The organism is Nonomuraea sp. NPDC054003 (assembly GCF_055585125.1).
Genome location: NZ_JBVJKR010000020.1, coordinates 52,784 through 163,959, shown reverse-complemented (window position 1 = coordinate 163,959; position 111,176 = coordinate 52,784). Strand labels below are relative to the sequence as shown.

General features: G+C 71.4%; 107 protein-coding genes, 1 rRNA gene and 1 riboswitch. Of the genes, 53 read left to right on the top strand and 55 right to left on the bottom strand.

The annotated features are described in order from the left end of the window. Positions 1-67: ribosomal RNA gene (rrf, locus tag ACZ6YG_RS39285) — 5S ribosomal RNA — on the top strand; the annotation flags it as partial. Between the two features lie 137 nt (positions 68-204). On the opposite strand, the gene ACZ6YG_RS39280 is transcribed toward rrf, so the two are convergent. Next, positions 205-945, bottom strand: coding sequence for a class I SAM-dependent methyltransferase (locus tag ACZ6YG_RS39280; protein WP_148035154.1), 741 nt, complete (start codon positions 943-945; stop codon positions 205-207). A gap of 90 nt (positions 946-1,035) precedes the next feature. On the opposite strand from ACZ6YG_RS39280, the gene ACZ6YG_RS39275 reads away from it, so the two are divergent. Together ACZ6YG_RS39275 and ACZ6YG_RS39270 are read left to right on the top strand one after the other, a co-directional pair. Further along, positions 1,036-1,347 carry an antibiotic biosynthesis monooxygenase gene (locus tag ACZ6YG_RS39275; protein ID WP_466020768.1) on the top strand — a complete coding sequence of 104 codons (312 nt, stop codon included), beginning with the start codon at positions 1,036-1,038 and terminating at the stop codon, positions 1,345-1,347. 152 nt (positions 1,348-1,499) lie between these two features. Continuing rightward, a complete protein-coding gene (locus ACZ6YG_RS39270) occupies positions 1,500-2,351 on the top strand; it encodes a GNAT family N-acetyltransferase (protein ID WP_148035152.1) in 852 nt (283 codons plus the stop codon). Between the two features lie 58 nt (positions 2,352-2,409). Here the strand turns inward: ACZ6YG_RS39270 and ACZ6YG_RS39265 are convergent, their stop codons facing one another. Continuing rightward, on the bottom strand, positions 2,410-3,186 hold the full coding sequence (locus ACZ6YG_RS39265; RefSeq protein ID WP_466020767.1) for a PhzF family phenazine biosynthesis protein: 777 nt from the start codon (positions 3,184-3,186) through the stop codon (positions 2,410-2,412). Positions 3,187-3,352: 166 nt separating this feature from the next. Between ACZ6YG_RS39265 and ACZ6YG_RS39260 the strand changes: the two genes are divergently transcribed. Next, the gene (locus ACZ6YG_RS39260) at positions 3,353-3,736 is read left to right on the top strand and encodes a cell division protein SepF (RefSeq protein WP_148035150.1); all 384 of its coding nucleotides are present in this window, start codon (positions 3,353-3,355) and stop codon (positions 3,734-3,736) included. 95 nt (positions 3,737-3,831) lie between these two features. Here ACZ6YG_RS39260 and ACZ6YG_RS39255 read toward each other — a convergent pair whose 3' ends face one another. The 5 genes from ACZ6YG_RS39255 to ACZ6YG_RS39235 all read right to left on the bottom strand — a co-directional run bounded on the left by ACZ6YG_RS39255 (position 3,832) and on the right by ACZ6YG_RS39235 (position 11,189). After that, entirely contained in the window at positions 3,832-5,163 is a 1,332-nt protein-coding gene (locus tag ACZ6YG_RS39255; RefSeq protein WP_261808919.1) for a hypothetical protein, read from the bottom strand. Between the two features lie 118 nt (positions 5,164-5,281). Then, on the bottom strand, positions 5,282-7,009 hold the full coding sequence (gene argS / locus ACZ6YG_RS39250) for an arginine--tRNA ligase (RefSeq protein ID WP_466020766.1): 1,728 nt from the start codon (positions 7,007-7,009) through the stop codon (positions 5,282-5,284). Continuing rightward, positions 7,006-9,456, bottom strand: coding sequence for an HAD-IC family P-type ATPase (locus ACZ6YG_RS39245; protein ID WP_466020765.1), 2,451 nt, complete (start codon positions 9,454-9,456; stop codon positions 7,006-7,008). Before ACZ6YG_RS39245 ends, argS begins: the two co-directional genes overlap by 4 nt. 72 nt (positions 9,457-9,528) lie before the next feature. Beyond that, positions 9,529-10,536 carry a phosphate acyltransferase PlsX gene (gene plsX / locus ACZ6YG_RS39240; RefSeq protein ID WP_271279787.1) on the bottom strand — a complete coding sequence of 336 codons (1,008 nt, stop codon included), beginning with the start codon at positions 10,534-10,536 and terminating at the stop codon, positions 9,529-9,531. 77 nt (positions 10,537-10,613) lie between these two features. Further along, a complete protein-coding gene (locus ACZ6YG_RS39235) occupies positions 10,614-11,189 on the bottom strand; it encodes a DUF1707 SHOCT-like domain-containing protein (protein WP_466020764.1) in 576 nt (191 codons plus the stop codon). Positions 11,190-11,361: 172 nt separating this feature from the next. Between ACZ6YG_RS39235 and ACZ6YG_RS39230 the strand changes: the two genes are divergently transcribed. Next, positions 11,362-12,675, top strand: a complete 1,314-nt coding sequence (locus tag ACZ6YG_RS39230) for a KamA family radical SAM protein (protein ID WP_148035146.1) — start codon at positions 11,362-11,364, stop codon at positions 12,673-12,675. A gap of 392 nt (positions 12,676-13,067) precedes the next feature. Then, the gene (locus ACZ6YG_RS39225) at positions 13,068-13,886 is read left to right on the top strand and encodes a hypothetical protein (RefSeq protein WP_466020763.1); all 819 of its coding nucleotides are present in this window, start codon (positions 13,068-13,070) and stop codon (positions 13,884-13,886) included. A gap of 190 nt (positions 13,887-14,076) precedes the next feature. Here the strand turns inward: ACZ6YG_RS39225 and ACZ6YG_RS39220 are convergent, their stop codons facing one another. The 3 genes from ACZ6YG_RS39220 to ACZ6YG_RS39210 form a co-directional block, all read right to left on the bottom strand. Beyond that, positions 14,077-14,235: a hypothetical protein gene (locus ACZ6YG_RS39220; protein WP_187281663.1), complete on the bottom strand. Its 159-nt coding sequence runs from the start codon at positions 14,233-14,235 to the stop codon at positions 14,077-14,079. A gap of 558 nt (positions 14,236-14,793) precedes the next feature. Beyond that, positions 14,794-15,585, bottom strand: coding sequence for an ABC transporter ATP-binding protein (locus ACZ6YG_RS39215; protein ID WP_372452527.1), 792 nt, complete (start codon positions 15,583-15,585; stop codon positions 14,794-14,796). 64 nt (positions 15,586-15,649) lie between these two features. Further along, complete coding sequence (locus tag ACZ6YG_RS39210; RefSeq protein ID WP_466020762.1) at positions 15,650-16,567, bottom strand: ABC transporter permease; 918 nt, start codon at positions 16,565-16,567, stop codon at positions 15,650-15,652. Between the two features lie 474 nt (positions 16,568-17,041). Here ACZ6YG_RS39210 and ACZ6YG_RS39205 point away from each other — a divergent pair, with 474 nt between their 5' ends. The 5 genes from ACZ6YG_RS39205 to ACZ6YG_RS39185 all read left to right on the top strand — a co-directional run bounded on the left by ACZ6YG_RS39205 (position 17,042) and on the right by ACZ6YG_RS39185 (position 22,762). Then, positions 17,042-18,679 (top strand): peptide ABC transporter substrate-binding protein, encoded by a 1,638-nt coding sequence (locus tag ACZ6YG_RS39205; protein ID WP_271280080.1) that lies wholly within the window; start codon positions 17,042-17,044, stop codon positions 18,677-18,679. Between the two features lie 124 nt (positions 18,680-18,803). Further along, a complete protein-coding gene (locus ACZ6YG_RS39200) occupies positions 18,804-19,748 on the top strand; it encodes an ABC transporter permease (protein WP_148035141.1) in 945 nt (314 codons plus the stop codon). Beyond that, positions 19,741-20,712, top strand: a complete 972-nt coding sequence (locus ACZ6YG_RS39195; RefSeq protein WP_466020761.1) for an ABC transporter permease — start codon at positions 19,741-19,743, stop codon at positions 20,710-20,712. Before ACZ6YG_RS39200 ends, ACZ6YG_RS39195 begins: the two co-directional genes overlap by 8 nt. A 12-nt stretch (positions 20,713-20,724) precedes the next feature. Continuing rightward, the gene (locus tag ACZ6YG_RS39190) at positions 20,725-21,762 is read left to right on the top strand and encodes an ABC transporter ATP-binding protein (RefSeq protein ID WP_148035139.1); all 1,038 of its coding nucleotides are present in this window, start codon (positions 20,725-20,727) and stop codon (positions 21,760-21,762) included. Continuing rightward, the gene (locus ACZ6YG_RS39185; RefSeq protein WP_148035138.1) at positions 21,746-22,762 is read left to right on the top strand and encodes an ABC transporter ATP-binding protein; all 1,017 of its coding nucleotides are present in this window, start codon (positions 21,746-21,748) and stop codon (positions 22,760-22,762) included. The genes ACZ6YG_RS39190 and ACZ6YG_RS39185 overlap by 17 nt, the downstream gene beginning before the upstream one ends. Before the next feature lie 52 nt (positions 22,763-22,814). On the opposite strand, the gene ACZ6YG_RS39180 is transcribed toward ACZ6YG_RS39185, so the two are convergent. The 3 genes from ACZ6YG_RS39180 to ACZ6YG_RS39170 all read right to left on the bottom strand — a co-directional run bounded on the left by ACZ6YG_RS39180 (position 22,815) and on the right by ACZ6YG_RS39170 (position 25,499). Then, on the bottom strand, positions 22,815-24,008 hold the full coding sequence (locus ACZ6YG_RS39180; protein ID WP_466020760.1) for a S8 family serine peptidase: 1,194 nt from the start codon (positions 24,006-24,008) through the stop codon (positions 22,815-22,817). Then, positions 24,005-24,565, bottom strand: a complete 561-nt coding sequence (locus ACZ6YG_RS39175) for a hypothetical protein (RefSeq protein WP_219550892.1) — start codon at positions 24,563-24,565, stop codon at positions 24,005-24,007. Before ACZ6YG_RS39175 ends, ACZ6YG_RS39180 begins: the two co-directional genes overlap by 4 nt. 127 nt (positions 24,566-24,692) lie before the next feature. Next, positions 24,693-25,499, bottom strand: coding sequence for an SAM hydrolase/SAM-dependent halogenase family protein (locus ACZ6YG_RS39170; protein WP_148035135.1), 807 nt, complete (start codon positions 25,497-25,499; stop codon positions 24,693-24,695). A gap of 119 nt (positions 25,500-25,618) precedes the next feature. Here ACZ6YG_RS39170 and ACZ6YG_RS39165 point away from each other — a divergent pair, with 119 nt between their 5' ends. The 3 genes from ACZ6YG_RS39165 to ACZ6YG_RS39155 are packed head-to-tail and all read left to right on the top strand — an operon-like array spanning position 25,619 to position 27,426. Further along, positions 25,619-25,969, top strand: coding sequence for a DUF3263 domain-containing protein (locus ACZ6YG_RS39165; RefSeq protein ID WP_364233686.1), 351 nt, complete (start codon positions 25,619-25,621; stop codon positions 25,967-25,969). 40 nt (positions 25,970-26,009) lie between these two features. Beyond that, a complete protein-coding gene (otsB, locus tag ACZ6YG_RS39160) occupies positions 26,010-26,777 on the top strand; it encodes a trehalose-phosphatase (protein ID WP_148035133.1) in 768 nt (255 codons plus the stop codon). 37 nt (positions 26,778-26,814) lie between these two features. Next, positions 26,815-27,426, top strand: a complete 612-nt coding sequence (locus tag ACZ6YG_RS39155; RefSeq protein ID WP_466020759.1) for a hypothetical protein — start codon at positions 26,815-26,817, stop codon at positions 27,424-27,426. Between the two features lies 1 nt (position 27,427). Here the strand turns inward: ACZ6YG_RS39155 and ACZ6YG_RS39150 are convergent, their stop codons facing one another. Further along, a complete protein-coding gene (locus ACZ6YG_RS39150) occupies positions 27,428-28,852 on the bottom strand; it encodes an alpha,alpha-trehalose-phosphate synthase (UDP-forming) (protein WP_148035131.1) in 1,425 nt (474 codons plus the stop codon). 31 nt (positions 28,853-28,883) lie between these two features. Between ACZ6YG_RS39150 and ACZ6YG_RS39145 the strand changes: the two genes are divergently transcribed. From ACZ6YG_RS39145 to groL, 5 genes are all read left to right on the top strand, one after another. Next, entirely contained in the window at positions 28,884-29,438 is a 555-nt protein-coding gene (locus ACZ6YG_RS39145; RefSeq protein ID WP_148035130.1) for an RNA polymerase sigma factor, read from the top strand. An 89-nt stretch (positions 29,439-29,527) separates the two neighbouring features. Further along, positions 29,528-29,669, top strand: a riboswitch (SAM riboswitch). Positions 29,670-29,682: 13 nt separating this feature from the next. Then, entirely contained in the window at positions 29,683-30,915 is a 1,233-nt protein-coding gene (gene thrC, locus ACZ6YG_RS39140; RefSeq protein ID WP_148035129.1) for a threonine synthase, read from the top strand. A gap of 25 nt (positions 30,916-30,940) precedes the next feature. Beyond that, entirely contained in the window at positions 30,941-31,216 is a 276-nt protein-coding gene (locus tag ACZ6YG_RS39135; RefSeq protein ID WP_132331077.1) for a MoaD/ThiS family protein, read from the top strand. A 251-nt stretch (positions 31,217-31,467) separates the two neighbouring features. Continuing rightward, complete coding sequence (locus ACZ6YG_RS39130) at positions 31,468-31,671, top strand: cold-shock protein (protein WP_148035128.1); 204 nt, start codon at positions 31,468-31,470, stop codon at positions 31,669-31,671. Positions 31,672-31,979: 308 nt separating this feature from the next. After that, positions 31,980-33,608, top strand: coding sequence for a chaperonin GroEL (gene groL, locus ACZ6YG_RS39125; RefSeq protein ID WP_148035127.1), 1,629 nt, complete (start codon positions 31,980-31,982; stop codon positions 33,606-33,608). Positions 33,609-33,770: 162 nt separating this feature from the next. On the opposite strand, the gene ACZ6YG_RS39120 is transcribed toward groL, so the two are convergent. The 3 genes from ACZ6YG_RS39120 to ACZ6YG_RS39110 all read right to left on the bottom strand — a co-directional run bounded on the left by ACZ6YG_RS39120 (position 33,771) and on the right by ACZ6YG_RS39110 (position 36,860). After that, positions 33,771-34,190 (bottom strand): GNAT family N-acetyltransferase, encoded by a 420-nt coding sequence (locus ACZ6YG_RS39120; RefSeq protein ID WP_466020758.1) that lies wholly within the window; start codon positions 34,188-34,190, stop codon positions 33,771-33,773. 59 nt (positions 34,191-34,249) lie between these two features. Then, positions 34,250-34,780, bottom strand: coding sequence for a YbhB/YbcL family Raf kinase inhibitor-like protein (locus ACZ6YG_RS39115; RefSeq protein WP_372452525.1), 531 nt, complete (start codon positions 34,778-34,780; stop codon positions 34,250-34,252). 70 nt (positions 34,781-34,850) lie between these two features. Further along, positions 34,851-36,860, bottom strand: a complete 2,010-nt coding sequence (locus ACZ6YG_RS39110) for a HelD family protein (protein ID WP_466020757.1) — start codon at positions 36,858-36,860, stop codon at positions 34,851-34,853. A 121-nt stretch (positions 36,861-36,981) separates the two neighbouring features. Between ACZ6YG_RS39110 and ACZ6YG_RS39105 the strand changes: the two genes are divergently transcribed. Further along, on the top strand, positions 36,982-37,311 hold the full coding sequence (locus ACZ6YG_RS39105) for a hypothetical protein (RefSeq protein ID WP_148035124.1): 330 nt from the start codon (positions 36,982-36,984) through the stop codon (positions 37,309-37,311). Positions 37,312-37,518: 207 nt separating this feature from the next. On the opposite strand, the gene ACZ6YG_RS39100 is transcribed toward ACZ6YG_RS39105, so the two are convergent. The 4 genes from ACZ6YG_RS39100 to ACZ6YG_RS39085 all read right to left on the bottom strand — a co-directional run bounded on the left by ACZ6YG_RS39100 (position 37,519) and on the right by ACZ6YG_RS39085 (position 43,518). After that, on the bottom strand, positions 37,519-39,171 hold the full coding sequence (locus ACZ6YG_RS39100) for a DNA repair helicase XPB (RefSeq protein ID WP_148035123.1): 1,653 nt from the start codon (positions 39,169-39,171) through the stop codon (positions 37,519-37,521). Between the two features lie 65 nt (positions 39,172-39,236). Beyond that, a complete protein-coding gene (locus ACZ6YG_RS39095; RefSeq protein WP_148035122.1) occupies positions 39,237-39,584 on the bottom strand; it encodes a hypothetical protein in 348 nt (115 codons plus the stop codon). Positions 39,585-39,650: 66 nt separating this feature from the next. Then, entirely contained in the window at positions 39,651-41,132 is a 1,482-nt protein-coding gene (locus tag ACZ6YG_RS39090; protein WP_466020756.1) for an AMP-binding protein, read from the bottom strand. A 43-nt stretch (positions 41,133-41,175) separates the two neighbouring features. Then, entirely contained in the window at positions 41,176-43,518 is a 2,343-nt protein-coding gene (locus ACZ6YG_RS39085) for a helicase-associated domain-containing protein (protein ID WP_466020755.1), read from the bottom strand. Positions 43,519-43,563: 45 nt separating this feature from the next. Between ACZ6YG_RS39085 and ACZ6YG_RS39080 the strand changes: the two genes are divergently transcribed. Further along, positions 43,564-44,382, top strand: coding sequence for a hypothetical protein (locus tag ACZ6YG_RS39080; protein WP_466020754.1), 819 nt, complete (start codon positions 43,564-43,566; stop codon positions 44,380-44,382). Here ACZ6YG_RS39080 and ACZ6YG_RS39075 read toward each other — a convergent pair. Continuing rightward, complete coding sequence (locus ACZ6YG_RS39075; RefSeq protein WP_148035118.1) at positions 44,373-45,044, bottom strand: TetR/AcrR family transcriptional regulator; 672 nt, start codon at positions 45,042-45,044, stop codon at positions 44,373-44,375. The two genes, ACZ6YG_RS39080 and ACZ6YG_RS39075, sit on opposite strands and share 10 nt — an antisense overlap. 141 nt (positions 45,045-45,185) lie before the next feature. Between ACZ6YG_RS39075 and ACZ6YG_RS39070 the strand changes: the two genes are divergently transcribed. Together ACZ6YG_RS39070 and ACZ6YG_RS39065 are read left to right on the top strand one after the other, a co-directional pair. After that, positions 45,186-45,806, top strand: coding sequence for an HAD family hydrolase (locus ACZ6YG_RS39070; protein WP_222709216.1), 621 nt, complete (start codon positions 45,186-45,188; stop codon positions 45,804-45,806). 91 nt (positions 45,807-45,897) lie between these two features. Continuing rightward, positions 45,898-46,293 carry a cold-shock protein gene (locus ACZ6YG_RS39065; protein ID WP_148035117.1) on the top strand — a complete coding sequence of 132 codons (396 nt, stop codon included), beginning with the start codon at positions 45,898-45,900 and terminating at the stop codon, positions 46,291-46,293. Positions 46,294-46,295: 2 nt separating this feature from the next. Here ACZ6YG_RS39065 and ACZ6YG_RS39060 read toward each other — a convergent pair whose 3' ends face one another. Beyond that, on the bottom strand, positions 46,296-47,816 hold the full coding sequence (locus ACZ6YG_RS39060) for an MFS transporter (protein ID WP_466020753.1): 1,521 nt from the start codon (positions 47,814-47,816) through the stop codon (positions 46,296-46,298). 212 nt (positions 47,817-48,028) lie between these two features. On the opposite strand from ACZ6YG_RS39060, the gene ACZ6YG_RS39055 reads away from it, so the two are divergent. Then, positions 48,029-48,829 (top strand): DUF3027 domain-containing protein, encoded by an 801-nt coding sequence (locus tag ACZ6YG_RS39055; RefSeq protein WP_219550103.1) that lies wholly within the window; start codon positions 48,029-48,031, stop codon positions 48,827-48,829. A 58-nt stretch (positions 48,830-48,887) separates the two neighbouring features. After that, positions 48,888-51,917, top strand: a complete 3,030-nt coding sequence (locus tag ACZ6YG_RS39050) for a sacsin N-terminal ATP-binding-like domain-containing protein (RefSeq protein WP_466020752.1) — start codon at positions 48,888-48,890, stop codon at positions 51,915-51,917. Positions 51,918-52,176: 259 nt separating this feature from the next. Here ACZ6YG_RS39050 and ACZ6YG_RS39045 read toward each other — a convergent pair whose 3' ends face one another. Next, a complete protein-coding gene (locus ACZ6YG_RS39045) occupies positions 52,177-53,643 on the bottom strand; it encodes an alpha/beta hydrolase (RefSeq protein WP_466020751.1) in 1,467 nt (488 codons plus the stop codon). Positions 53,644-53,736: 93 nt separating this feature from the next. Continuing rightward, positions 53,737-53,946: a DUF2530 domain-containing protein gene (locus ACZ6YG_RS39040; RefSeq protein WP_261808917.1), complete on the bottom strand. Its 210-nt coding sequence runs from the start codon at positions 53,944-53,946 to the stop codon at positions 53,737-53,739. An 82-nt stretch (positions 53,947-54,028) separates the two neighbouring features. Between ACZ6YG_RS39040 and ACZ6YG_RS39035 the strand changes: the two genes are divergently transcribed. From ACZ6YG_RS39035 to thpR, 4 genes are all read left to right on the top strand, one after another. Continuing rightward, positions 54,029-55,471 carry an NCS2 family permease gene (locus ACZ6YG_RS39035; protein WP_261808916.1) on the top strand — a complete coding sequence of 481 codons (1,443 nt, stop codon included), beginning with the start codon at positions 54,029-54,031 and terminating at the stop codon, positions 55,469-55,471. Positions 55,472-55,589: 118 nt separating this feature from the next. Then, positions 55,590-56,042, top strand: a complete 453-nt coding sequence (locus tag ACZ6YG_RS39030) for a MarR family winged helix-turn-helix transcriptional regulator (protein WP_148035111.1) — start codon at positions 55,590-55,592, stop codon at positions 56,040-56,042. A 23-nt stretch (positions 56,043-56,065) separates the two neighbouring features. Further along, entirely contained in the window at positions 56,066-57,295 is a 1,230-nt protein-coding gene (locus ACZ6YG_RS39025) for an MFS transporter (protein WP_466020750.1), read from the top strand. A 19-nt stretch (positions 57,296-57,314) separates the two neighbouring features. After that, positions 57,315-57,872, top strand: a complete 558-nt coding sequence (thpR, locus tag ACZ6YG_RS39020) for an RNA 2',3'-cyclic phosphodiesterase (protein ID WP_271277503.1) — start codon at positions 57,315-57,317, stop codon at positions 57,870-57,872. A gap of 98 nt (positions 57,873-57,970) precedes the next feature. Here thpR and ACZ6YG_RS39015 read toward each other — a convergent pair whose 3' ends face one another. Continuing rightward, complete coding sequence (locus ACZ6YG_RS39015) at positions 57,971-58,939, bottom strand: aldo/keto reductase (protein ID WP_148035108.1); 969 nt, start codon at positions 58,937-58,939, stop codon at positions 57,971-57,973. Between the two features lie 51 nt (positions 58,940-58,990). Between ACZ6YG_RS39015 and ACZ6YG_RS39010 the strand changes: the two genes are divergently transcribed. Together ACZ6YG_RS39010 and ACZ6YG_RS39005 are read left to right on the top strand one after the other, a co-directional pair. Continuing rightward, positions 58,991-60,271: an MATE family efflux transporter gene (locus ACZ6YG_RS39010; protein ID WP_466020749.1), complete on the top strand. Its 1,281-nt coding sequence runs from the start codon at positions 58,991-58,993 to the stop codon at positions 60,269-60,271. A 7-nt stretch (positions 60,272-60,278) separates the two neighbouring features. Then, positions 60,279-61,274, top strand: a complete 996-nt coding sequence (locus ACZ6YG_RS39005; RefSeq protein WP_466020748.1) for a hypothetical protein — start codon at positions 60,279-60,281, stop codon at positions 61,272-61,274. A gap of 40 nt (positions 61,275-61,314) precedes the next feature. Here the strand turns inward: ACZ6YG_RS39005 and ACZ6YG_RS39000 are convergent, their stop codons facing one another. After that, positions 61,315-61,683: a hypothetical protein gene (locus tag ACZ6YG_RS39000; protein ID WP_148035103.1), complete on the bottom strand. Its 369-nt coding sequence runs from the start codon at positions 61,681-61,683 to the stop codon at positions 61,315-61,317. Positions 61,684-61,756: 73 nt separating this feature from the next. Here ACZ6YG_RS39000 and lhgO point away from each other — a divergent pair, with 73 nt between their 5' ends. The 8 genes from lhgO to ACZ6YG_RS38960 all read left to right on the top strand — a co-directional run bounded on the left by lhgO (position 61,757) and on the right by ACZ6YG_RS38960 (position 71,674). After that, positions 61,757-62,947, top strand: a complete 1,191-nt coding sequence (lhgO, locus tag ACZ6YG_RS38995; RefSeq protein ID WP_466020747.1) for an L-2-hydroxyglutarate oxidase — start codon at positions 61,757-61,759, stop codon at positions 62,945-62,947. An 11-nt stretch (positions 62,948-62,958) separates the two neighbouring features. Further along, a complete protein-coding gene (locus ACZ6YG_RS38990) occupies positions 62,959-63,657 on the top strand; it encodes a response regulator transcription factor (protein ID WP_246641076.1) in 699 nt (232 codons plus the stop codon). Continuing rightward, positions 63,657-65,087, top strand: coding sequence for a sensor histidine kinase (locus tag ACZ6YG_RS38985; protein ID WP_148035100.1), 1,431 nt, complete (start codon positions 63,657-63,659; stop codon positions 65,085-65,087). The genes ACZ6YG_RS38990 and ACZ6YG_RS38985 overlap by 1 nt, the downstream gene beginning before the upstream one ends. Before the next feature lie 65 nt (positions 65,088-65,152). Continuing rightward, entirely contained in the window at positions 65,153-65,809 is a 657-nt protein-coding gene (locus tag ACZ6YG_RS38980; RefSeq protein WP_148037095.1) for a response regulator transcription factor, read from the top strand. Positions 65,810-65,818: 9 nt separating this feature from the next. Further along, complete coding sequence (locus ACZ6YG_RS38975) at positions 65,819-67,801, top strand: GTPase family protein (protein ID WP_466020746.1); 1,983 nt, start codon at positions 65,819-65,821, stop codon at positions 67,799-67,801. After that, on the top strand, positions 67,798-69,627 hold the full coding sequence (locus ACZ6YG_RS38970; protein WP_466020745.1) for a YfjP family GTPase: 1,830 nt from the start codon (positions 67,798-67,800) through the stop codon (positions 69,625-69,627). The genes ACZ6YG_RS38975 and ACZ6YG_RS38970 overlap by 4 nt, the downstream gene beginning before the upstream one ends. Before the next feature lie 56 nt (positions 69,628-69,683). After that, positions 69,684-70,838 (top strand): FAD-dependent oxidoreductase, encoded by a 1,155-nt coding sequence (locus tag ACZ6YG_RS38965; RefSeq protein ID WP_466020744.1) that lies wholly within the window; start codon positions 69,684-69,686, stop codon positions 70,836-70,838. After that, positions 70,835-71,674, top strand: coding sequence for a sigma-70 family RNA polymerase sigma factor (locus ACZ6YG_RS38960; RefSeq protein ID WP_466020743.1), 840 nt, complete (start codon positions 70,835-70,837; stop codon positions 71,672-71,674). The genes ACZ6YG_RS38965 and ACZ6YG_RS38960 overlap by 4 nt, the downstream gene beginning before the upstream one ends. Here ACZ6YG_RS38960 and ACZ6YG_RS38955 read toward each other — a convergent pair. From ACZ6YG_RS38955 to tdh, 3 genes are read right to left on the bottom strand one after another with little or no spacing between them, the layout of a single operon-like run. Next, entirely contained in the window at positions 71,663-72,661 is a 999-nt protein-coding gene (locus ACZ6YG_RS38955; protein ID WP_466020742.1) for a LysR substrate-binding domain-containing protein, read from the bottom strand. The two genes, ACZ6YG_RS38960 and ACZ6YG_RS38955, sit on opposite strands and share 12 nt — an antisense overlap. Before the next feature lie 39 nt (positions 72,662-72,700). After that, positions 72,701-73,870 carry a glycine C-acetyltransferase gene (locus ACZ6YG_RS38950; protein ID WP_148035095.1) on the bottom strand — a complete coding sequence of 390 codons (1,170 nt, stop codon included), beginning with the start codon at positions 73,868-73,870 and terminating at the stop codon, positions 72,701-72,703. Further along, entirely contained in the window at positions 73,870-74,898 is a 1,029-nt protein-coding gene (tdh, locus tag ACZ6YG_RS38945) for an L-threonine 3-dehydrogenase (protein ID WP_466020741.1), read from the bottom strand. Before tdh ends, ACZ6YG_RS38950 begins: the two co-directional genes overlap by 1 nt. A gap of 186 nt (positions 74,899-75,084) precedes the next feature. Here tdh and ACZ6YG_RS38940 point away from each other — a divergent pair, with 186 nt between their 5' ends. Together ACZ6YG_RS38940 and ACZ6YG_RS38935 are read left to right on the top strand one after the other, a co-directional pair. Beyond that, positions 75,085-76,218, top strand: coding sequence for an ROK family protein (locus ACZ6YG_RS38940; RefSeq protein WP_466020740.1), 1,134 nt, complete (start codon positions 75,085-75,087; stop codon positions 76,216-76,218). A gap of 53 nt (positions 76,219-76,271) precedes the next feature. Further along, positions 76,272-77,441 carry a Gfo/Idh/MocA family protein gene (locus ACZ6YG_RS38935; RefSeq protein WP_466020739.1) on the top strand — a complete coding sequence of 390 codons (1,170 nt, stop codon included), beginning with the start codon at positions 76,272-76,274 and terminating at the stop codon, positions 77,439-77,441. 41 nt (positions 77,442-77,482) lie between these two features. Here the strand turns inward: ACZ6YG_RS38935 and ACZ6YG_RS38930 are convergent, their stop codons facing one another. The 7 genes from ACZ6YG_RS38930 to ACZ6YG_RS38900 form a co-directional block, all read right to left on the bottom strand. Continuing rightward, positions 77,483-78,556 (bottom strand): SPFH domain-containing protein, encoded by a 1,074-nt coding sequence (locus ACZ6YG_RS38930; protein WP_148035091.1) that lies wholly within the window; start codon positions 78,554-78,556, stop codon positions 77,483-77,485. A gap of 3 nt (positions 78,557-78,559) precedes the next feature. Then, on the bottom strand, positions 78,560-78,994 hold the full coding sequence (locus ACZ6YG_RS38925) for an NfeD family protein (RefSeq protein WP_148035090.1): 435 nt from the start codon (positions 78,992-78,994) through the stop codon (positions 78,560-78,562). Positions 78,995-79,071: 77 nt separating this feature from the next. Beyond that, on the bottom strand, positions 79,072-80,217 hold the full coding sequence (locus ACZ6YG_RS38920; protein WP_466020738.1) for a L,D-transpeptidase: 1,146 nt from the start codon (positions 80,215-80,217) through the stop codon (positions 79,072-79,074). Between the two features lie 73 nt (positions 80,218-80,290). After that, complete coding sequence (gene fahA / locus ACZ6YG_RS38915) at positions 80,291-81,394, bottom strand: fumarylacetoacetase (protein WP_466020737.1); 1,104 nt, start codon at positions 81,392-81,394, stop codon at positions 80,291-80,293. Then, positions 81,391-82,164, bottom strand: a complete 774-nt coding sequence (locus ACZ6YG_RS38910) for a hypothetical protein (RefSeq protein ID WP_187281471.1) — start codon at positions 82,162-82,164, stop codon at positions 81,391-81,393. Before ACZ6YG_RS38910 ends, fahA begins: the two co-directional genes overlap by 4 nt. Then, positions 82,161-83,330 carry a homogentisate 1,2-dioxygenase gene (locus tag ACZ6YG_RS38905; RefSeq protein ID WP_397199378.1) on the bottom strand — a complete coding sequence of 390 codons (1,170 nt, stop codon included), beginning with the start codon at positions 83,328-83,330 and terminating at the stop codon, positions 82,161-82,163. The genes ACZ6YG_RS38910 and ACZ6YG_RS38905 overlap by 4 nt, the downstream gene beginning before the upstream one ends. 86 nt (positions 83,331-83,416) lie before the next feature. After that, complete coding sequence (locus tag ACZ6YG_RS38900) at positions 83,417-84,046, bottom strand: helix-turn-helix domain-containing protein (protein WP_364233609.1); 630 nt, start codon at positions 84,044-84,046, stop codon at positions 83,417-83,419. Positions 84,047-84,204: 158 nt separating this feature from the next. Here ACZ6YG_RS38900 and ACZ6YG_RS38895 point away from each other — a divergent pair, with 158 nt between their 5' ends. Both ACZ6YG_RS38895 and ACZ6YG_RS38890 read left to right on the top strand, forming a co-directional pair. After that, positions 84,205-84,765 (top strand): hypothetical protein, encoded by a 561-nt coding sequence (locus ACZ6YG_RS38895; RefSeq protein ID WP_364233607.1) that lies wholly within the window; start codon positions 84,205-84,207, stop codon positions 84,763-84,765. 40 nt (positions 84,766-84,805) lie between these two features. Continuing rightward, the gene (locus tag ACZ6YG_RS38890) at positions 84,806-85,918 is read left to right on the top strand and encodes an NAD(P)/FAD-dependent oxidoreductase (RefSeq protein ID WP_148035084.1); all 1,113 of its coding nucleotides are present in this window, start codon (positions 84,806-84,808) and stop codon (positions 85,916-85,918) included. Here the strand turns inward: ACZ6YG_RS38890 and ACZ6YG_RS38885 are convergent. After that, a complete protein-coding gene (locus ACZ6YG_RS38885; RefSeq protein WP_466020770.1) occupies positions 85,910-87,157 on the bottom strand; it encodes an MFS transporter in 1,248 nt (415 codons plus the stop codon). The two genes, ACZ6YG_RS38890 and ACZ6YG_RS38885, sit on opposite strands and share 9 nt — an antisense overlap. A gap of 134 nt (positions 87,158-87,291) precedes the next feature. Here ACZ6YG_RS38885 and ACZ6YG_RS38880 point away from each other — a divergent pair, with 134 nt between their 5' ends. Further along, the gene (locus ACZ6YG_RS38880) at positions 87,292-88,569 is read left to right on the top strand and encodes a hypothetical protein (RefSeq protein WP_148035082.1); all 1,278 of its coding nucleotides are present in this window, start codon (positions 87,292-87,294) and stop codon (positions 88,567-88,569) included. A 568-nt stretch (positions 88,570-89,137) separates the two neighbouring features. Here the strand turns inward: ACZ6YG_RS38880 and ACZ6YG_RS38875 are convergent. Further along, entirely contained in the window at positions 89,138-89,338 is a 201-nt protein-coding gene (locus tag ACZ6YG_RS38875) for an EF-hand domain-containing protein (RefSeq protein WP_466020736.1), read from the bottom strand. Positions 89,339-89,523: 185 nt separating this feature from the next. Between ACZ6YG_RS38875 and ACZ6YG_RS38870 the strand changes: the two genes are divergently transcribed. Next, positions 89,524-91,182 (top strand): alpha-amylase family protein, encoded by a 1,659-nt coding sequence (locus tag ACZ6YG_RS38870; protein ID WP_466020735.1) that lies wholly within the window; start codon positions 89,524-89,526, stop codon positions 91,180-91,182. Between the two features lie 47 nt (positions 91,183-91,229). Here the strand turns inward: ACZ6YG_RS38870 and ACZ6YG_RS38865 are convergent, their stop codons facing one another. Continuing rightward, positions 91,230-91,832: a TetR/AcrR family transcriptional regulator gene (locus ACZ6YG_RS38865; RefSeq protein WP_466020734.1), complete on the bottom strand. Its 603-nt coding sequence runs from the start codon at positions 91,830-91,832 to the stop codon at positions 91,230-91,232. A 68-nt stretch (positions 91,833-91,900) separates the two neighbouring features. Here ACZ6YG_RS38865 and ACZ6YG_RS38860 point away from each other — a divergent pair, with 68 nt between their 5' ends. Next, a complete protein-coding gene (locus ACZ6YG_RS38860) occupies positions 91,901-92,632 on the top strand; it encodes an SDR family NAD(P)-dependent oxidoreductase (protein ID WP_466020733.1) in 732 nt (243 codons plus the stop codon). Position 92,633: 1 nt separating this feature from the next. Here ACZ6YG_RS38860 and ACZ6YG_RS38855 read toward each other — a convergent pair whose 3' ends face one another. From ACZ6YG_RS38855 to ACZ6YG_RS38840, 4 genes are all read right to left on the bottom strand, one after another. Continuing rightward, on the bottom strand, positions 92,634-93,374 hold the full coding sequence (locus tag ACZ6YG_RS38855) for a cytochrome d ubiquinol oxidase subunit II (protein ID WP_148035075.1): 741 nt from the start codon (positions 93,372-93,374) through the stop codon (positions 92,634-92,636). A 9-nt stretch (positions 93,375-93,383) separates the two neighbouring features. Next, positions 93,384-94,634 carry a cytochrome ubiquinol oxidase subunit I gene (locus tag ACZ6YG_RS38850; RefSeq protein WP_466020732.1) on the bottom strand — a complete coding sequence of 417 codons (1,251 nt, stop codon included), beginning with the start codon at positions 94,632-94,634 and terminating at the stop codon, positions 93,384-93,386. Between the two features lie 98 nt (positions 94,635-94,732). Continuing rightward, positions 94,733-95,401: a response regulator gene (locus tag ACZ6YG_RS38845; protein ID WP_148035073.1), complete on the bottom strand. Its 669-nt coding sequence runs from the start codon at positions 95,399-95,401 to the stop codon at positions 94,733-94,735. Beyond that, positions 95,398-96,522 carry a sensor histidine kinase gene (locus ACZ6YG_RS38840; protein ID WP_466020731.1) on the bottom strand — a complete coding sequence of 375 codons (1,125 nt, stop codon included), beginning with the start codon at positions 96,520-96,522 and terminating at the stop codon, positions 95,398-95,400. The genes ACZ6YG_RS38845 and ACZ6YG_RS38840 overlap by 4 nt, the downstream gene beginning before the upstream one ends. Positions 96,523-96,604: 82 nt before the next feature. Here ACZ6YG_RS38840 and ACZ6YG_RS38835 point away from each other — a divergent pair, with 82 nt between their 5' ends. Next, positions 96,605-96,811: a hypothetical protein gene (locus ACZ6YG_RS38835; protein ID WP_148035071.1), complete on the top strand. Its 207-nt coding sequence runs from the start codon at positions 96,605-96,607 to the stop codon at positions 96,809-96,811. Between the two features lie 21 nt (positions 96,812-96,832). Here the strand turns inward: ACZ6YG_RS38835 and ACZ6YG_RS38830 are convergent, their stop codons facing one another. The 8 genes from ACZ6YG_RS38830 to ACZ6YG_RS38795 form a co-directional block, all read right to left on the bottom strand. Further along, positions 96,833-97,846, bottom strand: coding sequence for a fatty acid desaturase family protein (locus ACZ6YG_RS38830; protein ID WP_261808910.1), 1,014 nt, complete (start codon positions 97,844-97,846; stop codon positions 96,833-96,835). A gap of 118 nt (positions 97,847-97,964) precedes the next feature. Beyond that, on the bottom strand, positions 97,965-98,693 hold the full coding sequence (locus ACZ6YG_RS38825; protein WP_466020730.1) for a hypothetical protein: 729 nt from the start codon (positions 98,691-98,693) through the stop codon (positions 97,965-97,967). An 80-nt stretch (positions 98,694-98,773) separates the two neighbouring features. Next, the gene (locus ACZ6YG_RS38820; RefSeq protein ID WP_148035068.1) at positions 98,774-98,986 is read right to left on the bottom strand and encodes a hypothetical protein; all 213 of its coding nucleotides are present in this window, start codon (positions 98,984-98,986) and stop codon (positions 98,774-98,776) included. A 96-nt stretch (positions 98,987-99,082) separates the two neighbouring features. Then, positions 99,083-99,718 (bottom strand): response regulator, encoded by a 636-nt coding sequence (locus ACZ6YG_RS38815; protein ID WP_372452518.1) that lies wholly within the window; start codon positions 99,716-99,718, stop codon positions 99,083-99,085. A gap of 398 nt (positions 99,719-100,116) precedes the next feature. Next, the gene (locus ACZ6YG_RS38810) at positions 100,117-101,274 is read right to left on the bottom strand and encodes a sensor histidine kinase (RefSeq protein WP_466020729.1); all 1,158 of its coding nucleotides are present in this window, start codon (positions 101,272-101,274) and stop codon (positions 100,117-100,119) included. 67 nt (positions 101,275-101,341) lie between these two features. Next, the gene (locus ACZ6YG_RS38805; protein WP_466020728.1) at positions 101,342-101,959 is read right to left on the bottom strand and encodes a hypothetical protein; all 618 of its coding nucleotides are present in this window, start codon (positions 101,957-101,959) and stop codon (positions 101,342-101,344) included. A gap of 107 nt (positions 101,960-102,066) precedes the next feature. Further along, positions 102,067-102,513: a YdeI/OmpD-associated family protein gene (locus ACZ6YG_RS38800; RefSeq protein ID WP_466020727.1), complete on the bottom strand. Its 447-nt coding sequence runs from the start codon at positions 102,511-102,513 to the stop codon at positions 102,067-102,069. Further along, positions 102,510-103,304, bottom strand: a complete 795-nt coding sequence (locus ACZ6YG_RS38795) for an alpha/beta fold hydrolase (RefSeq protein WP_466020726.1) — start codon at positions 103,302-103,304, stop codon at positions 102,510-102,512. Before ACZ6YG_RS38795 ends, ACZ6YG_RS38800 begins: the two co-directional genes overlap by 4 nt. A 117-nt stretch (positions 103,305-103,421) precedes the next feature. On the opposite strand from ACZ6YG_RS38795, the gene ppk2 reads away from it, so the two are divergent. Genes ppk2 through ctaD form a run of 4 tightly spaced genes read left to right on the top strand, consistent with a single transcriptional unit; the run spans position 103,422 to position 107,002 of the window. Then, on the top strand, positions 103,422-104,210 hold the full coding sequence (gene ppk2, locus ACZ6YG_RS38790) for a polyphosphate kinase 2 (RefSeq protein ID WP_219546039.1): 789 nt from the start codon (positions 103,422-103,424) through the stop codon (positions 104,208-104,210). 32 nt (positions 104,211-104,242) lie between these two features. Then, positions 104,243-104,584 carry a ferredoxin gene (gene fdxA / locus ACZ6YG_RS38785; protein ID WP_148035061.1) on the top strand — a complete coding sequence of 114 codons (342 nt, stop codon included), beginning with the start codon at positions 104,243-104,245 and terminating at the stop codon, positions 104,582-104,584. After that, positions 104,581-105,348 carry a helix-turn-helix transcriptional regulator gene (locus tag ACZ6YG_RS38780; protein ID WP_466020725.1) on the top strand — a complete coding sequence of 256 codons (768 nt, stop codon included), beginning with the start codon at positions 104,581-104,583 and terminating at the stop codon, positions 105,346-105,348. Before fdxA ends, ACZ6YG_RS38780 begins: the two co-directional genes overlap by 4 nt. Positions 105,349-105,373: 25 nt before the next feature. Then, positions 105,374-107,002 carry an aa3-type cytochrome oxidase subunit I gene (gene ctaD, locus ACZ6YG_RS38775; protein ID WP_466020724.1) on the top strand — a complete coding sequence of 543 codons (1,629 nt, stop codon included), beginning with the start codon at positions 105,374-105,376 and terminating at the stop codon, positions 107,000-107,002. 3 nt (positions 107,003-107,005) lie between these two features. On the opposite strand, the gene ACZ6YG_RS38770 is transcribed toward ctaD, so the two are convergent. Then, positions 107,006-107,542, bottom strand: coding sequence for a DUF488 domain-containing protein (locus ACZ6YG_RS38770; protein WP_466020723.1), 537 nt, complete (start codon positions 107,540-107,542; stop codon positions 107,006-107,008). Continuing rightward, entirely contained in the window at positions 107,539-107,871 is a 333-nt protein-coding gene (locus ACZ6YG_RS38765) for a cupin domain-containing protein (RefSeq protein ID WP_148035058.1), read from the bottom strand. The genes ACZ6YG_RS38770 and ACZ6YG_RS38765 overlap by 4 nt, the downstream gene beginning before the upstream one ends. Positions 107,872-108,017: 146 nt before the next feature. Here ACZ6YG_RS38765 and ACZ6YG_RS38760 point away from each other — a divergent pair, with 146 nt between their 5' ends. Next, positions 108,018-110,078, top strand: coding sequence for a sensor histidine kinase (locus ACZ6YG_RS38760; RefSeq protein ID WP_148035057.1), 2,061 nt, complete (start codon positions 108,018-108,020; stop codon positions 110,076-110,078). A gap of 49 nt (positions 110,079-110,127) precedes the next feature. Here the strand turns inward: ACZ6YG_RS38760 and ACZ6YG_RS38755 are convergent, their stop codons facing one another. Beyond that, positions 110,128-110,304 (bottom strand): DUF6203 family protein, encoded by a 177-nt coding sequence (locus ACZ6YG_RS38755; protein ID WP_219546034.1) that lies wholly within the window; start codon positions 110,302-110,304, stop codon positions 110,128-110,130. 94 nt (positions 110,305-110,398) lie between these two features. Between ACZ6YG_RS38755 and ACZ6YG_RS38750 the strand changes: the two genes are divergently transcribed. Further along, positions 110,399-110,923: a hypothetical protein gene (locus tag ACZ6YG_RS38750; RefSeq protein ID WP_148035056.1), complete on the top strand. Its 525-nt coding sequence runs from the start codon at positions 110,399-110,401 to the stop codon at positions 110,921-110,923. Positions 110,924-111,176: the final 253 nt, after the last annotated feature.

The following is a 111,176-nucleotide window of genomic DNA, read 5'->3' as shown; positions in this document are numbered from 1 at the left end:
AGTTAAGCTTCTCTGCGCCGATGGTACTGCACTCGGGAGGGTGTGGGAGAGTAGGTCACCGCCGGACAATTTTCATATGGGAAAGGCCCCGACAGTTTCTGTCGGGGCCTTTCTCGTGGTGAGCCTTGAGGCTACGGCTTCGGGGCTTTTCTTGTTTCTGGGGCCTCAGCGTGAGCGCCGAGGCCCTCGCTGGTTCACGGGCCTTCACCTGGGACAGGCGATCAGAGCGAAGCGGTGAGAGCGAGCGCTGAGGGCATGCCCCGCCTGCATCCGTTCGTGCAAGGCGCGCAGGGCGGACTCGTACGTCCGCACATCGAAGTCCGGCACCTGCCAAGGGACCACCCGCAGGAACTGGACCACCGCACCGATGTCGCGGAACCGGGCTGGAATGAACGACTCGGCCTGCCAGGTGACGGCGAAGCCGGCCTTCTCAAGGCCGGCGATGGCGCGCTCCAGATCCCAGTGACGGTGCGGGTGCGGTGGGGCGGCCAGGGCCTCGTTGAGCTCTGCCAGGTCGCAGCCGCCCACCTGCTGAGTGAGAAGGGTGCCGTGCGGCACCAGGACGCGGAGGACCTCATCGGGGTCGTAGGCGTGATGCCGACTGACGACGAGCTCGAAGGAGCCGTCCGGGAACGGCAGGGCGTTCCCGTCGACGGCCGCCACCTCGACACCGAGAGGCGTCAGGCGTTCCCTGGCGATGGCGACGTTCGGCGGGTGCCCTTCAGTGGCGGCGGTGCGTGCCGGCAGCGGGGCGAGCGACGACAGGAACTCGCCGCCTCCCGTGCCGATGTCCAGCAGGGAGCGCACGCGGGGGAGGCGTTCCCGTACGACTTCCTCGTAACTCCATGGCGGGCTGCCCGTGACGTAGCGGCCGGCGAAGGCGCTGAAGTCCCAGCCGCCGATCGGGGCGGCGAGCGCTTCCGTTATGAGCGTGTCATAGTCCACGGTCCCATCGTCGCGGACCTGCCCGCGGGCTCAGGCCGCTGTGCGGGGTTTGTGCGGGAGGTACGAGGAGGGCCGGGCACGCTCGTCGGTATGAGTGCAGAGAACACGAAGAAGCCCGTCATCGCCATCACCCGATTCAAGGCCAAGCCGGAGGACTCCGAGGAGGTGAAGGACAGGCACGCCACTCTGGCGTCCACGGTGCGGTCCGCGGTTCCGGGGCTGGAGGAGGCGAGGCTGGGGCGGACCGAGGACGGGACCTGGGTCGGCGTCTGGCGGTGGGACTCCCAGGAGAGCCTGCGGAAGGCACAGGAGCTGGCGCACTCCCTTCCGGAGACGGAGAAGGCGTTCGCGCTGGCCTCCGACGTCACCGGAGACACCTTGGAGCTGCTCCAGGAGTCCTGATCCCCCGACGTCACCGGGAGACCGCGGAGCTGCCCCAGGAGTCCTGATCCCCTAGTGAGCCCCCATCTCGCGTCATCGCGGGGTGGGGGCTTCTCGCGTGGGAGGCGGATACCGGGATGCGTCGCCGGGCGAGGGTGGGCGAGGATGGCGGGGTGATCGTGACCTGTTACGGCGGCCCCCGGGATCTGCGGGCCATGCAGGAGCTCACCGGCCGGATCTGGTCGCCGCGGGCGCGCTGGCACGCCGGCGACCTGGCCTGGGGACGGCTTCAGCACACCGGGCGGGAGCCGGAGTGGCCCACCATGCTGTGGCGGGCCGATCGGCGGACCCTGGCCTGGGGGTGGATCCACCTGCCCGGATATCTCAACCTGGCGGTCGACCCCGAACGGGCCGAGTTGGCGCACGACGTGCTGCGCTGGTTCGAGGAGATCGTGCCGGCCGGAGAGCGGCAGGTCGAGGTGTCGAGCGGGGAGCCGCACCTGGTCGCCGCGCTGGAGGAGCGCGGCTACGCACGGGAGAAGGACGGGCCGTTCTTCGTGCAGATGGTACGAGACCTCGACGGCCTGCCCGAGCCGGAGCCGCCCGCGGGGTTCCGGCTGGAAGCGGTGCGTGACGTGCCCGGGCGGGTGGCGGCGCACCGCGCGGCCTTCCACCCGTCGCGCGTCACCGAGGAGAGCTACGCGGCCGTCCGCGCGGCCTGGCCGTACCGGGAGGACCTCGACTGGTGCGCGATCGGGCCCGACGGCGGCACGGCCGCGTACTGCCTGCTCTGGCTCGACGAGCGCGACGTGGCGCTGATCGAGCCGGTCGGCACCGTGCCCGCGCACCGGGGCAAGGGCCTGGCCAAGGCGGTGTGCCTGGCGGCGCTGCGCGCGGCGCGGGCGGCGGGCGCCAAGCAGGCCGTGGTGGCGCCGCGCGGCGACGACGGGTATCCCGTACCTGCGCGTCTTTACAGCGGGCTCGGGTTCCGCGACACCGCGAGAAGCCTCCTGTTCATCCGCTGATATCAAATTGCAACTGGACGTCAGGTGAGAACTGCTGTTATACGGGCAGGCCAGTGATTCAGGAGGGAGGCTGGAGTTGCATGGTGCCCGAGACAACAGTGACCGCGTGGCCCGCGAGGTGCACGCGATCACCGGCGAGGGTCACCCGCACCAGCCCGCCCCGCTCCGACAACTGGGCGCCGGTCAGCGTCTCGCGGCCGAGCCTGGCAGACCAGTACGGCGACAGAGCGCAGTGGGCGGAGCCCGTCACCGGGTCCTCGGGCACGCCGACCTTCGGCGCGAAGAACCGGGAGACGAAGTCGGTCTCGGTGCCCCGGGCGGTGACGATCACTCCGCGTGCGTCGATCGCCGCGAGGGCGTCGATATCGGGCCGCAAGGTTCTCACCGTCTCCGCCGAATCCAGCTCGACCAGCAGGTCGAGGGCGCCCTTCGAAACATGCACGGGGGTGGCGCCGAGTGCCTTCTCCAGACCTTCGGGAACTGTGGTGGCAGTCACTTCCTTGACCGGAAAATCCATCGTGATCATTCCGTCCGGTTGGCGATTCACCGTGAGCGTTCCGCTCGCCGTGGCGAATTTCACCGGGCCATGCGCGACGCCCGTCGAATACAGGACGTGCGCCGTGGCGAGGGTGGCGTGCCCGCACAGCGTGACCTCCGCCTTCGGCGTGAACCAGCGCAGCGAATCACCCAGCAGGAAGGCGGTCTCCGACAGCTTCAGCTCGGCCGCGAGCGACTGCATCCACACGTCGGGGACCCGATCTTCCAGCAGGCACACGCCTGCGGGATTACCCTGGAAAGCTGTGTCGGTGAAGGCGTCGACGATGAACAGGCGCATGAGCCGATGCTATAGGGGGCCAGATATCGGGGTGAAACCAGGACGCTAGCCGTACAAAATGGAATTAGTGCTGGGCGTGTCGCATGGCGAACGCGGAATCGTCGGTTACCGTCCAATGTGTCGGGACGTGCCGATTGCGGTGAGTTCCTGAGGAAAGGACAAGCCGATGGGGGCAGTGCGTAAGGTTGCGGGTTACCTGGGCCTGGGCGCGGTTGATCAGTATGACGAGGCTTATGACGACGACGGGCAGTACGAAGAGGAGTACATGCCTGCCACGGAGCGGGCGGCGCGCCGGTGGCGGGCCACCATCGAGTCGTCACGGATCGTGATGGTCCAGCCGCTGAAGTACAACGACGCACCGTTGATCGGCCAGTATTTCCGCGACGGCCAGACGGTGATCATGGATGTGACGGGCATGGCGATGCCGGAGGCGACGCGCATGGTCGACTTCGCCGCCGGTCTGGCCTATGGCTGCGAGGGGCGGATCGAGCGCATCGCCGACCGCGTCTTCCTGCTGGCGCCCGCGCACGTCGAGATCGAGACGACCTGACCCGCGCCAGGCCACGTGCCGGCGCGGGCGGGGAGCCGGCACGGCCTGCGCGGTCCGCCGCGGCCGAGGCTGTGGGCGGGACAGGCGATGATCGATCAGGCCGCGCGGGGGCCGCGGCGGATCAGGCGGGTGATGTCGGTCGCGTCTTCCGCGGCCTGCTTGGCGCGGCCTTCGGCCTCGCGGGCGTAGGCGTGCAGGGCCCACACCGCGCCGTCGGCCAGCTCCCTCAGCTCGCTCACCTGCGCCGCGACGTACGCGGCGTCTGACAGGACGCGCTCGCGGCGCTGCCAGAGCAGCCACCCGGCCAGCGCGAACAGCACGACCCCGGCGGCGGCCGTGACCGGGTGGGTGAGGAAGGCGGCGAACAGGCAGGTCAGCCCGCCGAGCACCAGCAGCCCCGGCGCCCACGGAGCGCGGGGCGGGGCCGGCACGGCGGCGGAGATGGCCGCTTCGGCGACGGCCAGCGACTCCTCGTCGGGGCCTTCGGGGCGGAGCTCGACCCGGTGGCCGAGCAACGACACGGTGACCGACGGCGGCGGTTCCAGCCTGCTGTCGGACTCCAGCTCCTCGGCGACACCCCGCAGGATGGGCGCCGCGACGTGCAGGGCGATCGCCGTCAGGTGGGGGTCGGAGCCGGGGCGCAGGTCGTCGAGCAGGTGGGAGTCGAGCGAGGCCTGCGGCCCGGGCGGCCCGCTCAGCCCGATCATGGCGCGGAGCACGGCCAGCGGCTCGTCCTCGGCCCAGGTGGCGGCGGGGGTGGCGCCGGAGTTGGCGAGCGGCGCGGCCGAGCCCTGGTCGGACTGGCGGGCCGAGGTGATCTCCTCGCAGCGGGCCCGCAACCGGGTCAGCCGGGCGGCGGCCTGGGCCGGCCTGGCCAGCTCGGGGATCTCCGCCATCTCGGGGAAGTCGACGAGGGAAGCGGGCACCACCACGGACGGCTCGCCGGGCACGAGCGCCTGCACCCACTGGCGCGGGTCAGCCTGTTCCTGCACGGCGAGCGCGTCGAGCTTGCGCAGCACGAAGATCTTGCCGGCGGGGCCGTAGGCGCCGCGGGCGGCTGCCAGCCAGAGCGCCCGCTGGCCGTGGGAGACGGGCCGGTCGAGTGAGAGGTCGCCGAAGGCGGTGCCGAGCCAGGAGGCGTGGATGCGGCTGCCGTGGCCGGCGACGGCCAGCGCCAGGCAGAGGAAGACCGCGGTCTGCTGCTGGTCGCGCGAGGCGGCTCTGCTCAGCGGCTCCAGCGGGTCGTCGCCGGCGAGGATGGTGACCAGCGCCTCGACGGCGGGCGGCAGCCAGTGGCCGGGGATGTCGGTGAAGCCGGGTGGTGCGGGGGGCGCGCTGCCGTTCGCGGCCAGGTGCGCCAGCAACGCCTCGGCGTAGCGCCGTAGCTCGTTGGCTGCTTGGGGGCTCGCGGTCAGGTCCGTGCTCAAGGCAGAGAACTCCCCCAATTCGGCCTCAGTTCATGACCCCGTAAAGGGTAACCCGCGTGGCACGCCTCCGAGGCGGAGGCGCGCCACAGCGGAACGGGGACTTTGATCGAATCGCCTGTTACATGCGCTCGGGTACGGGGACGCCCAGAAGGTCGAGGCCCGTCTCCAGCACGCGCAGCGTCAGCGCGCAGAGCGCCAGCCGTCGCGCGCTGGTCTCCGGGTCGACGCCCTCCTTGGTGACCGGGCACTCCTCGTAGAAGGTGCTGAACAGGCTGGCCGCCTCGAACAGGAACGCGCACAGCCGGTGCGGCTCCGACTGGGCGGCCACCTGCTCCAGCGTCTCGCCGAAGCCGAGCAGGTGGAGGCCCAGCGCGCGCTCGGCGGGCTCGCCCAGCACGATCGGACCCGTGGTGTCGTCGGGGGAGCGGCCCGCCTTGCGGAAGATGGACCGGATCCGGGCGGTCGCGTACTGCATGTAGGGGCCGGTGTTGCCGGTGAAGCCCAGCATGCGGTCGAAGTCGAAGACGTACTCGCTGTCGTGGTTGACCGACAGGTCGGCGTACTTCACCGCGCCCATGCCGACGGCGTGGGTGATCTCCTCGCGGGTGGCCTGGTCGTAGCCGCGCTCGGCGATGGCCGCGGACGCCCGGTCGATCGCCTCCTGCAGCAGGTCCATCAGCTTGACGGACTCGCCCGAGCGGGTCTTGAACCGGCGGCCGTCCTTGCCCAGCATCATGCCGATCTGCACGTGCTCGGCGGAGACCGAGTCGGGCAGCCAGCCGGCCAACTGGGCCGCGGCGAACACCATGCGGAAGTGGAGCGCCTGGTCGGCGCCCACGACGTAGAGGATGCGGTCGGCCTTGAGGTCGTGCACCCGGTAGCGGATGGCGGCCATGTCGGTGGAGGCGTAGCCGTAGCCGCCGTCGCTCTTCCTGACGATGAGCGGCAGCGGCTTGTCGTCGGAGCCGGTGAAGCCGGGCGGGAACACGCAGAGCGCGCCCTCGCTGATCGTGGCGACGCCGGCCGCCTCCAGATCCTGGCAGGTCTTCTCCAGCATCGGGTTGTACATGCTCTCGCCGGCGAGGTCGGCGTCGGTCAGGGTGACGCCGAGCATCGTGTAGACCTTGTTGAAGTAGCGCACGGTGGCGTCCATGAAGACGTGCCACAGCCGCATGGTCTCCGGGTCGCCCGACTGGAGCGTGGTCACCCGTACGCGCGAGCGCTGTTTGAACGACTCGTCGCCGTCGAACTTGGCGCGGGCGGCCTGATAGTACTCAGTCCCCTGGCCGGCTTCGAGCTGGGCGACCGCGGCCTCCTCGCCGATGTCGAGGAGGTGCTCGATGAGCATGCCGAACGGGGTGCCCCAGTCGCCCAGGTGGTTCTGCCTGACGACGTGGTTGCCGAGGTGTTCGTGCACCCGGGCCAGGCAGTCGCCGACGATGGTCGTGCGCAGGTGGCCGACGTGCATCTCCTTGGCGGCGTTGGGCGCCGAGTAGTCGATGACGACGGTCTGCGCGGGGGCGATCGTGGCGACGCCGGAGCGCGGGTCCTTGAAGACGAGGGACGCCTGGGACTCGATCCACCCGTCGTCGAGCGTGATGTTGAGGAAGCCCGGGCCGCTGACCTCGACGGCGCCGGGGAAGTCGGACAGCTCGGCCCTGATCGACTCGGCGACCTCCCGCGGGGCTCGTCGCAGCCGCTTGGCCAGGCTCATCGCGACGTTCGCCTGGAAGTCGGCGAACTGGGAGGGCCGGATCAGCGGATCTGCGTCGGCGTACTCGGCGCCGAACGCGGACGCCAGCGCCTGCTGGACGCGCTCGGTGAGCACTTTCTGCGGGTCGGTCATGTCCTAAGAGTACCGGCGACCTTGACCGCGATGCTGATGCCGGCGCAGGCCACGAGAGCGATGCCGACGGCGATCAGATCGTCGTGCGGACCGCCGGGGCGGAGTTCGAAGACCTCCCGTACGAACGGGCTCGCCAGGGCCAGCGCGAACAGCCCGGCCATGGCCGCGACCAGGGCCACCCGCCACCGGTCGAGCGGCCTGGCGACGAGGACGAGCACCCACCACGTGGTGAGGAAGAGCGCGAGCACGGCCGCGGTCCGCTGCTCCTCCAGCGTGCCCCCGGCCGCGGCGCGGAACGCCAGCAGGACCGCGAAGGCGCAGATCACCCCGGCGGGCACGGCGAACCTGAGCACCCGGGGCACGAACCCGGGCCTGGCCCGCTCCAGCGTGGGCGCGAGCGCCAGGAAGAGGGCGGGCAGGCCGATGGTGACGGCGTTCACCAGCGTGGAGTGGCGGGGCGTGAACGGGAACATCATCCCCGCGACCCCGGTCATCAGCGACAGCACGATCGCGTAGAAGGTCTTGGTGAGGAACAGCCCGGAGACCCGCTCGATGTTGGCCAGCACCCGGCGGCCCTCGTTGACCACGTGCGGGAGGGCCGCGAACCGGTTGTCCAGCAGCACGACCTGGGCGACGGCCTTGGTGGCGGGGCTGCCCGCGCCCATCGCGATGCCGAGGTCGGCCTCCTTGAGCGCGAGCACGTCGTTGACGCCGTCGCCGGTCATGGCGACGGTGTGGCCGCGTTTGCGCAGGGCTGTGACGAAGAGTCGCTTCTGCTGGGGGCTGACCCGGCCGAAGACGGTGGCGGCGTCGAGCGCCTCGCCGAGCGCGTCCTCGTCGTCCGGCAGCGTGCGCGCGTCCACCGCGCGGTCGGCGCCGGGCACGTTGAGGCCGGCGGCGATCGCGGACACCGAGCGCGGGTCGTCGCCGGAGATGATCTTCACGCTGACGCCCTGCCGCTCGAAGTACTCCAGCGTCTCGTGGGCGTCGGGGCGGACGCGCTGCTTGAGCACGACGAGCGCCACCGGCTCGCCCTCCTCGACGCCGATCACGGACAGGTCCGTACGGGCGTCCTCGGGCGGGGCGTCCGCCGTGATCGGGTCCGTACGGTGGCTCGCGGCGTGTGCGTCCGCCGTGATCGGGTCCGTACGGTGGCTCGCCGGGGGACGGCTGCCGTCCGGGAGCCGGTTCGTACGGCATAAGGCCAGGACGCGGGCGCCGGTGGCGGCGAGTTCCGCCGCCTGGGCGCGCTCCGGGGCCGACGGGGCGAGCAGCACGTCGGGGGCGCCGAGCAGCCACACCCCGTGCGGGCCGAAGTCGGCGCCGCTCCACTTGCGCTCGGAGGAGAAGGGCACGGTGGCCAGCGGACGCCAGCGCGCGGAGGGGAAGCGGTCGCTGATCGCGCGGGCGGTGGCGTTCGGGTGGCCGTCGGCGGCGGTGAGCGCGGCGAGCGCGTCGCCCACCGGGCGGCCCTCGCGCAGCGGCAGGACGCGGTCGAGCGTCATGCCGCCGGCGGTGAGCGTGCCGGTCTTGTCCAGGCAGAGCACGTCCACTCGGGCCAGGCCCTCGATCGCGGGCAGCTCCTGGACCAGGCAGCGGCGGCGGCCGAGCCTGACCACGCCCACGGCGAAGGCGATGGAGGTCGTCAGCACCAGGCCCTCGGGGATCATGGTGACGATCCCGGCGACCGCGCCGGTGATGGCGGTGGCGAAGTCGGCCGAGTTGCTCAGCTGGCTGTAGGTGAGCAGCGCGCCGATGGGGATGACCAGCCAGGTGATGTAGCGGATGAACCGGGCGACGCCGTCACGCAGCTCGGAGTGCGCGAGGTGGAAACGGCTCGCCTCCTCGGCCAGCCGGGCGGCGTACGCGTCGGTGCCGACGGCGGTGGCCCTGAACACGCCGGTTCCGGCGACGGCGAAGCTGCCCGACAGCACCGGGTCGCCGGGCTCCTTGCGCACCGGGTCGGCCTCGCCCGTCAGGAGCGACTCGTCGACCTCCAGCCCGGCGGAGACGATCATCTCGCCGTCGACCAGCAGCGCGTCGCCGGGGCCGAGCACGATCAGGTCGCCGAGCACCACCTGGTGCGGCGGGACGCGCCGGTCCGCGCCGTCGCGGCGGACCGTCACGGGGCTCTCGCCGACCACGGCCAGCCGGTCCAGCGTGCGCTTGGCGCGCAGCTCCTGGACGACGCCGATCAGCACGTTGGCCACCATGATCAGGCCGAACACGCTGTCCTGCCACGCGCCGAAGACGAGGATGAGCGCCCACAGGACGCCGATGACGAGGTTGAAGAGCGTGAAGACGTTCGCCCTGATGATGGCGGCGAGCGACCGGCTGGACCGGCGCGGCACCACGTTCGGTCTCGCCCGTGCGACCTGCGCCGACGTGAGCCCGTCCAGCGACATGACTCCGTCCACCGCGAACCCCCCGACCTGCGGCAACGTCACTGAGCGGGTCTCCCCGCCGGCGTCGGTCCGCCTGATTCCCCTGATAGGCGGACGGGGATCACCCTACGGCTTTCAGCGTGATCTGTGGGCGCTTATCCGCTCGCCGATCCTGGACGTCAGCCCGCCCGCCGACAGGTCGGCGGCGAGCCGGCAGGCCGCGCTGACTCCTCTGGCGCTGGACGAGCCGTGCGCGACGACGACGGTGCCGTTGAGCCCGAGCAGCACCGCGCCGCCGTACGCCTCCGCGTCGAGCCGGCCGCTCAGCTCGCGCAGCCGGGAGCGCTGCATGAACGCGCCGAACTTGGCCATCCGGCTCTCGCTCACGGACCGCCGCAGCTCGTCGAAGGCGTAGCGGACGGCGCCCTCCATGGTCTTGAGCGCCACGTTGCCGGTGAACCCGTCGGTCACGATCACGTCGGCCCGCCCGGTCAGCAGGTCGTAGCCCTCGACGTTGCCGGCGAAGGTCAGCGCGGGGGCGGCGTCGAGCAGCTCGTGGGCGCGGCGGACGAGCTTGTTGCCCTTCTCCGCCTCGCTGCCGATCGTGAGCAGGCCCACCCGGGGCTCGGCGATGCCGAAGGCCAGCTCGGCGTAGGCGGCGCCGAGGTGGCCGAACTGGACCAGGATCTCCGGCTTGACCTCGGCGTTCGCGCCCGCGTCCAGGAGCAGCGTGGGGTGCGGCAGGGTGGGCAGCGCGACCGCGAGCGCCGGGCGGAGCACCCCCTGCTGGGTCTTGAGCCGCAGCTTGCCGGTGGCCACGATGCCCGCGGTCGAGCCGGCGGAGACCACGGCCGACACGTCGCCGCGGCGCAGGAGGTGGCAGGCGACCGCGATGCTGGAGCGGGGCCGGCGCAGGCTGGCCAGCGCGCCCTCGTCCATGGCGAGCGCCTCCTCGGCGCGCACGATGGGGATCTCGTGGGCCGCGTCGTGTTCGGCGAGTGACTCGTACAGCACGCGTGGCGAGCCGACCAGGACGACCGGCAGCCCGCGCTCGCGCACGGCGTGCACGGCGCCCGCCACGATCTCGTGGGGCGCGCGGTCGCCGCCCATGGCGTCGACCGCGATCGGCCTGCTGTCTGGCAAAAGTCACCTCGTACGGCGTGTCGCTTGGCCGTCCGAATGGTAGGCGAGGCCGTCACCAGGCTAACCGGCGGGCAGGACTAGGCGTCGCCGCTCAGGTTCCAGTCGTGGACGGTGCGGGCCACGACGACCTTGCCGAAGGTGACCCGGCCGGTCACCCTGATCACCGGGCCGTCGCCGTCGGGGGTGTTGTCGCCCGAGACCTGGCGCTTGGCGAACATGGCGCCGACCTCGTCGATGACCTGGGCGTTCGGCGGCACCCGGATGATCAGCTTGGCCGCGAACGCGTTGATGGACAGGGTGATCTCGCGGCCGGGGAGCACGGCCTCCGACAGGTCGACGATGAGCGCGCCGTACGTGGCCGACAGGCGGGTGTGGCGGGAGGCGATCCAGCGCCCGCGCTTGACGACCTTGCTGAAGACGGCGTTGACGGTCTGCTCCGTCGCGACGGGCGCGGCGGCCGTGGAGGACCGGACCTTGGGCAGGTCCACGATCAGGGGCTCCAGCTCGCCCATGGTGCGAGCTTGGTAGGTGGCCTCGAGACGGTCGGCGTGCTCGGGGCTCGTGAGTCGTCCACTGGCGTAGGCCTCGTTGAGCAGCGCGGCGACCTGGTCGCGGTCGGCGTCGGAGGCCCGGAGGGCAGGGTCGTGGGTCACACCGCCAGTTTAGGTCAAATCAAGATATGTCGTGATTTCAATTCTCCCAAGAAACTTGGAGCACCCTCCGAACCATAGCCGCGGGCAGCCTACTCTCGGTATAAGAGCGATAGACGCGCGACGGGGGCGTGAGGTTTACATCCGATCGAACAAAAAAGATGGGAAAGGCCTAGTGATCTTGAACCAGGCAGGTACGCGACGCTTCAAGGCGTACACGTCCAAGCACCTCGACGAGCTCCTGCGACGCGCCGGGCTCGATGACGGGGAGCGACTGAAGGTGCGGGCCGTGGCCACGGTGCTGCCCTTCCGGACGAACGCCTACGTCGTCGATGAACTCATAGATTGGTCGGCGGCGCCCGACGACCCCATGTACCGTCTCGTCTTCCCGCAGGGCGACATGCTGCCCGAGGCCGATGTGGCCCGGCTGGCCGACCTGCTCAAGGCCGAGGCGCCCAACGGGGAGATCCAGGCGGAGGCGAACAAGGTCAGAGCGCAGCTCAACCCGCACCCCGCCGGCCAGAAGGAGCTCAACGTGCCGCGCATCGGCGAGGAGCCGGTGCCCGGGATGCAGCACAAGTATCCGGAGACCGTGCTCTTCTTCCCGAAGCAAGGGCAGACCTGTCACGCCTACTGCACCTACTGCTTCCGGTGGGCGCAGTTCGTCGGCGACGCCGACCTCAAGTTCGCCTCCGACGACATCGACCAGATGGTCGCCTACCTCCGCCAGCATCCCGAGGTGACCAGCGTCCTGATCACCGGCGGCGACGCCATGATCATGGGTGAGCCGGTGATCAGGCGCTACATCGGGCCGCTGCTGGAGCTGGAGCAGCTCGAGTCCATCAGGATCGGCACGAAGGCGCTGGGCTACTGGCCGCAGCGCTTCGTCACCGACCCCGACGCCGACGCCACGCTCGGCCTGTTCGAGGAGGTCGTCAAGGCAGGCAAGAACCTCGCCTTCATGGCGCACTTCTCGCACCCGCGCGAGCTGGAGTCGCCGCTGGTCGAGTCCGCGGTGGAACGGATCCTGGGCAGCGGGGCGACGATCCGCACCCAGGCGCCGCTCATCAGGTCCATCAACGACGACCCGGCCGTCTGGGAGACCATGTGGCGGCGCCAGCACCGCATGGGGATGATCCCGTACTACATGTTCGTCGAGCGTGACACCGGTCCGCAGGACTACTTCGCGGTGCCGCTCGGCCGCGCGTACGAGATCTTCAGGGACGCGTACGCGAGCGTCTCCGGGCTCTGCAGGACGGTCCGCGGGCCGTCCATGTCGGCGACGCCGGGGAAGGTGTGCGTCGACGGCGTCACCGAGATCGCCGGTCAGCGGGTGTTCGTGCTCCACCTCATCCAGGCGCGGGACCCGTCCTTGGTGGGGCGGCCGTTCTTCGCGCGGTACGACCCGTCGGCCGTCTGGCTGACGGACCTGCGGCCGGCCTTCGCCGACGCTTTCCCGTTCGAGGTCGCCGCCTCGCTCGGGGCCTGAGGCGGTCAAGGGCGGCCACCGCAAGCGGAAAATCTGCGCCCCCGGCCCGTGACATTCATTTTGTCGAGCTCCTGGCGCGGGCCGGGGAAAGCGCACTTACGGACGCCGGAAGCGTCCATGGAATATCCGAATTAGCCCCCCTCTATTTCCCGATTTGTCTCCCCCTGTGTGACCCCTTTCGGGCTCGGTAACTTACCCACAAAGCCCTTGTCACGCGGGCTTTTAGCGGCTCACCCGGGGTCGTGCGCGGTGATAGAACTGCATCCGTAGCTCAGCCGCGGACGGCGCGCTTCGTGCGGTGCCCATAGCGTGTACGCCACGGCATTCGGGGGTTATCGATTCGCAATTCAATGCTCTCCGAAGCGATCGATCACGAGCCGGGAAGGCAAATCATGAAACGTGTAATGAAGACGGCGGTCGCCGTAACGGCATTCGGGCTCGCGGCGGCACTCGCCGTGCCGGCGCAGGCCCAGGCCAGGGACCTCGGCGCCTCGCCCACGAAGCGCGACCAGGCCCGGATCGGCGACGACTCGCCGCTCGACGGCCTGGTGGGCGGGCTCGCCGGCGGCCTGCTGGACGGGCTGTTCGGCGCAGGCGCCAAGACCTCCGCCAAGCCCGCGCAGAACCAGACCAGGCCGCAGGGACGCCCTGGGCTCGACGGCCTGTCCAACACCCTGCCTCTGGACGGCCTCGCCGCCTCGCGCCCGGCCAAGCCCAGGGCGCAGGTCAAGCCGACGCAGGAGGACGCGTTCGAGGGCGCCTTCGCCCAGGTCGCCTACCTGTTCGAAGGCTCGCTCGGCGGCGCCACGGCGTCGCTGTCGACGACCCGGATGGTGCCGGGCGGACGCTACGGCTCCACCGAGGCGCTGGACGGCGCCACGACAGGCGTGGCCCACCTGTCGCTGCAGGAAACGGTCGTCGGCATGTCGCGTGCCGCGAAGCAGGCGCTGCCGCGATCCAGCAACGGACGTCTGGCGCCGCTCGTCGGCCGCGTGGCGCCCGCCGAGACGGCGCCGCTGCTGGAGTCGCTGCCCGGCACCACTCAGGTCGCCTCCATCGATGAGATCGCCCCGCTCGTCGAGGACGCCTCCGCCCTGGTCTCCACCAACGGGACGAAGGCCACCAGCGCCTACACCGACACCGTCGCCGCGCTGGGCTGGACCACGGCCGCCCTCACCAGCATGGTCCGGGACCCCTGGCACTACCGCTGATCCTCTGGCGGACCCGAGCTCCGCACCCTCTGAAGCATCGCCGGGCCCCGCATCCTGCGGGAGCCCATCCTCGGGAGTGGCTTCCCGACCCCCGCCGCGCTCGCCGGCGCCGCCCAAGTCTGCAGGGTGGCGGCGTCGTGAGCCGCGGCCCCGCCGCCGGCCCGCACCAGGGTCGGCGGCGGTTCGCTTTCTATCCGGGCAGCCGCACGCCCGTGCGGCGGGCGATCTGGGCCTGCAGCCTCGCCATCTGCCAGTGCAGCTCCAGCAACTGCTCGGCGAGCTGCATCGTGGGTATCTCGGTCACATCCTCGGTGGCCAGGTGGTCGATAGCGGCCGAGAGCTCACCCATCGTGTCCCCCCACTCCATCACCGTTCCCAAGCTCGAACCGACGTTCGAATCCTAGCGAACGCTGACCCCTCGTGTCAGTCCTACACGCTCAGCCCCGGCCGACTTCTCGCACACCGTCTCGAAATCTACGGCGGGCTGAGCGTGCCGAAGGCACGCATCACGGCGGTCCACCCGAGGGGTTTCCCCAAAAGGTTTTCCGCCTCGCGGCCGGCGAATCGTCACGGACGACCGCCCGCCGTCGGGAACGGCCCGTGAGAGTGACCCAGCCGAAGCACCGCGTCCACGCGAAGCGGCGCGACCCGCGAGAAGCGCCGCGACCCGCGAGAAGCGCCGCGACCGCCCAAGCGGTACGGGCAGTGGCGCAGGTGCTCGAGAACCCTGACCGGCCGAAGCGGACGACCCGCGTGAATCGGCAGGGGAGTGACGCAACTGCCCGAGAGTCCCGACCCGCGTGAAGCGGCGCGACCGCGTGGAGCGGCGCGACCCGCCCCAAGCGGCAGGGGAAGTGGTGCAGCCTGCCTGAGAGGCCCGACCGGCCGAAGCGGCGCGACCGGGTGGTCAGCCCTTGGTGTAGGCGGCGAGGACTTCCTTGGGGTCGCCGTCCATCTTGATCTTTCCCTTGTGGAGCCAGATCACCCGGTTGCACGTCTGCTGGATCACCCGCAGGTCGTGGGCCACCAGGAAGACCGTGCCCGCCGACTCCCTGATCTGGCGGATGCGCTGCTCGCTCTTCTTGCGGAACTCGCGGTCACCCGTGGCCAGGGCCTCGTCGATGAGCAGGACGTCGTGGGTCTTGGCCGAGGAGATGGCGAAGCGGAGCCGGGCGCCCATGCCGGAGGAGTAGGTGGACATCGGCAGCTGGACGAACTCGTCGATGCCGGAGAAGTCGACGATCTCCTGGTATTTCTCCCTGACCTCCGCCGGGGTCATGCCCATGGCGTAACAGCCGAGGATGATGTTGCGCTCGCCGGTCAGCTCGCGCATCAGGGCCGCGTTGACGCCCAGCAGCGACGGCTGCCCGTCGGTGTAGACGGCGCCGGAGTGGGGCGGCAGCAGGCCGGCGATGGCGCGCAGCAGCGTGGACTTGCCGGAGCCGTTGCGGCCGACGACGCCGATGGCGTCGCCGTGGTAGGCCACGAAGGAGACGCCTTTGACGGCGTGGACCTCCTTCATCTGCGGCCTGCCCTGGCGCTTCACGATGCGCATGAAGGCGTTGACCGCGTTGCCCTTCTCGGACTCCGACGCGGCGCCGTAGACGCGGTAGACGATGTGGAGATCGTCGACGATGACCGTCGGCGTGCCCGTGGGCACGTCCAAGGGGCCCTTAGCGGGCTCCGGGTCGGGATGCACCCGGACGTCCTTGCTTGGGACGGCGGGCTCCTCGCCCTTCACCTTTGCCAGCTCCTCGGTCAGGTCAGCCACGCCCGTACCTCTCCTCAGCCCGCCAGAAATACCAGAAGCCGAAGCAGAGTGCGAATACTGCCCAGAATACGCAAGCCATCCACACCATCGGCGGGGGAGTGTGCTTGGCGATGAAGATGTCCCGCATCCACTCGATGTACGAGGCGGCCGGGTTGAGGTACATGGCGGTGGCGACCCACTGCGGCAGACCCGCGGTCTCCACCACCTTGTCCTGGATGGAGAAGAAGACACCGGAGGCGTAGAGCCAGGTGCGGGTGATGAACGGCAGCAGCTGGTTGAGGTCCCGCATGGAGGACCCGAGCCGTGCCATCACCAGCCCGGCGCCGACGTTGAACATGGTCTGCAGGATCAGCACGACCGGGATCATCAACCAGTACCACGTAGGCACCTCGGCGGTGATGAACACGATCAGCACCAGCACGCCCATGGAGATGGCGAGCTGCTGGAGCTCCTGGATGGTGTAGGCCAGGGGCAGCGCGGCGCGTGGGAAGTGGAGCGCACGGATCAGCGACAGATTGCCGGAGATCGACTTGGCGCCCGCGGTGACGCTGCGCTGCGTGTAGGTGAAGACGAAGATGCCGATCAGCAGGAAGGCCGGGTAGTTCTCGACGCCGTCGCGGCCGCCGAGGACTATGCCGAACATCACATAGTAGATGGCCGCGTTGAGCAGGGGGGTCAGGACCTGCCACAGCTGGCCGAGAGCGGAGCTGGAGTACTTCGAGACGTTGCGCGAGGTCGCGTACGTCAGGATGAAGTGTCGTCGCTCCGCGAGTTGGCGCACATAGACGAGAAACCTCGGCCGTGCGATGGCACGGCGAAGCCCGTATCTCTCGGCGAGCTTGGCCAGCGGCTCCTGCCCGCTTCGGCCGCCCGCCTGGGCGTCCGCGACAGCGGATTCCGGCTGGCTCATGGGATGGACTCTATTGGATCCGGGTTGCTCGGGATGCCTGCCGCGTGGCGCGCGGCCGACAGTTGGACGGTGTCTCGTGGCGCTCGGTTCCAAGCCACCGTCAAGACTCGCTCAACCGTAGCCCAGCGGGACGGACGATGGCGGCAACGGCACGAGCACCGTCTGGTAGGAGGTATTTTTCATCGACACTTCCCGTCCCCGCGAATGCCCGTCTGACTCGTTTATGCACTTCATCCCCTTGCGAGCTGTATGGGCGCGACGTGGGACAGGCGGACGTGTGACCGAACTGCAACGCGCCAGAGACGTGCTGGTGGCAAGTAGTAGGAGATAGTCGCGATCGACTGGCAGGGCGTCGGCTGGTTTGACCAGGTCAGCCAAACCCGGGGGATTACAAGGAACCCCCCGTCAGGCTGCTCACGATCATCGCAGCTCAGCGCTTACGCCCACCTTGGTAGAGGGAGGAATTTTTTCACCATGCGTGTTACTAGAGGCGCACGGATCGTCGCCGGTACCGCGCTGCTCGCTCTCGCGGTTGCCGCGTGCGGCGGCGGTGCCAGCCCGTCCGGTGACCCCGCGGCGGATGGCGGCGACACGCCGGTCCGCATGGAGCTGGGTGAGCCGCAGAACCTGCTGGTCCCCTCGAACACCACCGAGTCCGAGGGCTCCGAGCTCCTCGCGGCCGTCTTCGAGCCCCTGGTGAACTACGACGAGAACAAGCAGGTCGTAGAAGCCGCTGCCGAGTCGATCACCACGGAAGACAACATCACGTGGACGATCAAGCTCAAGTCGGGCTACACCTGGCACAACGGTGAGCCGCTCGTCGCACAGAACTACGTCGACGCGTGGAACTACGCCGCCAACCAGGACAACGCGCAGGGCGCCGGCTACTTCTTCGGCCGCGTCAAGGGCTACGACGCGCTGAACCCGGGTGAGGGCAAGGAAGTCACCACCAAGGAGATGGAAGGCCTGAAGGTCGTCGACGACTCGACCTTCACCGTCGAGCTGGCGGCGCCGTTCTCGCAGTTCAGGACGATGCTCGGCTACACCGCCTTCTACCCGCTGCCCAAGGCCGCCTTCGGCGCCGACGGCAAGGTGACCAACGAGTACGGCGAGAAGCCGATCGGCCAGGGCCTCTTCAAGCTCGACAAGCCGTACAAGAAGGGCACCGACCAGACGGTCGACCTCTCCGTGTACGACAAGTACCCGGCCAAGAAGCCCAACGGCTGGACCAAGCTCCAGTTCAAGCTCTACAACAGCTCCGAGACGGCCTACAACGACCTGCAGGCGAACAACGTGGACATCCACGACTCGCTGCCGGCCTCGGCCATCTCCAGCGCGAAGACGGCCCTGGGCGACCGCTACCAGGACCAGCCGGACGCCGGCATCGGCTACATCGGCTTCCCGCTGCAGTACAACGACGAGTACAAGGACGTCCGGATGCGGGAGGCCATCTCGATGGCCATCGACCGGAAGACCATCGCCGAGACGGTCTTCTCCGGCACCCGCGCCCCCGCCGACGACTTCATCAACCCGGCCATCGACGGCTACCGCCAGGGCGCCTGCGCGGCCTGCACCTACGACCCGGGCAAGGCGAAGGAGCAGTACGCGGCGGCCAACGGCCCGGCCAAGTTGGAGCTGGGCTACAACGCCGACGGCGGCCACAAGGAGTGGATCGAGGCCGTCGCCAACAACCTGCGGGCCAACCTCGGCGTCGAGGTCACCGTGAGGCCGTTCGAGAAGTTCGCGAACATCCTCGACGACCTGGACGCCAAGAAGTACAAGGGCATGTTCCGCATGGGCTGGGCGGTCGACTACCCGTCGGCAGAGAACTACCTGTCGCCGATCTTCTCGACCGGCGCCATCAAGACCGGCTCCAACTACGCGGGCTACTCCAGCAAGGAGTTCGACGAGCTGGTGGCCAAGGGCGACCAGGCGCCGACCCCCGAAGAGGGCCTGAAGTTCTACCAGCAGGCCGACGATGTCCTGATCAAGGACCTCCCGTACGTTCCGGTGTACTTCTACCGGAACAACTCTGGGTACTCCACTCAGGTGAAGAACGTCAGAATCAATCTGCTCAACCAGGTTGAATGGGCTGACGTCGAGAAGGCCTGACGTTATATACGGGGGTGGGCGGGACGCCGTCCACCCCTCGTGAGCCCGCCACGAAGGCAGTCGCTTGGGCACGCGCCACCCAAGGTTCCCAGGGACTGCCTTCTGGCATGTACGGGAGGCTTGTATGGGCCGTTACATCATCAGGCGCCTGATCCAGGCGATACCAGTCCTGCTGGGCGCCACCCTGTTCATCTTCGCCATCGTGTTCGCGCTTCCTGGTGACCCCATCGAGGCGCTCGCCGGCGAGAAGCGCCAGGACCCGGCGATCACCGCCATCATCCGCGAGCAGTATCACCTGAACGATCCGCTGCTGGTCCAGTACTGGTACTACATCAGCGGCATCCTTTTCCACGGTGACTTCGGGAAGACCTTCGCCGGCGTCCCCGTCACCCAGCTGATGGCGGGCAAGTTCCAGGTTACGCTGAACCTCGCGTTCACCGCGCTGGTCATGGAGGCCATCATCGGCCTGCTGCTCGGCCTCTGGGCGGCGCTGCGCCGCGGCCGGGCCACCGACACCGCGATCCTGGCCTCGACGCTGCTGCTCATCTCGGTGCCGACCCTGGTCACCGGCTTCGTGCTGCAGCTGTGGCTGGGCGTCTGGCTCAAGCAGGTCACCGGGATCGAGTTCTTCCCCATCGCGGGAGTCGGCCAGGGCCTGCAGTCGTACCTGCTGCCGGGCTTCGTGCTGGCCGGCACGTCGATCGCGTACCTGACACGTCTGACCAGGACGAGTCTGGTCGAGACGCTACGCTCCGACTACATCCGCACCGCCACCGCGAAGGGCCTGTCGAGACGGCGGGTCGTGGGCAGACACGGGTTGCGCAACGCGCTGATCCCGATGGTCACCTATCTCGGAGCCGACCTGGGCGTGCTCATGGGCGGCGCCATCATCACGGAGACCATCTTCAACCTGCCGGGCATCGGCTTGCAGTTGTATCAGGGCGTTTACCTACGTGAGCAACCCATCGTCGTAGGTATCGTGACAATCCTGGTGCTGGTGTACATCGTGGCGAACCTGATCGTCGACATGCTGTACGCCGTGCTCGATCCGAGGATCCGCTATGAGTGAGACACCGCAGCTGGGCCAGGTCGGGCCGGCGTTCCCCGAAACCCAGTCGCTGACGGAGAGCCAGCCGTCCCCGCCGGTCAAGCAGCCCAAGAAGAAGGAAGCGAAGCCGGCGAGCCTCTGGCGAGACGCCTGGTACGACCTGCGCCGCAGGCCGATGTTCATCTTCTCGCTGGTCCTGATCGCGATCCTGCTGGTCATGTCGTTCTGGCCGTCGCTGTTCACCTCGATCAACCCGTTCGACGCGAAGACCTGCGAGCTTTCCACCGCTCGCCAGGGCCCGAGCGCCGGCCACATCTTCGGTCGCGACAACCTCGGCTGCGACGTGTACGCCAAGACCATCTACGGCGCCAAGAACTCGATCATCATCGGTGTCGCCACCACGGTGATCACGGCGCTGGTCGGTGGGCTGCTCGGCCTGCTGGCGGGCACCCGGGGCGGCTGGACCGACGTCCTGACGTCCCGCGTCACCGAGGTCTTCTTCGCCATCCCCTCCATCCTGGGCGCGCTGCTCATCACGGCGACGTTCCGGGACGCCGGGATCGGCATCTGGATCGTGGTGATCGCGCTCTCGGTGCTGGCGTGGCCGATGACCTTCCGCATCATGCGGGCGGCCGTCATCACCGCGAGAAGCCAGGACTTCGTGCTGGCGGCCAAGGCACTGGGGGCCGGCCAGGCGCGCATCATGTTCCGGCACCTGCTGCCGAACGCGCTCGCGCCGGTGATCGTCGTCGCCACCATCAACCTGGGCGGCTTCATCGCGGCCGAGGCCGCGCTGTCCTTCCTGGGGGTCGGCGTGCAGTCGCCCGACATCTCCTGGGGCCTGATGATCGCCGACGCCCGGAACCGGTTCCTGGAGGCGCCGCTGCCGCTGGTGTTCCCGGCCCTGTTCCTGAGCATCACGGTGCTCGCGTTCATCATGCTGGGCGACGCCGTACGCGACGCGCTCGACCCGAAGCTCAGGTAGGAGGGGGGAAACATGAGCAAGACATCGCCGCACGCGTTGCCTGCCGAGGGAGGGCTGGGCAACGAGCCGCTGCTCGCGGTGGACGACCTGCACGTGGAGTTCGCCACGCGCGCCGGCCTGGTACGGGCGGTCAACGGGGTGAGCTACTCGCTCCAGGCGGGCGAGACCCTCGCCGTCCTGGGCGAGTCGGGTTCCGGCAAGTCCGTGACCGCGCAGGCGATCATGGGCATCCTCGACATGCCGCCGGCGCGCATCCCCAAGGGGGAGGTCCGCTTCAACGGCACCGACCTGCTCAGGCTCTCGGAGGAGGCGCGCACGCAGGTGCGCGGCCAGCGCATCGCGATGATCTTCCAGGACGCGCTCTCCGCGCTCAACCCGGTGTTCACCGTGGGCTGGCAGATCAGCGAGATGTTCCGGGTGCACCGCGGCATGGGCAAGCGCGACGCCATGAGGAAGGCCGTCGAGCTGATGGACCGGGTCCGCATCCCGGGCGCCAAGCAGCGCGTCAACGACTATCCGCACCAGTTCTCCGGGGGCATGCGGCAGCGCATCATGATCGCCATGGCGATCGCGCTCGACCCCGAGGTGCTGATCGCCGACGAGCCGACCACCGCGCTCGACGTGACGGTCCAGGCCCAGGTCATGGAGCTGCTCGCGGAGCTGCAGCGCGAGAGCAACATGGGCATGATCCTGATCACCCACGACCTCGGCGTCGTCGCCGACGTCGCCGACAAGATCGCGGTCATGTACGGCGGGCGCATCGTGGAGAACGCCTCCGTGCACGACATCTACAAGGCGCCTGCCCACCCCTACACCAAGGGGCTGCTGGAGTCGATCCCCCGGGTCGACCTCAAGGGCCAGGACCTGTACGCCATCAAGGGCCTGCCGCCCAACCTGCTCGACATGCCGACCGGCTGCGCCTTCCACCCGCGCTGCCCGTACCGGCAGGACAACTGCGTGACCGACAGCCCCCCGCTCTACGAGATCAGCGGCACGCGCAACAGCGCCTGCCACTACTGGAGGGAGGTCCTCGATGGCGACCAAGGGTGAGACGATCCTCGAGGTCCGCGATCTGGTGAAGCATTTCCCCCTCAACCAGGGGATCATGTTCAAGAAGCAGATCGGGGCCATCAAGGCCGTCGACGGCGTCTCCTTCGACCTCGCCAGCGGCGAGACGCTCGGCGTCGTGGGCGAGTCCGGCTGCGGCAAGTCCACCCTCGCCAAGGTGCTGATGGCGCTGGAGCGGCCCACCTCCGGCTCCGTCAAGATCAACGGTCGTGATATCGCCAAGGCCAAGGGCGCCGAGCTCAAGCGGATGCGGCGCAACATCCAGATGGTGATGCAGGACCCGTACACCTCGCTCAACCCGCGGATGACCGTCGGCGACATCGTCGGCGAGCCGTTCGACATCCACACCGAGGTGGCGCCGAAGGGCGACCGCACCCGCAAGGTGCAGGAGCTGCTGGAGGTCGTCGGGCTCAACCCCGACCACATCAACCGCTACCCCCACCAGTTCTCGGGCGGTCAGCGCCAGCGCATCGGCATCGCCCGCGGGCTGGCGCTCCAGCCGGAGATCATCGTCTGTGACGAGCCGGTCTCGGCGCTGGACGTGTCGATCCAGGCCCAGGTGATCAACCTGCTGGAGAGGCTGCAGAACGAGTTCAACCTGGCGTACATCTTCATCGCCCACGACCTGTCGGTGGTCCGCCACATCTCCGACCGGGTCGCGGTGATGTACCTGGGCAAGGTCGTCGAGCTCGGCAAGGACGTCGAGATCTACGACAAGCCCGCGCACCCGTACAGCCAGGCGCTGCTGTCGGCGGTGCCGGTCCCCGACCCCGAGGGCCGCGACCAGCGCGAGCGGATCATCCTCCAGGGCGACCCGCCGTCGCCGGCCAACCCGCCGTCCGGCTGCCGCTTCCGCACGCGGTGCTGGAAGGCGCAGGAGATCTGCGCGACGGAGGAGCCGCTGCTGCAGATCCGGCCGGGCACGTCCCACGAGAGCGCCTGCCATTTCGCCGAGACGCATGACGTGGTGCATGTGAACTAGCGGTGCGTGTCGTCGCCGCCGCCCCCGCGCCCTTCGGTGCGGGGGCGGTCTGTCAGGGGGGAGGCCCGCCGCGGCTCCAGGGAACGGCTCGGCGCCGGTCGTGGTGGAGCAGGATGCGGGCCGACAGGGCCAGGGCCAGCGCCACCAGGCCCGCGATGACCAGGGCGCGGGAGCCCGGCGGAGGGCCGGACGGGTCCTCGCCGAAGTGCTCCGCGGGGAGCGGGGGCGGCTGGGTGGGGCCGGCCAGGCGTTCGGCCACGCGCAGCGCCAGGGCGGCGTCGGCGACGCCGTGGCCGTAGCCGGTGCTGTAGCCGCCGCGCGGGCGCTTCCTGGTGCCGAGCTCGATGGCCCGCCGCACGTGGTACGGCGACAGGTCCGGGTACGCGGATCTGATCAGCGCGGCGATGCCCGCGACCATGGCGGCGGCCGAGCTGGTGCCGTCGCCGACCACGTACCGGCGGGCGCCGTTGGCGGAGACGATGTCGACGCCGGGGGCGACGACTGAGAGGTAGTCCTGGCGGTTGGAGAACCCGGCGAGCCGGAAATTCCGGTCGACCGCGCCCACGGCGATCACGCCGGGGTAGGCGGCGGGGAAGTTCTTCCTGTTGGTGCTCTCGCCGTCGTTGCCGGAGGAGGCGACCAGCACCGCGCCGTGGGCGACCGCGTACTGCACCGCCTCCTCCTCGGCGGCCGAGCCCTCCCAGGAGCCGCTGCCGCCGCCGAGCGACATGCTGATGACCTGGGCGCCCCGGTCGACGGCGTAGCGGATGCCCTTGGCGAGCGCGTCGTGGCCGCCGGCGCGCCGCTTGGCCCGCCGGGGATCGGAGTTCTCCAGCGTGACGCGTACCGACAGCACCTTGGCGGCGGGCGCGACGCCGAGCACGCCGCCGGCCTTGCCCTTGCCGTGGCCGTGGCCGGCGATGAGGCTGGCCATGGCGGTGCCGTGGTGGCCCCACACCCCGCCGGCCCGGCCGGCTCCGGTCAGGTCGGGGCCGTGCACGACGGAGCCGCGCAGGTCCTGGTGGTCGCCGCGGACCCCGGTGTCGAGCACCGCGACCAGCACGTTCTCGCCCTGGGTGACCCGCCAGGCGTCGTGCAGCCGTAGCGTGCCGACCTGCCACTGCTTGGCCCTGGCGAGGGCGCCCATCTCGTCGTCCGCGGCGGCGGGCGTAGCCAGGCCGAGCTGGGACGACGGGAACAGCAGGAACAGGGACAGCAGCGCCGCCCGCAGGCGCGGCCGCCTCATCCGGTGAGGCCCCGGTGCAGCTCGGTGGCGAGCTGGCGGGCGAAACCACCGAGCCTGGGCACGGCCTGGTCACCCGGACGGAACGACCGTCCGTCCGCGTAACCGGCGGTGGTGGCGATCACGTACGGCGCGTGGGAGGCGATCAGGGTCCCGGTGAAGCACTGCCGCTCGCCGAAACGTTCGGCGGGGCCGCCGGGGAAGGCGACCGGCCGCACGGCGGGCACGCGCAGGGGCCCGGCCGCGCCCGGGGGCACGGGCCGGGCCAGGACCGCGATGCCGGCGGTGGCGACGTAGGTGGCGGTGCTGTCGGCGTACGTGGCGCGCAGCGCGGTGACGCAGGCGGGCAGCGCGGGCTGGAAGGCGGCCGCGCAGGACGCCTCGGGCGCGACCCCGGCCAGCAGGTAGGTGACCTGCGCGCCGGACGGGCTGGTGCCGGGGACGGCGTACGGGAACACCCGCGTCACCGGCCAGGCACGCCAGCGCTCGGGCACCGGCGGCGCGGCGGGGGAACAGAACACGGACAGGAGGGCGAGCAGGAGCAGGGACAGCTGAAACACGTGAACCTCGAACGGGGGGAGGGGGCGCCCGATCTGCCGTGAATTCTGGCACGGGGTCAGGGCCTCAGTCCGACGGTTCAGTAAACAGTCCGATACGCCACGTAATTGGTGTTTGTTGGCTTTTGCGTTATACGGAGGGTGACAACCGGACATGCGCCCCCGGAGGCAGGCCGAGGCGCTGCGCCGCGTCGCCGGAGTTCACCGCGAACGCGATCAGGCCCGCCGAGTCCGCGAACGCCACCAGCTCACCGGGCGGGACCGCCGCGTACGTCTCCCGGTAGGGCATCGACAGCCGCCGCCGGCCCAGCGACACGCCGAGCGTGTCGCCCACCCGCAGCCCCAGCGCCTCCAGGTCGCCGGCCGTGATCGACAACTGCGTGTTGCCGTAGCGGTCGACCGAGACGACCTCGCCCTCTGCCGCGCCCTCGCGCAGCACGGACGTCGGCGCGGGCAGCGACACCAGCCTCTCCACCGGCACCCGCGGGCCCAGCTCGCGCGGCCGAAGCCCGTTGCTCAGCCGCCCGGCCACCGGCGCGAACACGTCACGGCCGTGGAACGTGGGCGACACCGGGTGCAGGAAGTGCTCGGCGTTGCTCAGCTCGTACGCCGCCCGCGCGCCGCCGCTGGCGCGCACCGCCCACGACAGCAGCCCGTTGTCCGGCCCCACGAACACCCGGCCGCCGGCCTCGACCGCGATCGCGCGCCTGGCGCCGCCCGCGCCCGGGTCGACCGCCCCGACGTGCACGCCCACGGGCATGTACGGGATCGTCTGGGCCAGGATCGCCGCGCCGCGCCGCACGTCACCCGCCGGGACCAGGTGGCACACGTCGATCACCCGGACCTCGGGGGCGATCCCGGCGATCACCCCGTGGCAGGCGGCGACATAACCGTCTTCGAGCCCGTAATCCGTGAGAAGTGTGATGACAGAGGTCACACTTAGTGACTGTACGTCTCTCAATCCGCCGTGAACAGCCGCACTCGGCACATTACGATGGCGACGGGCCGCCTGCGCGCGAAGCCATCGTCGCGCCGCCCGTTCCTGAGGAGGACACCATGGACACTGCACCGTCAAACGGTGACAGTGCCGACCAGAGGGCCGACCAGAGGGCAGAGGACAGGGCAGACCAGGACCACGCCCAGGAACCCGTCCACCGGCCCCTCACCGACCGCGAACTCGAGCTCCTCGCCTTCGAACGCCACTGGTGGCGTTACGCGGGCGCGAAGGAGCAGGCAGTCAAGGAGACCTTCGGGTTCTCCGCCACCCGCTACTACCAGCTGCTCGGCGAGTTGATCGACCGTCCCGAGGCGCTGGCGCACGACCCCATGCTGGTCAAGCGACTGCGCAGGCTGCGCGCCGCCCGCCGGCGCGAGCGCTCCGCCCGCCGGCTCGGCATGCGCCCCTGACCGGCTGGGTACGGCAGGCGGCGTGAGCGACATCCCTGGAATGGAAGCGATACTGAAGGATCCGGCCGGCGCCGTGATCGGGCTCGACTTCGACGGCACCCTCTCGCCGATCGTGCCCGACCCCGACACCGCCGTCGTCCACCCCGGCGCGCCTCCGGTGCTGGCCGAGCTGGGCCGGCACGTGGGCGCCGTGGCCATCGTGACCGGACGGCCGCCGGCCAAGGTGCTGGAGCTGGGGCCCGCGCTCAAGGACGTGCCGGGCCTGGTCATCCTCGGCCACTACGGCTTCGAGCGGTGGGAGGACGGGCGGACCTCCGCGCCCCCGCCGCCGGCCGGGGTGCCGCGGGCCAAGGCGGAACTGCCGCTGCTGCTCGGCTCGCTGGGCGTGACCGACGCGGCGATCGAGGACAAGGGCCGCGCGGTGGCCGTGCACACCCGCCGCTGCGCCGACCCCGAGGGCACGCTGGCCCGGCTGCGCGAGCCGCTGGCCGCGCTGGCGGCCGAGCACGGCCTGGTCGTCGAGCCCGGCCGGATGGTGCTGGAGGTGCGGCCGTCCGGCATGGACAAGGGGCACGCGCTCGGCGCGTTCCTGACGGAGCGCTCCGCCAGGTCCGTGCTCTTCGTGGGCGACGACCTCGGCGACCTGGCCGCCTTCGACGCGGTCCGCTCGTCGGGCCTGCCCGGCGTGACCGTGTGCAGCGGCTCCACCGAGGTCACGGCGCTGGCCGAGCGGGCCGACATCGTCGTCGACGGGCCTGAGGGCGTGGTGGCGCTGCTCCGCGAGTTGACGTCCGCTTTCAGCCGATAGTGACCAGTTTGCAAGTCGGCACCCCTATGGTCCGGGCATGAGCAAGAAGCACCTCGCCGCCGTGGCCGTGGCCGCGGCGGCGGTCCTCGTGGCCCCCGCCTCCGCGGCCGCCGCCTCCACGACAGCCGCCTCGACCACCGCCGGCCCCGCCCAGGAACTGAAGCTGCGCAAGGGCCTGACCCTCTACATCCCGCTCAAGTGGGTGGTCCACCGGGTCGGCGCCGACCGGATCAAGGTCGTCACCGGGCCCTGCGCCAACCCCAGGGGTGGCTTCTTCGCTCCCGGCTGCAAGAGCTTCTGGATCTTCGGCCCGAAGGCGATCAGGACGGGCGCCGAGGGCTTCGGCCCGTACGACGCCGGCAGGGGCGGCTACTACCCCGCCTCCGACGTGCAGAAGTGCCCGAAGAACGGCATGCTCCTGCGCGGCGAGCGGGTCGGCGCGCACAAGAAGGGCCTGCGCCAGGTCGGCCCCGGGCACAAGGCCCACTACCACGAGTTCACCACCCGCTGCCGCACCGGCAACGGGAAGAAGACCAGCGTCACGTTCACCACCCGCGAGTGGTATCTGCCGAAGTCGCAGATCCTCGTGGTCGACGAGTGGAGCACCGCGAACCTCGCCGACACCCTGAAGTACGCCGACTGGAAGTGATCTAGGCGAGCGCGTCGAGCTGGGCGGCCAGCCACTTCTGCGGGGGCAGCGCGGTGGCGGCCGCCTCCAGCCGCTCCCTGCGGCGGGCGCGCTCCGCCTCCGGCATCACCAGCGCCGCGTGCAGCGCGGCGGCGGTGCCGCTGATGTCGTACGGGTTGACGACCAGCGCGTGCGCGCCCAGCTCCGCGCACGCGCCGGCCTCCCGCGACAGCACCAGCGCGCAGCGCGGCGACAGGATCGGGCCCTCCTTGGCCACCAGGTTCATGCCGTCGCGGATCGGGTTGACCAGCAGCACGTCGGCCAGCCGGTAGGCGGCCAGGGAGCGCGGGTAGTCGTCGTTGACGTTGAGGATCAGGGGGTTCCAGTCCTCGGTCGCGTACTCGTCCTCGATCTCCTGCGCGCAGCGCTGCACCGCCGCGGTGTATTCGCGGTATTCGGGCAGGTCGTGGCGGCTCGGGTAGGCGAAGGCCAGGTGGACGACGCGGCCGTGCCACTCGGGGTGGGCGTCGAGGAACTCCTTGTAGGCGAGCAGTCCGCGCACGATGTTCTTCGACAGCTCGGTGCGGTCGATGCGCACGATCAGTTTGCGGTCGCCGACCTCCTCCCTGATGGCCGCCATGTGCGACTCGACGTCGGGCTCGGCGGCGCGGGTCCACAGCGCCTTGCCGTCGACGCCCAGCGCGTGCACGCCGACGCGGGTGGTGCGGCCCTCGTACGTGATCGTCGCGGCCCGCTGGTCGACCTCGGCGCCCAGCACGGTCTCGCAGCAGTCCATGAACGCGCCCGCCCAGCGGCGGGTGAGGAACCCGGCGTGGTCGGCGCCCAGGACGCCCTCCAGCACCTCGCGCGCCACCTCGTCGGGCAGCAGCGAGAAGTATTCGGGCGGGGCCCACGGCGTGTGGCTGAAGTGCGCGATGCGCAGGTCGGGCCGCTCGGCGCGGAGCATCGCCGGGGTCAGCGTCAGGTGGTAGTCCTGCACCATCACCCGGGCGCCGTGAGCGGCCCCCTCCGCCAGCGCGAGCGCGAAGGCGCCGTTGTAGTCGCGGTAGGACTCCCAGTCGCGCCGGAACCGGGTGCCGAAGTGGGGCGCGTTCGGGATGTCGTAGAGCAGGTGGTTGACGAACCACAGCGTGGAGTTGGCCACGGAGTTGTAGGCGCGGTGGAAGGTGGCGGGCGCGATGTCGAGCATGCGCAGCGGGCCCGTCTCGTAGCCGGCGTGGTCGAGCCGGCCGCCGGGGGCCTGGCGGACGGCGCTGCGGTCGCCGTCGGACAGAGCCGCGCACACCCACAGCACGCCCTCGTCCCTGGCCACGCCGGACAGCCCGGAGACGAGACCGCCGCCGCCGCGTCTCATGGTGAGGACGCCGTCGTCGGACACGGTGAACGACACAGGGCCTCTGTTCGAGGCGAGCAGGACGCTGTTCATTTACGCTCCCTCCGACCATAGGATCCCAGCTATGGCGCTAGATGAGCACACCGAGGAACTCGCCCATGCCGCAGCCAGAGGCGATCATCGCTCACTCGGCGAGCTCCTGCGACGGATCGAGCCCGACGTGCTGCGGCACTGCGCTCGTATCCTGCCGTATCACCATGACGCCGAGGAGGCGGCCCAGGACACCCTGCTCGCGGTGGCGCGCAACATCGCCAGGTTCGAGGGGCGGGCCAGGTTCAGCACCTGGCTCCACATCGTGACCGCCAACTGCGCGCGCACCACGTACCGCTCGCTGAAGCGCAGGTCGGCGGAGCAGAGCTCCGACGAGCTGCTGACGCAGAAGCCCGACGTGCGGCGGGTCAGCGTGATCGCGGGCTCGCGGCTCGACCTGCTCGACGCGATGGAGGCGCTGGAGGCCGACAAGCCCGACCTGGCGCAGGCGCTGGTGCTGCGCGACATCGTGCAGCTCGACTACAGCGAGGTGGCCGAGCAGCTCAAGATCCCGCTCGGCACCGCCAAGTCGCGCATCCACCAGGCGCGCAAGTACGTGCAGGGTGTGCTGGGCGACGACTACCGGTGAGATCGTTCATCTCGGAGAGTGAGACGACTGTCCATGTAACGTGGTTGATTGGGTAGAGTCCGAGTCAGCAGCACCACACAACTGAACATTGCTCATCCAGAGGGGTGGAGGGACCGGCCCTGCGAAGCCCCGGCAACCCTCCCGGCTTGTGACTCGCGACCTGGCGAGGCCGACCGGGACAGGGTGCCAATTCCGGTCCGCGGTCAGGGTGGCCGCGGACGAAGATGAGGGAAGGCCTCGCTTCATGTCGCTCGACTTCGGTCCCGCCACTGCTCTCTCCTGCCGCGAGTGCGGCGCCCGCTATCCGCTCGGCCCCAACTTCGCCTGCGTCGAGTGTTTCGGGCCGCTGGAGGCGGCCTACGACTTCGGCGACGTCAAGAGGTCCGACATCGAGTCGGGCCCGGCCAGCATCTGGCGCTACCGTTCCCTGCTGCCGGTGCCCGCCGACGTCGCGAGCAAGCCCAACATGAACCCCGGCTGGACGCCGCTCGTCAAGGCGGGCAACCTGGGCCGGGCGCTCGGTCTCAAGTCCCTGTACGTGAAGGACGACTCGGGCAACCCCACCCACTCCTTCAAGGACCGGGTGGTGGCCATCGCCGTCGAGGCGGCCCGCAACTTCGGCTTCCACACGCTCTCCTGCTCCTCGACCGGAAACCTGGCCGGGGCCGTGACGGCCGCCGCCGCCAGGGCGGGCCTGGACGCGTGCGTGTTCATCCCCGCCGGGCTGGAGCAGGCCAAGATCGCCATGGCCCGCGTCTTCGGCGGCAGGCTCATCGGCATCGAGGGCACCTACGACGAGGTCAACCGGTTCTGCTCGGAGCTGATCGGGGACCCGATGGGCGACAAGTGGGGGTTCGTCAACGTCAACCTGCGGCCCTACTACGCCGAGGGCTCCAAGACGCTCGCGTACGAGATCGCCGAGCAGCTCGGCTGGCGGCTGCCTGAGCAGATCGTCATCCCGATCGCGTCCGGCTCCCAGCTCACCAAGATCGACAAGGGCTTCAAGGAGCTGATCCGGCTCGGGCTGGTCGACGACACGCCCTACAAGGTCTTCGGGGCGCAGGCGCTCGGCTGCTCGCCGGTGTCGGCCGCCTACAAGGCCGGCCACGACGTGGTCCAGCCGGTCAAGCCCGACACCATCGCCAAGTCGCTGGCCATCGGCAACCCCGCCGACGGCCCTTACGTGCTCGACATCGCCCGGCGCACGGGCGGCGCCGTCGAGGACGTGACGGACGCCGAGATCGTGGCCGCCATCAAGCTGCTGGCCTCCACCGAGGGCATCTTCGCCGAGACGGCGGGCGGCGTCACGGTGGGCGTGCTGAAGAAGCTCGTCGAGACCGGGCAGCTCGACCCGGAGGCCGAGACCGTGGTGCTCAACACCGGCGACGGGCTCAAGACGCTCGACGCCGTCGCGGCCGACGCGCAGCCCACGGCCGTGATCCGGCCCTCCCTCGACGCGTTCCGCGCGACTGTCTGACAATCAGGAAAGGCGAGACCTTAACATGAGCGTTTCTGTGCGGATTCCTACCATCCTGCGCACGTACACCGGGGGCAACGCGGAAGTGAGTGGGGAGGGCGCGACTCTCCGTGACGTCCTGGCCAAGCTCGATTCCGACTACCCGGGGATCGGCGCCCGCATTCTGGATGAATCGGGCAAGATTCGGCGTTTTGTTAACGTCTACGTGGGGGAAGAGGACGTCCGATTCGCCCAGGGTCTGGACACTCCAGCCCCTGAGGGCACGCAGATCTCCATCATCCCGGCCGTCGCGGGCGGCTGAGCCCCCCGCTCGGCGGAGCGATCGTCTGGAAGGCGCCCCATGTGGGCGCCTTCTCCCTTTTGTGGGAAATTCAACCTTGAACTACTCAGCTAGGGGTGAAATAAGGCTTTTGCGGATTGACTCTGTTGCCGACCGCCATGCCACAGGTATGGTCGAGTGCGATCGTCAGACGATATCCCCATAAGTCATGGCGATTGTGGGTCTCGCAGACGAATGGGCGAGATCCCTGAGCCCAGTAAGAGGAGTCGGAAGTGGCGCAGGGCACCGTCAAGTGGTTCAACGCGGACAAGGGCTACGGCTTCATCGCGGTAGACGGTGGTAAGGATGTATTCGTCCATTACTCGGCAATCATGATGGACGGGTATCGCTCTCTCGAACAGGGACAACGGGTCGAGTTCGAGATCACGCAGGGCCAGAAGGGGCCGCAGGCGGAATCCGTCCGCGCTGTCGCCTAGCTGGTGCGACCGGCAGCTCGCACGCCAGCGCAGTGCGTGTGACTGCCACCTCACATTGGGGTACGGCGGGCCGCCCGGGGCCCGCCGTACGGACATACCTCCGACGGCGATCTGTTGACCTGGCCAGGTGTGGAGTCAGCTTGCACTCGACGGGGTAGAGTGCTAAACAGTCGTTGGCACTCTATGTTGATGAGTGCCAACGGGGATCGAGACGATGGGGCCTGCCGAACGGAGATGTGGGCCCACATGCCGTCGCGGGCGTCGGCTCGATCTCACCAGGACACCCTGCATCTGGGAGGTCTCGCCTAATGGCAGCCAAGATGATCGCGTTTGACGAGGACGCCCGGCGCGGTCTCGAGCGCGGGATGAACCAGCTCGCCGACGCGGTGAAGGTCACGCTGGGCCCGAAGGGCCGCAACGTCGTGCTGGAGAAGAAGTGGGGCGCCCCCACGATCACCAACGACGGTGTCTCGATCGCCAAGGAGATCGAGCTCGAGGACCCGTGGGAGAAGATCGGCGCCGAGCTGGTCAAGGAAGTCGCCAAGAAGACCGACGACGTCGCGGGCGACGGCACCACCACCGCTACCGTGCTCGCCCAGGCGCTCGTACGTGAGGGCCTGCGCAACGTCGCTGCCGGCGCCAACCCGATGGCCCTGAAGAAGGGCATCGAGGCGGCCGTGGAGCGCGTCAGCGAGGAGCTCTCCAAGCTGGCCAAGGACGTGGAGACCAAGGAGCAGATCGCCTCCACCGCCTCCATCTCCGCCGCCGACCCCGAGATCGGCTCGCTCATCGCCGAGGCGATGGACAAGGTCGGCAAGGAAGGCGTCATCACCGTCGAGGAGAGCAACACCTTCGGTCTGGAGCTGGAGCTCACCGAGGGCATGCGCTTCGACAAGGGCATGACGTCGATGTACTTCGTCACGGACTCCGACCGCATGGAGGCCGTGCTCGAGGACCCGTACATCCTGATCGTCAACTCGAAGATCTCGGCCAACAAGGACCTGCTGCCGCTGCTCGACAAGGTCGTGCAGTCCGGCAAGCCGCTCCTCATCATCGCCGAGGACATCGAGGGTGAGGCCCTGGCCACCCTGGTGGTCAACAAGATCCGCGGCCTCTTCCGCTCGGTCGCCGTCAAGGCCCCGGGCTTCGGCGACCGCCGCAAGGCCATGCTCGCCGACATCGCCATCCTCACCGGCGGCCAGGTCATCGCCGAGGAGGTCGGTCTCAAGCTGGAGAACGCCACCCTCGACCTGCTGGGCCGCGCCCGCAAGGTTGTGGTGACCAAGGACGAGACCACGATCGTCGACGGCGCCGGTGACGCCGACGCGATCGCCGGCCGGGTCAACGAGATCCGCGCCGAGATCGACCGCACCGACTCCGACTACGACCGGGAGAAGCTCCAGGAGCGCCTGGCCAAGCTGGCCGGCGGCGTGGCCGTCATCAAGGCCGGCGCCGCCACCGAGGTCGAGCTGAAGGAGCGCAAGCACCGCATCGAGGACGCCGTGCGCAACGCCAAGGCGGCCGTCGAGGAGGGCATCGTCCCCGGCGGTGGCGTGGCGCTGCTGCAGGCCGGCGCCAAGGCGTTCGACAAGCTGGAGCTGCCGGGCGACGAGGCCACGGGTGCGGCCATCGTGCGCAAGGCGCTGGAGGAGCCGCTCAAGCAGATCGCGGTCAACGCCGGCCTTGAGGGTGGCGTCGTGGTCGAGCGCGTCCGCAACCTCACCCCGGGTGAGGGCCTCAACGCGGCCAGCGGCGACTACGTCAACATGTTCGAGGCGGGCATCATCGACCCGGCCAAGGTGACGCGTTCGGCGCTGCAGAACGCCGCCTCGATCGCGGCGCTGTTCCTGACCACCGAGGCTGTCATCGCCGAGAAGCCGGAGAAGACCCCGGCCGCTCCCGCCGGCATGCCCGGCGGCGGTGACATGGACTTCTGATCGAGGGTTCTCGACCCGAGGTTCTCGCGAGCGGCCCGCGCCGGTGTTTCCGGTTCGGGCCGCTTCGCTTTTCCGACCGCCCTTATCGGCGGTTTTTCGGGTGTCGCCACTATCTGTAGAGAGCCGATAACGTTCTGATATACCTGGGCCGGCAGAAAACGATTAAAGGGACTTGACCCATCGCGACCACTGCGGTTGGGGCGCATAACCGGCGGCGGTCCAGGCGTGGTGGGCGAGCGTGTTGTCATGAAGGACCATCGCGTCGGCCCGGAACGCGCCGAAGGCGGCGAAACGCGCCTCGGCGGCGGCCAGCAGGGCGGTGGCGACGCCCTTGCGCCGGTGAGCCGGATGGACGGCCAGGCGATAGAGATGGGCGCGCCACCCGTCCCAGCCCGCGATCAGCGTGCCGGCCAGTGCGCCGTCCAGCTCGGCCAGGAGCAGTGCCTCCGGGTCCCGCTCGACCAGCGCCCGCACCTTGCCGGCCGAGTCGTGACGGTCGGTGCCCTCGGCGGCGTGCAGCCAGAACTCCAGGACAGCTCCGACGTCCGCCAGGCCCCCCGGACGGATCGTTAGATCGCTCATGGGGGCGAAGCTACCAAAACGCGGCACCGCCCCCCGGAGGAGGCGGTGCGCTCGCGTGGTCAGATCCCGAAGTGCGGGACGATGTGGCCTCGCGCCAGGGTGTTGGCGGTGATGTTGAAGCCCACCACGGCCGGGCTGGTGTCGGTGTCGAGGCCGAGGGTGTCGACGCCGAGCGCGTGCACGGTGAACACGTAGCGGTGCGGGTCACCGGGAGGCGGCGCGGCGCCGCCGTAGTCCTTGGAGCCGTAGTCGCTGCGGGCGTGCTTGGCGCCCTGCGGGAGACCCTTGAACTCGGGCGCGGTGCCGGCGCCCGTGGGCAGCTCGGTGACCGACGCCGGGATGTCGAACAGCACCCAGTGCCAGAAACCGCTGCCCGTGGGCGCGTCCGGGTCGAAACAGGTCACCGCGTAGCTGCGCGTCTCGGCCGGGGCGCCCGACCAGCGGAGGCTGGGGGAGAGGTTCTGGCCCGTCATGCCCCAGTCGTTGAAGACGTGGAGGTCGCTCAGCCTCTCCCCGTCCGTCATGTCGTCGCTGTGGACCGTGAGCGAGGGGACCGACGGCAGGTATTCGTGTGGCAGCGGTGCTGGCACGGCATCCTCCTTGGGTGAGAGCTCCTTGACGTCATCCTAGAAGTGATCCCCTACCCCGCCACCGTCCCTGTCACGGGGCGAGCTGGGGTGGCAGGGGCTTGCGGTGGAGGACCGTGAGCGAGGTGACGGCACGGGTGAGCACCACGTAGAGGCGGGCCAGGCCGCGGGGCTCGGCGTCGACGATGTCGGCCGGCTCCATCACGATGACGTGGTCGTACTCCAGGCCCTTGGCGAGCGTCGCCGGCACCACCAGGAGGCGGTGCTCCTGGGTGGAGTCGGGGTCGAGGACGGCGTGCGCGACGCCCGACAGCGACTCGGAGACGGCGGAGACGGCGGCGTCGGGGACGATGACGCCGATCGAGCCCTCGCGGGCCAGCGCGTCGCGGACCGCCTCGTGGAGGTCGCCGGCCGGCCGGATCGAGAGGGACCCGGCGCCGGGACGCAGGGACCGGGGCGGGGCGAGCCCGGGGGCGATCGACGGCAGCAGGCGGGCGGCGTAGTCGAGGACCTCGCGCGGCACGCGGAAGCCCAGCGTCAGCTCGGTGACCTCGCCGTCCTGCCCGAGATGCGTCAGGACCGACCGCCACGACGTGGTGGACCAGGGGGTGGTGCCCTGGGCCAGGTCGCCGAGCACGGTGGCGGAGCCGTTGCGGCAGCGGCGGCCGAGCGCCCGCAGCTGCATCTCCGACAGGTCCTGCGTCTCGTCCACGACGAGGTGGCCGAGCGAGGGCGTGCGCTCGATCAGGTCGCGCAGCTCGTCGAGGAGAGCCGCGTCGGCGGCGCTCCACTTGGCGGACTTCCATCCCCGGTACGGTTTCCGCCAGAGCAGCAGCTGCCGCTCCTCGGGCGACAGGTCGGACCTGGCGGCCCTGGCGAGGAACTCCTCGTCCGCCAGCAGCCGGTAGAGCACCTGCTCGGGCACCAGCTTCGGCCACACGGCGTCGACCAGCTGCTTGACCGGCCTGGACCGGGCCACCGCGTCCTGCACCCGGTCGTCGGGTGACTCGCCGCGCTGCTCCATCCGTACGAGCACGAGGTGCGCGAGCCGCTGGGCGAGGGCGGCGCGGCCGGGACCGTAGCGGGTGGTGCCGCGCAGCGAGGCGACGATCTCGCGCACCTCGTGGTCGGCCACCCGGAAGCGGTAGGCGCCCTTGGAGTAGACCAGGCCCTCTTCAGGCTTGACGATGTGGAGCCACAGGGCCCGCTTCAGCACGGCCGCCATCCGGGCGTCGCCCTTGACCGCGCCCACCGCGGGGTCCTCGGGGGCCGCGTGGTCGCCCAGCAGGCCGGCGACCGTGGTCTGGTCGACCTTGACCTCGCCCAGCGCGGGCAGCACCGAGGAGATGTAGGAGAGGAAGGCGCGGTTCGGCCCGACGATCATCACGCCCGCCCTGGCGAGCCGCTCGCGGTGGGTGAACAGCAGGTAGGCGGCCCGGTGGAGGCCGACCGCCGTCTTCCCGGTGCCCGGCGCGCCCTGCACGCAGACCGTACGGGTGAGCGCGGCGCGGACGATCTCGTCCTGGTCGGGCTGGATGGTGGCCACGATGTCGCGCATCGGGCCGGTGCGGGGGCGCTCGATCTCCTCGGTCAGGATGCGTGACGGGCCGATCTCGGCGCCCTGGTCGAGCCGTTCGTCCTCGTACGCGGTGAGCGCGCCGCCGTGGTAGCCGAACCGGCGCCGCAGCGTGACGTCCATCGGGTCGGCGGGGCTGGCCTGGTAGAAGGCGCGCGACACGGGGGCGCGCCAGTCGATGACCAGGGGACGGCTGTCGCCGTCGTGCACGTGGCGGCGGCCGACGTGGATCGTGGTGGGCAGGTCGTCGGCGGCCGAGCGGTCGAGCCGGCCGAAGAACAGCGGGGTGTCGGGGTGGTCGGCCAGGGCGGCCACGCGCTGGTCGAGCAGCGACTGCAGGATCTGCTGCGACACCCAGTCGCCGGCCGCGTCGGCCGACAGCGACTGCGCGTGCGCGCGCATGGCCGCCAGCGCGGCCCTGGACTCGGCCAGATGGGCCTGCTCGGCGGCGAGGACGTCCGTGGGCAGGTCCGGGGGTATGTCGGGGGCCAGTTGGTCTGTGGGCATGCGAAAGTGCCTCCCGGCGCTCGGAGGTGGGTAACAAGGCAGCGAATCCGCCAGTTTAATGCGGCTGTCGGGGTGGCTTCAAAACATTTAGCCGTCGCCGGGGAGGGGTAAGAAGTCCGGCGTGGCGCGTGTGCGACTCGGCTTCTCCCCGATCCTTCCCACGATCGCGAGCTTCCTGCTGGCCACCCTCTGGGGGCTGTCGGTCTTCGCGGGCTGGGGGCTGGAGGCGTTCTGCGGCGGGTCGTCGCCGTCCTGCGTCCAGCGGCTCGCCGTGTTCTCCTCGGTCTCCGGGCTGTTCGCCGCGGTGGCCGCCTGCCTGACGGTGGCGGCCTGGGCGCTGCCGGCGGCGCGGCAGGACGAGCGGACGTTCACCCGGTTCATGGGGCTGAGCGTGGCCTCGTGGATCGCCGCGGAGGGGCTGCTGTTCCTCGGCGGGCTGCTGGCGAAGTGAACACTCCTCGCAAACGGCGGACATATAACGAAATGCCGCAAAATCCGGGCATACCAGGTGGCATTGCCGGATCATCGGGTATGTCGCAGCCGGATTCGGTTGCGGTGGTGTGAGGACGCAGTGAGGGGGGTGGTTCGATTGTCGACGACCCGCGGAGTCTCTTGGACGTGAGACCGGGATGCCTGGCCGCTCGATGAGCGGCCGGGCTCACACCCCGCCCAGCACGTCGTCGGCGTCGATGATCGAGTAGGCGTAACCCTGTTCGGCCAGGAACCGCTGCCGGTGCGCGGCGAACTCCTGGTCGACCGTGTCGCGGCTGACCACGGTGTAGAAGCGCGCCCCGCCGCCGTCGGCCTTGGGCCGCAGCACCCTGCCGAGCCGCTGCGCCTCCTCCTGCCGGGACCCGAACGTTCCGGACACCTGGATCGCCACGCTCGCCTCGGGCAGGTCGATGGAGAAGTTGGCGACCTTGGACACCACCAGGACCTGGATCTCCTTGTCACGGAAGGCCTGGTAGAGCCGCTCGCGCTCCTTGATCCGGGTCTCCCCCTTGATCACCGGCGCGTTCAGGTGTTCGCCCAGCTCGTCGAGCTGGTCGATGTACTGGCCGATCACCAGCACCTGGTCGCCCAGGTGACGGCGTACGAGCGCCTCGGTGACCTGGGTCTTGGACGGCGTGGTGGCGCAGAAGCGGTAGCGCTCCTCCGACTCGGCCATCGCGTACGCCAGCCGCTCCTCGTCGGTGAGCGTCACCCGCACCTCGACGCAGTCGGCCGGGGCGATCCAGCCCTGGTTCTCCATCTCCTTCCAGGGCGCGTCGTAGCGCTTGGGGCCGATCAGCGAGAACACGTCGCCCTCGCGGCCGTCCTCGCGCACCAGCGTCGCGGTCAGGCCGACGCGCCTGCGGGCCTGGAGGTCGGCCGTCATCCGGAAGATCGGCGCGGGCAGCAGGTGGACCTCGTCGTAGACGATGAGGCCCCAGTCGCGCGCGTCGAACAGCTCCAGGTGGCTGTAGACGCCCTTCCGCCTGGTGGTCATCACCTGGTAGGTGGCGATGGTGACCGGACGGATCTCCTTCTTGCTGCCGGAGTACTCGCCGATCTCGTCCTCGGTCAGCGAAGTGCGCTTGAGCAGCTCCTGCTTCCACTGGTGGGCGCTGACCGTGTTGGTGACCAGGATCAGCGTCGTCGCCTGGGCGTGCGCCATCGCGGCCGCGCCGACGATGGTCTTGCCGGCGCCGCAGGGCAGCACGATCACGCCGGATCCGCCGTGCCAGAAGGAGTCGGCCGCCTCCTGCTGGTAGGGCCGGAGCGTCCAGCTCTCCTGGACCAGCTCGACCCGGTGGTGCTCGCCGTCGACGTAACCGGCCAGGTCCTCGGCCGGCCAGCCCAGCTTGAGCAGCGCCTGCTTGATGTTGCCGCGGTCGCTCGGGTGGACGGCCACGGTGTCGTCGCCGACGCGCTCGCCCAGCATCGGCTGGATCTTCCTGGCGCGCAGCACCTCTTCGAGCACGGCCCGGTCGGTGGAGGTCAGCGTCAGCCCGTGGACCGGGTGCTTCTCCAGCCTGAGCCGGCCGTAGCGGGCCATGGTCTCGGCGACGTCGACGAGCAGGGCGTGCGGCACCGGGTAGCGGCTGTAGCCGATCAGGGCGTCGACGACCTGCTCGGCGTCGTGCCCGGCGGCGCGGGCGTTCCACAGCGCCAGTGGCGTGACCCGGTAGGTGTGCACGTGTTCGGGCGCGCGCTCGAGCTCGGCGAACGGGGCGATGGCCTTGCGGCACTCGTCGGCCCTCTCGTGGTCGACCTCGAGCAGCAGCGTCTTGTCTGATTGGACGATGAGCGGGCCGTCGTTCACAGCCATCCCTTCAAACGGTTGACGCCTATCCAACACGCGCGACGGCCCGAACAGTCCCCCGGACGGGGAAATCAGTCGTCGAAGTGGCCGTTGACGCCCAGGTAGAAGAACAGGACGGCCATCATCAGGAAGCCGGCCACCAGCACCACCCAGCTCGCGACGGTGAGCGTGCGGGCCTTCTCGGGCGCCGTGCCGGAACGCAGGGACAGGCCGGCCAGGACGGCGCCGACGACGCCGAAGACGTTGCAGCAGGAGACGACGCTGAAGAGGTTGAGCGCGAGCGCGACGATGCCGCTGACGTTGGGCTCCCCGCGGGCGTGCTGCGGGGGCGGCGGGTAGCCGCCGTAACCGTAGGACGGGGGCGGCTGCTCCCCGTAGGGGGCGCCGTAGCGCTGGTACGGGTAATCGTCCTCGCTCATGCCACCTCCTGACGGGTCAAGAAATATCACGGATCGGGCAAGATCCTGACTCGGTCGCCGATCCTGCTAACCGGCGAACCGCGCCCGCAGCGCCTTGCGGTCGAGTTTGAGCACGCTGGTGACCGGGATCGAGTCGACGAACGTGACCTCGCGGGGATACCTGACGCGGCCCACGCGCTCCCTCGCCCAGGCGATCAGCTCCTCGGCGGCGACCTCCGCGCCGGCCGCCAGCTGCACGAACGCGACGACCTCCTCGCCCAGCCGGTCGTCGGGACGGCCGACCACGCCCGACATGACCACGCCGGGGTGCTGGTTCAGCACGTCCTCCACGTCGCGGGGGAACACGTTGAACCCGCCCCTGATGATCAGGTCCTTCTTCCTGTCGACCACGTACAGGTAGCCGTCGTCGTCGACGCAGCCGACATCACCGGTGCGCAGCTCGCCGCCGACCAGCGCGGTGCCCTCGGGGTCGGGCTCGTGCTCGCCCCAGTAGCCCAGCATCAGCGACTCGCCGGACACGCAGATCTCGCCCACGTCGCCCTGCTCCACCGGCTCGCCGGACGAGTCGCGGATCGTGATCGTGTAGCCGGGCAGCGGCAGGCCCACGCTGCCGGCCTTGCGCCGCCCCGGCGGGTTGAACGTGGTCACCGCGCTGGTCTCGGTCAGCCCGTAACCCTCCAGGATCGTCACGCCCGGCATCCGCCGCTCGAACTCCGTCAGCACCTCCTTGCCCAGCGGCGCCGCGCCGCAGGTGAGGAAGGCCAGGTCGGGCAGCGGGTGCGACTCCAGCGGCTCGGCCAGCAGCATCTGCAGCATGGCCGGCACGACGGTGCCGTACTGGACGCGCTGCTCGGCCGCGAGCCGGAGGAACGCCCCGGGGTCGAACCAGCGCATCAGCACGGCCTGGGGCGGCTCGACGGCGTGCATCCCGGCCACGGTGACGATCAGGCCGTACGCGTGCGAGAGCGGCACCGGGACGATCGCCCGGTTGATCCCCTCCTGGTGGGACAGCTCGTAGGAGGCCTTCGCGACCTGCCACAGGCCCGCGTGGCTGAGCATGACGCCCTTGGCCCTGCCGGTGGTGCCCCCGGTGTACATCAGCGCGGCCAGGTCGCCGGGGTCACGCGCCACCGGGCCGTGCTCGGCGGCCCGCTCCAGCTCGGCGGTGTCCACGTAGACCGGCACGTCCACCCCGGCCGCCCGCACCGTGCCGGCCAGCTCCGGCGAGGTGACCACGGCGGCGGCGCCGCTGTCGAGCAGGATGTGGCGCAGCTCGGCGGCGCCCACCAGGAACACCACCGGCGTCACCACGGCGCCCGCAGCCCACAGCGCCTGGCAGACGAGCGGCACCTCGGGGGAGGTGGCCATCATCACGACCACGCGGTCGCCGGGCCGGATGCCGGCCTCGACGAAGCCGCCGCAGACGCGCCGGGCCCGCTCGGCGAGGCGGTGGCTGCGGTGCCAGACCCCTTCGTAGAACATCGCGTCGTAGTCGTCGAACCTGCTCCATGACTGCTCGGCCAGACTGCTCAGCGTGTGCTCGGTCACATGCCCTAACTTCCGCCGACTCGCGGCACGCAGTCAACCCCGCTCAGACGCCGGACACGCCGGTGATGCGGTGCAGGGCGAAGCGGTGGACGGCGGCCCTGGTCTCGTCGTAGGCGGTCAGGTAGCCGCCCTCCATCCGGGCCGGCTCCAGGATGCGGGAGGTGGCGTTGCCCTGCGAGTCGGTGTAGCCGATCCACACCCGCATCCCCTGCCTGATCGCGTCCTGCAGCTTCGAGATCGTGGCCGTCGCGGGGGTGCGGGGCACCTGGCCGCCCGGGGCGTCGACCGGCTCGCGCCGGGACAGGTGGGCCGCGTCGCCCGCGCGCAGCGCCCGCACGGCCGCCGCCGCCACGCCCGGTTCGGGCTCGCCGGTCGGCGCCACCTGGCGGACCGGGGCGGGGCCCTCGGTGCGCCTGCTGTCGAGCTGGGAGATGATCACGTCGCCGTCGAGCGACTCGGGGACCGGCGCGTACCCCATCGCCCGCAGCGAGTCGACCAGCACCGCGCGCGACGAGCGCGAGGCGATGACCGTCGGCGCCAGCCTGCGCAGGCGCAGCGCCGCCGACCGCCGGTCGGCGGTGATCTGGTCGAGCAGCGCCGGGTCGTCGCAGCGGACGTAGGCGCTGGCGGTGCCGACGCGGATCCGGCCGTGCCGCCGCGCCACGTCGGAGACGAGGTACGACAGCGCCTGCGGGACAGGCGTGGCGGAGTGGCGCTCCAGCATGGCCAGCAGCTCCTCGGCGGCCTGGCCCGCGTCGAGCGCGCGCCGCACCGAGCTCTCGCTGAACCGGTAGACGGTGGCGCCCCCTTTGGACTCCACGTCGGCGGCGAGCGTCATCCAGCGGTTGAGCTCGCTGGTCAGCGGGCCGGGCGCGACCGCCGTCAGGTCGGCCTGCAGCAGCACGTGGTCGACCGGCTCGGGCAGCAGCGGGGCCAGCACCGGCGCGGCCTCCGCACCGGTGATCAGGGCCCGCCCGTGACCCGACAGCACGCCGAGCCCGGTCAGGCCGAGCTGCTCGGCCTCGCGCAGCGCGAACTCGGTCAGCTGCTCGCGCAGCGGCCCCCGGCGGCGCGGCTGCTCCCAGGCGAGCCGTTCCAGCACCGAGTCGTGCGCCGGGGCGAGCCCCGGCGCGGAGGCCAGCACGCCCATCGTGGCCTTGCGCACCCCGGCGGCCGACGAGCGGCGCAGATCGGGGTGGAGAGCGTTGAGCGGCTTGTCGCGCCGCTTGTCAGGATCGTCACGCTCGCCGACCAGTCCGGGCACCCGGTCCATCGCCAGCCAGGCCGCGGCCAGCGCCACCCACCGGTCGGCGGTCGACCTGACCCGCCACAGGTCGTAGCCGCTGGTCGGCAGCCACTCGCCGTCGACGCTGCCGCCCGCCGCGATCAGCCCCGACGCGTACGCGACCTCCACCACCAGCGCGGCCACCCAGTCGGGCAGGTCGAGCTCGCCCGCCGTGCGCTTCATGTCGCGCACGCCCAGGCCCCCGGTGCGCAGCACGCCCGGCGGCTCGATGCTCCAGCGCTCGCACAGCTCCTCGACGGCCCGTACGAACGCGAACGCCTGTCCGGCGGCCGTGCGGTCGGCCAGATCCTGGCCCCGGGCCGTGCCCTCCAGCGAGGGCGGCAGCGCCAGCAGGTCGCGGTGCACCCGCCCGCCCCGCAGATACAGGCCCACCTCGCGGGGCAGCGTCACGCTCTCCTCACCCGCCGCCGCCAGCAGGCCGCGGGCCAGCAGCTGCTCGATCGGCGAGCGGGCGGAGGCGACGCGCACCTCGCGCCTGGCGTTCGGCACCCGGCCGGTGGGCGGGCCCCACGCGAGCTGCTCCAGCGCGGCCCGCGACTCCGGCGGCACCTCCTCGATCAGCTTGCCCGGCTCGGCCAGCGCCGCCGCCAGGCGCTCCCGGCCGGACCCGGTGGTTTCCGGCGCGACGTCGTCGGCCATCTCGTCGAGCTGCTCCGGCGCATGATGGCGGAACGCCACGTCGGCGGGCGGGCCCAGGCCGGCCGGGTCGTCCAGCACCTTGCGCACGCCCGGGGCCAGGTCGAGCGCGCTGTCGGGCCCGTACACGAGCCCCAGGTCGCGCAGCCGGTCGAGCGCGGACGTCAGCGCCGGCTCCGGCTTGCCCGCCGCCAGCGCCGCCGCGACCGTCTCGCGCAGCGCGGTCTTCCTGACCGGGCCGTCCCGGACGGCGAGCGTCTCGACCACGGCGAGCGTGAAGCGGTCGAGCCGGTCGAGCACCCGGGCGATCGCCGACGGGCTGCTCGCCCGGGCGGCCAGGCCCTCCAGATGCGCCGGCACCGGAGTGATCAGCTCGGGGCGCGCGGTCACCAGCGCCCGCAGCTGCTCGTCGGTGCGCCCCCTGATCCACTCCGTGAACTCCATCGTTGCCATGGTATGTCCCTGCTGATTGGGGCAGCATTGCTAGGCGTGATAGAGCGAGCCGACCAGCTGATTCTCAACTACGTCAGCAAGGCCGCCGACGCGGCCCACGGCGTGCTGAGACCCGAGCAGCGGCTCGACTTCACCAGGCGGCTGCGTACCAGGATCGAGGCCGAGCGGCGCGGCAGCCAGAGCGCCAAGGACGTGACCAGGCTGCTCGCCCGCTTCGGCGACCCGGTGCTGCTGGTGGAGCGCGAGGCCCGGCGCCTCGCGGAGACCGCGCCCGCTCCCCTCGAAGCCGCCGCGGTCGCTCCCTCGGGGGAGGAGGCCACCGCCGCGTTCCCGAAGATCCGCGACGACGTGCCGCCGGGCGTGGCGCGGAGCAGGCGGGAGGCCGAGCGGCGGCTGGCCAGGGAGGCGCGCGGGCTGCCGTTCGCGGGGTTCCGCAGGGCCGCGATGTCGGTGGCGAACCCCATGGTCACCGAGGGCAGGGACGCCAGGACCGTGGTCAAGGAGCACCCCCGGGAGGTCGCCGCGCTGCTGGTGCTCGTGGTGGCCGCGCTCCTGGTGCCGTTCGACCTGGCTCCCGTGGCGATCTTCCAGGTGCCGGTGATCGCGTGGGCGGCCGGCTCGGCGATGGTGATGTTCAGCGACACGTGGGCGCTGCGCGACCGGCTGATCGGCGTCGGCTCCCCGTTGCTCGGCTACAGCGCGGGCGGGCTGATCGTGGGGGGTCTGCGGGTCGGCGGCGAGCCGGGGCTGGAGGCGTTCGTGGTCGAGTTCTTCAACGCCAGCGGCGTCATGTTCATGGTCGGCACCGGCGTGAGCGTGGTCTGGCTGGCCTACCGGCTGGTCGATCAGGAGTGAACGGCCGCGGGCGACGGCAGCAGCCCGACGGCCAGCCGGACCCACGCCGCCACGAACTGGTCCTTCTCCGTGTGCCCGGGCGTCTCGCCCACCGTCTCCTGGAACAGCCGGTACTGCACGACGGCGCCGCCGAGCACGGCCGAGATGCCCTGCCAGTCGACGTCGGCCGACCGGTATTCGGGCTGGGCGTGGAACCAGGTCACGATGGCGTCGAACATCGGCTGCAGCAGCCCCTGCCGCACCACCGCCACCAGCTCGGGGAACTGGCTCAGGTCGCGGAAGAAGATGCGGGTCAGCTCCGACTCCTCGCGCACCTTGGCCAGCCCGGCCCTGCACAGGTGCGACAGCCGCTCCTCCAGGTCCTTCGAGGTCTCCATGGCGCTCAGCTCGGCGAGGCTGCCGGCGACCTGGCCGCGGGTCCTGGCGGCGTGCTCGTTGATCGCCGCCGACAGGACCTCGTACTTGGACTTGAAGTGCCGGTAGAGCCCGCCGGCGCCCGGTGAGAGGCCGGAGGCGGCCTCGATCTCGGCCACGGACGTGGCGGCGTAGCCGCGTTCGGCGAAGAGCCGCAGAGCCTCGTCGATGATCCGCTCGCGCGTGCTGGTGGCGGCGGCCTTCGCGGGTGTGCTCCCGGTGGCTCCCGTGCTCGGCGATCTGCTCATGTCGTTTCTGATACCTCCGCAGTGGAGGGTAGTCGCCGGCCCGCGGGGACCTTGACAGCCGGGCAGGGACCCTTCCGATGACTACGGTCCCACGACCCGAGCCGTTACGCGTATCGGGAGGTTCTTTGGCATCCTTCAGGTGTGGCGACTTCGGTGGGATTCGACCTGGACATGACACTTGCCGACACTCGGAACGGTATTGCGGCCGTCTATGACGAGTTGTCGGCCCGGCTCGGCGTGCCCATCGACAGCCGGAAGATCGTGACCAGGCTCGGCCCGCCGCTGGAGGCGGAGCTGGCCAACTGGCTGCCCGCCGGGGAGATCGCGGCGGCGGCCGACCTCTACAGGGAGATCTATCCCGAGGTGGGGGTGCCCGTGCACGTCGCGATGGAGGGCGCGCACGAGGCCGTCGCATGCGTCAAGTCGCGCGGCGGGCGGGTCATCGTGGTGACGGGCAAGAACCTGCGCGACGCGAGAAGCACGGTGCGGCGGCTCGGGCTCGACGTGGACGACGTGGTGGGCTCCGTTTTCGGCGCGGACAAAGGAACCGCGCTCACCGCTTTCGGCGCCGCCGCATATGTCGGCGACCATGTGGCGGACATCGAAGCGGCGCGGGCCGGAGGCGCGGTCAGCGTCACGGTCGCCACCGGCCCCTACACCACGGCCGAGCTGCGCGACCACGGGGCCGACGTGGCACTGGGCGATCTGACGGAATTTGCCGATTGGTTCGCCGGTTGGCAACGGAGTCGTGAACTCGTGTAATTCACCGGCATTTACCCGGTCGCTCTGCCGCGCTACGGGGCATAACCTACATCCATTCACCTAATCCACGACGTTCGAACGAGGTCCTCCTGTGCCGAGTGGCAAGGTCAAGTGGTACGACGCCGACAAGGGGTTCGGTTTCCTCACCCGTGACGACGGCGGTGAGGTCTTCGTGCATTCCTCCGCCTTGCCGGCCAACGCCGGGCCTCTCAAGCCCGGGCAGAAGGTCGAGTTCGGCGTGGCCGAGGGCAGGCGCGGCCAGCAGGCGCTCTCCGTGCGGATCCTGGAGCAGCCGCCGACGCTGGCCAAGACCAAGCCCAAGGCCAAGCGGAAGAAGCCGGACGAGATGGTGGTGATCGTCGAGGACCTGATCAAGCTGCTCGACGGGTTGTCCACGTCCTACCAGCGGGGCAAGCACCCTGAGGCCGCGCACGCGAAGAAGGTCGCGGTGGTGCTCAGGGCCGTCGCCGACGACCTCGACGTCTAGCTTCAGGGCGGTTTCGTCAGCGGTTTGGTCCGGTCGAGAGGCTCCGGCGGGGCGTACGGGGCCGTCTCGGCCTCGGCGGCGGCCTCCCGCGTCCGCGCCTTGGCCGCCCTGACGCGGGCGCGGCGCCGTACGACGAGCCAGCCGAGCGTGACGGTGAGCACGCACGCGAGCGTGACCAGCCCGGCCGCGCTGCTCTCGGTGAGCGACAGCCCGAGCCCGATCAGGCCGCCGAACACCCAGGCGAGCTGGAGGAACGCCTCGACCACGCCGAACGTCGACGAGCGCACCTCCTCGCCGATCTCGCGCTGCACGATCGCGTCCAGCGCGAGCTTGCCCAGCTCCTGGGCGAACGCGGTGACCAGCGAGATGGCCACCGCGGCCCAGAGCCCGAAGAGGATCGCGGTCACGGTGGCGGTCACCGCCGTCGTGGCGAGCGTCAGCAGGACGAGCAGGCCGGGCGCGTGGTTGCGGGTCCAGTTGGCGATCACCGCGCCGGCCAGGCCGCCCAGCCCGGCCGCGAGCGTCAGGACCGCGAGGGTCTTGGTCATGTCGAAGAACGGGTCGGGCGCGGGCGGCGCCAGCCACGGCACGACCTTGTCCTGCACCAGGAAGAGCAGGAAGAACAGCAGGAAGCCGGAGAACAGCCGGATGGCGACGTTGGCCCAGACCGCCTCGGCCACCGCCGGACCCACCTGGAGCAGCGTCCGCCAGCGCGGCGCCCTGCCCTCCTCGGGAGTCTCCTCCTCCAGGTCGGGCGAGTCGACGTGGCGCGGCAGCCGCACCGCGAACACCCCGGCGGCCAGGAACACCACCATGGCGACGCGCAGCATCGTGGCGCTGCCCAGCCAGAGCGTCAGCCCCGCCCCGACCGGCACCATCACGCCCGCCGTCACCAGTGAGAACAGCGCGACCCGCGCGTTCGCCGAGACCAGCGTGATGTCGGCGGGCAGCACGCTCGGCATGATCGCGGCACGCGACACGTTGTAGGCCTTCGACAGCACCAGCACGCCCAGCGCGCCCCCGAACAGCGTCAGCAGGTCCTGCGGGCCGACGGCCGCCGCCATCGCGAAACAGAGCAGGCCGCGGCCGAACAGCGTGCCGGCCATCACATAGCGCCGGCCCGACCTGAACCGGTCGAGGATCGGCCCCACGAACGGCGCGAGCAGCGCGAACGGCAGCATCGTGATGACCAGATAGAGCGCCACCGGGCCGCGGGCCTCGCCGACGGGCACCCCGAAGAAGACGGTGCTGGCCAGCGCGACCGTGACGAGCGTGTCGCCGGCGCTGTGGCCGGCGGTCAGCTCGATCAGCCGGCCGAGGCCGGTGCGGTCGGCGCCGTTGGCGTGGGTGAGGCGGCGGGTGGCCCGGCCGACCGACCGCGCCGCGCCCGCGGTGGCCTTCCCGGCCCGCGCGGTGCCGCCGGCGGTCGCCTTGCCGGCACGCGCGGTAGCCCGGCCCGCGTCGGCGACGCCGCGCCCCACGCGCCGGGAGAGGTCGCGCGCTCGCTCCCAGCCTCCCTCCACGCTTACCAGTCTTACCCGATCGCCCCTCCAACCCTCACCCCCGCTTTCGCACCACTTGCGGTCATCTGTCGCGTCAGGACGCAAATCTTGTGGCGGAATCCGGTGTTTCGGGGAGGCGGCAGGCGGGAATGCGGGCTAGTCGGCCCCGGCACGGTCAGCCATGGGAGAGAATGAAGTGTGAGCGAACAGCACCTTTCGGCGGAGGCAGGCCGATGAGCCGTGCCAGGACCCGCTCCGCCGCGCCCGACCAGGCCTGTGTCGCCGCCGTTGACCTGGCACGCGACGCGGCCCAGGAGCTGGCGCGGCCGGGTGAGCCCGGCGAGCACCTGGGCTACGAGAGCGAGGGCGACCGGGTCGTCACCCACTACTTCGCCTGCCAGGACCGCGCCTATCGCGGCTGGCGGTGGGCCGTCACCGTCACCCGGGCGTCGCGGGCGAAGAAGGTGACGGTCAGCGAGGCCGTCCTGCTGCCGGGTTCCGGCGCGCTGCGCGCTCCCGAGTGGCTGCCGTGGAGCGAGCGCCTGCGCCCCGGCGACCTGGGCGTCGGCGACCTGCTGCCCACGCCGGAGGACGACGACCGGCTGGTGCCGGGTTTCGCCGAACTCGACGACGAGGCGGAGCAGCAGACGATTTTCGAGTACGGCCTGGGCCGGGCCCGTGTGCTCTCGGCCATCGGCAGAGACCGGACCGCCAGGCGCTGGCATTCCGGCGAGCACGGGCCGCACACACCGATCGCACACGCCGCTCCCGCGCAGTGCTCCACCTGCGGCTTCTACTGGCTGCTCGCGGGTGGGCTCCGGCAGCTGTTCGGGGTCTGCACTAACGAGTACGCGCCCGACGACGGCAAGGTGGTCGCCGCCGACCACGGCTGCGGCGCCCACTCGGAGGCGGCGGTGCTGCCGCCGCCCGTCGAGCAGGCCGTGCCCATCCTCGACGACCTGGGCTTCGACCTGATGGAGGAGGAGGCGGGCTCGGTCGGCGAATCCGACTCCGAAGAGCTCGGCCACTCCTGACGGTGCGGGCCGCTAGCCTACGGTGGCCCCGTACCGTTCGACCCCAGGATCGTGACCGATGACCGACACCTTTGGCACCGACCGGATGCGAGCCGCCGTGCTCGCCGCGTGGACGGCCTCGCCCGCCCGGTTCCGCGAGGACGCCAACGCCGAGGAGGACTTCGCGCTCGGCGGCTACCGCGACCGCCTGATCGTCGAGCTGGCGCAGAACGCCGCGGACGCGGCGCTGCGCGCGGGCGTGCCGGGGGTGCTCAGGCTGACGCTGCGCGGCGGCGTGCTGACGGCCGCCAACACCGGCGCGCCGCTCGACGCGACCGGCGTGGAGAGCCTGGCCACGCTCCGCGTGTCCGGCAAGCGTGACGAGGCGGGCGCCGCCGGGCGGTTCGGCGTCGGGTTCGCGGCCGTGGTGACGGTCTGCGACGAGCCGGTGATCGGCTCCCGCGGCTCCGGCTCGGTGCGCTGGTCGCGCGCGGAGACGGCCGAGCTGGTCGCCTCGGTGCCGGAGCTCGCGGGCGAGCTGGCCGCCCGTTCCGGCCACGTGCCGCTGCTGCGCCTGCCGTTCGAGGACGGCCCGCTCGACGTGCCCGACGGGTTCGACACCCTGGTACGCCTCCCGCTGAAGGACGACGCGTCGGCCCTGGCCGTCCGGCGCATGCTGGAGGAGGCGAGCCCGGCGCTGCCGCTGGGCATGCCCGCGCTGTCCGTGATCGAGATCGACCTCGACGGCGAGGTCCGCAGGGTCACCGCCGACGGCTGGCACGTCGTCTCGGAGTCCGGCGAGTTCGCGCCTGAGCAGGTGGCGGAGCTGTTCGCCGACCGGCCCACCGAGGAGCGGGCGCGCCCGTTCTGGTCGGTCCGCTGGGCGGTGCCGCTGACCGGCATCGGCGAGCCGGGGCCGCTGCCCGCCGCGGTGCCGCCGGTCGTGCACGCGCCGACGCCCAGCGACGAGCCGATCGACCTGCCCGCGCTGCTCATCGCGTCGTTCCCGATGGCCACCGACCGCCGCCACGTGGCCAAGGGGCCGCTGGCCGACTTCCTGGTCGAGAAGGCCGCCGACGCCTACGTCCGGCTGCTGGAGGAGCTGCCGCGCACTCCCAAGCTGCTCGACCTGGTGCCTTCGTACATGGGCAAGGGCGAGCTCGACGCGCGCGTCCGCCGCGCCGTGCTCCAGCGCCTGCCCGACACCCCGCTGCTGCCCGCGCTGTCGGCGCCCGCGCCCGCCGTGCGGACGCCCTCGTTCGCCGACGCGGAGGTCTACGAGCCCGACGCCGAATGGCTGGTCGAGCACCCGTCGCGGGAGCCGGGGGAGGACGGCTGGGTCGTCTCGGGCCGCGAGGCCGCCGTGGTGGCCGGGTCGGGCGAGCTGCTCGACGCCGTCGCCGCGTTCGTCCCCGGGCTGCTGCCCGCCGGCTGGCCCGCCCGGCACCCCGCGATGACCTCGCTGGGCGTGCGCAGGGTCGAGCTGTCCGACGTGGTCGACCTGCTTTCCGGCGAGGCGGTGGAGGGGCGCGAGCCGTCGTGGTGGCGCTCGCTCTACGAGGTGCTGCCGGCCGACGACCCCGAGTCGCTCGGCGCGCTGCCGGTGCCGCTGGCCGACGGGCGGCTGGTGCGCGGCCCGCGCGGCACGCTGATCCTGACCGACGGCGGGTCCGCGCTCGACCTGACGCCGCTGGGGCTGCGCATCGTGCATCCGGAGGCCGCCCACCCCGCGCTGCTGCGGCTGGGCGCCGCCGAGGCCACCCCGCGCACCATCCTGGACGACCCGATCACCAAGGCCGCCGTCGCCCAGTCGCTCGACAACCCCGACGCGGGGCCGGTCGCGCACGCCGTGCTGTCCCTGGTCCAGGCGGCGGGGCTGGCGCCGGGCGAGGCGCCGTGGCTGGCCGAGCTGGCGCTGCCCGGCGCCGACGGCGAGCTCTACCCGGCGGGTGAGCTGATGCTGGCCGATGGGGCGCTCGCCGGGCTGCTGGAGCCCGGCACCCACCTCGGCGTGGCCGCCCGCGAGCTGGAGGAGACCTACGGGCCGCGGGTGCTGGAGGCGGCGGGCGTGCTCGACGGGTTCGCCGTGGTGCACGACTCCGACGTGCTGCTCGACCGTGACGAGTGCGACCACGACCTCGACGGCGAGGACGAGTGGCTCGACCACGTTCTCGACCTGCTGCCGGAGCTGGACGTGCCGCCGGTGGTGCCGGAGTTCGCCGCCGTGCGCGACCTGGAGCTGGTCGCCGACTGGCCGGCGGCGCTGCGGCTGCTGACCCGCCCGCCGCTGCGCGCCGCCCTCCACCCGCTGCGGATCGAGGGCGTCGAGGTGCCCTCCTACACCGCCTGGTGGCTGGCCGGCCATCCGGTGCTGGGCGGGCGCAGGCCGCGCGAGCTGCGGCTGCCCGGAGCCGACCCGCTGCTGCAGGGCCTGTACGCGGACGCGCCGGAAGGGCTGGACGAGGGGGCGCTGGCCATGCTCGGCGTGCGCGGCACGCTCGCCGACCTGCTCGACTCCCACGGCGGCCCCGAGGAGCTGCTCGACCTCATGGCCGACGAGTCGATCGAGGTCGACCGGGCGCAGCTGCGTTCCCTGTGGGTGGCGCTGGCGGCGGTCGAGCCCGATCGGGTGGCGCCGCCGTCCCGGGTGCGGGCCGTGCTCGGCGGCGACATCGTGGTGGCCGCCGCCGAGGACGTCGTCGTGGTGGAGGCGCCCGACCTGCTGCAGCTGGTCACCGACCGGCCGCTGGTGCTCGCTCCCTACGACCTGGCGGAGTCCCTGTCGGAGCTGCTCGACCTGCCGCTCGCCGGCGAGGTGGCGGCCGGCGAGGTCACCACCGCCGGCGAGACCCGGCAGGTGCCGCCCCAGGTGCGCTCCCTGCTCCCGACGGCCCCCGAGACCTACGTCGAGCACGAGAAGCTGCTGGTGGACGGCGTGCCGTGCGCGTGGCGGTTCTTCGAGGGCGCCGTCCACTGCACCGGCCTCGACGGCCTGGCCCGCGGCCTGGCCTGGGCCACCGGCCAGTGGAACGACCGCCTAGCGGTGGCCGCCATGCTCCGCGACCCGTCCGCGGTCCCCCTGCTCCTGGCGGAGGCGGACCTGTCCTGATCTCCTGAAGAAGCGGACCGGTCCTGAACTCCTGACGGAGGCGGACCGGTCCTGATCTCCTGGCGTCCTGGAAAGGGCGGGCGTGTGGCGATCCGACCCACGCCCGCTCCGGCCCGCTCTCCGGACCTACGGTGGGCCGGGCAGGCCGAAGGCTTGCTAACGGCGCCCAGCCCGAGGGGGTTCCCGAAAAGCTTTTGACTTTGGCAGGAAGCTCCGGCGTTTCTGGCCGGAAGCTCCGCACCGACCTCCGTGATTCGGGTCAGGCGGCGGGACAGGCGGCACCGGACTCGGGCATCGTGCCCTTCAACAGGTACGCGTCCACCGTGCGGACGACGCACGTGCTGCCGCTCAGGTAGGCGCCGTGCCCCTCGCCCTCGTAGGTGACCAGGACGCCGGTCTTGAGCCGGTCCGTCAGCGACACCGCCCATTCGTACGGTGTGGCGGGGTCGCCCTTGCCGCCGATGACGACGATCGGGGCCGAGCCGGTGGCGTCGATGTGCTTGGCCTCGTCGCTGCCCTCGGTGGGCCAGTGGGCGCAGGCGCCTGAGGTGCTCTCGACCGACATGATGGGGAAGATCTTCTCGACCTGCTCGTTGAGCGCGGCCATGTCGGCGGCTGTCGGCCGCTGGGAGGTGTCGGCGCAGCTGATGGCCTGGAGGCTGGTCATCATGGTCGAGTAGGTGCCGTCGGGCCTGCGGCCGGTGTAGCTGTCGGCCAGCGCCAGCAGGGTGGTGCCGTCGCCCTTGAGCGCCGCGGCGACGCTCTGCTCCAGCATCGGCCAGGTGGCCTTGGCGTACAGCGGGGTGATGACGGCGAACTGGGCCAGGCCGTAGGTGAGCTGCCGGTCGCCGACCTTGAGCGGCTTCTCCTTGAGGTCGTCCATCAGCGCTTCGACGGTCTGGCGCGCTTCGGCGGGGGACTTGCCGAGGTCGCAGCCCTGTGCGACGCAGTCCTTCGCGAACGCCTCGAAGGCCTGGGCGAAGCCCTTCATCTGGGTGAGCGCCCGCTGCTCGAAGGTGACGTTCGGGTCGTAGGCGGCGTCGAGCACGAACCGGCCGACCTTCTCGGGGAACTTGGTCGCGTACACCGAGCCGAGGTGGGTGCCGTACGAGAGGCCGAAGTAGTTGAGCTTGTCGTCGCCGAGCGCGTCGCGGATGCGGTCGAGGTCCTGGGCGGCGTTGACGGTGCCGACGTGCGGGAGCACCTTGCCCGAGTCGGCCTCGCAGGCGGCGGCGAACTCGCGGGCGGCCTTGTCGGGGTTCTCCCCGGCGGCCGGCGACATCAGCTCCTCCACCTTGCCGCCGCACTTGACGCCCGCGCTCCTGTCGACGCCGCGCGGGTCGAAGCTGACCAGGTCGTAGGCGCTGCCGGGGCCGGCGAAGGCCTGCCTGGCCAGCGCCAGCGTGTCGACGCCGGAGCCGCCGGGGCCGCCGAAGTTGAAGACGAGCGACCCGAGGCGGTCACCGGTGGCCTTGATCCGGATGAGGGCGAGGTCGATGGTGTCGCCGTCGGGCCGGCTGTAGTCGAGCGGCACGGCGAGCGTGCCGCATTCGAGGGCCGGTTCGGGGGCCATGGGCTTGCCGTCGGGCCCCATGAGGTCGGTGCACGCCTGCCACGCCACCGCCCCGGCGTCGCGCGCGGCCGGCTCGGCGGCGGGCTTCTCGGCGCCGGCGCAGCCGGTCGCCGCCAGGGCGAGCACGAGGGAGGTGAACAAGGTCCTTTTCATGCCATCAAGCATGAGAGAGGAGGCGTTTGCTCAGGTAGTACAAGGAAACAGCAGTTCGAGGTGACTCCCGTAAGCGGCGCGGGATGACAGATGTCAGCGGCGGAGGCGGTGGACGAACCACATGCCGAAGAAGCCGAAGCCCACGCCGGTGAGACACGTCCAGACCCACCAGGAGTTCTCCGGGGCGGGCGGGAAGATCAGTAAGGCGACCAGGGCGATCGCCCAGAGGCCGGTGCCCACGGCGATGGTGGCGGTGTCGTTGGTCTCGATCGGCTCGGGGTCGGGGTGCCACTGCTGCGTCACAGCATCCAGCCTAGCTTCCAATCGCATCTCGATACGGTTACCAGCACTTTTGGCGAATCGTCCCAAGTGTCACAGTTCGCCCGTGAGTGACTCCCGTACCGCTATAGACCGGTATTTCTCCATCACCGAACGCGGCTCCACCGTCTCCCGTGAGGTGCGCGGTGGCCTGGCCACGTTCTTCACCATGGCGTACATCGTGGTGCTGAACCCGATCATCATCGCCAACGGCAAGGACATCCAGGGTGAGGTGATCGGCGACGGCACCACGCCCAACGTGGCGCTGGTGGCCGCGGGCACCGCCTTCGTGGCCGGTGTCCTGACCATCCTGATGGGTGTGATCGCCCGGGTGCCGTTCGCCCTGGCCGCCGGGCTCGGCCTGAACGCCTTCGTGACGTTCAACATCGCCCCGCTGATGACCTGGGAAGAGGCCATGGGCCTGATCTTCCTGGAAGGCATCGTGATCGGCATCCTGGTGCTGACCGGGCTCAGGGTCGCGGTGTTCCGTGCCATCCCGTCCCAGCTCAAGACCGCGATCAGCGTCGGCATCGGCCTGTTCATCGCGCTGATCGGGTTCGTCGACGCGGGCTTCGTGCGCCGGGTGGCCGCCGGGCCGCCGCTGGAGATGGGCATCGGCGGCAACCTGTCTTCCTGGCCGATCCTCGTCTTCGTCATCGGCCTGCTCGCCACCGCGGCGATGGTGGCGCGCAAGGTCAAGGGCGCGATCCTGCTCGGCATCGCCGGCACCACCCTCATCGCGATCGTCGTCGAGGCGCTGACCGGCTCGGGCGCGTCCTCGCCGGAGAACCCGGACGGCTGGCAGCTGAACGTCCCCGCCTGGCCCAGCGAGGTCTTCGGCTTCAACAACCCGCTCGTGCTGTTCGCCGAGTTCGACCCGTTCGGCGCGTTCAGCTCGGCCGGGCTGCTGCTCGCCGTGCTGTTCGTGTTCACCCTGCTCATCACCGACTTCTTCGACACCATGGGCACGATCGTGGGCGTCGGCCGCCAGGCGGACCTGGTCAAGGAGGACGGGACGCTGCCGCGTACCCGTGAGATCCTGCTCGTCGACTCGCTCGGCGCCGTCGTCGGCGGCGCCGGCTCGGTGTCGTCCAACACCACCTACGTCGAGTCGGCAGCGGGCGTCGGGGAGGGCGCGCGGACCGGCCTGGCGAGTGTGGTGACCGGCGCGCTGTTCCTGGTGGCGATCTTCTTCGCGCCGCTCGTCCAGATCGTGCCGTACGAGGCCGCGGCGCCCGCCCTGGTGGTGGTCGGCTTCCTGATGATGACCGCGATCCGCGACATCGACTGGACCGACTACGAGATCGCCATCCCGGCGTTCCTCACCATCGTGCTCATGCCGTTCACGTACTCGATCTCCAACGGCATCGGCGCCGGCTTCGTCTCGTACGTGCTCATCAAGGTGGTCCGCGGCAAGGCGCGCGAGATCCACCCGCTGATGTGGGCCGTCGCGGCGTTGTTCGTGCTGTACTTCGCGCTCGGCCCGATCAGGGTCATGCTCGGGCTCTGACCAGGAAGTACGGGCCGCCGTCCGCGAGGACGGCGGCCCGTTGGGTATCAATGGGTGAGACGGAACCTGGCTTGGGAAATTTCTTGACCGCGGCTATAGTTAGCAAAGGTAATGACACATGCTAACAAGACCTCAGTCCCAGATGGACCTGCGAAGCGACGCCGGTCTGGCTTCCGCGTTGCGCGTTTCCCTGGCCAGGCTCAACAGGCGGCTGCGCAGGCAGGCGGCGGCGCACCCGCTGACCCCCACCCAGTTCGCGACTCTGGCCGCCGTCGAGCGGCACGACGGGATAACCCCTGGCGAGCTGGCCGAGCTCGAAAAGGTGCAACCGCCCTCGATGACCCGCGTGATCGCCGGGCTGGAGGAGCGCGGCCTGGTGTCGCGCAGCCCGCACCCGAGCGACCGGCGCCAGGTGACCGTGACCGTGACCGACGCCGCCAGGAAGCTCCTGAAGGAGGAGCGGGCGCGCAAGGAAGCGTGGCTGACGCGGCAACTGAAGGAGCTGTCGCCGGAGGAGCGGGCGATTCTCCGTCAGGCGGCTCCGATCCTGGAGAAACTCAGCAGGATCTAGAGCCTGAAGAACCCAGGACCGGGATGTTCCGGTCGCTCAGCATTCGCAACTACCGCATGTTCGCCATCGGCGGCGCGGTCTCCAACGTCGGCACCTGGCTGCAGCGCACCGCCCAGGACTGGTTGATCCTCGACCTGACCAACGGCAGCGCCGCGGCCCTCGGCACCGCCACGGCTCTGCAGTTCCTGCCCATGCTGCTGTTCGGCATGTTCGGCGGCGTGCTGGCCGACCGCTACCCGAAGCGGCCCCTGCTCATCACCGCGCAGACGCTGATGGCCACGCTGGCCCTGGCGATCGGCGTGCTCACGATGACCGGCGCCGCCCAGGAGTGGCACGTCTACGTGATGGCCTTCACGCTCGGCATGATCTCCTGCGTCGAGGTGCCGACCCGGCAGGCGTTCGTGGTCGAGATGGTCGGCAGGGACGATCTGCCCAACGCGATCGCGCTCAACAGCTCCAGCTTCAACCTGGCCCGCGTCGTCGGCCCGGCCGTCGCCGGCATGCTCATCTACATGCTGGGCGGCACCGGCCCGCTGTTCCTGATGAACGCGCTCACGTTCGCCGCGGTCATCTCCAGCCTGGTGTTCATGCGGAAGGCCGAGCTGCGCCCGTCGGACCCGGTGCCCAGGGCCAAGGGGCAGCTGCGCGAGGGGCTCAGGTACGTGCTGCGCCACGAGAAGCTGCTGATGCCGATCCTGCTGATCGCCTTCGTGTCGATGTTCTCGCAGGCGTTCTCGATGTCGATCGCGCTCATGGCCCGCGAGGAGTTCAAGGCGGGGGCCAACTCGTTCGGCCTGGCCTCCAGCATGTTCGCCGTCGGCGCGCTCGCCGGGGCGCTGCTGGCCGCCCGCAGGGTCACGATCTCGCGCAGGATGCTGTTCGGCGGGGCGATCGGCTTCGGCGTGTTCCAGATCGCGGCCGGGCTGGCTCCGTCCTACCTGTTCTACCTGGTCCTGCTCGTGCCCGCCGGCGTCGCGCTGATCACGGTCAACACCGCCGCGAACGCCGCCGTCCAGCTCGCCACCTCGGCCGAGATGCGCGGCCGCGTCATGGGCATCTACATGCTGGTCTTCGTCGGCGGCTCGCCCATCGGGGCGTCGCTGGTCGGCTGGCTGTCGGAGCTCGGCGGGCCGAGGGCCGGCGCCGTCCTGGCCGGCGGGTTCGTGCTGGCCGGCACCGCGATGGCCGTCCTGGTCACCAGGATGATCACCGGGCGGGTGGCGCGGCGGCGGGCGGTGCCTGCCACCACCTGAGGCGGGACACACTGGGGGTATGAGGCTCTTCGCGGCCGTGTTGCCGCCCGACGAGGTGCTGGACGAGCTCGAACGCGCGATCGCGCCGCACGTCGGGCAGGTGCCGGAGCTGCGCTGGCCGGACCGCGCCACCTGGCACGTCACGCTGGCCTTCTTCGGCGAGGTGCCCGAGCGGGCGCTGCCCGACCTGCGTGCCCGCCTGGCCCGCGCCGCCGGCCGCCACCCGGTGCCGGCCCTGGCCTTCACCGGGTTCGGCGCGTTCTCGTCCGTACGGCGCGCGCGGGTGTTCTGGGCGGGCCTGTCGGGCGACTCGATGGTCCGGCTGGTCGACTCCGTCAGGGCCGCCGGCCGGCGGGCCGGCGCCGCGAACATCGACGAGAAGCGCTTCCATCCGCACCTGACGCTCGCCAGGGCCAAGGCCGAGACCGACCTCCGCCCGCTCGTCGACTCGCTGGCCGGATTCACCGGCTCGACGTGGCGGGCGGAGACGATCCGGCTGTTCATGAGTGAGCCGGGGCCGCGGGTGAGGTACGAGTCACTGGACGAGTGGGCGCTCGCACCCGCGTCGCCCGGCTAGGCTCCTGGGCGTGGACCGTCCTCGTTCCTGGCTGCTGCCCCTGGTGCTCGGCCTCCTCATGCTCATCGTGATCGTCGGCGCGCTGGTGACCTGACGCCCTACCAGGCGTAGTCTTCCGGCGCGGTGCGGTGGCCCGGGAAGATCTCGTCCAGCTTGGCCAGCGCCTCGTCGTCGAGCTCGATCTCGAGCGTGCGCATGGTGCCGTCGAGCTGCTCCAGGGTGCGCGGGCCGATGATCGGCGCGGTCACCGCGGGCTGCTTCAGCAGCCAGGCCAGCCCGACGTGCGCGGGGTCCTCGCCCAGCTCGTCGCAGAGCTTCTCGTACCGCTCGATCTTGTCGCGGTGCTTCTCCAGCTCCGTGAGCATGCGGTCGGCGGCCGAGCGGCCCTTGTCGATCTTGCGCAGGACGCCGCCGAGCAGGCCGCCGGCCAGCGGGCTCCACGGGATGACGCCCAGGCCGTAGTCCTCGCACGCGGGCAGCACCTCCAGCTCGACCGCCCTGGTCAGCAGGTTGTAGTGGCTCTGCTCGCTGACCAGGCCGAAGAAGCCGCGCCGGGCCGCCGTCTCCTGCGCCTTGGCGATGTGCCAGCCGGCGAAGTTGGACGAGCCGACGTACAGGATCTTGCCCTGCTGGCGCAGCACCTCCATCGCCTCCCAGAACTCGTCGAACGGCGTGCGCCGGTCGACGTGGTGGGCCTGGTAGATGTCGATGTAGTCGGTCTGCATGCGCTTGAGCGAGGCGTCGCAGGCCCGGCGGATGTTGAGCGCCGACAGCCTGCTCTCGTTGGGCCAGTCGCCCATGTCGCCGTAGAGCTTGGTGGCGATCACCGTTCTCTCACGGCGGCCGTCTCCCTGGGCGAACCACCGGCCCAGGATGTTCTCGGTGATGCCCTCGCCCTTCTTCCAGCCGTAGACGTTGGCCGTGTCGAAGAAGTTGAGGCCCAGCTCGTGAGCCCTGTCCATGATCGCGAACGAGTCTTCTTCGGAGGTGTGCGGGCCGAAGTTCATGGTGCCGAGGCAGAGCGGGCTGACCCGGAGGCCGCTGCGCCCGAGGTTCACGTAGTCCATGCTTTCCACACTAGGTACCTGGAGTGCGCTCCAGGCCATAGGGTTGGGGCCGTGTTCTCGGGGCTGGTGCGCGCTTCGGTGCCGCTGTTCCTCTCGATGGTCACCAACCTGCTCGGCTCGGTCGTGGTCACCGCCGTGCTCGGCCGCCACGCCACCGTCACGCTCGCCGCCTTCGCCGTCATGACCGCCGTGCTCACCCCCGCGTCCACGGCCGTCGCGGGCGCGTTACGCGGGCTCGCGCCGTTCGTCGCCCCGCACCGCGACGACCCCGACGCGGTGCTGCCGGTGCTGCGCGACGCCCGGTGGCTGAGCCTGTTCGTGGGGATGGCGGGCGCGCTGGCGGTGCTGGGCGTGCCCGCGCTGGCCGGGGCCGCCGGGGTGCCCGCCGAGGTGGTGGCCGAGCTGGGGGTGCTGCCCTGGCTGCTCGCCCTCTACCTGGTGATCTACGCCGCGGGCGGCGGCGCCACCGCCGTGCTGGTGGCCATCGGGCGCAGCCGGGGCGTGCTGTGGGCGAGCCTGGCGAGCACGGCGGTGATGATCGTGCTGGCCGTCGCGCTGGTGCCGCCGCTCGGGCTGACCGGTGTCGGGGTGGCCTGGACGCTGTCGGGGCTCACCCTGGTCGGCGTCGGCGACCTGGCGCTGCGCCGGGCCCTGGGCCGTCCGGTCGGCCGGGGCAGGCCGCGACCGCGGGAGATCGCCCGGCTGGCCGCGGTGAGCCTGCCGCTGGCGGCGACGGTGCTGATCAAGTTCGGCGCGCTGGGCGTGATCACGTTCGCGGCCGGCATCACCGGCGCCCGCGACGCCGCCGCGCACGCGGTGCTGGCCACGCTCACCGGGTTCATCGTGCTCGCCGCCATGGCGGTCGGGCAGGCGTCGGTGCCCGAGGTGTCGCGCGCCGCCACCGTCGCCTCGGCGCGCCGCGCCAACCGCGCCGCGGCCCTGCTCGCCGTCGGCGGCACCACGCTCGCCGCGCTGACGCTGCTGGTGCTGGGCGGCCCGGTGCTGGGGCTGTTCACCGGCGATCCCGCCGTGCGCGGCGTGGCGCTGGCGCTCCTGCCGCTCATGCTGCTGTCCTCGATGGCCGACTCGGTCCAGGCCGTGCAGGGCTTCGGCCTGACGGGGCTGAAGCGTACGGGGGCCAGCCTGGCGTACTTCGCCGCCGGCTACGGGCTGCTCGCGCTGGCCGCCGTGCCCGTGGCCGCGACCTGGGGGGTCACCGGGCTGTGGGTCGCCATGCTCGTGGGCAACCTGCTGCTGGCCGTCCTCCAGACCACCGGGTTCCACCGGCACAGCGCGCGGGTGGGCCGGGCATGCGTGGCGGGTGGGGCATGATGGCGGCGTGGGGGGACTGCTGATCAGGATGCTCGGGGTGGCGCTGGCCGCCCTGGCCGTGCTGCCTCCGGCGGCGGCCGCGGCCGACGACGGGGAGCGGTTGTTCACCTTCCGCGACCCGCGCATCACCGAGTCCAGCGGGCTGGCCGTCTCGCCCACCCACGACGACGTCTACTACACCCACAACGACAGCTCGGCGCAGCCGGAGTTCTACGCGGTCGGGGCCGACGGCAGGACCAAGGCCACCTTCCGGCTGCGGGGGGCCGAGGCGCGCGACTGGGAGGCCATGGCGGCGGTCAAGGACCCCGAGACCGGGCGCGGGGTGCTGTGGTTCGCCGACATCGGCGACAACCTCGACGGGGCGTGGCCCGACGTCTCCATCTACAAGGTGATGGAGCCGCGCACGCTCGCCGACGCCACCCTGCCCGCCGTCCGCTACCGGTTCCGCTACGCCGACGGGGCCAGGAACGCCGAGGGCATCATGGTGAACCCCAGGACCGGACGGCTCCACGTCGTGACCAAGGAGTTCGCCGGCGGGGTCTACGTGGCTCCCAAGAAGCTGCGTACTGACAGGACCAACACGCTGCGCAGGATCGGGAGCGCGCCGATCATGGCCACCGACGCCGCGTACGCGCCCGACGGCTCGTCGTACGTGATCCGCACGTACTTCTCCGCGACCCTGTACGAGCCGTCCGGCAAGATGATCGCCAAGGTGCCGATGCCGGAGCTCAGGCAGGCCGAGTCCATCGCGTACACCCGGGACGGCACGGCCCTGCTGACCGGGTCGGAAGGGGTGCGCAGCCCCGTCCACAGGGTGCCGTTGCCGGCCGCAGCGACGCCCACGCCCTCGCCCACGCCGTCCGAGCGGCCCCGCGCGCAGGGCACCACCGCGGCGGCCGAGCCGGCGGGCGGCGGGCTGACAGGGCTGAACGTGCTGATCTGGCTGGGGGCGGCGGCGCTGGCGATCGGCGCCATCACGTTCCTGGCGCGCATCACGCGCTGAGGCGCCGCCGGGGAGAGCCCGCGCCGCGCGCTGAGCGCCGCTACGGACGCATGCCGGCGGTGAACATGTCGCCGCGCAGGGCCCGCTCGACGGCCTCGATCGAGCGGGCCAGGCGCACCAGGCGGGGGCCCTCCTGGCGGTAGGTGTCGAGGACCGCCTCGATGGCGTGCGGCGGCAGGTGGCCCTTGAGGTCGACCGCCGCCCCCCGGTAGCCCGCGCGGGCCGCCTCGACCGCGGAGCCGACGTGGTGGCGGGCCATCCGGGCGAGCGCGACCGGATGCCGCCTCAGCACCTCGTAGGCCCGGTAGTCGGGCGGCACGGCGTCGAGGAGCCAGGCGACGGCCGACCTCTCCCAGTCGGGCACGCTGGGGGGTCGCACCTCGGCGGGCCATTCGGGCGGGACATACATGCCTTCATCGTACTCACGTTCGATTCGCCTCCCTAGGGCGAGGTGGACGCCCCGTTTTGGATACATTCACCACGTGACGGAGAAGATCGGAGTCGTGGGGGCCGGGATCGTCGGCCTGGCGGTCGCTCGCGAACTGGCCGCCACCAGGGGCGCCGAGGTGACCGTGCTGGAGAAGGAGGGCCGCGTCGGGGCCCACCAGACCAGCCACAACAGCGGGGTCGTGCACGCGGGAATCTACTACCCGCCCGGCTCGCTGAAGGCCAGGCTCTGCCGCGAGGGCGTGGCGCTGCTGAAGGACTACTGCGCGCGGCACGCGCTCCCGTACGAGGAAGTCGGCAAGCTCGTGGTGGCCGCCACCCGGGCGGAGCGGCCGCGGCTGGCCGCGCTGGCGGAGCGGGCCAGGGCCAACGGCGTGCCCGGCATCACCGAGCTGGACGCGCTCGGGCTGCGCGAGGTGGAGCCGCACGCGGTCGGCGTGGCGGCGATCCACTCGCCGCGCACCGCGATCGCCGACTTCCCCGCGGTCGCGCGCCGGCTCGCGCTCGACGTGGCGGAGCTGGGCGGCTCGGTACGGCTGCGGCATCCGGTCAGGGGCATCAGGGAGACCTCCAGGGGCGTGGAGGTGGTGGCGGGGACGGGCAGGTTCGCCTTCGACCGGCTCGTGGTCTGCGCCGGGCTCGGCACGGACGCGGTGGCCGCGATGGCGGGCCGGCCGGGCTCGGTGCGCATCGTGCCGTTCCGCGGCGAGTACTACGCCCTCCGGGGGGCGGCGAGGGACCTGGTGCGCGGGCTCATCTACCCGGTGCCCGACCCGCGCTACCCGTTCCTCGGGGTGCACCTCACCCGGCACGTCGGCGGGGAGGTGCTGGTGGGGCCGAACGCGGTGCTGGCGGGCGCGTACGAAGGGTACACATGGCGAAATTTTCGTGATTTTCCTCAGATTCTCGCCTGGCCCGGCACCCTCCGCATGGCCCGCCGCCACTGGCGCACCGGCGTCAAGGAGGTCTACGGCTCACTGGTCAAGAGCGCCTTCACCGAGGCCGCGCGCCGCTACGTCCCCGAGCTCACCGCCGATGACCTGCAACGCGCCGCGGGCGGCGTGCGCGCGCAGGCGGTGGCGCGCGACGGCTCGCTGGTGGACGACTTCGCGGTGGACGTGCACGGGAACGTCGTCCTCGTACGGAACGCGCCTTCCCCCGCTGCCACGTCGAGCCTGGCCATCGCCCAGCACATTGCCGGAATTGTTCCGGCACCCTCCCGATGAGTGCATCCTTGATGGTGATGGAAGCGCGCCTGTTGATCGTCGAAGACGACCCGAACATCCTCGAACTCCTCGCCGCGAGCCTGAGGTTCGCGGGCTTCGACGTGTCCACCGCCAAGAGCGGCGCCGACACGGTCGCAGCGGTCCAACGGCAACGCCCGGACCTCGTGGTGCTCGACGTCATGCTGCCCGACCTGGACGGCTTCGAGATCGTGCGGCGGCTGCGGAGCGGCGGCATGTACACGCCCGTGGTGTTCCTGACGGCCAAGGACGAGACCGAGGACAAGATCCGCGGGCTGACGATCGGCGGCGACGACTACGTGACCAAGCCGTTCAGCCTGGAAGAGGTCGTGGCCAGGATCCACGCCGTGCTCCGCCGTACCAGCGGCGACGCGCAGCCGCCCCCGCCCAGGCTGACGTTCGCCGACATAGAGCTGGACGAGGAGAGCCACGAGGTGTGGCGCGGCGGCCACGCCGTCGCGCTGTCGCCGACCGAGTTCAAGCTGCTGCGCTACTTCATGACGAACGCCGGACGGGTGCTGTCCAAGCCGCAGATCCTCGACCACGTGTGGGACTACGACTTCCGCGGCGAGGTAGGCATCGTCGAGTCCTACGTCTCGGTGCTCCGCCGTAAGATCGACAATCGCAGTCCGCGGCTCATCCACACCCTGCGCGGCGTCGGATACGTCCTGCGGTTGCCGCCGAGCGGCTGATGGCCAGGTCGGGCCGGCTGCCGCTCCGGATCAAGCTCATGGCCTCGATGCTGGCGCTGCTCGGCATCGGCATGTCGTTCATCGGCGTGGTGAGCGTCTCGGTCCTGCACGGCTACCTGATGGACCGCGTCGACGGCCAGGTCAACCTGATCTCGGTACGGGTCCAGAAACGGCTGATCATCGACGCCGAGCGGCGCGAGCAGGGCAGGCAGACGTCCGAGAAGCCGCTGCTCATCGAGTCGGACACGATCGTGCTGCTGCGCGACCCGTACGGCGGGCTGACCCCCGCCCAGGGCGACCGGGACGTCGACCAGAAGCCCAAGCCGCAGCTGGAGGACTCGCCGGGGCCCGGCGTCTACACCGCGCCCGCCGTGAGCGGCCCCGGCGAGTGGAGGGTGCGCGAGACCGCCACCCCGTACGGCACGTTCGTGGTCGCCACCGACCTGACCGAGGTCAACGAGATCACCCGGCGGCTCGTCTTCATCGAGCTGCTGGGCGGCGGCGGCATCGTGCTCATCCTGGCCGTGGTGGGCGTCACCATCGTGCGGCGCAGCATGCGGCCGCTGGTCGAGATCGAGCGCACCGCCGGCACCATCGCCGCGGGCGAGCTGGGCCGCCGGGTGCCCGACGGCGACTCGCGCACCGAGGTCGGGCGGCTGGCCACGGCGCTCAACGGGATGCTCGCGCAGATCGAGAGCGCGTTCGCGGCGCGCTCGGCCTCCGAGGAGGCCGCCAGGCGCTCCGAGGACCGGATGCGGCAGTTCGTCACCGACGCCTCGCACGAGCTGCGCACCCCGCTCACCTCGATCCGCGGCTTCGCCGAGTACGCCCGCCAGAACCCCGGCGCCGACCCGGCCGAGCTGATGCAGCGGGTGGAGAACGCGGCCGGCCGGATGACCCTGCTCGTGGACGACCTGCTGCTGCTCGCCCAGGTGGACCAGCACCGCCCGCTCAAGATGCGCCCGGTGGACATGCTGGCGCTGGCAGCCGACGCGGTGCAGGAGGCGCGCATCCTCGCCCCCGACCGGCAGATCGACCTGGACGTCGTCGGCGGCGCCGCGCTCATCGTCTCCGGCGACGAGGTGCGGCTGCGCCAGGTGGTCGGCAACCTGACCTCCAACGCGCTCATCCACACCGAGGAGGGCACCCCGATCACCGTGCGGGTCGGCGCCGGCGACGGGACGGTCTTCCTGGAAGTGGCCGACAAGGGGCCCGGACTCAGCCCCGACCAGGTGGACCGGGTCTTCGAGCGCTTCTACCGGGCCGACTCGGCCAGGTCCAGGCGGCGTTCCGGCGAGGACCGGGGCAGCGGGCTCGGTCTGGCCATCGTGCAGGCGCTCGTGCAGGCGCACGGCGGCACGGTCGTGGCGCGGAGCGCGCCCGGCGAGGGCGCCACCTTCCGGGTCGAACTCCCACTCGCCTTGGAGTGAGCCTTCAGCGTTTCCTCAGGTCACTGGGCCACCCTGAGAGGGTGAGCAAACCCGAGGCGCTGATCATGGTGGTGGACGACGAGCCCAGCATCAGGGACCTGCTCTCGGCGAGCCTGCGTTTCTCCGGGTTCGAGGTGGTCACCGCCGCCGACGGCAACGAGGCCGTCGAGGTCGCCAAGCGGACCGGCCCCGACCTGGTGGTGCTCGACGTCATGCTGCCGGACCTCGACGGGTTCGAGGTGGCCAGGCGGATCGACGCGCCGGTGCTGTTCCTGACCGCCCGCGACGCCACCGAAGACAAGATCGCCGGGCTGCGGGTGGGCGACGACTACGTGACCAAGCCGTTCAGCCTGGAGGAGGTCCAGGCGCGCATCCGCGCGGTGCTGCGCCGCACCCGGGGCGAGGGCGCGCCCGCGAGCCGGCTCAAGGTGGCCGACCTGGAGCTGGACGAGGAGGCGCGCGAGGTGTGGCGGGCCGGCCGCCAGGTGCGGCTGTCGCCGACCGAGTTCAAGCTGCTGCACTACTTCATGGCCAACGCCGGGCGGGTGGTGTCGAAGGCGCAGATCCTCGACCACGTGTGGAACTACGACTTCGGCGGCGACGCCGGGGTGGTCGAATCGTACGTGTCCTATCTCCGGCGCAAGGTCGACGACGTGGAGCCGCGGCTCATCCACACGCTGCGCAGCGTCGGATACGTGTTAAGGGAGCCGCCCTCGGGCTAGCTTGACGGTATGGACCTGTTGAGCGCGCTCCAGCGACTGCGCGGGACGCTGGACCGGGAGCTGTTCCCGCTGGCGATCGGCGAGGCGGCGGGCGACCGGCGCGCGCTCAAGGAGCTGACCGGCCAGCTCGACGACTACCTGCTGCCGCGGCTGCGGGCGATCGACGCCCCGCTGCTGGCCGTGGTCGGCGGCTCCACCGGGGCGGGCAAGTCCACGCTGGTCAACTCGCTGGTCGGGGCCGACGTGGCCGAGCCGGGGGTGCTGCGGCCGACCACGCTGGTGCCGACCCTGGTCGCCAACCCGGCCGACCGCGACTGGTTCATGGGCCAGAACGTGCTGCCCGGCATGTCCCGCGCCACCGGCTCCGGTCCCGGCGCGCTCCGGGTGGTGACGTCCGAGGCGCTCGGCGCCGGGCTGGCGCTGCTGGACGCGCCCGACATCGACTCCGTGGTGACCGCCAACCGCGAGCTGGCCGCGCAGCTCCTGGCCGCCGCGGACCTGTGGCTGTTCGTCACCACCGCCGCCCGCTACGCCGACGAGGTGCCGTGGAGCTTCCTGCGCACCGCCCGCGAGCGCAGCACCGCGCTCGCCGTCGTGCTCGACCGGGTGCCTGCCGAGGCCGCGGGGCCGGTCGCCCGCGACCTGGAGCGCCTGCTGACCGAGAACGGGCTCGACGGCACCCGCCTGTTCACCGTGCCCGAGGCGCCGCTGCCCTCGGAGAAGGCCCGACTGCCCGCCGACGCCGTCGCCCCGATCGCCGCCTGGCTCTCCGGGCTCGCCGCCGACGCCGCCGAACGCTCCCGCGTCGTACGGCAGACGCTGTCGGGCGCGCTCGACAGCCTCGCCGTCCGCGTCCCCGCGCTGGCCGGCGCGGTCGAGCGGCAGGAGGCCGGCTTCGGCACGCTGCGTGACGTGGTCGAGGGCGCCTACGCGGGCGGAATGGCGGACTTCGACGAGGGCATGCGCGACGGGTCGCTGCTCCGCGGCGAGGTGCTGGCCCGCTGGCAGGACTTCATCGGCACCGGCGACTTCATGCGCTCCCTGGAGAGCCGGGTGGGGTGGCTGCGCGACCGGATCGTCGGCTTCTTCACCGGCCAGGTGCCCGAGAACCGGCTCAGGGACGCGCTGGAGAGCGGCGTCGAGGCGCTCATCAGGGGATCCGCCGACGCCGCCGCCGAGCGGGCGCTCGAAGGCTGGTCGGCCGCGCCCGGCGGCGCCGGGCTGCTCGACCGGCTCGGCGCGATCGAGTCGGCCCGGCTCGGCCGCGCCGCCCCCGACCTGGGCAAGCGGACCGAGCTGGCGGTGCGCGGCTGGCAGGAGTTCGTGCTCGACCTCGTACGGGAGGAAGGCGCGGAGAGGCGGACCACGGCGCGCGCGGCGTCGTTCGGCGTGAACGGGGCGGGGCTGCTGCTGATGCTGGCCGTGTTCGCCTCGACGGGCGGGCTGACCGGGATCGAGGTGGGGATCGCGGGCGGCACCACCGTGCTGTCGCAGAAGCTGCTGGAGGCGATCTTCGGCGACCAGGCGGTGCGCACGCTCACCATCCGCGCCCGGGAGGACCTGCGGGAGCGGGTGCGGGGGCTGATGGACGAGGAGGCGGCCCGCTTCCTGTCCGTCCTGGAGCCGCTGGAGCCGTCGCGCGGCACGGCCACCGCCCTGCTGGACGCGGCCCGGACGATCCGCGACCACCGGACGGAGCTCCCATCCGGTCGGCGGGACCGTGACCTGGAGGGCCCGCCCTCCGAGAAGGCCCGCCCCGCGGCCGGCCCGTCCGGGACGGGACTCCCTCCCGAGGGTGGCCCCGGCCCGTCCGGGACGGGACCCCGGGAGTCTCCCGGCGGTGGTTCTGAGGCGGGCGGCGCGGGACTCCGGGAGTCTCCCGGTGGTGGTTCTGAGGCGGGCGGCGCGGGACTCCGGGAGTCTCCCGGTGGTGGGTTTGAGGCGGGCGGGTCGCCGCGGGCGCGGACGTCCGAGGGAGGGGACGCGCGGTGAAGCTGCTGCGCCGCAAGGAGCGGCCTTCGCTGGACTCGCGGCTGGCCGCGCTGCTGGAGGCGGCCGAGCTGGGCGAGGGGCGGCTGCCGGCGGAGGCCGTCGCGGCGGCGCGCGCGGTGGCCGAGCGGGCGGGGGCGCGGCGCCGGCTGTCCGTCGAGCACACGGTGGCCGCGCTCGCCGGGGCGACCGGCAGCGGCAAGTCGTCGCTGTTCAACGCCATGACCGGCACGGACCTGGCCGCCGTCGGCGTCACCCGGCCCACCACGTCGACCGCCCAGGCGGCGCTGTGGGACGGCGCGGGAGCCGGGCCGCTGCTCGACTGGCTCGACGTCCCGCACCGCCACTCCGCGTCCGCCGTCGACGACCTGTCCGGCCTGGTCCTGCTCGACCTGCCCGACCACGACTCGATCCGGCTGTCCCACCGGCTGGAGGTGGACCGGCTGGTGGAGCTGGTCGACCTGCTGGTGTGGGTGCTGGATCCGCAGAAGTACGCCGACGCCGCCATCCACGAGCGCTACCTGCGACCGCTGGCGGGGCACCGGGACGTCATGGTGGTCGTGCTCAACCAGATCGACCGCCTCCCGCCGGGCGCGGCGGACCGCTGCCTCGAGGACCTGCGCCGCCTCCTCGACGCCGACGGCCTCACCGGCGTCCCGGTCCTCGGCGTGTCGGCCCGGACGGGCGCCGGCCTGGCCGAACTGCGCACCCTCCTGTCCGCCCGGGTCGCGGACCGCGCCTCCTGGTCCGCCCGCCTCGCCGCCGACGTCACCACCGCCGCCACCCACCTGACCACCGCCTCGTCGGCCCTTCCCCGTACGAGCGGTCACACTTCCGGCAGCCCGCGCGGACGGACCGAAGGGTCTGCCGGAGAAGGGACGCTCGCCCTTGACACGGGACCGGCCGACGGCGCCGTACCCCCGGACGCACCGCACCATCAGGACGAGACCGGCTCCTGGGCCGGGATCGAGGCCCGAGGCGGTGGCGGGCCGCTGAGAAGCGCGCCGGACGGGCAGGCGGCGTTGCCGGCGGTGTCCGGAGACGTCACGGGGCTGGAAGGGCGCCTGGTGGCCGCGCTGTCGCGGGCCGCCGGGGTGCCGGTCGTGGTGGAGGCCGTGGCGAAGGGGCACCGGCACCGGGCCGTGGTCGCCACCGGGTGGCCCGTCACCCGGTGGGTGCGGCGGTTCCGGCCCGACCCGTTGCGGCGGCTGCGGATCGGTGTGGCCGCGCCCGCGTCCTCCCCGGACCGCGAGTTGGTGGGCCGCACCTCCGTACCCGAGGCGTCCGCCGTGCAGCGGGCGCAGGTCGAGACCGCGATCAGGGACGTCGGCGAGTCGGCCGCCGCCGGGCTGCCGGGCGCGTGGGCGGCGTCGGTGCGGCAGGCGGCGCGCTCGCGCTCGGCGGAGCTGGCCGACGCCGTGGACAAGGCCGTCGGCCGCACCTCCCTGGGAGCGACCCGGCGGCCCCGCTGGTGGCGGGCGGTGAACGCGTTGCAGTGGCTCGTGTTCGCGGCCCTGCTGGCCGGGGCGCTCTGGCTGGGCGGGCTGTTCGCGCTGGGCTACCTGCGCCTGCCCGAGCCGCCCCTGCCGACCGCCGGCGAGGTGCCGTGGCCGACCGTGCTGCTGCTCGGCGGCGCGCTGGCCGGGGTGCTCATCGCCCTGCTGTCCAGGGTGGCCGCCTGGCTCGGCGGCCGTCGCCGCGCCCGCAAGGCTTCCAAGGCGCTGCGCGAGGCCATCGGCAGGGTGGGGCAGGAGTACGTGCTCCAGCCCGTCGAAGAGGAACGCGACCGCTACACCCGCTTCGCCGACGCCGTCACCCGGGCGGGCTGAGGATGTCACATTTGCGGCGCCTTTTCCTTCTCATGATGTGAGGAAAGGGGAGGAACGTGACGAAGAAGATCGTGGTGGTCGGCGGCGGGCTGGCCGGGCTGGTGGCGGCCGTCGTCTGCGCGGAGGCGGGGGCGGAGGTGACGCTGCACGAGGCGCACAGGACGCTCGGCGGGCGGGGGCGGGCGATCGCCGGGCCGTACCTGGTTCACGAGGGCGCTCACGTCTTCTACGCCGACGGGCCGCACTGGGCGTGGTTGCGGGAGCGGGGCCTGGTCGACGGGCTGGGCAGACCGGCGGTGCGTGATTACCGGATGGGGTTCGTACGGGACGGCCGGATGCGGCTGCTGCCCCCGGCGGGGTTCCTGCGGATGATGGCGACGGGGCCCAGGACGGCGCCGGTGGAGGTGGACTTCCACACCTGGGCGTCCAGGTCGTACGGCGAGCGCACGGCCCGGGTGGCCGCCAACGCGATCAGCGTGGTGACGTACGACGCCGACACGGGGCGGTTGTCGGCGGCGTTCGTGTGGGATCTGCTGCGCCGGGTGTTCGCCCCGCGCCCGCCGGCGGTCCGGTGGGTGGTCGGCGGCTGGCAGGCGGTGATCGACCGGCTCGCCGCCCGCGCCCGCGACCTCGGCGTACGCGTCGAGCTGGGCTCTCGCGTGACCGAGCTGCCGGGCGAGCCGACGATCGTCGCGACCGAGCTGTCGTCGGCGCGGCTCCTGCTCGGCGACGACACGCTGCGCTGGGAGAGCGGCGACTGCGTGATGCTGGACCTGGCCGTGCGCTCGGCGCGGGGCGACCGCTTCATCTGCTGGGACCTGGACGACGGCGGCTTCCACGAGAGCTACTCCATGCAGGACCCCACGGCCGCGCCCCAGGGGGAGACGCTGTTCCAGATCGACATGCCGATCCGCCGCGGCGAGTCCAGGGCCGAGGCGACCCGGCGGGTGGAGGCGCTGGCCGATCTGGCGGTGCCCGGCTGGCGCGAGCGCGTGACCTGGCGGCGTTCCGGGGCGGCCAGGCACCGTACGGGCGCGCTCGACCTGCCCGGCATGACCTGGCGCGACCGTCCCGCGATCGACCGGGGCCACGGCGTGTTCCTGGCGGGCGACATGGTGGCGGCGCCCGGGATGCGCGGCGAGATCTCCGTCAACAGCGCGATCACGGCGGCCAGGCACGCCCTGCGCGTCGGCGAGCCCGCCGCCCGATGACCGCCGACCCCTTCCACACGCACCGCAACCTGCTGTTCAGCATCGCCTTCGACATCCTGGGCAGCGCCGGCGACGCCGAGGACGTGGTGCAGGAGACCTGGCTGCGCTGGCACGGCGTGGACCAGGCCCGGGTGGACAACCCTCGCGCCTACCTCGTCCGCGTCGTCACCCGCCTGGCCCTGGACGAACGCGACCGCCTCCACCACGAGTACGTCGGCCCCTGGCTGCCGGAGCCCGGCCCGGACCCGGTCGAGGACGTGGCCCGCGCCCAGGAGGTGACTTACGGGCTGATGGTGGTGCTGGAGACGCTCTCGCCGCTGGAGCGGGCGGCGTTCATCCTGTACGAGGCGTTCGGCTTTCGGCACGCCGAGGTCGCCCGCATCCTCGGCCGCTCTCCCGCCGCCGTCCGCCAGCTCGTCCACCGGGCCCGCGAACACGTCGAGGCCCGCCGTCCGCGGTTCCCCGAGGAGCGGGCCGCCGCCCAGGCCGTCGCGGAACGCTTCCTCGACGCCGCGCTGGGCGGGAGCATCGCCGGCCTGATGGAGGTGCTGGCTCCGGACGTGACACTGCGCACGGACGGCGGCGGACGCGTCAAGGCCGCCCTGCGTCCGGTCACCGGCAGCGATCGGGTGAGCAGGCTGCTGGCGGCGGTCGCGCCGGTGGGCCTGGAGACGACGGTGTACTGGTCCGCCCAGGACGGCCCGCCCACCGCGGCGCTCTTCTCCGACGGTCTGCCGTACGCGGTGCTGGTCGTCGTCATGGCCGAGGATCAGCACCGGATCAGCGAGGTGTACGGCATCCTGAACCCCGACAAACTGGCCCGGCTAGCCCTGTGAGCGGTCGTTCCCGTCAGGGGTGAACGAGGTCGTGAGATCGCGGAGGGTGGCGAGCAGCGGCCGGAGCAGGGGATGGGACTCGGCGCCGCGGCGGACGGCGGCGAAGACGCGGCGTTCCGGGCCCGGCACGTGGCGGATCGCGACGCCCGGCTGGGCCATGTCGCGCAGCGCCAGCCGGGGCACCAGGGCGACCCCGGCACCGGCGGCCACCAGGGCGACCACGGCGCGGAAGTCGTCCGAGCAGTGGGCGAAGCGAGGGGTGAAACCGGCCTGCTCACAGGCGAAGGCGATCACGTCGTGCACCGGGTTCCCCGGGTACGGGCCGATCCAGGTCTCATCGGCGAGCGCGGCCAGCGAAGTGCCGGTCGGCGGGTGCGTCTCGGTCTGAAGGCCGGGCCGCTCCACCGCCGGCGGGTGGGCCTCGGGCCCCGGCGGGGCGTCCCGGCCGGCCAGTGGGTGCGTCTCGGGCAGGACGAGGTCGAAGGGCTCGGCGTACAGCGGGACCCGGGACAGGCGCCGGTCGTCGGGGGCGCCCCGGTACTCGACCGCGATCGCCACGTCGGCCTCGCTGTCGAGGAGCATCGTCAGGGACTGGTCGCCCTCCGCGTCGCGTACCCGTACCTGGAGGCCGGGCGCGGAGGCGCGCAGGGCCGTGATCGCGGGGGCGAGCACGGCGCTGATCGCGGTGGCGAAGCAGGCCACGGTCACCTCGCCCGCGGCGCCCGCGGTGTAGTCGGCGACCTCGGCGCGGGCGCGTTCGAGCTGGGCCAGGACCTCGTCGGCGTGTCCCAGCATGATCTTGCCGACGGCGGTGAGGTGGACGCCGCGGCCGTCGCGGATGAACAGCCGGTGCCCGACCTCGTGCTCCAGCGCGGCGAGCTGCTGCGACACGGCGGACGGGGTGAGGTGCAGGGCGGCGGCAGCGGCGGTGACCGTGCCGTGGTCGGCCACCGCCTGGAGCGTGCGCAACCGCCGCGTGTCTATCACGCCGCGAGGATACGCCCTCCGGCCAGGGAAGGGCCGAGCTCAGCCGCGGGCCTGGATGAACGCGTCCACCGCGCGGTCCACGTCCGCCTCCGAGTGGGCGGCCGAGAGCTGGACGCGGATGCGGGCCAGGCCGTGCGGCACCACCGGGTAGGAGAAGCCGATCACGTAGACGCCCAGCTCCAGCAGGCGCTCGGCCATGGCCCCGGCCTCGGCGGCGTCGCCGATCATCACCGGGACGATCGGGTGGTCGCCGGGCAGGATGTCGAACCCGGCCTCGGTCATCCGCCCCCGGAACCGCTCGGTGTTGGCCCGCAGCCGCTCGCGCGCCTCGCTGGTGGTCTCCAGCAGGTCGAGGATGCGCAGCGAGGTGGCGGCGATGGCCGGGGCGAGCGAGTTGGAGAACAGGTACGGGCGGGAGCGCTGGCGCAGCAGCTCGCAGATCTCCCGGCGGCCGGACACGTAGCCGCCGGACGCGCCGCCGAGCGCCTTGCCGAGCGTGCCGGTGATGATGTCGATCCGGTCGGTCACCCCGTGCAGCTCGGGGGTGCCGCGCCCGGTGGGGCCGACGAAGCCGACGGCGTGGGAGTCGTCGACCATGACCATGGCGTCGTAGCGCTCGGCGAGGTCGCAGATGTCGGCCAGCGGCGCGAGGTAGCCGTCCATGGAGAACACGCCGTCGGTGACGATCAGCCGCCTGCGGGCGTCCGACGACTCCTTCAGCCTGGCCTCCAGCTCGGCCATGTCACGGTTGGCGTAGCGGTGGCGGCGGGCCTTGGACAGGCGGATGCCGTCGATGATGCTCGCGTGGTTGAGCGCGTCGGAGATGACCGCGTCGCGCTCGTCGAGCAGGGTCTCGAACACGCCGCCGTTGGCGTCGAAGCACGAGCTGTAGAGGACGGTGTCCTCCATGCCGAGGAAGTCCGACAGCCGGGCTTCGAGCTCCTTGTGCACCTCCTGGGTGCCGCAGATGAAGCGCACCGAGGCCATGCCGAACCCCCACCGGTCCAGCGCCCGCTTGGCGGCCTCGATGACCTCGGGGTGGTCGGCCAGGCCGAGGTAGTTGTTGGCGCAGAAGTTCAGCACCTCCTGGCCCGCCACGCTCACCTGGGAGCTCTGCGGGGTGCTGATGACGCGCTCGGGCTTGTGCAGCCCGGCCTCGGCGATCTCGTCGAGCGTCGCACGCAGCTGGTCGCGTACGTTTGTGAACATCAAGCGCTCCAATCCAGAATGACCTTGCCCGTGCGGCCGCTCGCGGCCGTCTCGAAGGCGGTCTCGAACTCGTGGTACGGGAAGCGGTCGGTGATCACGGGGGAGAGGTCGAGGCCCTTCTCGATCAGGACCGACATGTTGTACCAGGTCTCGAACATCTCCCGGCCGTACACGCCCTTGATGGTCAGCATCGAGATGACCACGGTCGACCAGTCGACGGCGAACTCCTCGGCGGGCAGCCCGAGCATGGCGATCTTGCCGCCGTGGGTCATGCCGGCGATCATCTCGCGCAGCGCCGCCGGGCTGCCGGACATCTCCAGGCCCACGTCGAAGCCCTCTTTCATGCCGAGCTGGCGCATGCCGTCGGCCAGGGAGGCGCGGGAGACGTTCACCGCCAGCGAGACCCCGAGCTTGCCGGCCAGGTCGAGCCGCTCGTCGCTGACGTCGGTGATGACCACGTTGCGGGCGCCGACGTGGGTGGCGACGGCCGCGGCCATCAGGCCGATCGGGCCCGCGCCGGTGATCAGCACGTCCTCGCCGACCAGCGGGAACGACAGGGCGGTGTGCACGGCGTTGCCGAACGGGTCGAAGATGGCGGCCACGTCGGGATGGACGGGCACCCGGTGCACCCACACGTTCGTGGCGGGCAGCGTCACGTACTCGGCGAACGCGCCGTCGCGGTTGACGCCCAGGCCGACGGTGTTGCGGCACAGGTGGCGGCGGCCGGCCATGCAGTTGCGGCACTTGCCGCAGACGATGTGGCCCTCGCCGCTGACCAGGTCGCCGACGGCGATGTCCTCGACGCCCGGCGCGATCTCGACGACGTGACCGGAGAACTCGTGTCCCACGATGAGGGGAAGCTCCAGCGTGTGCCTCGCCCAATCATCGAATTTCTGTATGTGCAGGTCGGTGCCGCAGATGCCGGTTCTCAGCACCCTGATCTTCACCTCACCCGGCCCCACCTCGGGCTCGGGTACCTCGACCAGCGACAGGCCCGGCTCGGCCTTCTCCTTGACCAGTGCTTTCATGGCGAACATCCCCCCAGTCGAACGTTACGCACTGTGCCCGCTCTCCGCCGGACGTGTCCATCGAGGAGTTCTTAAGTGCCCCCACAGCTCCGCTTCACGCCGCAGGTCAGCGGCGATCACTATTACGCAAGAGGGTTGGTTAAGTAGGATGTCGGCTCCCCGGCCGACTCATGTGGAGGAACTCCGGTGCGACAGCAGAGCGGCGACGCCTCCGTCCTCCGCAGGCTCAACTCCGCCGCCATCCTGCGCCAGTTGCGTGCGGCGCGGGTGGCGACGCTGCAGGAGCTGGCCAGGGGCGCCCGGGTGTCCAGGCCGACGGCCGAGGTCATCGTCGAGGACCTGATCGCCGCGGGCTGGGCGGAGGAGTGCGGCGAGGAGTCCGGTGAGCGCCAGCGGGGCCGCCCGGCCAGGCGGTTCAGGTTCCGGGCCTCGTCCGGCCACGTGGCGGGCGTGGGCATCGGCGAGTCCCTGCTGCGCGCCATGGTGTCCGATCTGGGCGGGTCCGTCGTGGCGTCGCGCCGGGTGCCCAACCACGCGGCGATGTCCGCCCGCGAGCGGCTCGACGCCGTCGCGGAGCTGGTCCACGCCGTCTGCGCCGAGGCGGCGCTGCCCGTGGCTGAGCTGGCCGCGGTGGGCGTCGGCACGACCGGCGTGGTCGACGCCGCCGGGCGGGTGACCAAGAGCGTGGTGCTGCCCGGCTGGAGCGACGTCGACCTGCAGGGCGAGCTGGGCCGCCGGCTGCCCGCGCCGGTGCTGGTGGAGAACGACATGCGGCTGGCGGTGCTCGCCGAGCACTGGCGCGGGGAGGCGCGGGGCCGCAGCGACGTGGTCTACCTGTTCGCCGGCGACCGGCTCGGCCTGGGGCTGCTGATCGGAGGCCGGACGCACCGGGGCGCGCACGCCGCCTCCGGCGAGATCGGGCGTCAGTCGGGCGACCACTGGCGGGCGTTCCGGCATCTGGCCGACTACGCGATGGCCGTCGAGCCGGGCGAGCTGCGCACCCACCGGCAGGCCGCCGAGTTCGCCGTGGCCAGGGCGGAGGAGGGCGACGAGCGCGCGAGAGCCGCTGTCAGGGCCTTCGCCGTCCACCTGGCGGAGGGCCTGCTCACGCTCGTCAACCCGCTCGACCCGGAGCTGGTGGTGATCGGCGGCAGTCTGGCGAGGACCGGCGCGCTGCTGGTCGAGCCGATCCAGGACTACTTCGACGACCGGTGCCTCTACCCGCCCGAGGTGGCCGCCTCCGGTCTGGGCGGCGAGTGCGTGACGCTGGGCGCCGTCAGGATGGCGCTCGACCACGCGGACCAGGTGCTCTTTTCGTAAAAAGGTTGGATAATTCTTCCCGGCCGGCTCGTCGTCCCAGAGGAAGGGCGCCCGTGAAGGACCTGCGTTTCGGAGTCGTCGGCCTCGGCCTGCGCGTCAACCTGGCCGAGGCCGCCCACCGGCCGGGCCGGGGTTCGGTGGTGGCCGCGGTCTGCGACACGGACCCGGCGACCCTCAAGAGGGAGGCCGCCCGCTTCGGCGACCCGGTGACCAGTCCCGACCACCGGGACCTGCTCGGCCGCGACGACCTCGACGCGATCATCGTGCTGACCCCCGACGACACCCACGAGAGCATCGCCGTCGAGTGTCTCCAGGCGGGCAAGCCGCTCTACCTGGAGAAGCCGCTGGCCATCACCGTCGAGGGCTGCGACGCCGTCCTGCGCGCCGCCCGCGACACCGGCACCCGGCTGTACGTCGGCCACAACATGCGCCACATGGGCGTCGTCAGGCTGATGCGCGACATCATCCGCCGGGGCGACATCGGCGAGCCGAAGACGGTGTGGGTGCGCCACTTCGTCGGCTACGGCGGCGACTACTACTTCAAGGACTGGCACGCCGACCGCACCCGCACCACCGGGCTCCTGCTGCAGAAGGCCGCCCACGACCTGGACGTCGTCCACTGGCTCGCGGGCGGCTACACGACCCGGGTCAACGCCTTCGGCGACCTCATGGTGTACGGCGGGCTGCCGCGCAGGGAGCCCGGCACGCCCCGCCCCGACGGCTGGCCGCGTGACCACACCTGGCCGCCCACCGCCCACCGGGACCTCCACCACGTGGTGGACGTCGAGGACGTCTCGGTCATGAACATGGTGCTCGACAACGGCGTCATCGCCGCCTACCAGCAGTGTCACTTCACGCCCGACTACGTGCGCAACTACACGGTCATCGGCACCGAGGGCCGCCTGGAGAACTTCGGCGACGGGCCGGGCGCCACCGTCAAGGTCTGGAACACCGGCCCCACCGGCTACCGGCCCGACGCCGACATCACGTACCGGGTGCCCGACGCCACCGGCTCCCACGGCGGCGCCGACACGCGCATCATCGAGGAGTTCGCCCGCTTCGCCAGGGAGGGCGGGCCGGTCGACACCTCCCCGGTGGCGGCCCGCATGAGCGTCGCGGCCGGCTACATGGCCACCCGGTCGCTCCGCGACGGGGGCACCCCCTACGACGTCCCGCCCCTGGATCCGTCACTCGTGGCGTACTTCGCCGACGACCGGCGCTGACCGCCCGGCGCGGGCGCGGCGGGCGGTCGGGCCGGGAAGGGTCAGCGCTCGGCTTCGTCGCGCTGCTTGTCGAGGTCGGGGAACGGGGACGGCTGCCGGGCACCCTCCATGAGCTGCCGGGGGCCGGTCGGCCGCTCGGCGCTCCGGGCGTCGGCGACCGCCTCCGCCGCGGCCTTCTCGGCGTTGGCGATCTCGGCGTCCATCTCCGACGGCTTCGGGACCTCGCGGGTGGCCGCCGAGGGCGGGAGCGACTCGGTGAAGGCCTTGGAGACGCCCTGCAGGGCCGAGGTGACCTCGCTGGGGATCACCCAGAACGTGTTGCCCTCGCCCTGGGCGAGCTGCGGCAGCACCTGGAGATACTGGTAGGCGAGCAGCTTCGGGTCGGGGTCGTTGCGGTGGACCGCCTGGAACACCTGGTCGATGGCCCTCGACTGACCCTCGGCCTCCAGGATGGCGGCGGAGCGGGTGCCCTCGGCGCGCAGGATGCGGCTCTGTTTCTCGCCTTCGGCGGTGAGGATCTGCGACTGGCGCTGGCCCTCGGCGGTGAGGATCGCCGCGCGCTTGTCACGCTCGGCCCGCATCTGCTTCTCCATCGCGTCCTTGATGGTCTTGGGCGGGTCGATCGCCTTGATCTCCACCCGGTTGACCCTGATGCCCCACTTGCCGGTGGCCTCGTCGAGGACGCCGCGCAGCTGGCTGTTGATGGTGTCGCGGGAGGTGAGCGTGCTCTCCAGGTCCATCGAGCCGACGACGTTACGCAAGGTGGTCACCGTGAGCTGCTCGACCGCCTGGATGTAGTTGGCGATCTCGTAAGCGGCCGCGCGCGGGTCGGTGACCTGGAAGTAGAGCACGGTGTCGATCTCGACGACCAGGTTGTCCTCGGTGATGACCGGCTGCGGGCGGAACGAGACGACCTGCTCACGCAGGTCGATCACCGGGTAGACGCGGTCGATGTACGGGATGACGAAGTTGAGGCCCGGCTTGAGCGTACGGCTGTAGCGGCCGAGCCGCTCGACGTTGCGCGCTCTGGCCTGGGGCACGATGCGCACCGCTTTCAGCACGGTGAACACCGCGAACAGGATGACGAACAGCCCTACCAGCAGCAGCGGATCCATATCTCACTCCCGGGGATATACGAGGGCGGTGGCGCCGTCGATTTCGATGACGTCGACAGTGGCACCGGTCGGGATCACGAGTGTCTCGTCATACGCCCGCGCTGACCACTCCTCACCGGCCAGGCGGATCCGGCCGTCGTGACCCGTCACCTCCGCGAGAACGTAAGCGGGCTTGCCGACGAGCGCCTCCACACCGAACCTGGTCAGCTGCGGCTGGCGGATGTTGTGACGCTTGACGAGGGGCCGGATCACGACCAGCCCGGCCGTCGACGTCAGGGCGAAGACGAGGAACTGCAGCGGAACCGGCAGGCCCACGGCCGCGGCTCCGGCGGTCAACAGGGAGGCGACACCGAGGAGGCCGAGCGCGGCGGTGAGCGTGAAGATCTCGGCAAGACCGAGGACGACTGCGAGAATTACCCAGATGATCCATTCATCCATACTCCGGCCCTCCTATAGGAATAACGGGACCGTCGGCGCCATCGTTCCCTCTCACCACCGTAATCCGGGATTTCCGCTTACGGCAGAGGCCCGGGTGCGAGAAGAGCGCTGCCGGCGCGCCATTTCTCCCAGGAGAGCTGCCAGAACCCCCATCCGTTGTCCCATTCGAGCTCGCGGTCGGTGCCCGTGATCACGACGGGGTCGCCGCGGAGGGAGTGGGCGTAGAACCAGGCGGCCTGGTCGGGGCGGGCGTTGACGCAGCCGTGGCTGACGTTGCGGCGGCCCTGGGCCCACACGTTGTCCTTGGCGTGCACGTACTCGCCGCTGTCGGAGATGCGGACGGCGTGGTCGATCATCACGTCGTAGTAGCCGGGGTCGCCCTCGTCGCGGCCGGGGGAGATCATGCGGACCGGGTGGCCCTTGTCCATGGTCAGGTGGACGCCGCTGGTCGTGGTGTATTCGCGGGTGGTGGCCATGCCGGCGCTGATCGCCATGTGCCGCACGGCGCGGCCGTCGCGGCGGACGACCATGCGGTGGGTCCGGGCGTCGATCTCGGTGGCCTGGTGGCGGCCCACGGTGAAGGCGAACGTCCGGTCGGCGGTGCCGTGGAGGCCGGGGGCGGCACGGACGCCGGCCAGATGGGCGGTGACCGTGACGGTCTGCCCGGCAGACCAGAACCGCCGGGTGCGGTAGACCGCCCGGGTGTCGCCGATCCACCGCCAGGCGCCCTCGACCGGCCGGCCGGCCGTGACCTCCAGAGCGCGCTCCACCGCGGCCTTGTCGCGTACGGAAGAGCCGAAGTCGAGGATGACCGGCATGCCGACGCCCACGGTCTCGCCGGGGAGCGGCGCGGTGGCGGTGAGCTGGAGCGCACGTCCGGCGGGGCGGGTGCGGAAGCGGCCGGCCGCGACGGTGCGGCCCGCCGCGGTCACGGTGACCGCGTATTCGGCGCCGGGCTTCAGCGTCCAGCGGGAGCGCCAGGTGGTGCCCGCCGCGTCGAGGTCGCCGCGTACCGGGACACCGCCGGAGTGGGCGACGACCCGCTGGAGCGGGCCGCCCTGGGCGTGCACCACGAGCCCCTGGTCGGGACGGGCGCGCGCGGCGCCGAGCGGCGGGGAGACCTGCACCACGGTCGGGGGCGGAGGCTCCGCCCGCACGGCTCCGCAGCCGCCCGCGAGGAGGAGGAAGGCGGCCAGGCGGATCGTCGCGGCACGCCGCAGCATGTCACTCCTGATGTTCCTGGGGAAGGGTTCCCCAAGATTAGCGAGGAGTAACGAAGCAAGCACGCCGAGTCACTTAACCGACTTTTCCGTAGACCTCCCCGAGGCTGACGTCACCCGCCGTCGCGCGGATCGTCACCGCGTCCCCGTCCTGCAGGAACGTCCTGGTCTCGCCGCTGCGCAGCTTGACGGGGTCGGTCCCGTTCCAGGTGAGCTCGATGAGCGAGCCGCGCTCCTCGCGCGCCTCCCCGGAGACGGTGCCGCTCGCGAACAGGTCGCCGGTGCGCAGCGAGGCGCCGTTCACGGTGAGGTGGGCGAGCATCTGGTCCGGCGTCCAGTACATGTCCCGGTACGGCGGACGGGAGATCACCTCACCGTTGAGCTCGACCTCCAGCGTGATGTCGAGCCCCCAGTCGTCCTTCCTGCGCAGGTAGTCGATCGGCTCCGGGTCCTGCGTCCGCCCCGGCACCCTGGGCAGCGCCTCCAGCGGCGTCACCCAGGGCGAGATCGAGGTCGCGAACGACTTGCCCAGGAACGGCCCGAGCGGCACGTACTCGAACGCCTGGATGTCGCGCGCGCTCCAGTCGTTGACCAGCGTCACCCCGAACACGTGGTCCTCGAAGGCGCCGGCCGGCGAGCCCAGCTCGGACGGCACGCCCACCACGAACCCCAGCTCGGCCTCGACGTCGAGCTTGGCCGTCGGCCCGTACACCCCCGCCCGGAGCTGCCCGTGCGGGCGCCGGACCGGCGTGCCGGACGGCACGACCGTGCCGGCCCTGCCGTGGTAGCCGACCGGCAGGTGGCGCCAGTTCGGCTTGAGCGGCTCGGCGTCGGGCCGGAAGATCCGCCCGACGTTGCTCGCGTGCTCCAGCGAGCAGTAGAAGTCGACGTAGTCGGCCACCTCGAACGGCATGTGCAGCCGCACCTGCGCCAGCGGGACCAGGTGCGGCTCGGTCACCGCGAGGTCGCCGGACAGCTTGTTCCTGATCAGGCGGCGCGTGTCGTGCCAGGCCGAGCGGCCGCGCGCCATGAACGGGTTGAGCGAGGGGGCGGCGAACACCTCGTCGTGCAGCGCCGCGGCCAGGTCGAGCACCCGGTCGCCGTAACGGACGCCGACCCGGGGCGCCTCCCCCTGCCGGGAGAAGACCCCGTAGGGCAGGTTGTCCAGTCCCCAGCTCACTCGTCCTCCTCGATCAGGCCCAGCGCCTTCAGGTCGTCCATCGGCGTGGTCGTGCTGCAGGAGCCGTAGCTGACCAGGAGCTGCCTGGCCCGCTTCGCCGTCTCCTCAGGGATGGCCCGCGCGATGCGCGTGAGCTGGCCCACGTCGGTGATGCGCAGGGTGGGTGCCGGGTCGCGGCCCTCGACGGCCTCGCACACGGCCACCAGCAGGTTGAGGAAGCCGTGCCGGTCGACGCTGAGCGTCGGGTCGAAGTGGCGCACGGCGTGGTGCAGCCCGGCCGTGGCCTTGAACGGGATGTCGGCGGCCACGCAGAACCTGATGAAGGAGGCGAGGTGCTCCACCGGCGGGAACGCCTCGGCCCGGGCGCCGCCGCAGCGCACCTTCAGGCCCACGCCCTCGGGCACGTCGGGGACGAACTTCCCCGGCGGCACCTCGACGAACAGCCGCACCCCGCCGGGGAGCGCCCGGAGCAGCTCGCGGGCCAGCTCCTCCACCCCACGCTCGGGCGGCAGCTCGGCCTCCGCGATGTCGACGGGCAGGCCGGTCAGGTCCGGCAGTTCCGGGGTGTCGAGGATCAGCCCGACCCACCGCGGCCGGAACTGCTCGGCGCGCAGCCGGCCGAGCCTGCTGGCCGGGCAGAGGAAGCGGTGGGTCAGCACCCGGCTGCCCCGCTCCTGGTTGCGCCGGTGGCGGTCCAGCGCGTCGGACATGTGCAGTGACGTCGGCGGGAACAGTCCCGCGTCGTCGATCAGAGCGGTGTAGAGCGTCATCGTGACCAAGTCCAGGCGTATCCGGGGTCCTCGCAGGCGAGCGCGCCCTGCCCGAGGTCGAGCGGGCGGAAGGTGTCGACCATCACCGCCTTCTCGCTGGTGGTGGTGACGCCCTTGGCGACGGCGTCGATCACCGCCTCGACCGCGCCGGGCTGCGGCCCGTGCGTGAAGCCGGCCGGGTGCAGCGAGATCGAGCCCACGTCGATGCCCGACCCCTTCCGCGCCGAGTAGTCGCCGCCTACGTAGAACATGAACTCGTCGGAGTCGACGTTGTGGTGGTTGTACGGGATCGGCACCGACTCCGGGTGGAAGTCGAGCGGCCGCGGGCAGAACGAGCAGATCACGAAGCCGGGCCCCTCGAACGTCTGATGGACGGGCGGGGGCGCGTGCGTCCTCTTCACGATCGGCTCGAAGTCGTCGATGTTGAACGCGTACGGGTAGAGGTAGCCGTCCCAGCCGACCACGTCGAACGGGTGGTGGCGGTAGACCAGCCGGGTCAGCCCGCCCCTGGTGCGCACCAGCACCGGCACCTCCTCGCCCTCGGCGAGCAGCGGCTCGGCGGGCGCCCGCAGGTCGCGCTCGCAGTAGGGGGCGTGCTCCAGGAACTGCCCGTACTGCGACAGGTAGCGCTTGGGCGGCCTGATGTGCCCGGACGCCTCGACGGCCAGCACGCTGACCCGCCCCACCGGCACCCAGCGGTGGATGGTGCCCGTCGGGATGACCACGTAGTCGCCGGTGCCGGCCTCGATCACGCCGTACGTGGACTCGAAGCGGGCCGTGCCCTCCTGGACGTACACGCACTCGTCGCCCATCGAGTTGCGGTAGAGCTCGCTGGGCCGGTCGCTGGTGGCGTACGACAACCGGACGTCGCCGTTGCCCGCCAGCAGGATCCGCCCGGACACCAGGTCGCCCGCGCTGGAGAGCTGCGTGGTGCGGAAGTGGCGCGGCGACAGCGGCAGGTTGGGCTCCAGGCGCGTGTCGGCCGTGGGGGCGACGGCCTCGGCCTTGACGATCGCGGTCGGCAGGTGGCGGTGGTACAGCAGCGACGAGTCGGACGAGAACCCCTCCTCGCCCATCAGCTCCTCGGCGTACAGACCGCCGTCGGGCCGCCTGAACTGCACATGGCGCTTGCGGGGCACCTCGCCCACGGCGCGGTAGTACGGCATCCGCCCCTCCCATGTCGTCCGATTATCGGACGTATGTGTCCTCTATGCGTGACAACCGTCCGTCATCCCCGGACGGATGTCAACCGTCACCCCAGGGCGGCGGCAAGCTCGGCGGCGGCCTCGACGACGCGAGGTCCGGTGGACTCCGCGAGCGGCCCGAACGTGACCACCCCGACCGAGGCCTCCAACCAGGGCAGCCCCAGAACGGGCGCCGCCACCCCCCGGGCTCCCTCCTCCAACTGCCCCTCGGTCACCAGATATGCGGACCCGCCCTCGCGACCTGCCAGGATCGCCCGCCCGGCCGCGCCTTTCGCCAGCGGATGGCGGGCGCCCTCCCGGTAGGCCACGTGCATGTCCGTCCACGACGGCTCGACCACCGCCACGGCCAGCGCGTCGTCGCCCTCGGCCACGGTGAGGTGCGCGGTCGCGCCCACCTGCTCGGCCAGCCGCCGCAGCGTCGGCAGGGCCGCCGCGCGCAGCAGCGGCTGCACGGCCCGCGCCAGTGCGAGCAGCCCGAACCCCAGATGCACCCGGCCCTCGTCGTCGCGGCGCACGAACCCCTCGTTGAGCAGGGTCGTCAGCAGCCGGTACACCACCGGGCGGCTCAGCGACAGCTCCGCGCTCAGTTCGGTCGGGGTCCGCCCGCCCTTCCCGTCGGAAAGCAGCCTGAGCAGGCGGAGCCCGCGTTCGAGCGTCTGAGCGGATTCAGCGGCCATGAAGCGATTATCCAGCCACGGTCATGGGGGAGCGGTGACTGTATGCGGTGAAAAGGGTACGTAGGGGAACAGAACACCGGGGGGTAAGGATGCGGCAAACGTGGATACTCCTGGTTGCCGGGCTGGCCATGTGCGCTTTCCTCCCCGCGCTTCCTTCCGTGGGATCACGGGCGCTCTACGCCACCAGGGCCGCGCCCGCGGCGACCCCGTTCGACCGGCTGGTGGAGGACACCTTCTACCTGACCGTGGGCATCGAGGTCGAGCAGCGCCTGATGCCCGTGGAGAAGGGGGCGCGCATCCGTCCGGGCCCGCGCCTCGCGCCGGGGATCGGGGTGGACGCGACCGGCCGCGTGTACGGCAGGCCCGAGCGGGCCGGCACGTACGCGGCCCAGGTCCAGATCTGCCGCGATCAGGCGTGCGACGAGGAGCGGGTCACGTTCGTCGTGCTGCGCAACGTGCCGTGGGCGCCGGGCGCGCTCACCTTCCCCGGCAGGGCCGGGCAGCGGCTGGACGGGAACATCCAGATCAGGGGCGGGCCCACGGGGGTGCCGCCGACGTTCACCGTGACCCGCCAGGGCGCGCTGCCCCCGGGCGTCACCATCGGCCCGGACGGGCACGTCGGCGGCGTGCCCGCGGAGTCCGGGGTGTCCAGGGTGCCGGTGCGCATCTGCCTGGCGGGCAACTGCGCGGGCGTGGTGGTGACGTTGATTGTCATCTGACCCCTTGATCCGGCGGGGGTCTCCGGGTCACCGTGGTCCCATGAAATCGGTCATCGTGGTCGGATCGGGCATTTGGGGTTCATCGCTGGCGTTGCGGCTGGCCGAAACCGGATGGCGGGTGACGCTGGTCGAGCAGCACCAGGCGGGACACGTACGGCAGGCCAGCGCGGGTGAGACCCGGCTGATGCGCTGCTCGCACGGCGGCGAGGAGTGGTACGCGCGCATGGCGTGGCGGGCGCGCGACGGCTGGCGGCGGCTCGGCGAGCGCGCCGGGGAGGAGTTGTACGCGGAAGCAGGCATGCTCTGGTTCGCCCGGACGCCGGACGGGTGGGAGCACGCCAGCGCCCAGGTCCTGAAAAATCTGGATATACCGTGCGAGGTCCTCGACCCGGCCGACGGCGCCCGCTTCTTCCCCGACTACAGCCCCGCCGGCCTCAGCCACCTGCTGTGGGAGCCGCACGCCGGCGTCATCAGAGCACGCCGCGCCACCCAGGTGACCGCCAGGCTGGCCGAGTCCGCCGGCGCCCGGATCGTCCGGACCCGCGCGACCCCGGCGCCCGGCGCCGCCGTCGAGGCCGGGGGCGAGGTGCTGACCGCCGACCGGGTGGTGTGGGCGTGCGGCGCCTGGCTGCCCGAGCTGTTCGAGGTGCCCGTGACCGTGACCAAGCAGGACACGCTGCACTTCGCGGTCCCCGCCGCGTGGACCACGCCCGGCACGCCCGCCTGGGTGGACCACGCCGCCGCCGCTTACGGCCACGGTGACGTGGACGGCGTGGGCATGAAGGCCACCTCCGACGTCGAAGGCCGCCCGTACGAGCCCGAGCACGGCGAGCGCGCCGTGGACGAGGCCGGCGTCGCGCGCGCCCGGTCCTACCTGGCGCGGCGGTTCCCGTCGCTGGCCTCGGCGCCGGTGCTGTTCAGCCAGGTCTGCCAGTACGCGCTCACTCCCGACGCCGAGTGGATCATCGCGGAGACCGAGCCCGGCGTGTGGCTGCTCGGCGGCGACTCCGGCCACGGCTTCAAACACGCCCCGGCGCTGGCCGAGTACGTGGCGGGGATCCTCGACGGCGAGTACGGGCCGGAGCCGAGGTTCGGGCTGCACGAGCGGGCACCGGCACGCGGGCTGCGGACCAGCGGGCGGGCCTCAGCTTGAGACGGCCTCCAGACGGGCCGGGGCGCGCAGGTTGCGCACGCCGGGGGAGAGCAGCGCCGCGCAGGTGGACAGCACCACCAGGCCGCCGCACGCCAGCAGCGCGTTCTGCACGCCCATCAGCGCCGCCGCCGGCGCCGCCAGCATGAGCCCGATCGGGCCGAACATCAGCGAGCCGAGCGCGTCGTACGAGCTCACCCGCGACAGCGACTCCGGCGGGACCTCCCGCTGCATGGTCGTCATCCACAGCACGCCGAACACGTCGAAACAGACGCCCAGCACGAACGCGCCCAATACCGTCACCCACAGCGGCGAACCCGTCCCCAGCAGGAAGTACGGCAGCGCCGCCGGCAGGCAGAGCAGCGTGCCGACCAGGATCGGCCGGCGCGGCCGCACCCGCAGCGACACCACCACGCCCGCGATCGTGCCGATCGCCTCGCCGGCCAGGAACGCCGACCACGCCGCCGGGCCGCCCAGGCTCTCCTTGGCCAGCAGCGGCCCGAGCACCCCGTGACCGGCCTGGATCGCCATCACCAGGATCGAGAACTGGGCGACCACCACCCAGATCCACTGCCGGGAGCTGAACTCGCGCCAGCCCTCGCGCAGGTCCTTCAGCACCGAATGCCGCTCCCCGCGTTCGCGCACCAGAGGAGTGGGCCGCACCAGCGAGATCAGCACCCCCGCGGTGGCGAACAGGGCGCCGCTGACCGCCAGCGCCCACCCGCCGCCGACGAGCACCACCGTGGCGCCGCCGAGCACCGCGCCGCCCATCCTGGCGACGTTCGCGCCCAGGCCGAGCAGCGCGTTGCCGGCCTGCAGCCGCTCGGGCGGCACCACCTCGGGGATGATCCCGGTCAGCGCGGGATAGAGCGCGGCGACGGCTATCCCGCTGAAGGCGGCCGCGGCGACCAGGCCGACCAGGGGGGTCCAGCCGGACAGCAGCATCGCGCCCAGGGTGAAGAAGGCCACGGCGTTGGCCCACTCGCCGAACTGCATCACCCGCTGCCGCGGGAACCGGTCGGCCAGCACCCCGGCGAACAGCATGAACAGCACCATCGGGAGCGCCTCCGCGGTCAGCACCACCGACAGCGTCGTGGCGGTGGCGCCGGGCAGGTCGAGGATGCCGAAAGCGAGGGCCACCGGGGCGAACGCGGCGCCGAGCATCGAGATGGTCCGGGCCGCGAAGAGCAGGGCGAAGCGCCTGTCCCGGAAGAGCCCGAGATCGCCGAGGATTTCACGCACGCTCAAGTGTGACGGGTACGAAGCGATGGTGTCGTCCCATTTTCCACACGCCCGGACACAGGCGGTAGAGATCGACCGTTGATACCGATATCGTGCGAGATGCCAGCCGATCACTCCCCGGAAGTCAAGGTGCCATGCGACTGCGGCAGCTCTTCGTCATCGGTCTCGCGCTCTCCCTCCTCGGCATCGGCGTCCCGGCGTGGTCGCAGGACGATCCGCGCAGCTGCAACGACCTCATGGCGGAGGACACCCCCGCGTACGTCGTCTGCCGCTGGATGGCCACCCCCGAGGAAGCCGCCGAGATCGCCCGCTTCTGGCTTGACAACGACGGTCAGAACATGCGCGACACCGGCCCGATGGACCCGATCGTCATCGACTGCACCGAGAGCGACTGCCCGACCGACTCGGAAGGCGACGGTCAGTCGCACGACGTCGGCAGCCCCGACGTCGAGGGCGCCGAGGACGGCGGGCAGCCCGAGTGCCCGACCGCCGAGCCCTGCTTCGTCGACCCCGACGAGGTCACCGGCGCCGCCGTGAAGAAGGCCGCCGAGACCCCCGCCGGCCAGGCCGTCAAGACCTCGGCCACGAGCGGCATGCGCGTCTGGATCGACGCCGAGCTGGCCGACGACCACCAGGCCGGCAACCTCGCCGAGGCCGCCAAGAAGATCGCCGCCCTGGCCGCCCAGCCCGGCGTCGCGGGCATCCGCTTCAGCTCCGGCCTCGGCTACGACCGGACGTTCGCCACGGCCGACGAGCTGGACACGTTCGTCGCCTCGGCCTCCGCCGCGCTCCGCAAGCTCGCCCCCGGCAAGAAGCTCGCCGTCCACACCGCGGTGCCCGTCTTCGGCTGCGGCGCCGTCGCCGAGTGCACCGAGGCCCTCGCCAAGAAGCACCCGCTGCTCGACCCCGACCGCATCGGCGCCTGGCTCGCCAAGGGCCTCGTCGACCAGCTCTCCCTCGACGGCGGCCACCTCGCCACCGAGTACGCCACGTGGCGGATCGACGCCGCCACCGCCCAGCGCAACCAGTGGATCCAGGTCCGCGCCCGCGCCTGGGACGCCTACGCGCACATCGCCGCCGAGGACACCGGCTTCGCCGCCCCCGGCGGCTCCCGGCTGACCACCGAGCAGGCCACCCAGACCATCACCGACCGCATCGCCGCCCCGCTCCAGGACGCCGCCGCCGGCACCATCACCCTCTGGACCCGCTGGCAGGACGCCCAGGGCCAGGTCAGCCGCGTGTACGGAGAGAAGTGGGCCGCCAACCCCACCTGGGACCAGCTCAAGAAGCTCACCTCCATCCGCCCCCGCCTCGCCACCCTGTACGACCCGGCGACCCCGGAGGTGGACGTGGCCACAGATCTCCGCAACCTGTCCGAAGTCTTCGGCCAGCTCTACATCCGCACCGCCTGAACAACGCGGTCTTCCCCCGCCAGGGCGCTCCGCGCCCGAGAGCTCAGGCTGTGACTGTGGGGGCACGCCCCCACACCCCCGGCGAGGGGGCCGGCCCCCTCGCGCTCCCCCGGGGGGTTGGCCGTCTGGATTCCGTGAAGGCGCCTGGGATCGATCAAGACCACAGGCGGACCCCTTCGGGTCACTGGCTGACATCGAGCCAAGATCCGGGTGGCCTTCTCCAGCCCTTCTTTCGACTTCTGGCTGTACCTGCACTACGGGATGTACGACGTGCCGCAGAGCGGGTGCGATGATCACGTCCACCGGTTACTCGCGCAGCGCCCGGCTTTCGCCGGCTTCGGCGGGAAGGACAAGAGGATCACCCGGTCGCGGGCAGAGGACCTGCTGCCCCGCGTCGGAAAGGCTTATGCCAACGCGCGGAATCCGGGCATGCGCCGCGCAGCCGGCGCGTGTGCTCATCGGGGCGGGGCCGAACCCGGCTGTGATCTCCTTGATCAGGACCCGTCCAGCAGCATGTGGCGGCTTCTCGAGAGTCTGGGAGTCTCGGCCCGTTTCGCCCGCGACGAGCCTACGGCTTCAGGAAGGCGCCGAACTCGTTGACGTCGATGAGGCCGTCGCCGTCCTGGTCCAGGCGTCGCACGCCTGCCTGGGCGGCTTCCAGGGTCACCGGCTGGCCGAGGATCTCCATCAGGCGGACGAGCTCCTCGGCCGAGATGCGGCCGTCCTTGTCCGTGTCGATGAGGTCGAAGGTGATCGCGTGGTCGCTCATGATGGGCATCCTCCGGGAGATCCGTTTCGGGTCAGACTTTAGTGGCGGTTTGTCGTAGTGCGTGGATGAATGCCGCTAACCGGCAGTCGACGTCTGCGGATGCCCGGCAGAGGCGCGGTCATGCCTGCCGATCCCCGATCTCCCAGACTCGTTCTTTGCCGGAATTTGGGGGTAGCCCGACCCGCATGCGTATGACGTACACGAGCGACCTCTGGTGGAAGAACGCCGTCGTCTACTGCCTCGACGTGGAGACCTTCAAGGACGGGGACGGCGACGGGATCGGCGACTTCCGAGGGCTCACTCAGGAGATCGACTATCTGGCCGACCTCGGGGTCACCTGCCTGTGGCTGATGCCGTTCTACCCCACGGCCAACCGGGACGACGGGTACGACGTCACCGACTTCTACAGTGTCGACCCGAGGCTCGGCACGCTCGGCGACTTCGTGGAGTTCATGCGCACCGCGCACGACCGGGGCATGCGGGTCATCGCCGACCTGGTCGTGAACCACACCTCCGACCGGCACCCGTGGTTCCTGGAGGCGCGCAAGGGCAAGGACGCGCCGATGCGCGACTGGTTCGTCTGGAAGGACGAGCCGGGACCGGAGCCGGAGCAGGTGGTCTTCCCCGACCAGGAGAACAGCGTCTGGGAGCGCGACGACCGCTCCGGCCAGTACTACCTGCACAGCTTCTACAAGCACCAGCCGGATCTGAACATGGGCAACCCGGAGGTGCGTGACGAGATCTCCCGCATCCTCGGGTTCTGGATGGAGCTGGGGCTGGCCGGGTTCAGGGTGGACGCGGTGCCGTTCCTGATCGAGAACGTCTCGCCGCAACTGGGGGAGCCGCACGAGGTCCTGGCCGGCCTGCGCGCGTTCATGACCCGCCGCAAGGGCAACTCGGTGCTGCTCGGCGAGGTGAACCTGCCCTACAAGGAGCTGGTCAGCTACTTCGGCGACGGGCTGGGCGACGAGCTCACCATGTGCTTCGACTTCACCGTCATGCAGCGGGCCTGGCTGGCGCTGGCCCGCCGGGAGGCGGCGCCGCTCGTGGCCGCGCTGCGCGAACGGCCGGACGCGCCTAAGGACGCCCAGTGGGCGACGTTCCTGCGCAACCACGACGAGCTGACGCTGGACCAGCTCAGCGACGAGGAGCGGCAGGAGGTGTTCCGGGCGTTCGGGCCTGAGGAGCGCATGCAGATCTTCGGCCGCGGCCTGCGCCGGCGGATGCCGGGCATGTTCGACGGCGACCTGCGCCGGATGAAGCTGGCCTACAGCCTGATGTTCTCGCTGCCCGGCACGCCGGTGATCTTCTACGGCGAGGAGATCGGGCTGGGCGAGAACCTCGACGTCGAGGGCCGGATGGCGGTGCGCACCCCCATGCAGTGGTCGAAGGACGGTGGCTTCAGCCCGGCCGAGCCGGTGCGTCCGATGCCCGGCGGGCGGTTCGGGCCCGAGCACGTCAACGTCGAGGACCAGAAGCGCGACACCGATTCGCTGCTGCGCTGGTTCCAGCTGCTCATCGAACGCTACCGGGAGTGCCCGGAGCTGGCCTGGGGCGAGTACGAACCGCTGGACGCCGGGCATCCCGCCGTCCACGCGCACCGCAGCGACGCCGACGGCGCCACGGTCGTGGCCGTGCACAACTTGGGCGACGAGCCGGTGGAGGCCGAGCTGGAGCTCGACGGGCTGGCCGGCTCCCTGCTGACCGACCTGCTGGTGGACGGCACCGTCGAGGTTCCGGAGTCGGGCCCGGTGCGGCTGCCGCTCGATCCGTACGGGACGCGCTGGCTGCGCGTGTCAGCCCGGAAGAAGCCCGCCGAGGACGCCTCCATCAAGGCCCACTGACTGCGACCCCGGGGCCGGAAACGTCCGCGCAGATCGCGCGGGTCCGGTCAGGGGTGGGGCGGGGTGGTCGCAGGCCAGGCGCGCATCGCCAGGGCGGCGGTGCGTTCCAGCTCGTCGCGGCTCGCACCGTCGCGGGCCTGGGTGGACATGCCCTGGATGACCGCCGCGTAGTAGACGGCCAGCGCCGCCGCGTCGGCGGACGGCGGAAGCAGGCCGGCCGTCACGTCGCGCTCGATGCGCTCCCTGAGCGCGGCCTTGGCCGCCTCCCGCTTGAGCCTCAGCCCCTCCTCGACCTCGGACGACTCCGGCCCGCAGTTCACCGCCGCGGAGATGATCATGCAGCCGTGCGGGTGGCCGGGGTCGGTGTACTCGTCCGCGGCCTCGTACAGGACGCGCTCGATGGCCTCGCGGGCCGTCGGCTCCTCGGCGAGCGCACGGGCGGTGAAGGCGCCGTAGCTCTCCTGGTAGCGCCGGAGCGCCTCCTCGAACAGCCGCCGCTTGTCGCCGAAGGCCGCGTACAGGCTGGGCGGCCGGATGCCCATCGCGGCGGTCAGCTCCGCGATCGAGGTGGCTTCGTAGCCGTGGCGCCAGAACATGCGCAGCGCCCGGTCGAGTGCCTTGTCACGGTCGAAGGCTCGCTGTCTCGCCATGCGAACCATTCTATAGCGATCGCTATGCTATTTTTCTGTAGCGATCGCTACAGAAAAGGAGTCTGACTATGAAGACCGCTCTGGTGACAGGCGCGAGCAGGGGGATCGGCCGCGCGGCGGCGCTGCGGCTGGCCCGCGACGGGTTCCGTGTCGGGGTGCACTACGGGGTGAACGAGGCCGCGGCCGAGGACGTCGTCCGGCTGATCGAGACAGGCGGCGGCAGCGCGTTCGCGCTCCGGGCCGACCTGGGCGACACGGCCGAGGTGGAGTCCCTGGTCGCCCAGCTCCGGCAGGAGACCGACCGGCTGGACGTGCTGGTGAACAACGCGGCCATCGGTACGTCCGTACCGATGGAGCAGGAGACGGTGGAGGCGTTCGACCGGATCTTCGCGGTGAACGTGCGAGGCCTGTTCTTCCTCACCAAGCGCCTGCTGCCGCTCATCCCGGACGGCGGCCGGATCGTCAACGTCACCTCGGGCGTGACGCGCATCGCCTTCCCCCAGGCGATCGCGTACGCCATGACCAAGGGCGCGGTGCAGACGTTCACGCTCGCGCTGGCCAAGGAGGTCGGCCCGCGTGGGATCACGGTCAACAACGTCGCCCCCGGCATCATCGACACCGACGTGAACGCGGGCTGGTTGCGTACTCCCGAAGGAGAGGCGTACGCGACGAGCGTGCACGCGGTCAACCGGATCGGCCACGTCGACGAGATCGCCGACGTGATCGCCTTCGCCGCCTCCCCCGGGGCGAGCTTCATGACCGGCAGTACCCTCGACGCCACCGGCGGCGGCAACCTGTAGGTCAAAGGTAGGAGGGGCCGGTGACGCGGTGCCGGAACGTCCACCACACCCAGGCCTGGGCCGCCACCATCAGCGGCATCATGGCCAGGACGACCGGCCCCAGCACCGCCCCCGACGTGCCGGGCTCCAGCGGCAGCCGGAGCCCGGCCAGCACGCCCACCACCATCAGGGCCACCGCCGTCAGCGCGTAGGTGCGGCCCTCGCCGGCGCCGCCCGACAGCACCGCCGCGCGCCGCCGCAGCTCGCCCCGGAGCCGGAGCGCGGCGAACGCCAGCCCGTGCGTGCCGAACAGCGCGGCCAGCGCCGCCACGGGCAGCAGCGCGAGCGGCCCGGTCATGCCGAGCAGCACGTGGCCGAGCAGCCCGCCCAGGCTCAGCGCCAGCCCCCAGCTGCCGGCCACGATCGCGCCGTCCCACCAGCCCTGCCAGAGCCGGCCGTCGAGCCGCCCGCGCAGCCACAGCCCGGTGTCCCTGACCACCCAGGACAGCAGCAGCGCCACCACCAGCGGATAGTTGCCGCTCAGCAGCTCGCCCTCCAGCTCGGGGAAGAGCCCGGCCAGCACGCCGGCGGTGACCACCAGCCACACCTCGTTGCCGAGGAAGAACGGGGCGATCGCGGCGATCGCCTCGCGCCGCTCGGCGGGCGTGCGCCCCAGGTACGGCAGCGCCATGCCGACGCCGATGTCAGCCCCGGCCAGCACCAGATAGCCGAGCGCGAAGAACGCCAGAATGAAGATCTCCATAATCGCTCCTCAGAACGCCGGGACGGGTTCGGGCTTCTCGGCGGGCCGCGCGCCGAGGCCGACGGCGGCGGGCCCGCGCCGCGCGGTCCTGGCCAGCAGCCAGGAGTTGATCACGGTCAGTGCGGCGAACACCGCCGTGAACGCGATCAGGGAGAAGCGCATCACCCCGTCGCCCACCGGCGACATCGCGTCCTCCGTGGTCAGCAGCCCGTAGACCGCCCACGGCTGCCGCCCGACCTCCCGGAAGACCCATCCGCCGATCATGGCCCCGAACGGCAGCGGGATCGCCGCGATCAGCACCACGTGCCAGACGCGGAAGCCGTGCACTACCGGCCGGATGAGCATGAGCACGAAGTTCAGCCCCGAAAGGAAGAACATGATCCCGAACAGGATCAGCATGGTCAGCGCCCCGGCCTGCACCCACTCCATGGGCGGCAGGTAGTCGCCGGGCCCGTGCAGCGCCGTCATCTCCGCCTGGACCGCGGCGGCGCGGTCGGCGTCGCCCGTCCAGGCGGCGATCTTGCCCGGCTGCAGCGTGGCGAACCCGACCCCGCCGAACGCGGCCGTGACCATCGTGGCGGGCAGCGCCACGCCCGCTCCGATCCGCAGCGACTTGCGGAAGAAATCCTGCTCAGGGGTACGCCTGAGCAGGTGGTAGGCGCTCACCCCGGCCATGAAGAAGCCGCCGACCATCATCGCCCCGCCCAGGACGTGCCCGAGCGCCACCATCGCCGCCGGGTTGGCCACCATCGCGCCGAAGTCGGTGATGTGCAGCGTGTGGCCGTCTGACCGGTAGCCGACCGGGTTCTGCAGGAAGCCGTTGGCCACCAGGATCCAGAACGCGGACGCGTACGCGGTGAGCGCGACGATCCAGATCAGCGCCAGGTGCGCCCACCGGTTCAGCTTGTCCCAGCCGAAGATCCACAGGCCCAGGAACGTCGACTCGATGAAGAAGGCGACCATCGTCTCCAGCGCCAGGGCGGAGCCGAACACGTTCCCCGCGAACTCCGCCAGCCCGCTCCACGCCATGCCGAGCTGGAACTCCATGACGAGCCCGGTGACGATGCCCATCGCGTAGTTGATGATGTAGAGCTGGCCCCAGAACCTGGTCATGCCCAGGTGGACCGGGCTGCGGCTGATCGTGGCCCGGGTCTGGATGACGGCCACCAGCGTGACCAGGCCGAGCGTCAGCGCGACGAAGAGGAAGTGCGCGCCCGCGGTCAGGGCGAACTGCAGGCGCGCGAGGTCGACGGTGTCCATGCGAGCCACGATCCCGTCATGGTCTCGCCCGCGGCGTCCGCCCCCGGCGGGCATTCACCGTACGTCCGGGGTCACAGACGTGCCCCGGGATGTACTCCTCAGGAGGTAAGCCAGCCCGGGGTGATGACACCGGCCTCGTAGGCGAGCACCACGAGCTGGGCGCGGTCGCGCACCCTGAGCTTGGTCATGATGCGGCTGACGTGGGTCTTCGCGGTGGCCGGGCTGAGCACCAGCTTGGCCGCGATCTCGTCGTTGGACAGCCCGCCCGCGACCAGCGCCAGCACCTCGCGCTCCCGCTCGGTGAGGGCGTTGAGCTCAGGGCCGGGCTCGGGCCGCTTGACCCGGCCGGCGAACTCGGAGATCAGCCGCCGGGTGACGGACGGCGCGATGAGCGCGTCGCCCCTGGCCACCACGCGGACGGCGTGGATCAGCTCGGCCGGCTCGGTGTCCTTGACCAGGAACCCGCCGGCGCCCGCGCGCAGCGCGCCGTAGACGTAGTCGTCGAGGTCGAACGTGGTCAGGATGATCACCTTGACCGTGTCGAGCCGCGGGTCGCCGGCGATCCGGCGGGTGGCCTCCAGGCCGTCGAGCTCGGGCATCCGGATGTCCATCAGCACCACGTCCGGCCGCAGCTCGCGGGCCAGGGTCACGGCCTCGGCGCCGTTGCCCGCCTCCGCCACCACCTCCAGGTCGTCCTCGTCGCTGAGGATGGACCGGAACCCGGCTCGTACCAGGTTCTGGTCGTCGGCCAGCAGCACGCGGATCATGGGGCTCCGTCCAGCGGTAGTGAGGCGAGGACGCGGAAACCGCCCTCCGGTCGTGGCCCGGCCTCCAGGCTGCCGCCGAGCGCGGCGGCGCGCTCGCGCATGCCCCGCAGACCGAAGCCGCTGCCCTCGGTGAACGTGACTCCCGGGCCGTCATCGTCCACGCGGATCAGGATATGCCGGTCATCTGAGGAGACGCTGAGCGTGGCCTCGCCGGCGCCGGAATGGCGGGCGACATTGGTCAGCGCCTCGCGGATGATCCGTACGGCGGCCAGGTCGACCTCGACCGGCACCCGGTCGAGCGGCCCGGACAGCTCGGTGTGGACCTTCAGCCCGGACGCCCCGACCAGCTCGTCCAGCCGGGACAGGCTCTCGGCGGGCGCGGTCGGCGCGTCCTCGTCGACCTGGCGCAGCACGCCCAGCGTGGTGCGCAGCTCGCGCAGCGTCTCCTTGCTCGTCTCCTTGATCGTGCGCAGCGCCAGCTCGGCGTCTTCAGGCCGCTTCCTCATGCCGTGGAGCGCCGCCGACGCCTGCACGTTGATCAGGGAGATGTTGTGACCGAGCACGTCGTGCAGCTCCCTGGCGATGCGCAGGCGCTCCTCGCCGGCCCGCCGCCTGGCCTCCTCCTCCTTGCCGCGCTCGGCCTCGTGCGCCCGCTGCTCGGCCTCCCGCAGGTAGGCGCGGCGGTTGCGGGCCACGCTGCCGCCCGCGATGGCCGCCACCACCCAACCGGCGATCATGACGAACGTGCTGTCGTCCACGTGGCGGACCTCGCCGCTCTCGCCCAGCCCCATGGCCAGCAGCGCGACCGAGCCGGTGGCGATGGCGGCGATGAGATGGCCGCGATCGGCCGCGGTGTAGAGCACCAGGAACGGCAGGAAGATGATCGGCGCGTCCAGCGAGGTGAAGGGATAGTAGGCCACGGTCGCCCCCATCACGGCGACCAGGGCCCCCACCGGGCAGCGCTCGCGGAACAGCACCCCGGCCATGGCGACGACGGGCAGCACCACGTCGAGCACGCCGGGATGCCGGTCGGCGCGGACCACCCAGGTGACGGCGAGCGCCACCACGGCCACCGCCACGACGGCGAGTGACATGACCGTGCTTCCCGGCAGCCTGCGCATGCCCCCCATTCTCCCGGTCCGCGCAGCGTACGGGCCATACACCTGAAGTCGTAAGCGGGCCGCTCGCGGGTACAGCCCCGGGATGAGCAACGAAGAGGAACTGCGCCGGCTCGACGAGGACATTGCGCGGCTGAAGCAGGAGAACCGCGAGCAGCGCGAGCAGATCAGGGACATGGGGGCGACCGACCAGACGGAGATCGCCTCCCTGATCACCCAGGCCGACGAGCAGGCGGGACTCATCTCCGAGTTGGAGGAACGCCGAGAGAGCCTGCGTCGCCGGCAGGGCTGAGGACAAGGCGGACGGGACGGGTCAGCGCAGCGCGGCCCCCACGTCGTGCAGGTGCCGCAGGGCCTGACCGTACGAGCGGAACAACCCGGTCTCCAGGTAGCTGACGCCGATCTCCTCGCAGTAGCGCCGCACGATCGGCTGGGCCTTGCGGAGGTTGGGCGCCGGCATGTTCGGGAACAGGTGGTGCTCGATCTGGTAGTTGAGCTGGCCGAGGGCGATGTCGGTGACGACGCCGCCCCTGACGTTGCGCGAGGTGAGCACCTGCTTGCGCAGGAAGTCCAGCTTGTCTTCTGCGGTGAGCACCGGCATGCCCTTGTGGTTGGGCGCGAACGAGCAGCCCAGGTACACGCCGAACACCCCTTGGTGCACGATCAGGAACAGCAGCGCCTTCCCGAACGGCAGCACGGCGAAGACCGCGCCGAAGTACAGCACGAAGTGCGCCAGCAGCAGCACGCCCTCGGTGCGGCGGCGCCTGGCCCCGGGCTGGAACAACGCTTTCACGCTGGCCACGTGCAGGTGCCAGGCCTCCAGCGTGAGCAGCGGGAAGAACCAGAGCGCCTGCCGCTTGGCGATGAACCGGGGCAGGCCGCGGCTCCTGGACACCTGGTCCTCCGACCAGACGATCACCGCGGGGGAGACGTCCGGGTCGTGGTCCTCGTGGTTGGGGTTGGCGTGGTGCTTGTTGTGCTTGGTGTTCCACCAGCCCCAGCCGAGGCCGATGCCGAGGTTGCCGACCAGCATGCCGACGAGGTCGCTGGTGCGGCGGGTCCTGAAGACCTGACGGTGTCCGAGGTCGTGGGCGATGAAGCCGACCTGGGTGAAGACCACGGCGAGCACGACGGCCACGAGCAGCTGCAGCCACGAGTCGCCCACCCAGACGAACAGCGCCCAGCCGCCCACGAAGGAGGCCGCGACGATGGCGCCTCGGACGGCGTAATAAACGGGACGCCGGTCGAGCAGACCGGCCTCATTGATCTTGGTGGCGAGTCTGGCGAAGTCACTGCCTCTGGTCGCCAGGCTGGCGGGTTCGGCCACAGGTCTCCCTCGGTGTCGCGATGGACGGATGCCCCCAGACTGACGCATCCGCTGCCCTCGTGAAAGATCCGGAAGCGCGGGTCGGCCCGCGAACCCCTTGCCTGCCGGTCAAACTTGCTCAAAATTGGGCAAGCTTCCCCTGCAGTGCCTCGAACGGGAGCTGCGGCACAGTCGCCTCGCTGAACTTCGGCAGCCCCACCACCAACTCCTCGCCCACCACCCGCAACCCCCGCGCCGCCGCGCGGGCGTCCATGCCGCGCCGCTCCATGGCGTAGAAGGAGCCGCGGCCGTAGTCGATGCGGATGCTCTCCAGCCCCGGCCGCTCCCGCGCCAGGCAGGCGCCCATGGGCTTGCCCAGCGCGTCCGTCGTGACGCCGGTGTGGGCGCTGCCCGCGACCACCAGCGTGGGGGCGGCCACCGTGTCCAGCACCCGCCGGGCCATGGCGGAGTCCCTGTCCGGCCGGTCGGCGCCGTCGAACAGCGTGAGCGTGATCGGGGACAGCCGCCGCAGCACCGCGAGATGCCCCGCGGTCACCCGGCCGTCGCCCACCCACCAGTGCGCGCTCTCCAGCGGCGTGCCGTGTCTCAGGTACGTGTAGAGCTCCATGGTCAGGCCGCCGTGCCAGTCGAGCGCCAGGCTGCCGAGCCCGAGCGCGTCCATCAGCCGCAGGATGACCAGCGGGTTCTCCCGTACTCCTGGCATCTCGCCGAGCAGCAGCAGGCCGGTCTCCATGAGCGACCGGCGCGCTCTCGCCAGGGCGGCCTCCTCCATCGGCAGCTCGAACCCGCTCGTGTCGAAGTCGGCCACGGCCCGCGTCAGGCCGTCGATGGTGTCAACGCCCGGCATGCCCTCAGGGTGATCGGGAACGTGGAGCGGTGCAACGGCCGTGTCGCCCAACGGTCGTGCGCGTTCGCCCAGCGGTCAGGTCACCGCGCGGACAGCCGGTCGAACAGGGCCAGCGCCGCCTCCCGCACCTCCTCGGGCGAAAGCCCGTCCAGCGTCCGCCTGGCCTGCGCGATGTCGCGGGTCGTCGCCAGCGTGATGGCCACGGACGACGCCGCGGCCCGGTCGACGGATCCGGCGGGCGCGGCGTCGGCCAGCTCCTGGGCGTTGGCGGCGAGGTCGAGGTTGTCGTTCAACGGGGCTCCTCAGTTGGTTGATCGGGCCATTGCATCATTCTGCGGCGTATTGTTTCCATCACTCGTTGAATGACGACTTGAGCGGGTCGTGGGCCGTCACGCGCCCGGGACGGCCAGCCCCGACTCGTAGGCGGCGATCACGGCCTGGACCCTGTCGCGCAGGCCCAGCTTGGCCAGCAGGTTGCTGACGTGCGTCTTCACCGTGTGCTCGCTGACCACCATGGCCTCGGCGATCTCCGCGTTGGACAGCCCGCGGGCGATCAGCTGCAGCGTCTCCCGCTCCCTGGCCGTCAGCACGTCCAGCGCCCCGGGCCTCGGCCTGGCCGGCCGGGACGTGAACTCGCGGATCAGCCGCGTCGTCACCGACGGGGCCAGCAGCGACTCGCCGGCCGCCACCACCCGCACCGCGTTCACCAGGTCGTCGCGGCGCACGTCCTTCAGCAGGAACCCGCTGGCGCCGGCCCGCAGCGCGTCGTACACATAGTCGTCCAGGTCGAACGTGGTCAGCATGAGCACCCTGCACCCCGTCTCCGCGCACACGATCCCGGCGGCCTCGATGCCGTCCATCCGGGGCATGCGGATGTCGAGCAGCAACACGTCCGGCCGGTGCTCCCGCGCCGCGGCCACCGCCGCCAGCCCGTCCCCCGCCTCGGCCACCACCCGGATGTCCGGCTGCGCGTCCAGGATCATCGCGAACCCGCTCCGCACCAACTCCTGATCATCCGCCACCACCACCCGAATCCCCCCATCCGTTCCCCCCTGACGTGCGGTGTCGGCACGAAGCGGCGGCTCTTCAGGCGGCCCCCCTCCGGGGTGACCCATTCGTGGGGGGTTTGCGCGGAAGGGCGGGCCGTAAGGGGGTGGGTCTTCGGGCGGCTCCCCTCCGGGGTGTCCCGTTAGCTGGGGTTTTGTGCGGAAGGACCCGTTGTGATGGGGAGGTTCTTCAGACGGCCCTCCGCGGGGGTGTCCGGTTGGTGGGGGGTTTGCGTGGAGGGGAGGGCCGTGACGGCGTGGGTTTTGAGAGGTCTGCCCGCTGAGGCTTCCGGTTCGTGGGGGGCCTGCGTGGAGGGGTGTTCCAGGAGGCTCCTTGGTGACGGGAGGCCGGCTTTCTCCGGGGAGGGGTGAGGGGGTCATGAGAGGGGGAGGCGGGCGGAGACGTGGAAGCCGGGGGCATCGGTGCGGGGGCCGGCGGTGGCGGTGCCGCCGCAGGCGATGGCGCGTTCGCGGATGCCGATGAGCCCGTGGCCGCCGGAGGGCAGGGCGCGGCCGGCGCCGCGGCCGTCGTCGGTGACGTCGATCATGAGGGTGTCGTCCTCCCAGGTGAGCCGGATGCCGGCACGGGTGGCGCCGGCGTGCTTGACGATGTTGGTGAGCGCCTCCTGGACGATCCGGTACGCGGCCACGGCGCTCGCGGCCGTCACCGGCCTGGGCTCGCCCGCGACCTCGAACGTCACCTCCAGCCCCGCGCCGGAGACCTGCGCGGCCAGCTCAGGCAGGTCGTCGACGGTGGGCTGGGGCGCGCGCGGCGCGCCGCCGTCCTCCTTCAGCACCCCCAGCATGCGCCGGATCTGCTCCATCGCGTCACGCCCGGCCCCCGCGATGGCGTCGAACGCCGCCTCCGCCCGCGCCGGATCCTTCCTGACCGCGACCGGACCGGCCTCGGCCTGCACCACCATGAGGCTGACCGCGTGGGCGAGTATGTCGTGCATCTCCCGGGCGATCCTGGCACGCTCACGCTCCGCGGCGCGCTGGGCCTCCAGCTGGCGTTCCCTCTCCAGCCTGGCGGCCCGTTCCTCCAGCGCCGCCGCCTGGGCCCGGGAGCCCGCCGCCGCCCTGCCCATCGCGTACGCCGCCACCAGCAGGATGCCGCTGCGCAGCGCCGTGTCCGGCGAGCCGGGCAGGAAGAACGACCCCACCACGGTGCAGGCGAGCAGCAGCATCCGGATCGGCCGGGACGACAGCGCGGCCACCGTGTAGTAGGCGACCAGCTGGCCGTACCAGACGGGCTGCTCGGCGACGGGGGCGGCCAGGTCGTACAGCAGGCTCGTGGTCAGCGACACGATCAGCACGGCCAGCGGGGCCCGGCGGCGCCAGACCAGGGGCAGCGAGGAGGCGACCGCGACCACGTACCCCCACCAGTGCCACGGCAGGCCCTCGTACTGCCGGGTGGTCAGCAGCGGCCAGAGCTGCGCGCCGGTGACCAGGAGAGCGAGCGCGCCGTCCACCAGCAGGGGCGGCAGCGCTCGCGCGCGCCGCCGCAGGACGGTGACAAGCGGGGGCTCCTGCACGGCTCCCCATCCTCCCGCACCGTACGGCGAATCCCGAAATATCGCCCCCGTACGAGGGACAGCCCGATCAGACATGAGCCGGGACGGACCGGCTCCTGGCCCGCAGCGCCAGCGGAAGGAACGCGACCACGGCCAGCACGGAACCCACCGGGATGAGGTCGAGCGAGATCACCGGAAGCACGGTCTGGGCCAGGACGAGCAGCGGCATCCACGGCCGCACGTGACGCCCGGCGGCGAGCTGCGCCGAGAGGGCCACCAGAGCGGCGTAGAACAGGACAGGCCCGGCCTGGTAGACCAGCAGCGACACCCCCGGCACCGCCTGGACCTGGTCGAACAGCGGCCCCATGGCCTCGTGGTCCGCGGCCATGAACCCGACCACCACGTCCACGGCGAACTGGACGAACGCGAACCCGATCCCCGCGAGACCGGCGGCGAACGTGACGGTGGCCACCCGGGTGCGCCCGAGCAGCGCCCGCATGTCGTGGAGCATCACCGCGAACAGCACCAGCGCCGCCATGAACGCCAGGTGGCCGAGTGTCCAGGCCGCCCCGGGTCCTCTGCTCCCGTCGAACCCGTCGACGATCCTGAGCACCCCGTAGACCAGGGCGAGCAGCGGCGCGGCCAGGTACGAGCAGGCCGCGAGGGTGGTGGGCGGTGGCGCGGGGGGAACGTGCCGGACGGACATGGTGGCTCCTTCGAAAGCGGTCGAGGTTGCCCACCCATCCTGAGATTTCCGGCGCCTCGGCGGATCGCCGTCAGGGGCGATCCTCGGGCTCACTCTCACGAGGGATGTCAGGCCTCGCCCCCGGCGAGCCTGGTGACCGCGTCCGCCACCCGCCGCTGCCTGGTCTCGGCCTTCTTGGCGCCCTCGACCTGCAGCACGACGCGCCGCTGCCGGGAGTACGACAGGCCGTCGAAGAACGCCTTGGCCGCAGGCGCCCGGTCGAGCGCCTCGGCCAGGTCGGGCGGCACGGTGACCGTGCGGGGCTCGGTGTCGAGCTCCAGGCCGACCTCGATCTCGTCGCCGGCGGCCACGCCCGCGCCCTCGCGGTTCTCGGCGGCGAGCGGCAGCATCGAGCGGCCGCCCATCGGCGCCACCGTGCTGCGGTAGACATATCCGTTGATCGTGACGCGGACGGGCGGGCGTCTGCCCGCTCCCAGCTCGGCCACCACCTCGGGCGGCACCTCGATCCCTGTCGCGGTCCTGCCGCTCAGCTCGACAGTGGTACGGAAGATCATCGGAAGAACCCCTTGAGTACGGGCGCGAGAGCGGCGGGCTTGACGATGTGGGTCTGGCCGTCGAGCGTGCGGTGCTCGGCGTCGGGGAGCACCCGGGCCAGGTCGCGGGTGCCGTTGCGGATCCAGGCCGGGCTCTTGCTCCCGTCGACGACCAGGGCCGGCATCTTGACGCCGTCCCACCGGCCTTCGGGCAGCGGCCTGCCGTGCTCGAACTCGGTCACGAACGCGGCGTCGTACGGCAGCGTGCGGGCGACCTTCTTCATCGTCGACCAGCCGGGCATGAGGGTCATCATGGCCACCACGGGGGCGGGCAGGTTGACGCCCCGGCGCATGAAGTAGCGGATCGCCGCGCCCGGCTTGCCCTGGGCCAGCATGGTCTCGATGCTCGCCGTGTAGTCGGCGGGGATGGGCGGGCGGGTGCCGTCGACGATGAAGGGCGGCTCGTACACAGCGATCTTGCTGACGGGCAGCCCGCTCGCGGCGGCGGCCAGGGCCAGCGCGGCGCCGGAGGAGATGCCGTACAGGAAGACCGGCTCGCCGATCATCTCGATGAGGGCGGCGATGTCCTCGATCTCCCGCTCGGGGGTGAACGGCGTGGTGTCGCCGCTCTCGCCGCGTCCGCGCCGGTCGTAGGTGTAGACCGTGTGGGTGTCGGCCATCTCCTGGGCGAGCGGGGTGTTGGGGCCCGAGGCGCGGTAGCACATCGCGCCGTCGACGAGCAGCAGCGCGGGGCCCTGGCCGGTGCGCGTGTAGGCGATGGTGGTGCCGTCGCGGGAAATCACGGTGTTCATGTCCTGCCTCTTCCGTTCGGGGTACCTTGAGGGTTCCACCGACAAATATATTTGTCAAGGGCGCCATCGTGGAGGATCGGTCAGGGCGGGAACGGGTCCGGCATCGGAGGGTTGCGCATGGCTGACGAGAAGATGGCTCGCAAGGCGTACGAGAAGGAGTTGTACCGGCTGCAGGGCGAGCTGGTGAAGATGCAGGAGTGGGTGCGGGTCGCGGGCGAGCGGGTGGTGGTGGTCTTCGAGGGGCGTGACGCGGCCGGGAAGGGCGGCGCGATCAAGCGGGTGGCGGAGTATCTCAACCCGCGCGTCACCCAGATCGTCGCCCTGCCGGCCCCCACCGAGCGCGAGCGCACGCAGTGGTACTTCCAGCGCTACGTCGAGCACCTGCCCGCGGCCGGCACCATCGTGCTGTTCGACCGGAGCTGGTACAACCGGGCGGGTGTGGAGCGGGTGATGGGTTTCTGCACCGAGGAGGAGCACTCCCGGTTCCTCCACCAGTGCCCGATCTTCGAGCGGCTGCTGGTCGAAGACGGGATCCTGCTGCGCAAGTACTGGTTCTCGGTGAGCGACGCCGAGCAGGAGCGGCGCTTCCGCAAGCGGCTGGAGGACCCGATGCGCCGCTGGAAGCTGTCGGCCGTCGACCTCGAGTCCATCACCCGCTGGGAGGACTACTCGCGGGCCAAGGACGAGATGCTGGTCCACACCCACATCCCCGAGGCGCCCTGGCACGAGGTGGAGAGCGAGGACAAGCGGCGGGCCAGGATCAACATGATCAGCCACCTGCTGTCGACGATCCCGTACGAGGACGTGCCCCGCCCGGAGATCCAGATCCCGGAACGCCCGCCGGGCACCGGTTACCGCCGTCCGCCGCGGCTGGAGAACCATGTGCCGGACGTTACCCGCCCTTGACTTCTTATTTAGAGGATGCGCATCCTCTAAATATGACTTATGTGATCGCTGAGCCCTGCGTGGACGTGATCGACCGGGCCTGCGTGGAGGAGTGCCCGGTCGACTGCATCTACGAGGGCGCGCGGGCGCTCTACATCCAGCCGCTCGAATGCGTCGACTGCGGGGCGTGCGAGCCGGTCTGCCCGGTGGAGGCCATCTACTACGAGGACGACCTGCCCGAGCGGTGGCAGGTGTTCGCGGGCGACAACGCCGCGTTCTTCGCCGAGACGCTGCCCGGCAGGGACGCGCCCCTGGACTCGCCCGGGGGAGCGTCGAAGCTGGGCAGGCTCGGCGTCGACACCCCGCTGGTGGCCGGCCATCCGGTGACGTCATGACCGGGCTGGACCGAGCGCGGGCCCACGAGGTGCTGTCCGTGCCCAGCCGGGTCACCATCCTGGACCTGCTGCGCGAACGCGCCGAACCGCTCGACGCCCGCGAGCTCGCCGCCGGGACCGGCCTGCACGTCACCACTGTCAGGTTCCACCTGTCGGCGCTGCTCGAAGCCGGGCTGGTCGTCGAACGGGCCGAGCGGAGCGGCGGCCGGGGCCGGCCGCGCGCGGTGTACTCGGCGTCCTGGGCGGCGGAGCCGGAGCACGGGCCCTACCAGGAGCTGGCCGAGCTGCTGGCCCGCCACTTCGCCGACACCCCCGCCCAGCGGGCCCGCCGGGCGGAGCGCGCCGGCGAGGAGTGGGCGCTGCGGCGGCTGAGCCCCGCCGCGACCCCGGCGGTGAAGAGGGACAGCCGGTCGGCGGAGGACGCCCGGTCGGCGGTGAAGGGGGATGCCCGGTCGGCGGAGGCCGCCCGGTCCGAGGTCAAGGGGGACGCCCGGTCGGCGGTGACGGCGATGTTCGCCGAGATGGGGTTCGACCCGGAGCCGACCGGCGACGGGCGCATCCTGCTGCACGGCTGCCCGTTCCGCGCCACCGCCCGGTCGCATCCCGAGGTGGTCTGCGCCGCGCATCGCGGGCTGCTGCGCTCGGCTGTCGAACTCCTCGACCCGGGCTCGCCCGGCCTCGAACTGCACGCGTTCGTCCGTCCAGAGCTCTGCGTGATCACGGCCGGCGGCGACGCCCCCGAGCCGTCCGGGACGTCACGATGAGCCGCGCCCGCTTCCGGAGCCCGTCGTGGTGCTGACTCCCGCGCCGGCCCGCGACCGGGTCGAACGGCCCGCGCGGCGCCACCTGACGTCCTGGTTGTCGTCCACGGACCACAAGGTCATCGGCTACCTCTACCTGATCACGTCGTTCGGGTTCTTCCTGGTCGCCGGAGTCATGGCCCTGGTCGTCCGGGCCGAGCTGGCCCAGCCGGGCATGCAGCTGGTCAGCAACGAGCAGTACAACCAGCTGTTCACCATGCACGGCGCGATCATGCTGCTGCTGTTCGCCACGCCCCTGTTCGCCGGGTTCGCCAACGTCATCATGCCGTTGCAGATCGGGTCGCCGGACGTGGCCTTCCCCCGGCTCAACATGGTCAGCTACTGGCTGTTCCTGTTCGGCGGGCTGATCGCCGTCAGCGGCTTCTTCACCCCGGGCGGCGCCGCCGCGTTCGGCTGGTTCGCCTACACGCCGCTGTCCAGCGTGATCAGCTCACCGGGCGTCGGCGGCGATCTGTGGATCATGGGCTTCGCGCTGAGCGGGCTCGGGACGATCCTCGGCGCCGTCAACTTCGTCACCACGGTCATCGGCATGCGGGCGCCCGGCATGACCATGTTCCGGATGCCGATCTTCACCTGGAACGTGCTGCTGACCAGCATGCTCGTGCTCATGGCGTTCCCCGTGCTGGCCGCCGCGCTGCTGGCGCTGGAGTCGGACCGCACGTTCGGCACCCAGATCTTCGCGCCGGAGAACGGCGGGGCGATGCTGTGGCAGCACCTGTTCTGGTTCTTCGGGCACCCCGAGGTCTACATCATCGCGCTGCCGTTCTTCGGGATCATCACCGAGGTCATCCCGGTCTTCTCCCGCAAGCCGATCTTCGGTTACCTCGGGCTGGTCGGCGCGACCATCGCCATCGCCGGGCTGTCGATGACCGTGTGGGCCCACCACATGTTCGGTACGGGCCAGGTGTTGCTGCCGTTCTTCTCGTTCATGAGTTTTCTCATCGCGGTGCCGACCGGGGTGAAGTTCTTCAACTGGATCGGCACGATGTGGCGCGGGCACCTGTCCTTCGAGACCCCGATGCTGTTCTCGATCGGCTTTCTGGTCACCTTTCTCTTCGGCGGGCTCACCGGCGTCATCCTGGCCTCGCCGCCGCTCGACTTCCACGTCACCGACACCTATTTCGTGGTGGCCCACTTCCATTACGTGGTGTTCGGCACGGTGGTGTTCGCCATGTTCGCCGGGTTCTTTTTCTGGTGGCCGAAGATGACCGGGCGGATGCTCGACGAGAGGCTCGGGAAGATCCAGTTCTGGCTGTTGTTCGTCGGCTTCCATACCACGTTCCTGGTGCAGCACTGGCTGGGCATGCTCGGGTTCCCGCGCCGCTACGCCGACTACTCGCCCGGCGACGGGTTCACCCTGCTCAACCAGATCTCGTCCGTGGGCGCGCTGATCCTCGGGCTGTCCACGGTGCCGTTCCTCTACAACGTGTGGAAGACCTCGCGCGGACCGCGCCGGGTGACGCTGGACGACCCGTGGGGGTTCGGCGGCTCGCTGGAATGGGCCACGAGTTGCCCGCCGCCGCGGCACAACTTCTCCTTCATGCCGCCGATCCGCTCAGAACGGCCCGCGTTCGACCTCCACCATCCCCGGGAGTGAGCTTCACTCCCCGCCGACGACGTCGTACACCAGCAGCCCGTCCTCGCGCAGCCGGGCGCCCGCGCTCGGCGGGTGCTCGGCCGTCGCGCCCGAATGGCTCAGGTGCAGCACGGGCACGCCCCTGGCCAGCACGGCGAAGTCGGCGATGAGCCGCCGGTGGCAGCGCCACCACAGGGCCTCGGCGCACATCACGGCCGTGCGGCCGGCCGCGGCCTGTGCCAGCAGCTCGTCCATGGCGGCCAGGAAGCCGGGGTCGCGGGTGTGGCCGGCGTAGCCGCGGAAGGACTCGTTCTCCCAGAAGGTGTCGGGGGAGTCGGGCGCGGGCCTGCGGAAGCCGCCCAGCCGCCGGTCCCAGCGGTAGCCGATGCCGGCCTCCGGGAGCCAGACGGCCAGCTCCTCGCGGCGCGCGTCGGGGTTGCGCCTGCTGCCCGGCGCCGTCCGTACGTCCACCACCGCCTCGACGCCGGCGCCGCGCAGCAGGCCCGACAGCTCCGCGCGGCCGGCCGTGCCGTGACCGAAGGTCAGCAGCGGTTCGGTCACCGTGTCTTGGCGACGGTGAGCAGGCAGGCGGCGTCTTCCAGGGCGTCCAGGCTGTGCCGCGCCGGGGGGATGATCAGGAGGTCGCCCGCCATGCCGTCCCAGGAGTCCCCGCCGCTGTGCAGCCGCACCCGGCCGCGCAGCACCTGCAGGGTGGCCTCGCCGGGGTTCTCGTGCTCGGCGAGCGACTGGCCGGCCTTGAGCGCGATGAGCGTCTGCCGGAGCACGTGCTCGTGGCCGCCGTACAGGGTCTCGGCGCTGCGGCCTGTCGAGGCGTCGCCGGCGCGCTTGAGGTGCTCGCGTACGAGGGCTTCCAGAGATGTCTTCTGCATGCCTTCGAGTCTGGCATCAGGGGTGACCGGGAATCACGGCAAGGGTCAGGGATAACGGCACGGCCACAAGGGGCGATATATAACCATAAAGACGTCATAATCCTGTCCAGCTTCCGGCAGTGCCGGAACAGGAAGGCGGAGACAGGATGGTCGGGTTCGCGGTGTTCGCGGGGAAGACCGGGAAGGCCACGTTAACAGGCCCACGGATTCTGGCCGTCGCCATCGCGGTGGTCGCGCCGCTTCTGGAGATCGCCGCTCTCGTGCAGTGGGCCGGGCTGCCCGAGGCGTGGACGCCCCAGCTCACCGTCACCCCGCAGTCCGCCGTGGTGCTCACCTTCCCCGCGGTCGGCGCCTACCTCATCGCGCACCGGCCCCGGCTGAACATGGCCTGGATGATGTGCGCCGGCGGACTCGCCGCCGGGCTCAGCGACTTCTTCCAGTCGCTCATGCTCCGGGTCGCCGCCGACGGTCACCTGATGCTCGCGGGCTACCTGCGTCACACGTACATCGTCTTCTGGGCGGTGTGCGGGCTCACGCTGACCGCGCTGCTGCCGCTGTACTCGCCCGACGGGCGGCTGCCCTCGCCGCGCTGGCGCTGGGCGCTCGCGCTGAGCGCGGTCTCGCTCGGCACCGAGATGCTGCGCAACATCACCCGCCCGGACCCGTCGCCGATCGGCTACCGGTTCCCCGAGGTCGTCCCGAACCCGCTGCAGATCCGCGCGCTCGCCCCGTACCAGGAGATCATCTCGGAGACCGCCTGGGCCGGCATCTACCTCTCGCTGGCGCTGGCCGCGCTGTCGATGGCGCTGCGGCTGCGCCGGGCCGACCCGGTGGGCCGGCGGCAGATCGGGTGGCCGCTCTTCGCGTTCACCGGATACATCGTCTTCCTGGTCGTCGGGACGGCCGTGCCCGGCCTGGTGTGGGTGGCGGTGCTGTGGTCCGCGCTCATCCCGGTCGCGGTCGCGTTCTCGGTCATGCGCTACCGGCTGTACGGGATCGACACCGTCATCAGCCGCACCTTCGTGGCCGCCGGGCTGCTCGTCGTCATCAGCGCGGTCTACTTCGGCGCCGGCGCCGTGGCCAGCCTGGGAGTCTCCGGGTACGACAGGGTCGCCGGGCTGGCGTCCGCCCTGTTCGCCGGGGCGTTCTTCCAGCCGCTGCGGCGCGTGCTGCAGCGGGCCGTCGACCAGATGCTCTACGGCAAGGTCGGCGACCCCCGGCTGCTGGCCGCCCGGCTCACCCAGGCGATCCGGCGCGGCGACCCGGCCGAGGCGCTGACCGCGGTCGTCGGCGTGCTGCGCGACGGGCTCGCGGTCGAGGGGGTGGCCGTGGAGGTGGCCGACGGCGAGCCCCGGTACGTGGAGAACGGCCGGGTCGGCGACCGGCCGCGCGAGGTGCCGCTGGTCTGGCACGGCGAGCGGGTCGGCCGCCTGCTGGTGGGCGCGCCCGGCCCGCGCCGCTTCCCGGCCGCGCACAACGAGCGGGTGCTCGCCACCCTCACCCCGTACGCGGCCGACGTCGCGCACGCCGTGCGCATGGCGGCGGACTTGCAACGTTCCAGGGAACGCATCCTGACCACGCGCGAGGAGGAGCGGCGCCGGCTCCGCCGCGACCTGCACGACGGGCTGGGGCAGAGCCTGGCGGGCATGGCCATGCTCATCAACATCGCCCGCGGCCGGCTGAAGGAGGCGCCGGACTCGGCCGACGCACTGCTGCGCGAGCTGCGTACCGGGATGGACGCCGTCGCCGGCGACATCCGCGAACTGGTGTACGGGCTGCGCCCGCCGGCCCTGGACGACCTGGGGCTGGCGCGGGCGGTGCGCGAGCTGGCCGAGCAGGCCTCGCCGGAGATCGAGATCGAGGTGTCGGCCGAGGGCGACCTGTCGGAGCTCCCGGCGGCGGTGGAGGTGGCCGTCTACCGCATCGTCCAGGAGGCCCTGACCAACGTCCGGCGGCACGCGCGCGCCGAGCGGGCGCGCATCCACCTCCAGCGGGAACGGGAGGTGCTGCGGGTGACCGTCGCCGACGACGGCCGCGGCCTGCCGGAGAGCCGCCGGGCGGGGGTCGGCCTCAGCTCGATGCGCGAGCGCGCGGCCGAGCTGGGCGGGATCTGCGTGATCAGCGGCGGGCCCGGCGAGGGCACCCGGGTGGAGGTCATGCTCCCTCTCCTGCCCCAGCCGGCCCCGTCACCGAACAGCGTCTCCTGACGCGGGCGCCTGACGACTCCGGGCCGCGAGGCCGCCGTGGCAACGGCGCTCAGCGCCTCCGGCCCCGCGCCGCCCGCCTCCGGCCGAGCGGACTCCGCCTCCGCTCCTGCTCTTCCTGCTTGCGTCTGCGTTGCCGTCCGAGGAACCAGCCGGCGCCCAGGATGGCCAGTCCGATGGGGGTACGCGCGAGCCACCGCGCCAGCGCGACTTTGAAAAGACCCTTCATGACGGGACCCCCTGCCCCACAGGGGCCGTGCCACACGACGGGCTTTCAGCGAGCTGAAACCGGAGTGTCAGCGGGGCTGCCTAAGATCCGCATCATGACATCCAGCGAGGGGACTCCCGGCAACGGCCGGCAGGGCACCGCGCACTTCGTCCATGTCGATCTCCACGTCCACTATCGCCAGGCCTACCTCGTCGACGACGAGGCGACGGGGCCCCACGGCCTGCCGGCGGACGACCCGGCCCATCCGGTCGGCATCATCAGGGTCGAGGAGGGAGCCGCGTTCCTGATCACCGGGGTCGACACCGGGACGGTCGGGTTCACGGTGGCGGTGGCCGACCGCGATCCCGGGCCCGAGCTGGAGGAGTTCGAAGACATCGTGGAGGTGGGGTTCAGGTCCGCGGTGGGGCGGGTGGCGCTGCACGAATGGGGCGGCCCTGCTTATGAGCTGCCGCCGCTGCCCGCCGGGCCCGGGTGGTACCGGTTGCGTTACCACGCCCGGGGGATGGACGGCCCGGTCGACGACGACTACCTGTTGCAGATCTGGCCCCAGGAGTCGGCCGAGCCCCGCGTCGTCAAGAGCAGCAGCGCCACGCTGCAGTACTGGCTGCACCCCGGCTGACACGCCCGCAGCGGGCCGAACGCAGCCGGACTCGCGCCGGGCGGGACCGGACGGTCGACGCGAACATGCGCGGCCTGCCGCACGGCATCCCCGCCGCGCTGCCGCATTCCCGGCAACGCGGCGGCGGGCTCACACCATGGCTCATGACGCGCGACCCACCGCGTCCGCTCCACCCCGTCCGCCGCCGTCGCGTACACGATCGGCCGGCCCCCGGACGCCGACGTCCTCCCGTCCACCCGGCCCTACGGAACCG

What these genes read in the sequence shown, in the direction of transcription:
- ACZ6YG_RS39275 (WP_466020768.1), top strand. Translation starts at nt 1,036, where the DNA reads ATGAGTGCAGAGAACACGAAGAAGCCCGTCATCGCCATCACCCGATTC.
- ACZ6YG_RS39265 (WP_466020767.1), bottom strand. Translation starts at nt 3,186, where the DNA reads ATGCGCCTGTTCATCGTCGACGCCTTCACCGACACAGCTTTCCAGGGT.
- ACZ6YG_RS39260 (WP_148035150.1), top strand. Translation starts at nt 3,353, where the DNA reads ATGGGGGCAGTGCGTAAGGTTGCGGGTTACCTGGGCCTGGGCGCGGTT.
- argS (WP_466020766.1), bottom strand. Translation starts at nt 7,009, where the DNA reads ATGACCGACCCGCAGAAAGTGCTCACCGAGCGCGTCCAGCAGGCGCTG.
- ACZ6YG_RS39225 (WP_466020763.1), top strand. Translation starts at nt 13,068, where the DNA reads ATGAAACGTGTAATGAAGACGGCGGTCGCCGTAACGGCATTCGGGCTC.
- ACZ6YG_RS39220 (WP_187281663.1), bottom strand. Translation starts at nt 14,235, where the DNA reads ATGGGTGAGCTCTCGGCCGCTATCGACCACCTGGCCACCGAGGATGTG.
- ACZ6YG_RS39210 (WP_466020762.1), bottom strand. Translation starts at nt 16,567, where the DNA reads ATGAGCCAGCCGGAATCCGCTGTCGCGGACGCCCAGGCGGGCGGCCGA.
- ACZ6YG_RS39205 (WP_271280080.1), top strand. Translation starts at nt 17,042, where the DNA reads ATGCGTGTTACTAGAGGCGCACGGATCGTCGCCGGTACCGCGCTGCTC.
- ACZ6YG_RS39200 (WP_148035141.1), top strand. Translation starts at nt 18,804, where the DNA reads ATGGGCCGTTACATCATCAGGCGCCTGATCCAGGCGATACCAGTCCTG.
- ACZ6YG_RS39195 (WP_466020761.1), top strand. Translation starts at nt 19,741, where the DNA reads ATGAGTGAGACACCGCAGCTGGGCCAGGTCGGGCCGGCGTTCCCCGAA.
- ACZ6YG_RS39190 (WP_148035139.1), top strand. Translation starts at nt 20,725, where the DNA reads ATGAGCAAGACATCGCCGCACGCGTTGCCTGCCGAGGGAGGGCTGGGC.
- ACZ6YG_RS39185 (WP_148035138.1), top strand. Translation starts at nt 21,746, where the DNA reads ATGGCGACCAAGGGTGAGACGATCCTCGAGGTCCGCGATCTGGTGAAG.
- ACZ6YG_RS39180 (WP_466020760.1), bottom strand. Translation starts at nt 24,008, where the DNA reads ATGAGGCGGCCGCGCCTGCGGGCGGCGCTGCTGTCCCTGTTCCTGCTG.
- ACZ6YG_RS39165 (WP_364233686.1), top strand. Translation starts at nt 25,619, where the DNA reads ATGGACACTGCACCGTCAAACGGTGACAGTGCCGACCAGAGGGCCGAC.
- otsB (WP_148035133.1), top strand. Translation starts at nt 26,010, where the DNA reads ATGGAAGCGATACTGAAGGATCCGGCCGGCGCCGTGATCGGGCTCGAC.
- ACZ6YG_RS39155 (WP_466020759.1), top strand. Translation starts at nt 26,815, where the DNA reads ATGAGCAAGAAGCACCTCGCCGCCGTGGCCGTGGCCGCGGCGGCGGTC.
- ACZ6YG_RS39150 (WP_148035131.1), bottom strand. Translation starts at nt 28,852, where the DNA reads ATGAACAGCGTCCTGCTCGCCTCGAACAGAGGCCCTGTGTCGTTCACC.
- ACZ6YG_RS39145 (WP_148035130.1), top strand. Translation starts at nt 28,884, where the DNA reads ATGGCGCTAGATGAGCACACCGAGGAACTCGCCCATGCCGCAGCCAGA.
- thrC (WP_148035129.1), top strand. Translation starts at nt 29,683, where the DNA reads ATGTCGCTCGACTTCGGTCCCGCCACTGCTCTCTCCTGCCGCGAGTGC.
- ACZ6YG_RS39135 (WP_132331077.1), top strand. Translation starts at nt 30,941, where the DNA reads ATGAGCGTTTCTGTGCGGATTCCTACCATCCTGCGCACGTACACCGGG.
- groL (WP_148035127.1), top strand. Translation starts at nt 31,980, where the DNA reads ATGGCAGCCAAGATGATCGCGTTTGACGAGGACGCCCGGCGCGGTCTC.
- ACZ6YG_RS39120 (WP_466020758.1), bottom strand. Translation starts at nt 34,190, where the DNA reads ATGAGCGATCTAACGATCCGTCCGGGGGGCCTGGCGGACGTCGGAGCT.
- ACZ6YG_RS39110 (WP_466020757.1), bottom strand. Translation starts at nt 36,860, where the DNA reads ATGCCCACAGACCAACTGGCCCCCGACATACCCCCGGACCTGCCCACG.
- ACZ6YG_RS39100 (WP_148035123.1), bottom strand. Translation starts at nt 39,171, where the DNA reads ATGGCTGTGAACGACGGCCCGCTCATCGTCCAATCAGACAAGACGCTG.
- ACZ6YG_RS39095 (WP_148035122.1), bottom strand. Translation starts at nt 39,584, where the DNA reads ATGAGCGAGGACGATTACCCGTACCAGCGCTACGGCGCCCCCTACGGG.
- ACZ6YG_RS39085 (WP_466020755.1), bottom strand. Translation starts at nt 43,518, where the DNA reads ATGGAGTTCACGGAGTGGATCAGGGGGCGCACCGACGAGCAGCTGCGG.
- ACZ6YG_RS39075 (WP_148035118.1), bottom strand. Translation starts at nt 45,044, where the DNA reads ATGAGCAGATCGCCGAGCACGGGAGCCACCGGGAGCACACCCGCGAAG.
- ACZ6YG_RS39055 (WP_219550103.1), top strand. Translation starts at nt 48,029, where the DNA reads ATGAGCCGTGCCAGGACCCGCTCCGCCGCGCCCGACCAGGCCTGTGTC.
- ACZ6YG_RS39050 (WP_466020752.1), top strand. Translation starts at nt 48,888, where the DNA reads ATGACCGACACCTTTGGCACCGACCGGATGCGAGCCGCCGTGCTCGCC.
- ACZ6YG_RS39045 (WP_466020751.1), bottom strand. Translation starts at nt 53,643, where the DNA reads ATGAAAAGGACCTTGTTCACCTCCCTCGTGCTCGCCCTGGCGGCGACC.
- ACZ6YG_RS39030 (WP_148035111.1), top strand. Translation starts at nt 55,590, where the DNA reads ATGCTAACAAGACCTCAGTCCCAGATGGACCTGCGAAGCGACGCCGGT.
- ACZ6YG_RS39025 (WP_466020750.1), top strand. Translation starts at nt 56,066, where the DNA reads ATGTTCCGGTCGCTCAGCATTCGCAACTACCGCATGTTCGCCATCGGC.
- thpR (WP_271277503.1), top strand. Translation starts at nt 57,315, where the DNA reads ATGAGGCTCTTCGCGGCCGTGTTGCCGCCCGACGAGGTGCTGGACGAG.
- ACZ6YG_RS39015 (WP_148035108.1), bottom strand. Translation starts at nt 58,939, where the DNA reads ATGGACTACGTGAACCTCGGGCGCAGCGGCCTCCGGGTCAGCCCGCTC.
- ACZ6YG_RS39000 (WP_148035103.1), bottom strand. Translation starts at nt 61,683, where the DNA reads ATGTATGTCCCGCCCGAATGGCCCGCCGAGGTGCGACCCCCCAGCGTG.
- ACZ6YG_RS38990 (WP_246641076.1), top strand. Translation starts at nt 62,959, where the DNA reads ATGGTGATGGAAGCGCGCCTGTTGATCGTCGAAGACGACCCGAACATC.
- ACZ6YG_RS38985 (WP_148035100.1), top strand. Translation starts at nt 63,657, where the DNA reads ATGGCCAGGTCGGGCCGGCTGCCGCTCCGGATCAAGCTCATGGCCTCG.
- ACZ6YG_RS38980 (WP_148037095.1), top strand. Translation starts at nt 65,153, where the DNA reads ATGGTGGTGGACGACGAGCCCAGCATCAGGGACCTGCTCTCGGCGAGC.
- ACZ6YG_RS38975 (WP_466020746.1), top strand. Translation starts at nt 65,819, where the DNA reads ATGGACCTGTTGAGCGCGCTCCAGCGACTGCGCGGGACGCTGGACCGG.
- ACZ6YG_RS38960 (WP_466020743.1), top strand. Translation starts at nt 70,835, where the DNA reads ATGACCGCCGACCCCTTCCACACGCACCGCAACCTGCTGTTCAGCATC.
- ACZ6YG_RS38950 (WP_148035095.1), bottom strand. Translation starts at nt 73,870, where the DNA reads ATGTTCACAAACGTACGCGACCAGCTGCGTGCGACGCTCGACGAGATC.
- tdh (WP_466020741.1), bottom strand. Translation starts at nt 74,898, where the DNA reads ATGAAAGCACTGGTCAAGGAGAAGGCCGAGCCGGGCCTGTCGCTGGTC.
- ACZ6YG_RS38930 (WP_148035091.1), bottom strand. Translation starts at nt 78,556, where the DNA reads ATGGATCCGCTGCTGCTGGTAGGGCTGTTCGTCATCCTGTTCGCGGTG.
- ACZ6YG_RS38925 (WP_148035090.1), bottom strand. Translation starts at nt 78,994, where the DNA reads ATGGATGAATGGATCATCTGGGTAATTCTCGCAGTCGTCCTCGGTCTT.
- ACZ6YG_RS38920 (WP_466020738.1), bottom strand. Translation starts at nt 80,217, where the DNA reads ATGCTGCGGCGTGCCGCGACGATCCGCCTGGCCGCCTTCCTCCTCCTC.
- ACZ6YG_RS38910 (WP_187281471.1), bottom strand. Translation starts at nt 82,164, where the DNA reads ATGACGCTCTACACCGCTCTGATCGACGACGCGGGACTGTTCCCGCCG.
- ACZ6YG_RS38905 (WP_397199378.1), bottom strand. Translation starts at nt 83,330, where the DNA reads ATGCCGTACTACCGCGCCGTGGGCGAGGTGCCCCGCAAGCGCCATGTG.
- ACZ6YG_RS38900 (WP_364233609.1), bottom strand. Translation starts at nt 84,046, where the DNA reads ATGGCCGCTGAATCCGCTCAGACGCTCGAACGCGGGCTCCGCCTGCTC.
- ACZ6YG_RS38890 (WP_148035084.1), top strand. Translation starts at nt 84,806, where the DNA reads ATGAAATCGGTCATCGTGGTCGGATCGGGCATTTGGGGTTCATCGCTG.
- ACZ6YG_RS38880 (WP_148035082.1), top strand. Translation starts at nt 87,292, where the DNA reads ATGCGACTGCGGCAGCTCTTCGTCATCGGTCTCGCGCTCTCCCTCCTC.
- ACZ6YG_RS38875 (WP_466020736.1), bottom strand. Translation starts at nt 89,338, where the DNA reads ATGAGCGACCACGCGATCACCTTCGACCTCATCGACACGGACAAGGAC.
- ACZ6YG_RS38870 (WP_466020735.1), top strand. Translation starts at nt 89,524, where the DNA reads ATGCGTATGACGTACACGAGCGACCTCTGGTGGAAGAACGCCGTCGTC.
- ACZ6YG_RS38865 (WP_466020734.1), bottom strand. Translation starts at nt 91,832, where the DNA reads ATGGCGAGACAGCGAGCCTTCGACCGTGACAAGGCACTCGACCGGGCG.
- ACZ6YG_RS38860 (WP_466020733.1), top strand. Translation starts at nt 91,901, where the DNA reads ATGAAGACCGCTCTGGTGACAGGCGCGAGCAGGGGGATCGGCCGCGCG.
- ACZ6YG_RS38855 (WP_148035075.1), bottom strand. Translation starts at nt 93,374, where the DNA reads ATGGAGATCTTCATTCTGGCGTTCTTCGCGCTCGGCTATCTGGTGCTG.
- ACZ6YG_RS38850 (WP_466020732.1), bottom strand. Translation starts at nt 94,634, where the DNA reads ATGGACACCGTCGACCTCGCGCGCCTGCAGTTCGCCCTGACCGCGGGC.
- ACZ6YG_RS38845 (WP_148035073.1), bottom strand. Translation starts at nt 95,401, where the DNA reads ATGATCCGCGTGCTGCTGGCCGACGACCAGAACCTGGTACGAGCCGGG.
- ACZ6YG_RS38840 (WP_466020731.1), bottom strand. Translation starts at nt 96,522, where the DNA reads ATGCGCAGGCTGCCGGGAAGCACGGTCATGTCACTCGCCGTCGTGGCG.
- ACZ6YG_RS38835 (WP_148035071.1), top strand. Translation starts at nt 96,605, where the DNA reads ATGAGCAACGAAGAGGAACTGCGCCGGCTCGACGAGGACATTGCGCGG.
- ACZ6YG_RS38825 (WP_466020730.1), bottom strand. Translation starts at nt 98,693, where the DNA reads ATGCCGGGCGTTGACACCATCGACGGCCTGACGCGGGCCGTGGCCGAC.
- ACZ6YG_RS38805 (WP_466020728.1), bottom strand. Translation starts at nt 101,959, where the DNA reads ATGTCCGTCCGGCACGTTCCCCCCGCGCCACCGCCCACCACCCTCGCG.
- ACZ6YG_RS38800 (WP_466020727.1), bottom strand. Translation starts at nt 102,513, where the DNA reads ATGATCTTCCGTACCACTGTCGAGCTGAGCGGCAGGACCGCGACAGGG.
- ACZ6YG_RS38795 (WP_466020726.1), bottom strand. Translation starts at nt 103,304, where the DNA reads ATGAACACCGTGATTTCCCGCGACGGCACCACCATCGCCTACACGCGC.
- ppk2 (WP_219546039.1), top strand. Translation starts at nt 103,422, where the DNA reads ATGGCTGACGAGAAGATGGCTCGCAAGGCGTACGAGAAGGAGTTGTAC.
- fdxA (WP_148035061.1), top strand. Translation starts at nt 104,243, where the DNA reads ATGACTTATGTGATCGCTGAGCCCTGCGTGGACGTGATCGACCGGGCC.
- ACZ6YG_RS38780 (WP_466020725.1), top strand. Translation starts at nt 104,581, where the DNA reads ATGACCGGGCTGGACCGAGCGCGGGCCCACGAGGTGCTGTCCGTGCCC.
- ACZ6YG_RS38765 (WP_148035058.1), bottom strand. Translation starts at nt 107,871, where the DNA reads ATGCAGAAGACATCTCTGGAAGCCCTCGTACGCGAGCACCTCAAGCGC.
- ACZ6YG_RS38760 (WP_148035057.1), top strand. Translation starts at nt 108,018, where the DNA reads ATGGTCGGGTTCGCGGTGTTCGCGGGGAAGACCGGGAAGGCCACGTTA.
- ACZ6YG_RS38755 (WP_219546034.1), bottom strand. Translation starts at nt 110,304, where the DNA reads ATGAAGGGTCTTTTCAAAGTCGCGCTGGCGCGGTGGCTCGCGCGTACC.
- ACZ6YG_RS38750 (WP_148035056.1), top strand. Translation starts at nt 110,399, where the DNA reads ATGACATCCAGCGAGGGGACTCCCGGCAACGGCCGGCAGGGCACCGCG.